Origin of the sequence: Azospira sp., from assembly GCF_030247495.1 — a bacterium.
GTDB lineage: Bacteria > Pseudomonadota > Gammaproteobacteria > Burkholderiales > Rhodocyclaceae > Azospira > Azospira oryzae.
On record NZ_JAOTRW010000002.1, the window covers coordinates 566,379 to 677,230 of the forward strand.

Annotated in this window: 112 protein-coding genes and 2 riboswitches (2 of these 114 cut by a window edge); of the genes, 54 read left to right on the forward strand and 58 right to left on the reverse strand. The window is 66.6% G+C overall.

The genetic code is table 11. The features are described from left to right. From OEL49_RS02550 to OEL49_RS02590, 9 genes are all read left to right on the forward strand, one after another. A protein-coding gene (locus OEL49_RS02550) for a sensor histidine kinase (RefSeq protein WP_152089694.1) crosses the window boundary here: on the forward strand, positions 1-218 show its end. The gene continues 1,666 nt to the left of window position 1, outside the view; only the last 218 of its 1,884 coding nucleotides appear in the window; the start codon falls outside the window, past its left edge; its stop codon occupies positions 216-218. Further along, on the forward strand, positions 215-1,564 hold the full coding sequence (locus OEL49_RS02555) for a sigma-54-dependent transcriptional regulator (protein ID WP_287873936.1): 1,350 nt from the start codon (positions 215-217) through the stop codon (positions 1,562-1,564). The genes OEL49_RS02550 and OEL49_RS02555 overlap by 4 nt, the downstream gene beginning before the upstream one ends. Before the next feature lie 127 nt (positions 1,565-1,691). Beyond that, positions 1,692-2,153, forward strand: a complete 462-nt coding sequence (locus OEL49_RS02560) for a type IV pilin protein (RefSeq protein WP_014238495.1) — start codon at positions 1,692-1,694, stop codon at positions 2,151-2,153. Further along, positions 2,102-2,716: a GspH/FimT family pseudopilin gene (locus OEL49_RS02565; protein WP_235832416.1), complete on the forward strand. Its 615-nt coding sequence runs from the start codon at positions 2,102-2,104 to the stop codon at positions 2,714-2,716. Before OEL49_RS02560 ends, OEL49_RS02565 begins: the two co-directional genes overlap by 52 nt. Continuing rightward, on the forward strand, positions 2,710-3,087 hold the full coding sequence (locus tag OEL49_RS02570; protein ID WP_014238497.1) for a type IV pilus modification PilV family protein: 378 nt from the start codon (positions 2,710-2,712) through the stop codon (positions 3,085-3,087). Before OEL49_RS02565 ends, OEL49_RS02570 begins: the two co-directional genes overlap by 7 nt. An 18-nt stretch (positions 3,088-3,105) precedes the next feature. Continuing rightward, the gene (locus OEL49_RS02575) at positions 3,106-4,227 is read left to right on the forward strand and encodes a PilW family protein (protein ID WP_287873937.1); all 1,122 of its coding nucleotides are present in this window, start codon (positions 3,106-3,108) and stop codon (positions 4,225-4,227) included. A 4-nt stretch (positions 4,228-4,231) separates the two neighbouring features. After that, the gene (locus OEL49_RS02580; RefSeq protein WP_050804331.1) at positions 4,232-4,864 is read left to right on the forward strand and encodes a pilus assembly PilX family protein; all 633 of its coding nucleotides are present in this window, start codon (positions 4,232-4,234) and stop codon (positions 4,862-4,864) included. A 35-nt stretch (positions 4,865-4,899) separates the two neighbouring features. Continuing rightward, positions 4,900-8,403 carry a pilus assembly protein gene (locus OEL49_RS02585; protein ID WP_287873938.1) on the forward strand — a complete coding sequence of 1,168 codons (3,504 nt, stop codon included), beginning with the start codon at positions 4,900-4,902 and terminating at the stop codon, positions 8,401-8,403. Between the two features lie 53 nt (positions 8,404-8,456). Next, positions 8,457-9,125, forward strand: coding sequence for an energy transducer TonB (locus OEL49_RS02590; RefSeq protein ID WP_287873939.1), 669 nt, complete (start codon positions 8,457-8,459; stop codon positions 9,123-9,125). A 1-nt stretch (position 9,126) separates the two neighbouring features. Here OEL49_RS02590 and ispH read toward each other — a convergent pair whose 3' ends face one another. The 8 genes from ispH to tsaE all read right to left on the reverse strand — a co-directional run bounded on the left by ispH (position 9,127) and on the right by tsaE (position 17,463). Then, a complete protein-coding gene (ispH, locus tag OEL49_RS02595) occupies positions 9,127-10,056 on the reverse strand; it encodes a 4-hydroxy-3-methylbut-2-enyl diphosphate reductase (RefSeq protein WP_014238502.1) in 930 nt (309 codons plus the stop codon). Positions 10,057-10,139: 83 nt separating this feature from the next. Next, on the reverse strand, positions 10,140-10,583 hold the full coding sequence (locus tag OEL49_RS02600; RefSeq protein ID WP_014238503.1) for an FKBP-type peptidyl-prolyl cis-trans isomerase: 444 nt from the start codon (positions 10,581-10,583) through the stop codon (positions 10,140-10,142). Continuing rightward, a complete protein-coding gene (locus OEL49_RS02605; RefSeq protein WP_014238504.1) occupies positions 10,583-11,143 on the reverse strand; it encodes a sulfite oxidase-like oxidoreductase in 561 nt (186 codons plus the stop codon). The genes OEL49_RS02600 and OEL49_RS02605 overlap by 1 nt, the downstream gene beginning before the upstream one ends. A gap of 15 nt (positions 11,144-11,158) precedes the next feature. After that, a complete protein-coding gene (lspA, locus tag OEL49_RS02610; RefSeq protein WP_014238505.1) occupies positions 11,159-11,659 on the reverse strand; it encodes a signal peptidase II in 501 nt (166 codons plus the stop codon). Continuing rightward, positions 11,652-14,444: an isoleucine--tRNA ligase gene (gene ileS, locus OEL49_RS02615; RefSeq protein ID WP_287873940.1), complete on the reverse strand. Its 2,793-nt coding sequence runs from the start codon at positions 14,442-14,444 to the stop codon at positions 11,652-11,654. Before ileS ends, lspA begins: the two co-directional genes overlap by 8 nt. 26 nt (positions 14,445-14,470) lie before the next feature. Continuing rightward, positions 14,471-15,394: a bifunctional riboflavin kinase/FAD synthetase gene (locus OEL49_RS02620; RefSeq protein WP_287873941.1), complete on the reverse strand. Its 924-nt coding sequence runs from the start codon at positions 15,392-15,394 to the stop codon at positions 14,471-14,473. Positions 15,395-15,619: 225 nt separating this feature from the next. Beyond that, positions 15,620-16,987, reverse strand: coding sequence for an N-acetylmuramoyl-L-alanine amidase (locus tag OEL49_RS02625; protein WP_152089701.1), 1,368 nt, complete (start codon positions 16,985-16,987; stop codon positions 15,620-15,622). Further along, entirely contained in the window at positions 16,936-17,463 is a 528-nt protein-coding gene (gene tsaE / locus OEL49_RS02630; protein ID WP_287874007.1) for a tRNA (adenosine(37)-N6)-threonylcarbamoyltransferase complex ATPase subunit type 1 TsaE, read from the reverse strand. The genes OEL49_RS02625 and tsaE overlap by 52 nt, the downstream gene beginning before the upstream one ends. Before the next feature lie 18 nt (positions 17,464-17,481). Here tsaE and queG point away from each other — a divergent pair, with 18 nt between their 5' ends. Beyond that, the gene (gene queG / locus OEL49_RS02635) at positions 17,482-18,597 is read left to right on the forward strand and encodes a tRNA epoxyqueuosine(34) reductase QueG (protein ID WP_414635377.1); all 1,116 of its coding nucleotides are present in this window, start codon (positions 17,482-17,484) and stop codon (positions 18,595-18,597) included. Positions 18,598-18,604: 7 nt separating this feature from the next. On the opposite strand, the gene OEL49_RS02640 is transcribed toward queG, so the two are convergent. The 5 genes from OEL49_RS02640 to OEL49_RS02660 all read right to left on the reverse strand — a co-directional run bounded on the left by OEL49_RS02640 (position 18,605) and on the right by OEL49_RS02660 (position 22,418). Then, positions 18,605-19,030: a DUF1992 domain-containing protein gene (locus OEL49_RS02640; RefSeq protein ID WP_014238511.1), complete on the reverse strand. Its 426-nt coding sequence runs from the start codon at positions 19,028-19,030 to the stop codon at positions 18,605-18,607. Positions 19,031-19,042: 12 nt separating this feature from the next. Continuing rightward, positions 19,043-19,891, reverse strand: a complete 849-nt coding sequence (locus OEL49_RS02645) for a sulfurtransferase (protein ID WP_014238512.1) — start codon at positions 19,889-19,891, stop codon at positions 19,043-19,045. After that, positions 19,891-20,247 carry an STAS/SEC14 domain-containing protein gene (locus tag OEL49_RS02650; protein ID WP_014238513.1) on the reverse strand — a complete coding sequence of 119 codons (357 nt, stop codon included), beginning with the start codon at positions 20,245-20,247 and terminating at the stop codon, positions 19,891-19,893. Before OEL49_RS02650 ends, OEL49_RS02645 begins: the two co-directional genes overlap by 1 nt. Before the next feature lie 93 nt (positions 20,248-20,340). Beyond that, on the reverse strand, positions 20,341-21,198 hold the full coding sequence (locus OEL49_RS02655; RefSeq protein ID WP_014238514.1) for a DMT family transporter: 858 nt from the start codon (positions 21,196-21,198) through the stop codon (positions 20,341-20,343). A gap of 110 nt (positions 21,199-21,308) precedes the next feature. After that, positions 21,309-22,418, reverse strand: a complete 1,110-nt coding sequence (locus OEL49_RS02660; RefSeq protein WP_014238515.1) for an aromatic ring-hydroxylating oxygenase subunit alpha — start codon at positions 22,416-22,418, stop codon at positions 21,309-21,311. Between the two features lie 146 nt (positions 22,419-22,564). Here OEL49_RS02660 and OEL49_RS02665 point away from each other — a divergent pair, with 146 nt between their 5' ends. The 4 genes from OEL49_RS02665 to folE2 all read left to right on the forward strand — a co-directional run bounded on the left by OEL49_RS02665 (position 22,565) and on the right by folE2 (position 26,575). Then, positions 22,565-22,831: an exodeoxyribonuclease VII small subunit gene (locus OEL49_RS02665; protein WP_014238516.1), complete on the forward strand. Its 267-nt coding sequence runs from the start codon at positions 22,565-22,567 to the stop codon at positions 22,829-22,831. Positions 22,832-22,878: 47 nt separating this feature from the next. After that, on the forward strand, positions 22,879-23,787 hold the full coding sequence (locus tag OEL49_RS02670) for a polyprenyl synthetase family protein (RefSeq protein ID WP_014238517.1): 909 nt from the start codon (positions 22,879-22,881) through the stop codon (positions 23,785-23,787). Between the two features lie 43 nt (positions 23,788-23,830). After that, entirely contained in the window at positions 23,831-25,684 is a 1,854-nt protein-coding gene (gene dxs / locus OEL49_RS02675; protein ID WP_043798429.1) for a 1-deoxy-D-xylulose-5-phosphate synthase, read from the forward strand. A 93-nt stretch (positions 25,685-25,777) separates the two neighbouring features. Continuing rightward, complete coding sequence (gene folE2 / locus OEL49_RS02680; RefSeq protein ID WP_130459057.1) at positions 25,778-26,575, forward strand: GTP cyclohydrolase FolE2; 798 nt, start codon at positions 25,778-25,780, stop codon at positions 26,573-26,575. Positions 26,576-26,790: 215 nt separating this feature from the next. Here folE2 and rplS read toward each other — a convergent pair whose 3' ends face one another. The 4 genes from rplS to rpsP are packed head-to-tail and all read right to left on the reverse strand — an operon-like array spanning position 26,791 to position 28,832. Beyond that, positions 26,791-27,162, reverse strand: coding sequence for a 50S ribosomal protein L19 (gene rplS, locus OEL49_RS02685; protein WP_014238520.1), 372 nt, complete (start codon positions 27,160-27,162; stop codon positions 26,791-26,793). Positions 27,163-27,178: 16 nt separating this feature from the next. Further along, positions 27,179-27,988, reverse strand: coding sequence for a tRNA (guanosine(37)-N1)-methyltransferase TrmD (trmD, locus tag OEL49_RS02690; protein WP_287873943.1), 810 nt, complete (start codon positions 27,986-27,988; stop codon positions 27,179-27,181). Positions 27,989-28,025: 37 nt separating this feature from the next. Further along, positions 28,026-28,574: a ribosome maturation factor RimM gene (gene rimM / locus OEL49_RS02695; protein WP_014238522.1), complete on the reverse strand. Its 549-nt coding sequence runs from the start codon at positions 28,572-28,574 to the stop codon at positions 28,026-28,028. 6 nt (positions 28,575-28,580) lie between these two features. Next, positions 28,581-28,832, reverse strand: a complete 252-nt coding sequence (gene rpsP, locus OEL49_RS02700) for a 30S ribosomal protein S16 (RefSeq protein WP_014238523.1) — start codon at positions 28,830-28,832, stop codon at positions 28,581-28,583. A 269-nt stretch (positions 28,833-29,101) separates the two neighbouring features. On the opposite strand from rpsP, the gene OEL49_RS02705 reads away from it, so the two are divergent. Then, positions 29,102-30,628: a hypothetical protein gene (locus OEL49_RS02705; protein ID WP_287873944.1), complete on the forward strand. Its 1,527-nt coding sequence runs from the start codon at positions 29,102-29,104 to the stop codon at positions 30,626-30,628. On the opposite strand, the gene OEL49_RS02710 is transcribed toward OEL49_RS02705, so the two are convergent. Continuing rightward, complete coding sequence (locus tag OEL49_RS02710; RefSeq protein ID WP_287873945.1) at positions 30,625-31,455, reverse strand: YihY family inner membrane protein; 831 nt, start codon at positions 31,453-31,455, stop codon at positions 30,625-30,627. The genes OEL49_RS02705 and OEL49_RS02710 overlap by 4 nt on opposite strands. Positions 31,456-31,539: 84 nt before the next feature. Here OEL49_RS02710 and OEL49_RS02715 point away from each other — a divergent pair, with 84 nt between their 5' ends. After that, positions 31,540-31,902: a DUF2069 domain-containing protein gene (locus OEL49_RS02715; RefSeq protein WP_014238526.1), complete on the forward strand. Its 363-nt coding sequence runs from the start codon at positions 31,540-31,542 to the stop codon at positions 31,900-31,902. 63 nt (positions 31,903-31,965) lie between these two features. Here the strand turns inward: OEL49_RS02715 and OEL49_RS02720 are convergent, their stop codons facing one another. From OEL49_RS02720 to OEL49_RS02735, 4 genes are all read right to left on the reverse strand, one after another. Then, positions 31,966-33,507, reverse strand: coding sequence for a 2-isopropylmalate synthase (locus OEL49_RS02720; protein WP_287873946.1), 1,542 nt, complete (start codon positions 33,505-33,507; stop codon positions 31,966-31,968). Positions 33,508-33,673: 166 nt separating this feature from the next. Further along, positions 33,674-36,781 carry an efflux RND transporter permease subunit gene (locus OEL49_RS02725; protein ID WP_287873947.1) on the reverse strand — a complete coding sequence of 1,036 codons (3,108 nt, stop codon included), beginning with the start codon at positions 36,779-36,781 and terminating at the stop codon, positions 33,674-33,676. 4 nt (positions 36,782-36,785) lie between these two features. After that, on the reverse strand, positions 36,786-37,946 hold the full coding sequence (locus tag OEL49_RS02730) for an efflux RND transporter periplasmic adaptor subunit (RefSeq protein ID WP_287873948.1): 1,161 nt from the start codon (positions 37,944-37,946) through the stop codon (positions 36,786-36,788). A gap of 16 nt (positions 37,947-37,962) precedes the next feature. After that, complete coding sequence (locus tag OEL49_RS02735; protein ID WP_014238530.1) at positions 37,963-39,219, reverse strand: TolC family protein; 1,257 nt, start codon at positions 39,217-39,219, stop codon at positions 37,963-37,965. A 77-nt stretch (positions 39,220-39,296) separates the two neighbouring features. On the opposite strand from OEL49_RS02735, the gene OEL49_RS02740 reads away from it, so the two are divergent. Both OEL49_RS02740 and OEL49_RS02745 read left to right on the forward strand, forming a co-directional pair. Continuing rightward, a complete protein-coding gene (locus tag OEL49_RS02740; RefSeq protein WP_014238531.1) occupies positions 39,297-40,007 on the forward strand; it encodes a response regulator in 711 nt (236 codons plus the stop codon). Further along, positions 39,991-41,379, forward strand: a complete 1,389-nt coding sequence (locus OEL49_RS02745) for a sensor histidine kinase (RefSeq protein ID WP_287873949.1) — start codon at positions 39,991-39,993, stop codon at positions 41,377-41,379. Before OEL49_RS02740 ends, OEL49_RS02745 begins: the two co-directional genes overlap by 17 nt. A 1-nt stretch (position 41,380) precedes the next feature. On the opposite strand, the gene pssA is transcribed toward OEL49_RS02745, so the two are convergent. The 5 genes from pssA to ilvB form a co-directional block, all read right to left on the reverse strand. Then, the gene (pssA, locus tag OEL49_RS02750; RefSeq protein WP_014238533.1) at positions 41,381-42,145 is read right to left on the reverse strand and encodes a CDP-diacylglycerol--serine O-phosphatidyltransferase; all 765 of its coding nucleotides are present in this window, start codon (positions 42,143-42,145) and stop codon (positions 41,381-41,383) included. Between the two features lie 12 nt (positions 42,146-42,157). Beyond that, a complete protein-coding gene (locus OEL49_RS02755) occupies positions 42,158-42,802 on the reverse strand; it encodes a phosphatidylserine decarboxylase (RefSeq protein ID WP_014238534.1) in 645 nt (214 codons plus the stop codon). 138 nt (positions 42,803-42,940) lie between these two features. Beyond that, on the reverse strand, positions 42,941-43,957 hold the full coding sequence (ilvC, locus tag OEL49_RS02760; RefSeq protein WP_014238535.1) for a ketol-acid reductoisomerase: 1,017 nt from the start codon (positions 43,955-43,957) through the stop codon (positions 42,941-42,943). Positions 43,958-43,986: 29 nt separating this feature from the next. Then, entirely contained in the window at positions 43,987-44,478 is a 492-nt protein-coding gene (gene ilvN, locus OEL49_RS02765) for an acetolactate synthase small subunit (RefSeq protein ID WP_014238536.1), read from the reverse strand. A 17-nt stretch (positions 44,479-44,495) separates the two neighbouring features. Continuing rightward, positions 44,496-46,196 carry a biosynthetic-type acetolactate synthase large subunit gene (gene ilvB / locus OEL49_RS02770; RefSeq protein ID WP_014238537.1) on the reverse strand — a complete coding sequence of 567 codons (1,701 nt, stop codon included), beginning with the start codon at positions 46,194-46,196 and terminating at the stop codon, positions 44,496-44,498. Positions 46,197-46,412: 216 nt separating this feature from the next. On the opposite strand from ilvB, the gene OEL49_RS02775 reads away from it, so the two are divergent. Genes OEL49_RS02775 through OEL49_RS02790 form a run of 4 tightly spaced genes read left to right on the forward strand, consistent with a single transcriptional unit; the run spans position 46,413 to position 48,521 of the window. Then, on the forward strand, positions 46,413-46,952 hold the full coding sequence (locus OEL49_RS02775; RefSeq protein ID WP_235832439.1) for an RNA polymerase sigma factor: 540 nt from the start codon (positions 46,413-46,415) through the stop codon (positions 46,950-46,952). Further along, positions 46,949-47,320: a DUF3619 family protein gene (locus OEL49_RS02780; protein WP_014238539.1), complete on the forward strand. Its 372-nt coding sequence runs from the start codon at positions 46,949-46,951 to the stop codon at positions 47,318-47,320. The genes OEL49_RS02775 and OEL49_RS02780 overlap by 4 nt, the downstream gene beginning before the upstream one ends. Continuing rightward, positions 47,317-48,042 (forward strand): DUF3106 domain-containing protein, encoded by a 726-nt coding sequence (locus OEL49_RS02785; RefSeq protein ID WP_014238540.1) that lies wholly within the window; start codon positions 47,317-47,319, stop codon positions 48,040-48,042. The genes OEL49_RS02780 and OEL49_RS02785 overlap by 4 nt, the downstream gene beginning before the upstream one ends. Continuing rightward, positions 48,042-48,521, forward strand: coding sequence for an RDD family protein (locus OEL49_RS02790; protein WP_014238541.1), 480 nt, complete (start codon positions 48,042-48,044; stop codon positions 48,519-48,521). Before OEL49_RS02785 ends, OEL49_RS02790 begins: the two co-directional genes overlap by 1 nt. A 97-nt stretch (positions 48,522-48,618) precedes the next feature. On the opposite strand, the gene lptG is transcribed toward OEL49_RS02790, so the two are convergent. Together lptG and lptF are read right to left on the reverse strand one after the other, a co-directional pair. Next, positions 48,619-49,725, reverse strand: coding sequence for an LPS export ABC transporter permease LptG (gene lptG, locus OEL49_RS02795; RefSeq protein WP_014238542.1), 1,107 nt, complete (start codon positions 49,723-49,725; stop codon positions 48,619-48,621). Beyond that, positions 49,722-50,807, reverse strand: coding sequence for an LPS export ABC transporter permease LptF (lptF, locus tag OEL49_RS02800; protein WP_014238543.1), 1,086 nt, complete (start codon positions 50,805-50,807; stop codon positions 49,722-49,724). The genes lptG and lptF overlap by 4 nt, the downstream gene beginning before the upstream one ends. A gap of 101 nt (positions 50,808-50,908) precedes the next feature. On the opposite strand from lptF, the gene OEL49_RS02805 reads away from it, so the two are divergent. The 4 genes from OEL49_RS02805 (at position 50,909) to OEL49_RS02820 (ending at position 56,278) form a co-directional block, all read left to right on the forward strand. Continuing rightward, complete coding sequence (locus OEL49_RS02805) at positions 50,909-52,405, forward strand: leucyl aminopeptidase (RefSeq protein WP_014238544.1); 1,497 nt, start codon at positions 50,909-50,911, stop codon at positions 52,403-52,405. Positions 52,406-52,420: 15 nt separating this feature from the next. After that, positions 52,421-52,852 (forward strand): DNA polymerase III subunit chi, encoded by a 432-nt coding sequence (locus tag OEL49_RS02810; RefSeq protein ID WP_287873950.1) that lies wholly within the window; start codon positions 52,421-52,423, stop codon positions 52,850-52,852. Then, positions 52,849-53,340 carry a hypothetical protein gene (locus OEL49_RS02815; RefSeq protein ID WP_287873951.1) on the forward strand — a complete coding sequence of 164 codons (492 nt, stop codon included), beginning with the start codon at positions 52,849-52,851 and terminating at the stop codon, positions 53,338-53,340. The genes OEL49_RS02810 and OEL49_RS02815 overlap by 4 nt, the downstream gene beginning before the upstream one ends. Before the next feature lie 100 nt (positions 53,341-53,440). Further along, entirely contained in the window at positions 53,441-56,278 is a 2,838-nt protein-coding gene (locus OEL49_RS02820) for a valine--tRNA ligase (protein WP_287873952.1), read from the forward strand. A 182-nt stretch (positions 56,279-56,460) separates the two neighbouring features. Here the strand turns inward: OEL49_RS02820 and pabB are convergent, their stop codons facing one another. From pabB to OEL49_RS02835, 3 genes are all read right to left on the reverse strand, one after another. Then, positions 56,461-58,281 (reverse strand): aminodeoxychorismate synthase component I, encoded by a 1,821-nt coding sequence (gene pabB / locus OEL49_RS02825; RefSeq protein WP_287873953.1) that lies wholly within the window; start codon positions 58,279-58,281, stop codon positions 56,461-56,463. 67 nt (positions 58,282-58,348) lie between these two features. Continuing rightward, positions 58,349-58,576 (reverse strand): sulfurtransferase TusA family protein, encoded by a 228-nt coding sequence (locus OEL49_RS02830; protein ID WP_014235129.1) that lies wholly within the window; start codon positions 58,574-58,576, stop codon positions 58,349-58,351. A gap of 80 nt (positions 58,577-58,656) precedes the next feature. Beyond that, on the reverse strand, positions 58,657-60,144 hold the full coding sequence (locus OEL49_RS02835) for a M48 family metalloprotease (RefSeq protein ID WP_287873954.1): 1,488 nt from the start codon (positions 60,142-60,144) through the stop codon (positions 58,657-58,659). Between the two features lie 42 nt (positions 60,145-60,186). On the opposite strand from OEL49_RS02835, the gene moaC reads away from it, so the two are divergent. Genes moaC through soxZ form a run of 3 tightly spaced genes read left to right on the forward strand, consistent with a single transcriptional unit; the run spans position 60,187 to position 61,511 of the window. Next, positions 60,187-60,681: a cyclic pyranopterin monophosphate synthase MoaC gene (gene moaC / locus OEL49_RS02840; RefSeq protein WP_130459073.1), complete on the forward strand. Its 495-nt coding sequence runs from the start codon at positions 60,187-60,189 to the stop codon at positions 60,679-60,681. Positions 60,682-60,713: 32 nt separating this feature from the next. Next, positions 60,714-61,184 (forward strand): thiosulfate oxidation carrier protein SoxY, encoded by a 471-nt coding sequence (soxY, locus tag OEL49_RS02845; RefSeq protein WP_287873955.1) that lies wholly within the window; start codon positions 60,714-60,716, stop codon positions 61,182-61,184. A gap of 9 nt (positions 61,185-61,193) precedes the next feature. Then, positions 61,194-61,511, forward strand: a complete 318-nt coding sequence (gene soxZ / locus OEL49_RS02850; RefSeq protein ID WP_014235133.1) for a thiosulfate oxidation carrier complex protein SoxZ — start codon at positions 61,194-61,196, stop codon at positions 61,509-61,511. 85 nt (positions 61,512-61,596) lie between these two features. On the opposite strand, the gene OEL49_RS02855 is transcribed toward soxZ, so the two are convergent. Continuing rightward, positions 61,597-61,800, reverse strand: a complete 204-nt coding sequence (locus OEL49_RS02855; RefSeq protein WP_014235134.1) for a cold-shock protein — start codon at positions 61,798-61,800, stop codon at positions 61,597-61,599. A 312-nt stretch (positions 61,801-62,112) separates the two neighbouring features. On the opposite strand from OEL49_RS02855, the gene clpS reads away from it, so the two are divergent. From clpS to OEL49_RS02880, 5 genes are all read left to right on the forward strand, one after another. Then, positions 62,113-62,430, forward strand: coding sequence for an ATP-dependent Clp protease adapter ClpS (gene clpS, locus OEL49_RS02860; RefSeq protein WP_014235135.1), 318 nt, complete (start codon positions 62,113-62,115; stop codon positions 62,428-62,430). Continuing rightward, positions 62,431-64,686: an ATP-dependent Clp protease ATP-binding subunit ClpA gene (clpA, locus tag OEL49_RS02865; RefSeq protein ID WP_287873956.1), complete on the forward strand. Its 2,256-nt coding sequence runs from the start codon at positions 62,431-62,433 to the stop codon at positions 64,684-64,686. A 107-nt stretch (positions 64,687-64,793) separates the two neighbouring features. Beyond that, positions 64,794-65,285, forward strand: a complete 492-nt coding sequence (rraA, locus tag OEL49_RS02870; RefSeq protein ID WP_014235137.1) for a ribonuclease E activity regulator RraA — start codon at positions 64,794-64,796, stop codon at positions 65,283-65,285. Between the two features lie 424 nt (positions 65,286-65,709). Continuing rightward, a complete protein-coding gene (aceA, locus tag OEL49_RS02875; RefSeq protein WP_014235138.1) occupies positions 65,710-67,020 on the forward strand; it encodes an isocitrate lyase in 1,311 nt (436 codons plus the stop codon). Positions 67,021-67,241: 221 nt separating this feature from the next. Next, positions 67,242-68,129: a DMT family transporter gene (locus OEL49_RS02880; protein WP_287873957.1), complete on the forward strand. Its 888-nt coding sequence runs from the start codon at positions 67,242-67,244 to the stop codon at positions 68,127-68,129. 1 nt (position 68,130) lies between these two features. Here the strand turns inward: OEL49_RS02880 and OEL49_RS02885 are convergent, their stop codons facing one another. Continuing rightward, the gene (locus OEL49_RS02885; RefSeq protein ID WP_287873958.1) at positions 68,131-68,643 is read right to left on the reverse strand and encodes a thioredoxin domain-containing protein; all 513 of its coding nucleotides are present in this window, start codon (positions 68,641-68,643) and stop codon (positions 68,131-68,133) included. 125 nt (positions 68,644-68,768) lie between these two features. Further along, a riboswitch (glycine riboswitch) is annotated at positions 68,769-68,873 on the forward strand. A 265-nt stretch (positions 68,874-69,138) separates the two neighbouring features. On the opposite strand from OEL49_RS02885, the gene OEL49_RS02890 reads away from it, so the two are divergent. Together OEL49_RS02890 and OEL49_RS02895 are read left to right on the forward strand one after the other, a co-directional pair. Then, positions 69,139-69,753 carry a trimeric intracellular cation channel family protein gene (locus tag OEL49_RS02890; protein WP_014235141.1) on the forward strand — a complete coding sequence of 205 codons (615 nt, stop codon included), beginning with the start codon at positions 69,139-69,141 and terminating at the stop codon, positions 69,751-69,753. Positions 69,754-69,887: 134 nt separating this feature from the next. After that, positions 69,888-70,319 (forward strand): cyclic nucleotide-binding/CBS domain-containing protein, encoded by a 432-nt coding sequence (locus OEL49_RS02895; RefSeq protein ID WP_014235142.1) that lies wholly within the window; start codon positions 69,888-69,890, stop codon positions 70,317-70,319. A 39-nt stretch (positions 70,320-70,358) separates the two neighbouring features. Here the strand turns inward: OEL49_RS02895 and OEL49_RS02900 are convergent, their stop codons facing one another. Beyond that, entirely contained in the window at positions 70,359-71,267 is a 909-nt protein-coding gene (locus tag OEL49_RS02900; RefSeq protein ID WP_287873959.1) for a LysR family transcriptional regulator, read from the reverse strand. A gap of 139 nt (positions 71,268-71,406) precedes the next feature. On the opposite strand from OEL49_RS02900, the gene OEL49_RS02905 reads away from it, so the two are divergent. From OEL49_RS02905 to aceB, 3 genes are read left to right on the forward strand one after another with little or no spacing between them, the layout of a single operon-like run. After that, positions 71,407-72,096 (forward strand): haloacid dehalogenase type II, encoded by a 690-nt coding sequence (locus OEL49_RS02905; protein ID WP_287873960.1) that lies wholly within the window; start codon positions 71,407-71,409, stop codon positions 72,094-72,096. Further along, positions 72,096-72,881 (forward strand): sulfite exporter TauE/SafE family protein, encoded by a 786-nt coding sequence (locus OEL49_RS02910; RefSeq protein ID WP_014235145.1) that lies wholly within the window; start codon positions 72,096-72,098, stop codon positions 72,879-72,881. The genes OEL49_RS02905 and OEL49_RS02910 overlap by 1 nt, the downstream gene beginning before the upstream one ends. 52 nt (positions 72,882-72,933) lie before the next feature. Beyond that, a complete protein-coding gene (gene aceB / locus OEL49_RS02915) occupies positions 72,934-74,532 on the forward strand; it encodes a malate synthase A (protein ID WP_014235146.1) in 1,599 nt (532 codons plus the stop codon). 110 nt (positions 74,533-74,642) lie between these two features. Here aceB and OEL49_RS02920 read toward each other — a convergent pair whose 3' ends face one another. Then, on the reverse strand, positions 74,643-75,443 hold the full coding sequence (locus tag OEL49_RS02920) for a TIGR01458 family HAD-type hydrolase (RefSeq protein WP_014235147.1): 801 nt from the start codon (positions 75,441-75,443) through the stop codon (positions 74,643-74,645). Beyond that, positions 75,436-75,669, reverse strand: a complete 234-nt coding sequence (locus tag OEL49_RS02925; RefSeq protein ID WP_014235148.1) for a DUF2789 domain-containing protein — start codon at positions 75,667-75,669, stop codon at positions 75,436-75,438. The genes OEL49_RS02920 and OEL49_RS02925 overlap by 8 nt, the downstream gene beginning before the upstream one ends. Positions 75,670-75,778: 109 nt before the next feature. Between OEL49_RS02925 and OEL49_RS02930 the strand changes: the two genes are divergently transcribed. The 3 genes from OEL49_RS02930 to OEL49_RS02940 all read left to right on the forward strand — a co-directional run bounded on the left by OEL49_RS02930 (position 75,779) and on the right by OEL49_RS02940 (position 78,753). Beyond that, positions 75,779-76,717: a hypothetical protein gene (locus OEL49_RS02930; protein WP_014235149.1), complete on the forward strand. Its 939-nt coding sequence runs from the start codon at positions 75,779-75,781 to the stop codon at positions 76,715-76,717. 245 nt (positions 76,718-76,962) lie between these two features. Further along, positions 76,963-78,153 carry an acetylornithine transaminase gene (locus OEL49_RS02935; RefSeq protein ID WP_287873961.1) on the forward strand — a complete coding sequence of 397 codons (1,191 nt, stop codon included), beginning with the start codon at positions 76,963-76,965 and terminating at the stop codon, positions 78,151-78,153. Positions 78,154-78,306: 153 nt separating this feature from the next. Next, on the forward strand, positions 78,307-78,753 hold the full coding sequence (locus OEL49_RS02940) for a c-type cytochrome (protein ID WP_130459083.1): 447 nt from the start codon (positions 78,307-78,309) through the stop codon (positions 78,751-78,753). 250 nt (positions 78,754-79,003) lie between these two features. On the opposite strand, the gene OEL49_RS02945 is transcribed toward OEL49_RS02940, so the two are convergent. Both OEL49_RS02945 and OEL49_RS02950 read right to left on the reverse strand, forming a co-directional pair. After that, positions 79,004-80,083 carry a hypothetical protein gene (locus OEL49_RS02945; RefSeq protein ID WP_287873962.1) on the reverse strand — a complete coding sequence of 360 codons (1,080 nt, stop codon included), beginning with the start codon at positions 80,081-80,083 and terminating at the stop codon, positions 79,004-79,006. 129 nt (positions 80,084-80,212) lie between these two features. Further along, positions 80,213-81,499, reverse strand: a complete 1,287-nt coding sequence (locus OEL49_RS02950; RefSeq protein ID WP_014235153.1) for a hemolysin family protein — start codon at positions 81,497-81,499, stop codon at positions 80,213-80,215. Between the two features lie 214 nt (positions 81,500-81,713). Here OEL49_RS02950 and OEL49_RS02955 point away from each other — a divergent pair, with 214 nt between their 5' ends. Then, positions 81,714-82,076 (forward strand): CidA/LrgA family protein, encoded by a 363-nt coding sequence (locus OEL49_RS02955; RefSeq protein ID WP_130459084.1) that lies wholly within the window; start codon positions 81,714-81,716, stop codon positions 82,074-82,076. After that, on the forward strand, positions 82,073-82,828 hold the full coding sequence (locus OEL49_RS02960) for an LrgB family protein (RefSeq protein ID WP_130459085.1): 756 nt from the start codon (positions 82,073-82,075) through the stop codon (positions 82,826-82,828). Before OEL49_RS02955 ends, OEL49_RS02960 begins: the two co-directional genes overlap by 4 nt. Before the next feature lie 83 nt (positions 82,829-82,911). Here the strand turns inward: OEL49_RS02960 and OEL49_RS02965 are convergent, their stop codons facing one another. Beyond that, a complete protein-coding gene (locus tag OEL49_RS02965; RefSeq protein ID WP_014235156.1) occupies positions 82,912-83,259 on the reverse strand; it encodes a nucleotide pyrophosphohydrolase in 348 nt (115 codons plus the stop codon). A gap of 141 nt (positions 83,260-83,400) precedes the next feature. On the opposite strand from OEL49_RS02965, the gene OEL49_RS02970 reads away from it, so the two are divergent. The 5 genes from OEL49_RS02970 to fliD all read left to right on the forward strand — a co-directional run bounded on the left by OEL49_RS02970 (position 83,401) and on the right by fliD (position 87,907). Next, positions 83,401-84,093 carry a Bax inhibitor-1 family protein gene (locus OEL49_RS02970; protein ID WP_287873963.1) on the forward strand — a complete coding sequence of 231 codons (693 nt, stop codon included), beginning with the start codon at positions 83,401-83,403 and terminating at the stop codon, positions 84,091-84,093. A gap of 129 nt (positions 84,094-84,222) precedes the next feature. Beyond that, positions 84,223-84,546, forward strand: coding sequence for a DMT family transporter (locus OEL49_RS02975; protein WP_287873964.1), 324 nt, complete (start codon positions 84,223-84,225; stop codon positions 84,544-84,546). 91 nt (positions 84,547-84,637) lie between these two features. Then, on the forward strand, positions 84,638-85,468 hold the full coding sequence (locus OEL49_RS02980; RefSeq protein WP_014235159.1) for an SIR2 family NAD-dependent protein deacylase: 831 nt from the start codon (positions 84,638-84,640) through the stop codon (positions 85,466-85,468). Positions 85,469-85,477: 9 nt separating this feature from the next. Continuing rightward, positions 85,478-86,380: a M48 family metallopeptidase gene (locus tag OEL49_RS02985; RefSeq protein ID WP_287873965.1), complete on the forward strand. Its 903-nt coding sequence runs from the start codon at positions 85,478-85,480 to the stop codon at positions 86,378-86,380. Positions 86,381-86,473: 93 nt separating this feature from the next. Further along, positions 86,474-87,907 carry a flagellar filament capping protein FliD gene (gene fliD / locus OEL49_RS02990; protein WP_287873966.1) on the forward strand — a complete coding sequence of 478 codons (1,434 nt, stop codon included), beginning with the start codon at positions 86,474-86,476 and terminating at the stop codon, positions 87,905-87,907. A gap of 267 nt (positions 87,908-88,174) precedes the next feature. Here the strand turns inward: fliD and OEL49_RS02995 are convergent, their stop codons facing one another. Then, positions 88,175-89,224, reverse strand: a complete 1,050-nt coding sequence (locus tag OEL49_RS02995) for an ankyrin repeat domain-containing protein (RefSeq protein WP_287873967.1) — start codon at positions 89,222-89,224, stop codon at positions 88,175-88,177. Between the two features lie 115 nt (positions 89,225-89,339). Between OEL49_RS02995 and OEL49_RS03000 the strand changes: the two genes are divergently transcribed. Then, positions 89,340-89,915, forward strand: coding sequence for an energy transducer TonB (locus tag OEL49_RS03000; RefSeq protein WP_287873968.1), 576 nt, complete (start codon positions 89,340-89,342; stop codon positions 89,913-89,915). Between the two features lie 86 nt (positions 89,916-90,001). Here OEL49_RS03000 and OEL49_RS03005 read toward each other — a convergent pair whose 3' ends face one another. After that, complete coding sequence (locus tag OEL49_RS03005; RefSeq protein WP_287873969.1) at positions 90,002-91,213, reverse strand: CaiB/BaiF CoA transferase family protein; 1,212 nt, start codon at positions 91,211-91,213, stop codon at positions 90,002-90,004. 85 nt (positions 91,214-91,298) lie between these two features. Between OEL49_RS03005 and OEL49_RS03010 the strand changes: the two genes are divergently transcribed. The 4 genes from OEL49_RS03010 (at position 91,299) to OEL49_RS03025 (ending at position 95,448) form a co-directional block, all read left to right on the forward strand. Continuing rightward, positions 91,299-91,709 (forward strand): HIT family protein, encoded by a 411-nt coding sequence (locus OEL49_RS03010; RefSeq protein ID WP_014235165.1) that lies wholly within the window; start codon positions 91,299-91,301, stop codon positions 91,707-91,709. Between the two features lie 102 nt (positions 91,710-91,811). After that, complete coding sequence (gene rsmA, locus OEL49_RS03015) at positions 91,812-92,588, forward strand: 16S rRNA (adenine(1518)-N(6)/adenine(1519)-N(6))-dimethyltransferase RsmA (protein WP_014235166.1); 777 nt, start codon at positions 91,812-91,814, stop codon at positions 92,586-92,588. Between the two features lie 185 nt (positions 92,589-92,773). Next, a complete protein-coding gene (locus OEL49_RS03020; RefSeq protein ID WP_287873970.1) occupies positions 92,774-94,402 on the forward strand; it encodes an NAD(P)/FAD-dependent oxidoreductase in 1,629 nt (542 codons plus the stop codon). A gap of 38 nt (positions 94,403-94,440) precedes the next feature. Continuing rightward, complete coding sequence (locus OEL49_RS03025) at positions 94,441-95,448, forward strand: hypothetical protein (protein WP_287873971.1); 1,008 nt, start codon at positions 94,441-94,443, stop codon at positions 95,446-95,448. A 146-nt stretch (positions 95,449-95,594) separates the two neighbouring features. Here the strand turns inward: OEL49_RS03025 and OEL49_RS03030 are convergent, their stop codons facing one another. The 16 genes from OEL49_RS03030 to OEL49_RS03105 form a co-directional block, all read right to left on the reverse strand. After that, complete coding sequence (locus tag OEL49_RS03030) at positions 95,595-95,786, reverse strand: YgaP family membrane protein (protein ID WP_014235169.1); 192 nt, start codon at positions 95,784-95,786, stop codon at positions 95,595-95,597. Between the two features lie 135 nt (positions 95,787-95,921). Continuing rightward, the gene (locus tag OEL49_RS03035; protein ID WP_130459093.1) at positions 95,922-96,590 is read right to left on the reverse strand and encodes a Crp/Fnr family transcriptional regulator; all 669 of its coding nucleotides are present in this window, start codon (positions 96,588-96,590) and stop codon (positions 95,922-95,924) included. A gap of 25 nt (positions 96,591-96,615) precedes the next feature. After that, entirely contained in the window at positions 96,616-97,389 is a 774-nt protein-coding gene (xth, locus tag OEL49_RS03040) for an exodeoxyribonuclease III (protein WP_287873972.1), read from the reverse strand. 6 nt (positions 97,390-97,395) lie between these two features. Next, positions 97,396-97,905 (reverse strand): glutaredoxin family protein, encoded by a 510-nt coding sequence (locus OEL49_RS03045; protein ID WP_130459095.1) that lies wholly within the window; start codon positions 97,903-97,905, stop codon positions 97,396-97,398. Between the two features lie 34 nt (positions 97,906-97,939). Then, positions 97,940-100,006, reverse strand: coding sequence for a M3 family metallopeptidase (locus tag OEL49_RS03050; RefSeq protein ID WP_287873973.1), 2,067 nt, complete (start codon positions 100,004-100,006; stop codon positions 97,940-97,942). Positions 100,007-100,117: 111 nt separating this feature from the next. Then, a complete protein-coding gene (locus OEL49_RS03055) occupies positions 100,118-100,888 on the reverse strand; it encodes a DUF2189 domain-containing protein (protein ID WP_130459097.1) in 771 nt (256 codons plus the stop codon). A 166-nt stretch (positions 100,889-101,054) separates the two neighbouring features. Beyond that, positions 101,055-101,993, reverse strand: coding sequence for a phosphoribosylaminoimidazolesuccinocarboxamide synthase (locus OEL49_RS03060; protein ID WP_130459098.1), 939 nt, complete (start codon positions 101,991-101,993; stop codon positions 101,055-101,057). A gap of 43 nt (positions 101,994-102,036) precedes the next feature. Beyond that, positions 102,037-103,347, reverse strand: a complete 1,311-nt coding sequence (locus OEL49_RS03065) for a DUF3422 family protein (RefSeq protein ID WP_014235176.1) — start codon at positions 103,345-103,347, stop codon at positions 102,037-102,039. Between the two features lie 69 nt (positions 103,348-103,416). After that, positions 103,417-104,481, reverse strand: a complete 1,065-nt coding sequence (gene fba / locus OEL49_RS03070) for a class II fructose-bisphosphate aldolase (RefSeq protein WP_130459100.1) — start codon at positions 104,479-104,481, stop codon at positions 103,417-103,419. 198 nt (positions 104,482-104,679) lie between these two features. Then, positions 104,680-105,450 carry a 5,6-dimethylbenzimidazole synthase gene (gene bluB / locus OEL49_RS03075; protein ID WP_014235178.1) on the reverse strand — a complete coding sequence of 257 codons (771 nt, stop codon included), beginning with the start codon at positions 105,448-105,450 and terminating at the stop codon, positions 104,680-104,682. A 45-nt stretch (positions 105,451-105,495) separates the two neighbouring features. Beyond that, positions 105,496-105,691, reverse strand: a riboswitch (cobalamin riboswitch). Between the two features lie 67 nt (positions 105,692-105,758). Then, a complete protein-coding gene (pyk, locus tag OEL49_RS03080) occupies positions 105,759-107,204 on the reverse strand; it encodes a pyruvate kinase (protein ID WP_014235179.1) in 1,446 nt (481 codons plus the stop codon). Positions 107,205-107,295: 91 nt separating this feature from the next. Beyond that, positions 107,296-108,000, reverse strand: a complete 705-nt coding sequence (locus OEL49_RS03085) for a hypothetical protein (protein ID WP_287873974.1) — start codon at positions 107,998-108,000, stop codon at positions 107,296-107,298. Between the two features lie 11 nt (positions 108,001-108,011). Further along, on the reverse strand, positions 108,012-108,572 hold the full coding sequence (locus tag OEL49_RS03090; RefSeq protein ID WP_287873975.1) for a sugar transferase: 561 nt from the start codon (positions 108,570-108,572) through the stop codon (positions 108,012-108,014). Beyond that, positions 108,569-109,756 (reverse strand): glycosyltransferase family 4 protein, encoded by a 1,188-nt coding sequence (locus tag OEL49_RS03095; protein WP_287873976.1) that lies wholly within the window; start codon positions 109,754-109,756, stop codon positions 108,569-108,571. The genes OEL49_RS03090 and OEL49_RS03095 overlap by 4 nt, the downstream gene beginning before the upstream one ends. Further along, positions 109,743-110,672, reverse strand: coding sequence for a glycosyltransferase family 2 protein (locus tag OEL49_RS03100; RefSeq protein WP_130459104.1), 930 nt, complete (start codon positions 110,670-110,672; stop codon positions 109,743-109,745). The genes OEL49_RS03095 and OEL49_RS03100 overlap by 14 nt, the downstream gene beginning before the upstream one ends. After that, a protein-coding gene (locus OEL49_RS03105) for a glycosyltransferase family 4 protein (RefSeq protein ID WP_287873977.1) crosses the window boundary here: on the reverse strand, positions 110,669-110,852 show its 3' portion. Its footprint extends 1,007 nt past the window's final position; only the last 184 of its 1,191 coding nucleotides appear in the window; its start codon lies beyond the right edge, outside the window; it ends in the stop codon at positions 110,669-110,671. The genes OEL49_RS03100 and OEL49_RS03105 overlap by 4 nt, the downstream gene beginning before the upstream one ends.

Here is a 110,852-nt window from a genome sequence, read left to right on the forward strand (position 1 = left end):
GCCCGGGCCTGGACGAGGAAGCCCGCAGCCACCTGTTCGAGCCCTTCTTCACCACCAAGGAAGCCGGCAGCGGCCTGGGCCTGGGCCTGGCCATTTCCGCCGGTATCGTCGCCGATTTCGGCGGCAACCTGACGGGGGACAACCACCCCGATGGCGGCGCCGTGTTCACCCTGGACCTGCCGGCCGCTCCCGCTGCCGCCCCTGGAGCCCCCTCATGAGCCAACAAGACTCCCTGCAAGTACTGCTGGTGGAAGACGATCCGGACGTGCGTCTGGGCTGCGAACAGGCCCTGCAACTGGAAGATATTCCGGTGAGCAGCGTCGATAGCGCCGAGAAGGCCCGCCGCCGCCTGACCCGGGACTTTCCCGGCATCGTCGTCAGCGACATCCGCCTGCCGGGCATGGACGGCATGGCCCTGCTCAAGGAGCTGCAGGCCATCGACCCGGAGCTGCCGGTGGTGCTCATCACCGGCCACGGCGACGTTTCCCTGGCGGTGCAAGCCATGAAGGGCGGCGCCCACGACTTCATCGAAAAGCCCTTTTCCCCCGACTACCTGGTGGAAGTGGTACGCCGCGCCCTGGACAAACGCCGCCTGACCCTGGAAGTACGGCAACTCAGGGCCCGCCTGGAAAGCCGGGATACCCTGGAAGCCCGCCTCATCGGCCGCTCCCCGGCCATGGTCAAGGTGCGCCAGCTGGTGGCGGACCTGGGCAACAGCGCCGCCGACATCCTCATCTTTGGCGAGACCGGCACCGGCAAGGAACTGGCGGCCCGCTGCCTGCACGAAGCCGGCCCACGGCGGAACGGCAACTTCGTCGCCATCAACTGCGGCGGCCTGCCCGAAACTCTCTTCGAAAGCGAAATCTTCGGCCACGAGGCCGGCGCCTACACCGGTGCCGCCAAGAAGCGCATCGGCAAGATCGAGCACGCCAGCGGCGGCACCCTGTTCCTGGACGAAATCGAGTCCATGCCGATTGCCATGCAGATCAAGCTGCTGCGGGTGTTGCAGGAACGCAGCCTGGAACGCCTGGGCTCCAACACGCCCATTCCCGTGGATTGCCGGGTGATTGCCGCCACCAAGGCGAATCTCAAGGAACTCTCGGACCAGGGCCGCTTCCGCGCCGACCTCTACTATCGGCTGAACGTCGCCACCTTGCCCCTGCCGCCCTTGCGGGAGCGGCGGGAGGACATTCCCCTGCTGTTCGAACACTTTCTGCTACAAGCCGCCGCCCGTCACGAACGGCCGGTGCCCGCCGCCGATCCAGCGCGCATGGGGCCCCTGCTGGCCTATGACTGGCCGGGAAATGTGCGGGAACTGAGGAACGTAGCGGATCGTTGCGTGCTGGGGATTGAAGCGGGGGTGGCTCCGTTCACCGCGGAGTCGCCCGCTCAAAAGCGCTCCCTGGCCGAAACCGTGGACAGTTTCGAACGGGCCCTCATCACCGAAGCCCTTGAAAGAAACCAGGGCAGTTTGGCGCGGACCGCGGAAGACCTGAGAATCGCCAAGACCACGCTACACGACAAAATCCGGAAATACGGCCTGGCCAACCAGCCATCGGGCTAACGGGTGACCGGGGCCGGGACGAGCAGGGGAAACCACTCATCAAGGTAAACTTGCCGATAGTCGGCAGGAATTGTATTAATCCCCGCCATATTCCAAATTAATGCTAAACGACCCGTAGGAGCTTCCCATGCCCAATGCCCCGCTTTCCTACCTGCCGCCCACCAATACTGGAAGTTCCCGGCAAGCAGGATTTTCTCTTATCGAACTCATGGTCGTGGTGGCCATCATTGCCATTCTGGCAGCCATTGCCATCCCGGGTTATCAGGACTACATCGTCCGCAGCCGCTTGACCGAGGCGACCTCCCTTCTCGCTGCCAAGCGGGTCCAAGTCGAGCAGTTCTATGACAACAACCGGACCTACGTTAACGCTCCCGGTTGTGCCGACGATGCCACCAGCAGCAAGAGTTTCACCTTCTCCTGTGCCAATGTGGCAGCTAACACCTATCGCCTTGAAGCGACTGGGAAGAGCACCATGTCCGGCTTTACTTTGCGGATTGATCAGGACAACAACCGCTCCACTCCTAGCGCAGGCTCCGGGTGGTCAGCGAACAACAACTGCTGGGTCACCAAGAAGGACGGATCGTGTTAGGCAGAGCCCCCCGCCATCTGCCTTTTGAGGCAGGTGCGACACTGATTGAGTTGGCTGTTGCACTGGTCATCTTGGCGATCTTGCTGACGTTCGGCATGCCAAGCTTTTCCGAATGGATTCAGAACGCCCAGATCAGAACAGCAAGCGAAACGGTGATGACCGGCATTCAATTGGCCAGGAATGAAGCAGTCAAGCGCAATACAGCGGTTGAATTCGTCTTGGGCAATCCCGGGGCACAGGGCGGAACAGGCTGGACAGTAAGAGAAGCCGCCAGCGGCACCATCATCCAGCAGACCACAGCGGGAGAAGGATCGCGCAATGCCATCCTGACGCCAACGCCAGGAGACGCCACGACAATCACCTTCAACAGCCTTGGCCGCCTGCCGGTTGCGATGTTGAACCTTGATGGATCTTCGATCATCACCAGAATAAATGTCGACGTACCGGAATCGGTACTGGCAGCAGACAAATCCAACGACATGCGCATCACCATCAGCACCGGAGGACAAATCCGCCTCTGCGACCCCCACATCAGTGCTACGGGAGATCCCAGATCATGCTGACCCTCACTCCCCACCAACAACGCGGCTCGGTTCTACTGGAAGGACTGATTGCGGTACTGATTTTCTCTTTTGGCATCCTGGCGATCGTCGGCCTGCAAGCAGCCTCAACGAAAGCTGTCACCCAGGCAAAGAGCCGGGTCGACGCAGCATTCGTTGCCAATCAACGCATTGGTGAATTGTGGGGAGACCGGGACAATTTGGGAGCGTATGCCGAAAGCAAAAAGGAGATCGATGCCCTGCCTAACGGAAAGCGCACCACAGAAATCAACGGCACGACCGTTACGGTAACCGTGGAATGGAAGATGCCGGGCGATGCATCGTCAAACACGTATTCCACCGTTGCCCAAATCGTTGGCAATCCACCGATTTGAGCGGCGTAGGAGAGTCACATGAGTCGGCATAACAAAAGCAGGGGTTTCGGCCTAGTTGAGATCATGGTGGGCATGGTCATCAGCATGATTGCCTCCATCGTGGTGTTCCAGGTATTTGCCTCCGCCGAGCGCCAGAAGCGGGGAACCACAGGTGCAGCCGACGCCCAAACCAACGGCGCCCTGTCCTTGAGCATGGTGGAAAGTGACGTCAAAGCAGCTGGTTGGGGCCTCGACGCACACACGTTCTCAGACTGCGACCGCGTCTTCAGTTATATCGATGACGGGGTATCCGCGCCCGGGGCAGTCCCGAATTTGCTCACGCCGGCCGTCATTTCTGAAGGTGGAACCGGGCCGGATCAGATAAGCATCCGTTACTTCGACAACCCTGCCAATGCGAACTACAAGTTTGCACTGACTGCGCTGACCACCAAGCCAGCGGCAGGCTCGGAATCCATGCGAGTCCGCAGTCTATACGGCTGCACACCGACAGTTGCGGTACCAAAACCGCTAGCCCTCATTCAGCAGAGCGGCACCTGCACCTTGGTGCAAATCACCAAGGTAGAAAAGCCTACGCTGACCATCTGGACGGAAAGCGGCCTGGGCGCTCCTTCCTACAATCCACCGGGAGCCTATAAGCTTGCCAATGCTTGGCCGGCATACGACAAGGGCGCGGACTTGCAGTGTTTCCCGCAACTCAGCCAGAAGACCTACCGCATTACCAATGGGCAACTCGAATTGCAGGAACCGGACGCAAACGGGGTTCTCCAGACCTTCCAGATCGCTCCCGACATCCTCAGCCTGCAAGCCCAGTACGGCATCACGGACGTCTGTGCCGGCACTCCGTGCCCCCAGAAAATCACCGACTGGGTAGATGCAGGAGGAGCCTGGTCGGCCCCCCTGAGCAATGCCAACTCAAAGCGGATCAAGGCGTTGCGCGTCGCCGTCGTGGCGCGCAGCGCAGAGTATGAGAAGCCAGGTTCCGACGGAACCTGCAAAACAACGACAGAAGAAGCTGTGGCTGCCTGGTCTTCCTGGGCCAAATTTGACATCACCACATTCCCGGCTGATTGGCAGTGCTACCGTTACAAGGTGTTCGAAACGGTGGTGCCGCTACGTAACGTCATTTGGGGCAACGTGTGAGGACATGACCATGCCCAACCATATTCCGCCTTCACCAAGAAGCCAGGAAGGCCTGGCCCTGTTTGTCGCCCTCATTGTGCTAGTTGCCATGTCGATCGCCGGCGTTGCCCTGATCCGTTCAGTGGATACAGGCACGTTGATTGCCCGCAATCTGGCATTTCAGCAGAGCGCCACCCTGAGCGGCGACCAAGGCATTGAAACGGCCCGCACGTGGCTATTGAACAACTCCAGCTCCCTCACTGGGGACCGACCTGGCAATGGCTATTACGCCACCAGCCAGGACATGCTGGACCTGACCGGCAACGTGACTCCCGGCGACACCAGTGACAACGTCAATTGGGACGGCCAGGGAGGCCCCACCACTCCCACTTGCCAAGCCAAGGACAGCGTTGGCAACACTGTCTGTTATGTCATCCACCGCCTGTGCGACACCACTGGTCCGTTGGACTCATCCACCTGTTCCACGCGGCAGTACATTCGCACAGATAGTAGCAAGGGGGTGGTCGGAGGCCTTTCGAACTACCAACCCCCCTCCTGGGACCCGGAAATTGCCTCAATGGGCGTATACCGCGTCACCATCCGGGTTTCCGGGGCGCGAAACAATATCAGCTACCTGCAAGCCTTTATCGTCATTTGAGTGGCATTCGGTCGACGCACTCCAAGGAGTCGAACATGAAAAAATCTCCCGTTTTATCCCCCTCGGTCCGTCTGCTTGCACTCGCCCTGGGCTACACCCTGATCGCAACTCCCATTGGCATCGGTGCTGCAGAAACGCCATTGGCCGATATTCCCCTGGCCAATGCCACTACCGAGAACATTCTGCCGAATATCTATTTCATCCTGGATAACTCGGGCAGTATGGACTGGGATTACATGCCCGATTACGTCAATGGCAGCTATTGCCGCAGTACGGGAACCAGTCTGACCAGTTGTACTAACGGCGATGCTCCTTATTATCTAAGCGCGTTCAATCGGGTCTATTACAACCCGATGGTGAACTACACTCCGCCGAAAAACTCCGACAATAGCGACAAGACCAATTACACCACCTGGACCAATGTCCCTTATGACGGTTACGGGATCCAGAGCGGCAGTTCGATCAACCTGGTTACCAACTATCCGGAACGAGTCGCCTGTAAAAATGGATGGGATGACGTCAACGGCAGCAACTGCGTATCCCAGATCGATGGCGCCAATGCCTATAGCTATCCCAACGGCACCTATAGCAACATCAAGACCCGCTACGGCGGCCCGTTCTACTACACGGCCACCGTCGAATGGTGTTCTGCCCAGGAAAGCAGCGGCCCGAGATTCGGCAAGGCCGGCACCTGCCAAGCTCAGAAATCCTCGACCTACCGATATGTCCGTTACAGCAACTGGAAACGGGTAAGTATCGTTCCCAGCACCACCAGCTATCCCGGCCCCAACGGAACGACACGCACCTACGCCCAGGAGATGACCAATTTTGCCAACTGGCATGCCTGGTACCGGACCCGGATGCAGATGACCAAGACCGCCGTTGGCCAGGCATTTGCCGATATCCGCGGCACCCCCAATGCCAGCGACCCCCTCGACAAGAATTATTTCCACGCACGGGTCGGCTTTTCCACCATCAGCGACAAGGGGGCCACCGACAGCAATACTTTCCTGGCCATCAACAATTTTGACACCACCCAGAAAAACACCTGGTTTACCCGTTTGTACAAGGGAGACCCTACCGTCAGTACACCGCTCCGGGGTGCCCTGGCCAAAGCAGGTCGAATTTATGCTGGCAAGCTGGGAGCGGACCCCATCCAGTATTCCTGCCAACGTAACTTCACGATTCTGTCGACCGACGGCTACTGGAATACCAACGATGAAACGTCTACCTATGGGCCAACCAAGGAAGACGGAAAAACAGTGGTCGGCGATCAGGATGGAGTCGCTACTGCGACACGGCCTTCCTTCGACGCGCTGAAGAAAAGCAGCACCCTTGCCGACGTAGCCTACTACTACTATCACACCGACCTGCGTTCCGACATGCCGAACAATGTTCCGCCGGCTGGTACCAAACTGGAGGAGGATGATGTTGCCACGCATCAGCACATGACCACCTTCACCATCGGTCTCGGTGTGGATGGCAACCTGACATATCAGGATGGCTACAAGACGGCCACCTCCGGCGCCTACTACGACATCAAACAAGGCACCAAGAACTGGCCGGACCCATTGGATGCCTCGGATGAAGACCGTATTGACGATCTCTGGCATGCAGCCGTCAATGGCCGCGGCACCTACTTCAGCGCCCGCAACCCGGAAGCTCTGGTCAACGGCCTGGCCAGCGCACTAGGGGCCATGGAGGCCAGCAGCGGCTCCGGCGCCGCAGCAGCAACGTCAGCCCTGGAACCGACGGCTGGGGACAATTACATCTATGTTGCCAATTACCGCACCGTTGCCTGGGAAGGCGAGTTATCTGCCTACACCATTGACCTCAGCACCGGCAACATATCCGCCAATGCCACCTGGAAGGCATCTCCTCAGCTCAACAGCAAAATTCCCGCCGTCGGCAACACCGACACCCGGGCTATTTATACCTCCAGTGGCAGCACCCTCAAAGCGCTGGAATGGGCCAATCTGACTGCGGCGCAAAAAGCATATTTTGATAACACCAAGCTCAGCCAATACCTGGACTGGAGTGCTGCCGACAAAAGCACGGCGACCGGCGAACTGATGCTGAATTATGTCCGAGGACACAACCGCTACGAGGACCAGGAACGGGACGTGGCTTTTGGCAGCTACAACCGCCTCTACCGGGATCGCTCCACCGTCCTCGGCGATATCGTTCACGGCCAGCCGGTTTACGTACAGGCTCCTTCCCTGGAGTTCCTGGATGCGGGCTATGCCGAGTTCAAGGCCGCCCAGGCAGGCCGGACCGGCATGGTCTATGTCGGCGCCAACGACGGCATGCTGCATGCGTTCGACGCTGCCACCGGTGCCGAGAGCTGGGCCTATGTACCGCCCATGATCATCAAGGACCTGTGGCGCCTGGCGGACAAGGACTACGCCACCAACCATCGTTATTTTGTAGATGGTCCCATCATCGTTACCGATGCATTCGTCACCGGCAGTTGGAAAACCATACTGATTGGCGGCCTGGGCAAGGGTGGGCGCGGCTACTACGCGCTCGATATCACCACTCCGAGCGCACCCAAAGTACTGTGGACCTTCTCGGCAGATGACAACCCCAATATGGGCTACAGCTACGGCTCCCCCTTGGTATCCAAGGTAGATGGGCGCTGGGTGGCCTTGTTGCCCTCCGGCTATAACAACATTCCCGAAGGTTCCAATTATCCGACCGCTGATGGCAAGGGCTATATCTTCATGCTGGATGCAGGTACCGGTGCCCTGATCAAGACCCTCTCGACCAACACGGGTAGCTCCGGCAATCCCAGTGGCCTCGGTCGCATCAACGTCAAGGCCGACGATTTTGCCAAGGACAATACCGCGGTGGCTGCCTATGGCGGCGACCTCTTCGGCAACATGTGGCGCTTCGACCTGTCAGCAGGCACAGTCTCCCCGATCATGACCCTCGGCTCGTCCCAAGCCATCACCGCCGCACCCGAGATTGGTGAAATTGACGGCAAAACGGTTCTTTTCTTCGGTACCGGCCGCTATCTGGGACAGGATGACCTGGACAACCCGGCCTCCCAGTCCTTTTATGCAGTAAAAGACGATGGCACAAGCACCATCAGCCGGGGCTCCATGGTTGCCAAGGTAGCCAACGGCACTGAGGTTGGCGGACCGGAGGTCAATTGGAACATCCATGGCGGCTGGTACCTGGATTTGCCGATGGGCAAAGAACGGGTCTATCTCAATGCCCAGCTCTTCTTCGGTACCGTCATGTTCTCCAGCATCGTTCCCGAAGCCAGTGCCTGCCAGCCGGGGGGCTCCAGCCAGCTTTATTTCCTGGACTACAAGAGCGGCGGCGGCGTAGACGGCGGCCGAGCCATCTACACCTTCACCTCGCCCATCGTCGGCCTGACTGTGATCAAACTGCCGGGGGGAACACCCAAAGTATTCACCATCACGGCCGACGGCAATCTCAAGGGCGGGGCAATGACCCTTCCCATCAGCACCGGCAACGGCGGCGGCAATCTCAGTGGCAATCGCATGATGTGGCGGGAGTTGGCCAACTGACCTTCCGCAGCAATTCTCCGGAACCAACCACATTACGCCCCGCAAGGGGCGTAATGCTTATTCCCCTGATGCATCAACAACAGCTGGCCTCGGCCCTACTTCTTTCCTGCTGCCTGCATGCCTTGCTGCTGAGCCTCCCGCCGGGAACACTCGGTGGCAGTCCTCGCCTTGCGCTTGGATTGGAAGCCAAACTTGGCAATGCATACACACCACTGCAAGTCCGGCTGGGGTTGACTGTCCCGCTCCCACCCATACGGGCATTAGAGGACAAACTACGCTTGCAGGCGCCGCCAGCCGCGGCGCCACAACTGACAACCGCCCCAGAAGTCGTTGAGAAAAATGCACAGGGAGGCGGTTCCGACGGCGCCAGTTCATCCGAGGGCGGGAAACCGGACATCGGCATTCCGGTACCGTACTACTACCCCCCGGCGGAAGTGACCCAACGTCCGCACGTTGCCAGCCCGATCGATACCAGCGTGGTGGATGATGAAGAGGGGGCCGGCAAAGCCATTCTGGTGCTCTACATTAACGAGCAGGGCAAAGTGGACAAGGTGGAAACGGAATCCACCCATCTCAGTGAGCGACTGAATGCTCTGGTCGCCCAGCAGTTCGGATCGGCCCGATTCCTGCCGGCAGAAAAGGATGGACAGCCGGTGAAGAGCCGGCTGCGCATTGAAGTGACGATTCGCCCCAGGCCGCCTCAAACCACGGCGGCCCCCTGAATCAGTTGCCCAGCAGTTCCTTGGGCAGAGGGAAGTTCACCTCCGGCTCCCCATCCCCCAACTGGCGCACATTGCCGGCTCCCAGCGCCTGCAGGCGGGAGATGACCCCCTGTACCAGGGTCTCCGGTGCGGAGGCGCCGGCGGTGACGCCAATGGTGCTTACCCCCTGCAGCCATTCGGCCTCAATCTGCTCGGCCCCATCCACCAGATAGCCCCGCACACCGCGCAGCTTGGCCACTTCGAGCAGGCGGTTGGAATTGGAGCTGTTGCGGGAGCCCACCACGATCACCAGGTCGCAGGATTCGGCCAGATGCTTCACCGCATCCTGGCGGTTCTGGGTTGCATAGCAGATGTCGTCCTTGCGCGGTCCTGCGGCATCGGGGAAACGCCCGCGAATGGCCTGGATGACGTTGGCGGCGTCGTCCACCGACAAGGTGGTCTGGGTGACGAAGCCCAGCTGCTCGGGGAACCGCACCATCAGCTGGTCCACATCCTCCCGGGTTTCCACCAGGTGCATGCCGCCATTGACGCTCTGCCCCATGGTGCCCTCGACTTCGGGATGGCCCTTGTGGCCGATCATGATGACTTCCCGCCCCTGTTCCCGCATCTTGGCCACCTCGTTATGCACCTTGGTGACCAGGGGACAGGTGGCGTCGAACACCTTGAGGCCGCGCCGGTCGGCTTCCTCGCGCACGGCCTTGGCGACGCCGTGGGCGCTGAAGATGACCGTGGCACCGGCGGGCACTTCGTCCAGTTCCTCGACGAAGACGGCGCCCTTGGCGCGCAGGCCGTCCACCACGAACTTGTTGTGCACCACTTCATGACGCACATAGATGGGCGCGCCGAAACGCTCCAGGGCCCGTTCGACGATGGCGATGGCCCGTTCGACGCCGGCACAGAAACCGCGGGGATTGGCGAGGATGACTTCCATGGATGACTCTCAGTTGGGCCGGGAGCCACAGCTCCCGGCACCGGGGGTTGGACGCGGCGGGGCCAAGGCCCCGGGGCAAGCCTTTAGAGGATGCCGATGATCTCCACCTCGAAGCGCACGGACTTGCCGGCCAGAGGGTGGTTGAAATCGAAGAGGGCGTGGCTTTCAGTCAACTCTCGCAGGAAGCCGGCGAACTCGGCACCCTCACCGTCGTTGAACTCCACCACGGAGTTTTCCTTCAGTTCCATACCCGGCGGCAGGGCTTCCCGGGCGATGCGCTCCACCAGCCGGGGGTTGTGTTCGCCGAAGGCCTGGGCCGGTTCCAGCAGGAAAACGTGGCGCTGGCCGGCCACCTGGCCGAGCAGGCACTTCTCCAGGTTCTCCGCCAGCTGGCCGCTGCCCATCTGCAGGGTGGCGGGCTTCATGTCGAAGGTGTTGAGAATCTCGCTGCCGTCGCCGGTGGTGACGCGGTAGTGCAGGGTGAGAAAGCTGTCCGGCTGGACCGTTACTTGATCGACTTGGCTCATCAGGAATACCGCTCTTCTTTCCAGGGATCTGCTTCGTTGTGGTAGCCGCGCACTTCCCAGTAACCGGGACGGTCTTCGGCGTGGAATTCGATGCCGGAGAGCCATTTGGCGCTCTTCCAGGCGTAGCGTTTGGGCAGCACCAGGCGCACCGGGCCGCCGTGTTCGACGGACAGGGGGGCGTCGTCCACCGTGTGGGCCACCAGCACGTCGTCGTCCAGCAGCGCCGCCAGGGGCACGTTGGTGGTATAGCCGTCGTAGCTGTGCAGGGTGACGTGGCGGGCTTCCGCCAGGGGGCCGGCCAGATTCACCACGTCCCGGGCCAGCACGCCCTCCCAGGGTACGTCCAGCCGGGTCCAGGTGGTGACGCAGTGGAAATCACTGGTCCGCTGCACCTGGGGCATGGCCAGCAACTGTTCCCAGTCCAGCACCACTTCCTGGGCCACCAGGCCGAACAGGCGCAACTGCCAGTTTTCATGGTGGATGTCGGGATGGATGCCCAGGTCCAGCACCGGAAAATCGGTGACGTGGCGCTGGCCGGGAGGGATGCGGTGGTCGCTCATGAACGGGCCCTGACGTTAGGAAGCGGAAGAATCCGGATTCCCTTGGACAGGTTTACGCCGGATTTGCTCCCAGGCCAGCAAAATTGCCCCCACGGTGATGGCGCAGTCGGCCACGTTGAAGGCCGGGTAGTACCAGCCGGCCACGTGGAACTGCAGGAAATCCACCACGGCGCCGAAACGCACCCGGTCGATGACGTTGCCCAGGGCGCCGCCCATGATCAGGGTCAGGGAGAAGCACAGCAGGCGCTCGGCCAGGTGCTGGCGCAGCATCCAGGCGATCCAGCCGGACACTCCCAGGGCCAGCAGGGTGAAGAACCAGCGCTGCCAGCCGGGCTGGTCGGCGAGGAAGCTGAAGGCGGCGCCCCGGTTGAAGACGAAGACCCAGTCGAAAAAGGGCGTCACGGTGACCGTGTCGCCGTAGTTCAGGCTCGCCAGCACCGCCCATTTGGAGAGCTGGTCGAGAACGATGACCAGGGCCGCCAGCCCGTACCAGCGGCCCAGGGAGGACTTAGGCACGCTCGCGCACCTCGCCCTCGCCGTGCAGGTTGCTGTCGCAACGGCCGCACAGTTCGGGGTGTTCCGGGTTGCTGCCCACGTCCTCCCGGTAGTGCCAGCAGCGCTCGCACTTCTTCTGGGTGGAGGCCTCGGCGGCGATGGCATCGGCGCCCTGGGCCACGCTCACCTTGGAGCAGATGAGGACGAAGCGCAGATCGTCGCCCAGGCTGGCCAGGGCCGCGTACTTGTCGCCCTCGGCGCTGATCCGCACTTCGGCCTGGAGGGAGGAGCCGATCTTGCCTTCCTCGCGCAGGGCCTCCAGGGCCTTGGTCACTTCGCCGCGCGCCTCCCGGATCAGGGTCCACTTGGCCAGCAGCTCGCCTTCGTCGGCCTGGGCCGGCAGGTCGTGCCAAGTGTGGAACATGATGGACTGGTCCGCATCGCCGGAGAGGATCTGCCACACTTCCTCGGCGGTGAAGGAGAGGATCGGCGCCATCAGGCGGATGAAGCTCTGGGTCACGTGCCACAGGGCGCTCTGGGCCGAGCGGCGGGCCTTGGAGGCCGGTGCCGTGGTGTACAGGCGGTCCTTCAGGATATCCAGCCAGAAGCCGCCCAGGTCCTCGGAGCAGAAGGTCTGCAGGGCCTGCACCACGCGGTGGAACTCGTAGCGGTCGTAATCGGCCTGGGCCTGGGTCTGCAGCTGGCGGGTCAGAGCCAGGGCGTAGCGGTCGATCTCGAACCACTCGGCCACCGGCAGCATATCCTTGGCCGCATCGAAGTCGGCGATGTTGGCCAGCAGGAAACGCAGGGTGTTGCGGATGCGGCGGTAGGCTTCCACCACCCGGGCCAGGATTTCCTTGGACATGGCCAGCTCGCCGGAGTAGTCCGTGGCGGCCACCCACAGGCGCAGGATGTCGGCGCCCATCTTGTCCGAGACTTCCTGGGGCAGGATGGTGTTGCCCAGGGACTTGCTCATCTTGCGCCCCTGCTGGTCCACCGTGAAGCCGTGGGTGAGCAGGGCCTTGTAGGGCGGATGGCCGTCGATGGCGGCGCCGGTGAGCAGGGAGGAATGGAACCAGCCCCGGTGCTGGTCCGAGCCTTCCAGGTAGAGGTCGGCCCGGGGACCGGTGGCGTGGCCGTCGTTATGGGAGCCCCGCAGCACATGCCAGTGGGTGGTGCCGGAGTCGAACCAGACGTCCAGGGTGTCGCTGATCTTTTCGTACTGGGCGGCTTCGGCCCCCAGCAGTTCGGCCGCATCCAGCTTGAACCATGCTTCGATGCCTTCCTTCTCCACGCGCTGGGCCACTTCCTCCATCAGCTCCACGGTGCGCGGATGCAGTTCGCCCGTTTCCTTGTGCAGGAAGAAGGGAATGGGCACGCCCCAGTTGCGCTGGCGGGAGATGCACCAGTCGGGCCGGTTGGCGATCATGGATTGCAGGCGGGGCTTGCCCCAGGCCGGATAGAAGGCGGTGGCCTCGACCCCGGCCAGGGCCTTTTCGCGCAGGGACTTGCCGTCGGTGGGCAGGCGGTCCATGCCGACGAACCACTGGGCGGTGGCCCGGTAGATCACCGGGGTCTTGTGGCGCCAGCAGTGCATGTAGCTGTGGCTGACATTGCCGTGGGAAAGCAGGCAGCCCACTTCGGACAGCTTGTCGCAGATGGCCTGGTTGGCCTTCCAGATGGAGAGGCCGCCGAAGAAGGGCAGCTCGTCCACATAGACGCCGTCGCCCTTGACGATGGAAATGATCTCGTCATTGCCGCGGCCGTAATGGCGCCAGGCGTTGAAGTCGTCCACGCCGTGGGCGGGGGCGCAATGGACGATGCCGGTGCCCGCATCCAGGCCCACGTAGTCGGCCAGGTAGACGACGGAAACCCGGTCGTAGAAAGGATGGCGGAATTCCAGGCGCTCCAGGGCCTTGCCCTTGACGGTCGCCAGCACCGTGCCTTCGCAGCCGTAGCGCTTGAGGCAGTCGGCCACCAGCTCCTTGGCCAGCACCAGCAGGCGGTCACCCGCATCCACCAGGGCGTATTCATGTTCGGGGTGGATATTGAGGGCCTGGTTGGCGGGAATGGTCCACGGGGTGGTGGTCCAGATCACGGCATAGGCCGGCTTGGGCAGGGCGTTGAGGCCGAAGGCGGCGGCCAGCTTGGGGGCATCGGCTTCGCTGACGGGGAAGGCCACGTCGATGGTGGGGGACTTCTTGTCGGCGTATTCCACCTCGGCCTCGGCCAGGGCGGAGCCGCAGTCGAAGCACCAATTGACGGGCTTCAGGCCCTTGAAGACATAGCCCTGCTTGACCATCTCGGCCAGGGCGCGGATCTCGCCGGCCTCGTTGGCGAAGTTCATGGTCAGGTAGGGGTTGTCCCAGTCGCCCAGCACGCCGAGGCGGATGAATTCCTTCTTCTGCACTTCCACCTGCTCGGCGGCGTAGCTGCGGCACAGTTCCCGCACCTTGTCGGCGGGCAGGTTCTTGCCGTGGGTGACTTCGATCTTGTGCTCGATGGGCAGGCCGTGACAGTCCCAGCCCGGCACGTAGGGCGCATCAAAGCCGGCCAGGGTCTTGGAGCGGACGATGATGTCCTTGAGGATCTTGTTCAGGGCGTGGCCCAGGTGCAGGTTGCCGTTGGCGTAGGGAGGGCCGTCGTGCAGGATGAACTTGGGCCGGCCGGCGCAGATCTCGCGAATCTTCTGGTACAGCTTCTTTTCCTGCCATTGCTGCACCCACTGGGGCTCCCGCTTGGGCAGGTCGCCGCGCATGGGGAAGGGAGTGTCGGGAAGATTCAGGGAGTTCTTGTAGTCAGCCATAACAGCCTCAAATGCCTAAGGTTTTCTTAACGCTGGAAAAATGCGCGGGCGGCTTCCGCGTCCTGGCCGATCTGGGCCACGAGCGCGTTGAAGTCGGGGAATTTCATCTCGTCCCGCAGCTTGTGCAGGAAGGAAACGGAAAGGTGGGCGCCGTAGATGTCGCCGTCGAAATCAAAGAGGTGCACTTCCAGCAGGGGCTGCAGCTGGCCGCCCACGGTGGGACGCACCCCCAGGTTGGCCACCCCGTTGAGGGGCCGGCCGGCAGCGCCGGTGACGCTCACGGCGAAGACGCCGGTGAGGGGCAAGGGATTGTGCTTGATGCGGATGTTGGCGGTGGCAAAGCCCAGCTGGCGCCCCAGTTTCTGGCCGTGCACCACCCGGCCGTCGATGCTGTAGGGACGGCCCAGGAGACGGGCGGCCCGGGCCATGTCGCCGGCCGCCAGGGCCTCGCGCACGCCGGAGCTGGAAGCCCGCTCGCCGCCCTGCACCACGCTCTCCATGGCCTCCACCTGGAAACCGAAGGAGGCACCGGCGGCCTGCAGCAGGGCGAAATCGCCGGCCCGGCGGGCGCCGAAGCGGAAGTCGTCGCCGATGATGAGGTGGCGCACCCTGAGACAGCGCACCAGCACCTGCTCGATGAACTCGTCCGCCGTCAGGGCCGCGAAGACGGTGTTGAAGGGGCTGACGCAGGTGAGGTCGGCGCCGTAGTTCTGCAGCAGTTCCAGCTTCTCGCGCAGGGTGGTGAGCCGGGCCGGGGCCGAGGCCGGGTCGAAGAACTCACGGGGATGGGGCTCGAAGGTCAGCACCGCCGCCGGCAGGCCGCAGGCCCGGGCGGCCTGGCCGACGCGGGCAAGCAGGGCCTGGTGGCCAAGATGCACGCCATCGAAATTGCCGATGGTCAGCACCGTGGCACTGGGGGCCGAGGTTTTAACGCCGCGCAGGACGAGCATGGTGGAAGCCGGAATCCTTCTTATGCCCCGGGCGGGGCGCGAAAAAAGGCTGAATTATAACGGTTTTACCCCCGTCCTGCGGCACCGCCGCCCGCTCCGGGAGAGAACCGCCACAGGGGGCTGCCCGCCAGAGCAGAAGGGACGGTCCTGGACGGCATGGCCTGCCTGCAAAGGCCGTCCCGCCTGCCTCTCCGGGCAGGCATCAGAGACGGTGGGGACTTGGGCTCAGTCGAGCCGGGCCAGCCTGGATTTGGCCAGGGGCGGATTCTTGGCGAAGTACTGGCGGATGCCCTTGAGCATGGCCTCGGCCATGCGATCCTGGTAGGCGTCGTCGTTGAGGCGCTTTTCCTCTTCCGGATTGCTGATGAAGGCCGTCTCCACCAGGATCGAGGGAATGTCCGGCGCCTTCAGCACGGCAAAGCCGGCCTGCTCCACGCTGGCCTTGTGCAGGGCGTTGATGCCGCCCAGCTCCCCCAGCACGGCCTTGCCCAGCTTGAGGCTGTCGTTGATGGTGGCGGTCTGGGAAAGGTCCAGCAGGGTGCGGGCGAGGAAGGGGTCCTTGACGCCGATGTTCACGCCGCCGATGAGGTCAGCCTCGTTTTCCTTCTGGGCCAGCCAGCGGGCCTGGGAACTGGAGGCGCCCCGCTCGGACAGCACGAACACGGAGGAACCCCGGGCATCGGGCTTGATCCAGGCGTCGGCATGGATGGAGACGAAGAGGTCGGCCTGGACCCGGCGGGCCTTCTGCACCCGCATGTGCAGGGGCACGAAGAAGTCCGAATCCCGGGTCAGCACGGCCCGCATATTGGGCTCGGCGTCGATCTTGGCCTTCAGGCGCTTGGCGATGGACAGCACCACATCCTTCTCGTGGCTGCCGCCCTTGCCCACGGCCCCCGGATCTTCGCCGCCGTGGCCCGGGTCCAGGGTGATGGTAACGAGACGATCCACCACCGGCTTGGTGTTGCGCTTGGCCGGTTCCGCCGGCCGGGCTTCCTGGGCGCGGCCCGGGGCCTGCTGGGTCTGGGACGGCGCCTCGGCCACCGGTTCGCGCCGGCCGGCCTCGGCGATGGCATCCAACCCGTCGCCGTCCTTCTTGTCCAGCAGGGACAGCAGGGGATCGGGCGGATTGGCCGGATAGACGTCCAGCACCAGCCGGCTGCCGTACTCGCCCACCGGCTTCAGGGAAAAGACCTGGGGCTGCACCTCGGTCTTCAGCTCCATGACCAGGCGCACCACGCCGGGCTTGAAGCGGCCGGCCCGCAGCAGCTTGATGTAGGGATCGTCCGGCGCCACCTTGTTGGAGAGGCCGTCGAGGACGCTGTTGAATTCGATGCCCTCGATATCCACCACCAGACGCTCGGGATTCTTCACCGAGAACTGGGTGAACTTCAGGGGAGCGCCACCCGGGGCGTCATGCTCCAGGGTGACCCGGGTGTAATCGGCGGCGGGCCACACCCGCACCGAGAGGATGGAGGGCGACTTGCCGGCGGCGGCCCGGGCCAGGGGCGTGACGAGCAGGACCAGGGCGGCCCCGCCGGCCTTCAGCAGGGCCCGGCGGCGCTCGACAGGCGGGACATGAGAGCGTTTACGCATTGCTCACCTCCCGGAGAATGGGGTTGCAGCAGGAGATCACGGCCGTCATCGTCGCGGAAGCGGAAAGCCAGGACGAGATCGGGCGGCGGCACAAAGCCCGCGGCTTTGTCCGGCCATTCCACGAGGCACAGGGCCCCTTGGCGGAAATAATCATCCAACCCAGCATCGACAAACTCTTCCGGCGACTCGAAACGATAAAAATCAAAGTGATACAAGTATAAGCTCGAAAGTTTGTAAACTTCAACCAAGGCGTAGGTCGGGCTCTTCACCGGACCGGTGTGGCCCAGGGCCCGCAGCAGGGCCCGCACCAGGGTGGTCTTGCCCGCCCCCAGGTCCCCTTCCAGGTAGATCACCAGGCCCGGCCCGGCGGCCTGGGCCAGGGCGGCACCCAGGGCCTGGGTCGCTGCTTCGTTCGCCAGCAGCAGACTTTGGCCTGGATTAAGGGATTGGGCAGCAGATTCGCTATGATCGGGCATATGGAACCAACGGAAGAAATGCAGCAAACGGGAGCCGGCACACCCGCCCGCCCGGCGGCGGGAGAAGCGGCCCCGGACTGGCCCGGACTGGCCGCCCGCCTCAAGGCCTGGGGCCGGGAACTGGGCTTTGCCGAGGTGGCCATCGGCCGGGCCGAGATCGGCGAGGCCGGGCAGCGGTTGCTGGCCTGGCTCGACCAGGGGCGCCACGGGAGCATGGATTATATGGCCAAACACGCCCCCCTGCGGCTCGATCCGGGCCAGCTGGTGCCCGGCGTGCAGACCGTCATTTCGGTGCGCCTGCCCTACCTGCCCCGGGGCGCCGAGCCCGAGCAGGTGCTGGCCGATCCGGCCCTGGGCTATGTTTCCCGCTACGCCCTGGGACGGGACTACCACAAGGTCATCCGCAACCGCCTGCAGAAGCTGGCGGACCGGCTGCAGGCCGAGATCGGCGACTTCGGCTACCGGGTCTTTTCCGACTCGGCTCCGGTGATGGAGGTGGAATTTGCGCGCAAGTCCGGTCTGGGCTGGCGCGGCAAGCACACCCTGCTGCTGACCCGGGAGGGTTCCTGGCATTTCCTTGGCGAAATCTACACCGACCTGCCCCTGCCGGCGGATGCCGAGGTGAGCGATCACTGCGGCGCCTGTACGCGCTGCATCGACGCCTGCCCGACCCGGGCCATCGTCGCTCCGTACCAGGTGGACGCCCGCCGCTGCATCTCCTACCTGACCATCGAGCTGGACGGCGCCATGCCGGAGGAACTGCGGCCCCTGCTGGGCAACCGCATCTACGGCTGCGACGACTGCCAGCTGTGCTGCCCCTGGAACCGCTTCGGCCAGCTGGGCGATGCGGAATTCACCACCCGCCAGGGCCTGGATGCGGCGCGGCTCTCGGCCCTGATGGCCTGGAGCGAGGCGGATTTCCTCGAACGCATGGCCGGCAGCCCCATCCGCCGCATCGGCATTGAACGCTGGCGGCGCAACATCGCCGTGGCCCTGGGCAACGGCCCGGCGACGGAGGAAGCCAGGGCGGCCCTGGCCGCCCGCCGGGAGGACGACTCCGCCGTGGTGCGGGAGCACGTGGCCTGGGCCGAACGGCAGCTGGAAAAGAAAACGCCGCCCACCGGCGGCGTCTGAAGCCTCTTCAGGCGGCGGGCCCGCGGCCTCCGCCGTCCCCTGCGCCCTCCTCCGCCCCATCCTCCGCGCTACCGGCGAAGCGCGCCTTGAGGCGCTCCCAGTAACGGTCTTCCAGGGACAGATTGACGGCGGCGCCACGGGCCAGGCTCAGCTGGCTCATCAGCAGGCAGAGGCGCTGCCAGGCGGGACCGCGCTCCACCTCGTCGAGCAGTTCCAGTTCGGCACGCAGTTGGGCGATCTCCCGCCGCAGCCCCACTTCCGGCGGGGTGTAGCCGGCATTCTTGAGGATGCGCTGGGCCAGGCGCTGGTCTTCCGGAACCAGCAGGTCGTCGCCCAGTTCCAGGGGCTGGCCGCTGCCGGGCAGATCCGACAGCTCGCCCTTGGCCAGGGCCTCGTTGATGCGCTGTTCCGCCAGCAGTTCGAAGGCCAGCACCGCCCAGCCCTTTCAGCGCTCCACCGGCCGTGCCGGATCGGCGCACCACTCGCTCCAGGAGCCGGCGTAGAGCCGGGCACCGGGCAGGCCGGCGATTTCCATGGCCAGCAGGTTGTGGCAGGCGGAAACGCCGGAGCCGCACTGGTGCACCACCTGTTCAGGAGCAAAGCCGGCCAGGGCCTCTGTCCACTCCTGGCGCAGCTGATCGGCCGGCTTGAAGCGGCCGTCGGGCCCCAGGTTGTCGCGGAAAAAGCGGTTGCGGGCGCCGGGGATATGGCCACCCACCGGGTCGATGCTTTCGTTTTCGCCGCGGAAACGGTCCGGCGCCCGGGCATCGACGATGATCCGGTCCGGCCGGCCCAGGCCGGCCTGCACCTGGTCGGCGTCCAACACCCAGTCCCGGGGCGCGGGAGTGAAGGTGCGGGCGGCAGGCTCGGGCATCTCGGCGCTCAAGGCGCCACCGGCAGCGGTCCACGCGGACAGGCCGCCGTCCAGCAGGGCCACGGCTTCGTGGCCGAGCCAGCGCAGCAGCCACCACAGGCGCCCGGCCATCATGCCGCCGCAGTCGTCGTAGGCCACCACCTGGACCCCGGGGCCGATACCGGCCCGGCCCAGGGCGGCGGCCAGGGTGACAATATGGGGCAGGGGATGGCGGCCGTTGCGGCCGTTTTTCGCAGAGGAAAGATCCCGGTCCAGATGCAGGAAGACGGCTCCGGGAATGTGCCCCCGGACGTAGGCAGCCTCCCCGGCGGCCGGGTCGGCCAGATCATGGCGGCAATCCACCACCACCCAGGCCGGATCACCCAGGCGGGCGGCCAGGGTGGCCCCATCCACCAGGGTGGTGTGGATGGCCGCAGGCATCAGATGACGTCCTGTTCGGCCAGCCAGGCCTTGGCTTCGGCTTCGTCGGAGAAGACGCGGATGCTGGCATCGACGAAGGCGCGGGAGAGCCAGGCGCTCCAGGTCACCCACTGGCTCTCGGTGATGACGGCGATGCGCTCGAAATCGTTGGCGTGGGCCTTGGAGAAGCGGATTTCCTCCAGGGCCGTGTCCAGGGTCACGTCGGCCATCTGGCGCAGATCGAAAAAGAGATTCACCGGGCCTTCGAACTTCACCTTGAAATTCACCAGCTCCTCGAACTCCTTGTAGTCGGCCAGGGTGAATTCACCGAAAACGGCGACGGAAACCAGGTTGTCCTGGTGGTCGGTAACGATCATGGCTTGCTCCGTGTTGTTATGTGGATATGAGTTTAACTTGGAATGGGGCGGCCGGCGCAGCCATGGGCGGGCCCGGCGGCGCCGGGTGCCGGCCTAGTCCTGCTCCGCCGGATTGGCCCGGGAGAAGCGGGTGGCGGCCATACCGGAGAGGACGATGATGGCGATGGCCAGCCAGGCGGCGAGGGAAAGCACTTCACCCCAGAAGAGCATGCCGAACAGGCTGGCGAAGACCACCGCCGTGTAGGCCAGGCTGGCCGCCACCAGGGTGCGGCCCCGGCTGTAGGCCCGGGTCATGGCCAGCTGGGCCAGGGTGGCGAAGATGCCGACCCCCAGCAACAGGCCGGCGCCGCGCGGGGTCAGGGGATGAAAGCGGAAGAAGAGCATCCACAGGCCGGCGCCGAGGGTGGACAGCAGGGAGAAGTAGAACACCGTGCGCCACTCCGGCTCCCCCTTCTGTCCCAACTCACGCACGTTGTAATAGGCCAGGCCGGCGAGAACGCCGGAAGCCAGGCCCATGAGGCCACCGGCCAGTTGGTCCGCATGGAAGGTGGGCTGCAGCAGCAACACCACCCCGGCAAAGCCGGCCACCAGGGCACCCACCAGACTGGCGGGTAGGCGGGCGCCGGAGAGGCCGGCGAGGAACAGGGCCAGGAACAGGGGCGAGGTGTAGTTGAGGGTCACCGCCGTCGCCAGGGGCAGCCAGGCGATGGCGTAGAAGTACAGCATGAGGGAGATGAAGCCGGAGACGCCCCGGTAGATCTGGAATTTCCAGTGGGGAGTGCGCGGATCGAGGCGTCCCCAGAGCATGGAGGCGCTCATCAGGGCCAGGGCGATGGCATTGCGGTAGAAGACGATTTCCGCCGGGGAATAGCCCGCCTCGGCCGCCAGCTTGACGCACACGCCCATGCAGGCGAACAGGAATGCGGCGGCGACCATCCACAGGGATTGCATGGGCAGGAGATCCTTCGGCGATGAAGCCGGAAAAACGGCGCCGCAGAAAACGGCGCGGGGGAAACAAAAGGGGCGCCCGCAGGCGCCCCGATGCTTGGGCTGGGAGAATTCTACTTCAGGTGGGGCTCGACGATGCGGCGGTAGAACTCATGGAAGTGCTGCATGCCGTCCTCGGTGGGAGACTGGTAGGGACCCACTTCGTTACGACCTTCCTTGAGCAGCTGCCAGCGGCCCCGGTCCATGCGCTCGCCGATGTCGTCGTCCTCAATGGCGGTTTCCATGTAGGCAGCCTGCTCGGCCTCGATGAATTCCCGCTCGAACTCGACGATTTCCTCGGGGTAGTAGAACTCCACCACGTTCATGGTCTTGTTCACCGACTGGGGGATGAGGGTGGATACCACCAGCACGTGGGGATACCACTCCACCATCACATTCGGGTAGTAGGTCAGCCACACGGCGCCCTGCTTGGGCTGCTCGCCCCGGGCGCCATAGAAGTCCTTGACCGCCTTCTGCCAGCGGCCATAGGGGGCGGAGCCGACCTTGTCCAGGTTGGTGATGCCCACCTTCTGCACGGAATACCACTCGCCGAACTGCCAGGTCAGGTCGTCGCAGGTGACGAAATTGCCCAGACCGGGGTGGAAGGGCACCACGTGGTAGTCCTCCAGGTACACCTCGATGAAGGTCTTCCAGTTGTAGTTGCACTCGTGCATCTCGACCCGGTCCAGCTTGTAGCCGGTGAAGTCGAACTCGCCGGCCACGTTCATCCCGGCCAGGTCTGCCTGGGCGTTGCGCGGTCCCTTGAAGAGCAGGCCGTTCCAGGAATCCAGCTTGCGCTTGTTGAGGTTGAGGCAGGGATTGGCGGGGAAGTGGGGCGCGCCCTTGAGGCTACCTTCGCTGTCGTAGGTCCAGCGGTGGATCGGGCAGACGATGTGCTCCGCATTGCCGCTCCCCTGCAGCATGATGGCCTGGCGGTGGCGGCAGATGTTGGACATGTCATAAACCCCGTCCGGCTGGCGCACCAGCATGCGGCCGTGGTCGCGCCACTCCATGGTGCGATAGTCGTGCACATTGGGCACCATCAGCTCGTGGCCGACGTACCCCGGGCCCTGCTCGAAGAAGAGTTTCATCTCCAATTCGAACATTTTTTCGTCGAAATACCATTCGACGGGGAATTGGCTAACGGCAGGAGCCAGTTTGGTGCTGGATGCGATGTCGGACATGTCCACACCTCCGGAAAAAGGCAATGGGTGAAAAATGAAGCAAAATCAACGAAGGCGGGATTCTACCCCGGCGCAAATTTGACCAAAAGCCCCGTGATACGGTATTTTTTGCATTTCCACCGGTTATTGATATGGATCAATCGCCCATGCCCGCTTCCACCAGCGCCGGCGGCCAGACCGGAACCCCTCCCGGCTCTCCCTCCTCCCCCTCCTTCGAAGAAGCCCTCGCCGACCTGGAGCGCATCGCCCAGGCCATGGAAGGCGGCAACCTGTCCCTGGAAGAATCCCTGTCCGCCTACAAGCGCGGCGTCGAACTGCTGAAACTGTGCCAGGGCCAGCTGGCCGATGCGGAACAGCGGGTGCAGGTCCTGGAAAGCGGTACACTGAAGGACTTGAACAGCCCCGAGGCCTGAAGGCACGGCCCCACCTGCGCCTTCGCACCTCTTCTCCAGGTTTTCCCATGGCATCTTCCGACGCTTCCGCCCTGCCCTTCCCCGACTGGATGGCCCAGACCCAGGCCCGCACCGAGGCCGCCCTGGGCCGCTTCCTGCCCGCCGCCGAGACCATCCCCCAAGGCCTGCACGACGCCATGCGCTACAGCGCCCTGGGCGGCGGCAAGCGGGTCCGCCCCCTGCTGGCCTTCGCCGCCGGCGAACTGTGCGGGGCCACGGCGGAAGCCCTGGACTGCGTCGCCTGTGCGGTGGAGATGATCCACGTCTATTCCCTGGTGCACGATGACCTGCCCTGCATGGACGACGACGTGCTGCGCCGGGGCCGCCCCACCTGCCACGTGCAGTACGACGAGCCCACCGCCCTGCTGGTGGGGGATGCGCTGCAATCCCGGGCCTTCGAAATCCTGGCCGCCCAGCCCTGGCCGAGCCCGGCCCAGGGCCTGGAACTGGTGCGCCTGCTGGCCCACGGCAGCGGCTCCTGCGGCATGGCCGGGGGCCAGGCCATCGACCTGGCCTCCGTCGGCAAGAGCCTCGACCAGCCCCAGCTGGAACTGATGCACGCCCTGAAGACCGGGGCCCTGATCCGGGCCGCCGTGCTCATGGGCGCCCACTGCGGCACGCCCCTGGCCGCTGCCGAACTGGAGCGCCTGGACGCCTTCGCCAAGCGCGCCGGCCTGCTCTTCCAGGTGGTGGACGACATTCTGGACTGCACCGCCAGCACCGCCACCCTGGGCAAGACCGCCGGCAAGGACGAGGCGGCCGACAAGCCCACCTACGTCCGCCTGCTGGGCCTGGAAACGGCCCGCCAGCTGGCCGACGACCTGCGCCGCGACGCCCTCGGCGCCCTGGAAGGTTTCGGCCCCCGGGCCCGGCGCCTGATCGAACTGGCCCACTACATCACGACCCGCAAGTTCTAGAGCGGGCCTTCGCGCATCCACCGAATTCGAGCGCCGCACCATGATGACCGCCACACCCCTGCTAGACACCATCGACAGCCCGGCCCAGCTGCGCCGCCTGGACAAGCGCCAGCTGCCCCAGCTGGCCGAAGAACTGCGCACCTTCATCGTCGAATCGGTGTCCCGCACCGGCGGCCATCTCTCCTCCAACCTGGGCACGGTGGAACTGACCATCGCCCTGCACTACGTCTTCGACACCCCGGAAGACCGGCTGGTGTGGGACGTGGGCCATCAGACCTACCCCCACAAGATCCTCACCGGCCGCCGCGCCGGCATGGCCAAGCTGCGCATGCACGGCGGCCTCTCCGGCTTTCCCAAGCGCTGCGAATCGGCCTACGACACCTTCGGCGTCGGCCACTCCTCCACCTCCATCTCCGCCGCACTGGGCATGGCCCTGGCGGCCAAGCAGAAGGGGGAAAACCGCAAGGCGGTGGCCATCATCGGCGACGGCGCCATGTCCGCCGGCATGGCCTTCGAGGCCCTCAACAACGCCGGTGTCGCCGACGCCAACATGCTCGTCATCCTCAACGACAACGACATGTCCATCTCGCCCCCGGTGGGCGCGCTGAACAAGTACCTGGCCCGCCTGCTCTCCGGCGGCCTCTACTCCGCCGCCCGCCGCGCCGGCGAAAAGGTGCTGGGCGTGGCCCCGCCCCTGCTGGAACTGGCGAAACGGGCCGAGGAGCACGTCAAGGGCATGCTCACCCCGGGCACCCTGTTCGAGGAGCTGGGCTTCAACTACATCGGCCCCATCGACGGCCACGACCTGGATGCCCTGGTGCCCACCCTGCAGAATCTGAAGGGTCTCAAGGGGCCCCAGTTCCTCCACGTCATCACCAAGAAAGGCCAGGGCTACAAGCTGGCCGAGGCCAACCCGGTGCTCTACCACGGGGTTTCCAAGTTCCAGCCGGAAGTGGGCATCCAGAGCGGCAAGGGCGGCGGCAAGCTGACCTACACCCAGGTCTTCTCCGACTGGCTGTGCGACATGGCGGCGGCCGAGCCGCGCCTGGTGGGCATCACCCCGGCCATGGGCGAAGGCTCCGGCCTGGTGCGCTTTGCCGAGCTGTACCCGGAACGCTATTTCGACGTCGGCATCGCCGAACAGCATGCCGTCACCTTCGCCGCCGGCCTGGCCTGCGAGGGCTTAAAGCCGGTGGTGGCGATCTACTCCACCTTCCTGCAGCGGGGCTACGACCAGCTGGTGCACGACGTGGCCCTGCAGAATCTGCCGGTGGTCTTCGCCATCGACCGGGGCGGCCTGGTGGGCGCCGACGGTGCCACCCACCACGGCGCCTTCGACCTTTCCTTCATGACCTGCATCCCCAACCTGGTGATCATGGCCCCGGCGGACGAAGACGAATGCCGCAAGATGCTGACCACCGCCATGGGCATCGACGGCCCCAGCGCCGTGCGCTATCCCCGCGGCGGCGGCAGCGGCGTGACGCCGGAAACGGCCCTCACCGCCCTGCCCGTAGGCAAGGGCGAGATCCGGCGCCAGGGCAAGGGCGTGGCCCTGCTGGCCTTCGGCAGCATGGTGCAGGCAGCCCTGGGGGCCGGCGACGCCCTGGATGCCAGCGTCGCCAACATGCGCTTCGTCAAACCCCTGGACCGGGAGCTGCTGGCCGAGCTGGCGCGGAACCACGAGCTGCTGGTCAGCGTCGAAGAGAATGCCCTGATCGGCGGCGCCGGCAGCGAAGTGGCCCGGGCCCTGGAAGAGATGGGCCTGACCGTGCCCCTGCTGCGCCTGGGCCTGCCCGACCATTTCATCGACCACGGCGACCAGAACCTGCTGCTGGCCGAGCTAGGCCTGGACGTGGACGGCATCGTCCGCCAGGTACGGCAACGGCTCGCCGCCTGAAGGCCGGGAACGCACGCCCCCATTGGCTCACCGCCCGGCTGGAAGGCGCATCCCGATTGCCTCTCCGCCCGGCCCACTGCAGATAAGCCCGCCATGACTACTTCCCAGACTCCCATTCCCGACGTCCAGAACAGCGAAGACACCCGCCGCATCGCCATCAACAAGGTGGGCATCCGGGCCATCCGCCATCCGGTGAAAATCCGCGACAAGGGCGGCGACGTGCGCCACACCGTGGCCAGCTTCAACATGTACGTGGGCCTGCCGCACAACTTCAAGGGCACCCACATGTCCCGCTTCGTGGAGATTCTCAACAGCCACGAAAGGGAAATCTCGGTGGAATCCTTCCCCACCATGCTGCAGGCCATGGCCGCTCGCCTGGAGGCCCGTAGCGGCCACATCGAGATGAGCTTCCCCTACTTCATCGCCAAGACCGCCCCGGTCTCCGGCGTGCAGAGCCTGCTCGACTACGACGTCACCCTGATCGGCGAAATCGCCGACGGCCGCATCACCTCCACGGTGCGGGTGGTGGTGCCGGTGACCAGCCTGTGCCCCTGCTCCAAGGAAATCTCCAACTACGGCGCCCACAACCAGCGCTCCCACGTCACCGTCACCGCCCGTCTCAACGCCTTCCTCTGGATAGAGGACCTGGTGCAGATGGTGGAAGCCCAGGCCTCCTGCGAACTGTTCGGCCTGCTCAAGCGTCCGGACGAGAAGTGGGTCACCGAGCGGGCCTACGACAATCCCAAGTTCGTCGAGGACATGGTGCGGGACGTGGCCGCCCGCCTCAACGAAGATCCCCGCATCGACCATTACGTGGTGGAGTCGGAAAATTTCGAGTCCATCCACAACCACTCCGCCTACGCCCTGATCGAGAAGGACAAGCGCGCCTGATAGCGCAAAACATTGCGAACCATTCTTGATAACACCTGACTAACCCGGCGAGTCCCCGGGGCGGGACACCAAGCCGAGGAGCCACAATGTCAGGCAAGTGCTGCAAGAAGGGTTGCAAGAAATGTCCCTGGCGCAAGAAGAAGTAGCGCCGGAGGAATTCAGGCATAAAAAAAGGGCGCCTTGCGGCGCCCTTTTCATGGCAACGGCCAAACAGCTTAGCCGCGCTTGAGGACCAGCTTTTCCTTGATGCGGGCGGACTTGCCGGAACGGTCGCGCAGGTAGTACAGCTTGGCACGACGCACGTCGCCGCGACGCTTCACTTCGATGGAAGCGATCAGGGGGGAGTAGGTCTGGAAAGTCCGTTCCACGCCTTCGCCGGAGGAAATCTTGCGCACGGTGAAAGCGGAGTTGAGGCCGCGGTTGCGCTTGGCGATGACCACGCCTTCGTAGGCCTGGACCCGCTTGCGGGTGCCTTCCACCACGTTCACGCCAACCACCACGGTGTCGCCGGGGGCGAATTCGGGGATGGTCTTGCCGGCGGTCAGGCGGGCGATTTCTTCTTGTTCCAGTTGTGCAATCAGGTTCATGTGAGTACTTCCTAAGTTAAGAACTGCTTTTCATCTCACCGCATTGCTCCGCTTGCGCTTCTCTTTCGAGTTCGCCGAGGAGTTGCGTAATTTCCTTGGAAAGCTTTTTGCCTCCCTCGGTCTGTTGCGTCAGCCATTTGGCGTACAGCTCCGGGCGACGCTCCCGGGTCCGCGCCAGCGACTGTTTCAGTCGCCAGCGGCGAATGTCCTTGTGGTGGCCGGACAACAGCACCGGCGGCACCGGCATTTCTGCATACACCTCGGGGCGGGTGTAATGGGGGCAATCCAGCAGTCCGTCCACGAAGGAGTCCTGCTCGGCCGAGGTGGCATCGTTGAGCACCCCCGGCAATTGCCGCACCACGGCATCCATCAGGGCCATGGCCGGAATTTCGCCGCCCGAGAGGACGAAATCCCCGATCGACACTTCCTCGTCAACGCAGCGTTCGATCAGACGCTCGTCCACTCCCTCGTAGCGGCCGCAAAGCAGGATCAGACCCGCTTCTTCCTTCAGCCGCATGACGCTGGCGTGAGTCAGGGGGCGCCCCTGGGGTGACAGATAGATCACCCGGGGCTGGGCCACCCCATTCTGCCGCTGGGACTCCTTGGCCGCCGCAATGGCTTTTTCCAGAGGCTCAGGCAGCATCACCATGCCCGGGCCGCCGCCATAGGGGCGATCGTCCACGGTCCGGTAATTGTTGTCGGTAAAATCCCGCGGGTTCCAGGTGTTCAACACCCAGCGCCCGTCCTCCAGGGCCCGACGGCTGATGCCGAAGTTGGCCAGGGCGGCGAACATCTCCGGAAAGAGGCTGACGACGTCGAAACGCACGCTCAACCGATCCTCGGAGGCGAAGCCGGGCGGACTTTCACCAATCCTTTTCCCACTCGACGCGAATGCGGTGGTCAGCCTGCTCCACCGCCAGCACCACCGCGGCAACGAAGGGCAGCAGACGCTCCTCCCCGTCTTCGGCGGCGACGCGCAACACGTCGTTGGCCCCGGTTTCGATCAGCCCGACCACCTGGCCCAGCTTCTCGTCGCGGGTATTGACCACGTCCAGACCGATCAGATCGGTCCAGTAAAACTCGTTTTCCGACGTAGCCGGCATCGCTTCCCGGGGAGCGCCCACCAGAAACCCTTGCAGGGCCTCGGCGGCATTCCGGTCGTCAACGCCTTCAAGCCTTGCAACCAGCCCGTCTCCGTGCCAGCGGCATTGCTTCAACTTGCAGGAGCGCCATTGTGCCAAAGGCACTTCGGCCGCCCCGTCCCCCTTCTCCGTTGCCACCCACCACTCGGGCATTTTGGCCCAGGCGAGGGGATCGTCGGCGAAGGGGTGGATTCTGACCCAGCCCTGGATACCGTAGGGGACGGTGATCTTCCCCAGGACGATGACCGGGTTGGTATCAGTTGCCGTCACGCTTTATCAGGCAGCCTTGGCAGCGAACTGCTTGACCAGGCGGGCCACGGTCGGGGACAGCTGGGCGCCGTTGTCGGTCCAGTAGGTCAGGCGATCCATCTTGATCACCAGGCCTTCGGCATTACCGGAGGCCACGGGGTTGTAGAAACCCACGCGCTCGACGAAACGGCCGTCGCGACGGTTACGGGAATCGGTAACCACCATGTTGTAGAAGGGGCGCTTCTTGGCGCCGCCACGGGCAAGGCGAATGACAACCATCGTTGTTCTCTTCCGAAATCAGAAAAAGGGCAAGATTATAACAATAAACCGCGGCAAAACAAGCAATAAAACAAGCCCCTACTTTGCCCCAGCGGAAACGGGAAGCAAATCCGCCCCGCCCCCGCCGCCTGGCGGCCGGGAACTCCCCGGAAACGCCCGCCTGTCGGGCAAATCCCTGGAGATGGCGACACGGCACGCTATAATCCACGCACCTTTACACTCCCGCGGGCGCCCTTGAGCCGGCGCCGCCGCCCCTGACCGACCACGCCATGAGCGAACCGTCCTCCGTTCCCCCGGAAACCGCGCCGCCCCCCCTGGGCATCACCGCCATCATCGAATGGCTGGGACTGCCGCCGTCCGGCGACCTGGGGCAGGAGCTGACGACCCTCAAGGGCCACCTGCTGGCCATGGAGGACACGGCGGCCAGCGCCCAGCAGCGCCACCGGGTCCTGGACCTGATCCACGCCCGCAGCGTTGCCGCGGTGGCCCGGCTGACCCCCAGCCTGGACGAAGCCGGCCTGCCCCTGCCGCGCAAGCTGCGTGCCCTGGTCAAGTCCGCCCAGGAACTGCTGGAACTGCTGGCCCGCAACTTCCTTGCCATCCTGCAGGACCAGGTGGACGAACACCTGGTGAAGGGCCTGCGCCAGCCCCAGGACGTGATTCTCTGGCGCGCCCAGCACCTGCTCAAGCAGCACCTGCTGATCAGCGCCCTGGTAGCATCCCCCGCCGCCGTCGGCATCTGGGAAGCCGCCCACCGCACCTACGCCCTGGCCCGGGAACGGGGCCTGCAGGGGCAACTGCCCGAAGGCACCGCCTCCAGCATCGAGAACGAATACGCCAGCACCCTGCTCCTGGCCTGCGCCCAGCCGGCCTCCTTCAGCGCCCGGGAACTGGAATTCATTGCCGACATCGCCCAACGGCACGGACACCGGCTGGAATTCCTCAGCATCACCGACGAGCGCCACCGGGGCCTGTTCTGGATCGATCCCAACCGGGACAGCCCGGCCGTGGCCCTGGCCCGCCGCCTGCCGCCGCCGGAAACGCCGGTGCTGTGGTTCTCCTGCGACCAGCTGGCCCATTTCCTCGAGCGGCAGCTGCACACCCTGGAATCCGGCAGCCAGCGGACAGGCGCCAGCGAACTGCCCGAATTCGCCGCCACCTTGAGCGGGCGCAGCGTCCTGCGCCGCCTCATCCGCTTCTGGGGCAACCCGGCCCGGCGGCGCTTCCCGCGCCGGCGCCAGAGCTACCGGGTGACCCTGCACGCCGGCCTGGAACCCCTGGCCGGCCTGCTGCGCGGCCCTTCCCTGGAAGAAGGCGAAGGCTCCTCCTGGATGATCACCAACGAGAGCCCGGACGGCTACGCCCTGATGCACCTTGCCGGCACCTCGGAAAAGCTGGAAGTGGGCGACGTGGTGGCCCTCAAGCCGGAAAACCATCCGCCGGGCCGCGGCGGCTGGCAGGCCTGCATCGTGCGCTGGGCCCTCTCGGAAAATCCGGAGCACCTGGAGATCGGCCTGCAGATCCTGGCCCCCAAGGCGCTGCCCGCCACCATCGCCCTGCCCGGCGAGAATGCCAGCGCCCACCCCCATGTCCTGGTCCTGCCCGCCGTTCCGGGCCTGCGGCCCAACGACTCCCTGGTGACGCCGGCCGGGCTGCTGCCGGCGGACCAGGGGCGCTTCGTGCTGCTGGTGGAACGGGACAACCTGGAAATCAAGGAAGTGCGCACCACCAGCCTGGACGAACAGACGGCCCGGGTGGAGATTTTCTCCATCGCCGTCGAGGAACAGCCGGACTAGCCTCCCGGCGGATTGCGGCGGTGCAGGGTGGCGGCCAGCAGGGCGCCCAGCAGCACCACCAGCCAGGACAGGTACAGCCACACCAGGAAGATGGGCACGGCGGCGAAGGCGCCGTAGATCAGGGTATAGGACGGCACCTTGGCCAGGTAGAACTCGAAGCCGCGCTGCATCAGGGTGATGGCCAGGGAGGCAAAGGCCCCGCCCCAGATGGCATGGCGCAGGCGCACCGGCACATTGGGCACGGCGAAGTAGAGGAAGGCGAAGAAGCCCCCCAGCAGTACCGCCGAAAGGGCCTTGAGCAGGGCGTTGCGCACCCAGAGAGCCTCGTTGAAGAAGCCCAGGGAGGCCGTCACCACGTAGGAGGTGACGCCGAAGACGGCGCCGAGCACCATCGGCCCGAGCAGGGCGATCACCAGATAGAGTTTCAGCCGCCGCCCCGGGGAACGGGAGACGCCGACCTGCCACACGTGGTTGAGGGCCCGCTCGATGGTCAGCATCAGCACCAGGGCCGTGCCGGCCAGCACCATGACGCCGAGCCAGGTCAGGCGATTGACCTTCTGGGAAAAGATCAGGGTGTACTTGGCGATCACCACGCCGGCCTTGTCCGGCAGCAGGTTGGCCACCAGGAAGGTGTTCACCTGGTCCAGGATCACCGGGAAGAAGGGCAGGTCCGAGAGCACGGCCACCACCAGGCCCACCAGGGGCACCAGGGACAGCAGGGTGGTGTACGCCAGGCTGGCGGCGGTCTGGGTGAAGCGCTCCTCCCGGAAACGTCTGAACATTTCCGGCAGCATGCCTTCCCGCTGGGAGTAACGTCGTCTGGCCATCGCCACCATCAAATAGGAAAAAACCCGGGACAGGCCGCCCCGACACCGCCGCTATAATAGCCGACCCCGCCTGGAAGCCCCGTCATGGAAAAACGCCTCGTCCTCATCGCCAGCACCCTGCTGATCGCCCTGATCTTTCTCTGCCTGGCCTGGGAGCTATGGCTGGCGCCGCTCAAGCCGGGTGGTTCCTGGCTGGCGCTGAAGGCGGTGTTCCTGCTGCCGCCCCTGTTCGGCATCCTCAAGGGGCGCCGCTACACCTACCAGTGGAGCTCCCTCTTCATTCTCTTCTACCTGGCCGAAGGGTCCGTGCGGGTCACTTCCGACCAGGGCCTGACCCAGTGGCTGGCGGGCATCGAAACCCTGCTCAGCCTGGCCTTCTTCGCCTGCGTCGTGGCCTACGCCCGCCTCACCCGCCCATCCAAGCAAAAGGCCCCCACCGCAGGGTGAGGGCCCGGGCCGGGCGCTGCCCGGCCGCTGCTGCACTTGGCCGACGCGGCCAGTTCAGCCCATTCAGATATCGCCCTGGGGATTGAGCTTTTCCAGGGAGGAGTGGAGCTTGTTGAGGGCGTTGAGATAGGCCTTGGCCGAGGCGATGACGATATCCGTGTCGGCCCCCTGGCCGTTCACGATGCGCCCGCCCTTGGCCAGGCGCACGGTCACTTCGCCCTGGGCATCGGTGCCGGTGGTGATGGCATTGACCGAATAGAGCAGCTGCTCGGCGCCGCTGGCGGCAATTTTCTCGATGGCCTTGAAGGTGGCATCCACCGGACCGCTGCCCGTGGAGGCCGCCTTGTGCTCGGCGCCGCCGACGGCAAGGATGACGGCGGATTCGGGAATCTCGCCGGTCTCGGAACAGACCTGGGAATAGACCAGCTTGTAGTGCTCCTGCTCCGGCGTCACGGTCTCGTCGGAAACCAGGGCCTGCAGATCCTCGTCGAAAATCTCGTGCTTCTTGTCGGCCAGTTCCTTGAAGCGGGCGAAGGCGGCGTTGAGGGCCTCTTCGCTGGGCAGGTCGATGCCCAGTTCGGCCAGACGGGTCTTGAAGGCGTTGCGGCCGGAGTGCTTGCCCAGCACCAGCTTGTTCTGGGACCAGCCCACGTCTTCGGCCCGCATGATCTCGTAGGTTTCCCGGTGCTTGAGCACGCCGTCCTGGTGGATGCCGGACTCGTGGGCGAAGGCGTTGGCACCGACGATGGCCTTGTTCGGCTGCACCGGGTAGCCGGTGATCTGGGACACCAGCTTGGAGGCGGGCACGATCTGGGTGGTGTCGACCCGGGTTTCCACCGGGAAGATGTCGGCCCGGGTGCGGGTCGCCATCACCACCTCTTCCAGGGAGGCATTGCCGGCCCGTTCGCCCAGGCCGTTGATGGTGCATTCCACCTGGCGGGCGCCGGCCAGCACGGCGGCCAGGGAATTGGCCACGGCCAGGCCCAGGTCGTTGTGGCAGTGCACGGACCACACCACCTTGTCGGCACCGGGCACCCGCTCGATCAGCTGGCGGATGGTCTCGGCGAACTGGCTGGGCAGGTTGTAGCCCACGGTGTCGGGCACATTGATGGTGGTGGCGCCGGCCTTGATCACGGCCTCGAAAATGCGGCAGAGGAAATCGATCTCGGAGCGGCCCGCATCCTCGGCGGAGAATTCCACGTCGTTGGTGTATTCCCGGGCCCAGCCGATGGCCTTGACCGCCTGCTCCACCACCTGGTCCGGGCTCATGCGCAGCTTCTTCTCCATGTGGATCGGGCTGGTGGCGATGAAGGTGTGGATGCGGCCCCGGGCGGCGGGCTTGATGGCCTCGCCGGCGCGGCGGATGTCGTTCTCGTTGGCCCGGGCCAGGGAACAGACGGTGGAATCCTTGATCGCCTCGGCGATGGCGTGGATGGCGTCGAAGTCGCCGGGAGAGGCGGCGGCGAAGCCGGCCTCGATCACGTCCACCCGCATCCGCTCGAGCTGGCGGGCCACCCGCAGCTTCTCTTCCTTGGTCATGGAAGCGCCGGGGCTCTGTTCGCCGTCGCGCAGGGTGGTGTCGAAAATGATCAGCTGCTGTTTCATGGTCTCTCTCCGGAATCTGCCGCCGCTGGAATTATTTGCGCAGGGGAAAGGATTCTAGCGCACCGCGCCGCCAAAGCGGGATGCCCTGCGAGGCAGAAGGGACGCCACTGTCGGGCATGGATGCCCGGAGATGGCCGTCCCTCCTGCCTCCCGGGGGAGTGCCGCCTCAGTTTTCCTCGGTCCGGCACAGGGCCGGGAACAGCAGGGGCAGCAGGATCAGGGTGAAGATGGTGGCGGAGACGATGCCGCCGACGATGACCACGGCGAAGGGCCGCTGGGTCTCGGAGCCGATGCTGTGGGAGAGGGCCGCCGGCAGCAGGCCCAGGCCGGCCATCAGGGCCGTCATGAGGATCGGGCGCAGGCGACCGACGGCGCCTTCCCGCACCGATTCGGCGACGCTCTGGCCGTTGCGCACGCCTTCGAGGAACTGCTCCACCATGATCACCCCGTTCTGCACCGAGATGCCGGCCACGGCGATGAAGCCGACGGCGGCTGAGACGGACATGTGCAGGCCGGCAGCGGCCAGGCCGAGAATGCCGCCGACCCAGGTGAAGGGCACCATGCCCAGCACCAGCAGGGCGAAGGGCATGGAGCGGAAGGCCCAGAACAGCAGCACGAAAATGCCCAGCACCGAGAGGGGCACGATCACCGCCAGGCGCTTGGTGGCCCGCTGCTGGTTCTCGAACTGGCCGCCCCAGGTCATGCTGTAGCCGCTGGGCAGATGCACCCGCTCCTTGACCTTGGCCATGGCCTCGGCGACGAAGCTACCCTGGTCCCGCCCCAGGAGGTTGGCCTTCACCGCCACATAGCGGCCGCCGGCCTCCCGGGCGATGCGGGCCGGGCCCTGGCGCACTTCCACATTGGCGATGGCGGCCAGCGGTATGGTGCCGGGGTCGGCCAGGGAGGGATGGTCGCTATGGGGCAGGGCGATGGGCAGGTCCGCCACGTCGTCCACCGCGTCCCGGTATTCCTTCTCCAGGCGCACCACGATGTCGAAGCGGCGGTCGCCGTCGTAGAAGACCGCCACGGCGCTGCCGGCCAGGGCCGTCTGCACCGTGGCATTGACGTCCTGGGCGCTGATGCCGTAGCGGGCCATGCGTTCCCGGTCCAGGGTGATGTCCAGCTCGGTCTGGCCGCTGACCTTGATGGCGGCCACGTCGGCAGCGCCGTGGATGGCGCCGAGCACGCCCACCACCTGCTCAGCCTTGTCCTCCAGGATGTCCAGGTCGGGGCCGAAGATTTTCACCGCGATCTCCCCCTTCACCCCGGAAATGGATTCCTGCACGTTGTCCTCGATGACCTGGGAGAAGTTGGTGGGCACCCCGGGAATGGCCCGGATCTTCCCGCTCATGTCGGCGATGAGGGCCTCCTTGCTGGGGAAGCGCCACTCGTTATGGGGCTTCAAGTCCGCCAGGATTTCCATGTTGTTGGGCCCCTTGGGGTCGGTGCCGTCGTCGGGACGGCCGACGTGGGCGATGACCTTGCTCACCTCCGGATAGGACAGCAGGATGCGCCGCACCTCCTGCTCCACCTCCTTGGTCTTGGCCAGGTTGGTGGCCGGCGGCAGGGTCACGGTGAGCCAGATGTTGCCCTCGTCCAGCTTGGGCAGGAATTCGCTGCCCAGGTGGGGCACCAGGGCCAGGGAGAGGGCCAGGATGAGGCCGGAGCCGACCACGATCTGCCGCCGCCGGCCGTCGGCCCACTGCATCAGGTCCCGGTAGCGCCCCTGCAGGCGGTGCATCCAGTCCAGGTGCTTTTCCGCCAGGTTGTGCTGCTTCAGGTAGAAGGAGGTCAGGGCCGGGGTCAGGGTCAGGGTCAGCAGGATGGCGCCGATGATGGCGAAGGAGAGGGTGTAGGCCATGGGGGCGAAAATCTTCCCCTCCACCCGCTCGAAGGTGAAGATGGGCAGGAAGGCCAGGATGATGATGGCCTTGGAGAAGATGATCGGGTGCCCCATCTCGATGGCGGTGTGCTTCAGGGTCAGCATGCGCCACTGCAGGGTGCCGTGCAGGGGGTTCTTCTCCGGCTCGCCCATGGCCAGGCGCACCATGAGGGCCTCCACCAGCACCACGGCGCCGTCGATGATGATGCCGAAGTCCACCGCCCCCAGGGAAATGAGATTGGCCGCCACGCCCTTGGTATGCATCATGACGAAGGCGGTGAGCAGGGACAGGGGAATCACCACCGCCACCACGGCGGCGGCGAACCAGGAGCGCAGGAAGAGGATCAGGATGCCCACCACCAGCACCGCCCCCACCAGCAGGTTCTCGCTGACGGTGTGCACGGTGTGCTTGACCAGTTCGATACGGTCGTAGATGGGCACCAGGCGCACGCCCGCGGGCAGGCGCTCGCCGACCCGGGCCATTTCCTCCTTGAGGGCGGCGGAAACCTTGATGGCATTCTGGCCCTTGCTCATCTGCACGATGCCCTGCACCACGTCGTCCCGCTCGTTGAAGGAGACGATGCCGGAGCGGGTGCGGGGGCCGATCTCGACCCGGGCCACGTCGCCCACCAGGATGGGCTTGCCGTCCCGCACCGCCACGGTGACCCGGGCGATGTCGTCCACCTTGGACAGCAGGCCGATGGAACGCACCACCAGGGCCTCGTCGCCGCGGCGCATGATGCCGCCGCCGGCGTTGGCGTTGTTGCTGGCCAGGGCCTGGGAGACCTGGTCGATGCTGACCGCGAACTTGCGCAGGCGGGCCGGGTCGATGCGCACCTGGTATTCCTTCACCGCGCCGCCGAAGCTGACCACGTCGGCCACCCCGGTGACCCGGCGCAGGGCCGGCCGCACCACCCAGTCCTGCAGGGCCCGCACCTCGTGCAGGGGCATGTCGGCCGGGGCCTCGAAGACGTAGCGGTAGATTTCCCCCACCGCCGTGGTCAGGGGCGCCAGCCCGGGCTGGGCACCGGGCGGCAAGACCACGTTCTGCAGCTTTTCCGTCACCTGCTGGCGGGCGAAATAGTCGTCCGTATTGTCGGCAAAGGTCAGGGTGACGATGGACAGGCCGGTGATGGAGACGGAGCGCAGCTGGGTCATGCGCGGCACCCCGTTCATCTCCCGCTCGATGGGCAGGGAGATGCTCCGTTCCACTTCCTCCGGCGCCAGGCCCGGGGCCTGGGTGACGATATTGACCTGCACATCCTGCACGTCGGGGAAGGCCTCGATGGGCAGATTGACCACGGCGTAGCCGCCCACGGCGATCAGCACCAGGACGCCGACGATGACGAACAGGCGCTGGGCCAGGGCGAAGGTAACCAGGCGTTCCAGCATGGCCTCAGTTCCCGGCCAGTTCGGCGTTGAGCAGCAGGGCGCCGGCGGTGACCACCCGCTCCCCGGCCTTCAGCCCGCTTTCGACGAAGCTGCTGTCGTGGCCACGGAAGGCCAGCACCACTTCGCGCCGGGCCACCACCCCCGGCTCGGATTCGACGAAGAGATAGGTGTGCAGGCCTTCGGTCACCAGGGCCGTGTTGGGCACCTTGGGCAGGCGCCGGTCCGGGTTCTCCGGCACGATGCGGGCGAACATCTCCGGCTTCAGGCGGCGCTCCGGGTTGGCCACGGCACAGCGCACCGGCACCCGGCGGGACTGGGGATCGAGCACGTCGCCGATGGCCTCCACCGTGCCGGGGAAGCGCTGTTCCGGATAGGCGTCCACGGCGATGGAGACGGCCTGGCCCACCTTCAGCTTGCCCAGGTCCTTTTCCGTCAGTTCGGCCATGACCCACAGGGAACGGGGATCGCTGACCACAAACAGGGGCGCGGCGCCGTCGGGGCGGACCTCGACGCCGGGGCTGGCCTGGCGCTCGGTGACGATGCCGGCCAGGGGCGTGCGCAGGGCGAAGCCGCTCTCCCCCGCCAGGGGCGAGAGGTTGCGCAGGCGGGCGCGGCTGCGCTCCACTTCGGCTTCGGCCGCCCGGTAATCGTTCTGGCTGGCTTCCAGATCCTTGCGTGCCACCACTTCCAGTTCGTACAGGGCCTTGCTCCGTTCCAGGGCGGAGCGCTTGGTCTCCCGGTCCGACTCGGCCTTGCGCAGGTCCGCGTAGTCCGGCACGTCCAGGGTCAGCAGGGGGGCGCCGGCCTTGACCGTGTCGCCGGCCTGGGCCAGCACCTTCAGCACCCGGCCGCTGGTGGGGGCGAAAATGCGGGCGGTACGGTTCTCGTCGTAACTGACCCGTCCGGCCAGGGGTTCCAGCAGGGGCACCGGCAGCTCGGGCGCGGCTTCGATGCGCAGGTAGGCCAGCTGGGGCGCCCCCGGCGGGAAGCTGATGCTGTGGTTGGTATTGAGGGCCGGCTTGGCCAGGGGCGCCGGTCCGGCCGGCGGCGCGGCCGGACGCAGGAACAGCACGGCCGCCACGGCCAGGGCCCCGGCGATGCCCAGGGGGAGCAGGACTTTTTTCTGCAGCAGGGGGGAGTGCTTCAGGGGCTTCAGGGGCTTCATGGGCGTTCCTTTTGTTCTATTGGCCCAGGACCGCCTGCCAGGCGGCCAGGGCTTTGGCGTATTCGGCCCGGAGAATGGCGGCATCGAGGCGCACGGCGCGCAGGGTGCGGCGGGCGTCGAGCAGGTCGAGCAGGCCCAGGGCGCCGCGGCCGTAGGCATATTCACTGGCGCTGGCGACCCGCTCGGCCTCGGCCAGCAGGCCGTCCTCGAGCCGCTGACGGCGCTCCCGGGCGGCGCCCAGCAGGGATTCGGCCTGGGCCACCTCGCCCAGGGCCTGGGCCCGCACCTGCTCCTCCTGGGTGCGGGCGGCCAGCAGTTCGGCCTCGGCCCGGGCGATCTCGCCCTCGTAGGCATGGCGCAGGAACAGGGGCACGCTCAGGCTGACCCCGTAGGTGTTGTTGGGCGATGCGTCGCCCGGGGGAAAGTGTTCGAACTGCACGCCCACCGTCACATCCCGGCTGCGGGCGGCCCGCGCCAGCTCCCGGGCGGCTTCGGCAGCCTTGACCCGGGCCCGGGCGGCGAGAACGTCGGCCCGGCTCTCTAGCTCGGGACGGCGGGCGGTGACCGCCTCGCCTTCGCTGCGGGGCCAGGGCTCCGTCGCCCGCAGGCTGGCGGCCTCGGATTCCTTGCCGATCAGGTAAGCCAGGTTCTGGCGGGCCCGCTCCAGGTCGGCCTGGGCAGCCCGGGCCTCGTTCTCGGCGCGGCCGGCCTCGATGCGCAGGCGGGAAACGTCGGCGCCGGCCACATCACCGACCTTGAGGCGCATCTCCGCCGCCTTGACGCTGCGCCGGTAGAGTTCGCCGCTTTCTTCGGCCACCTGGCGGCGCTCCTGGGCCAGACGCAGGTCCCAGTAGGCGACCCGCAGCTGGAAGCGGCTCTGCCGCTGCACCTCCGCCAGGCCCTGGCCGGCGGCTTCGAGGGCGGCGCCGGCCACCTGCTGGCGCAGCTCCCGCTTGTCGCCCCGCTCGATCACCTGATCCAGTCGCAGCACCGAATCCACCCGCTTCTGCCCCAGGCTGCCGGCACCAATGCCGCTGCGGGGGTTGATGGAGGAGGTGGACAGGCTGAACTGGGGATTGGGCGCCTGGGCCGCGGTGAGGCTGTCCGCCTGGGCCGCCTGCACGCCCTCCCGGGCCAGCCGCACTTCCCGGTTTTGGGCCAGCCACAGGGCCTCGGCCTGGGCCAGGCCAAGCTCCTGCAGCGGCTCGGCGGCATGTACGCATGCGGAACCGGCCGTGAGCAGCGCCAGACAGATCAGGAGGGAACGTGACATCGAAGCGGCCTGCAGTTTCTCGATACCTAGGAGGCTGGTATCGTATTGCCCCTTACTGACCAACTACTGACGCCCTCATGCGCATTCTCCTGGTGGAAGACGACGAGTTGCTGGCCGACGGGCTGGTGAAGGCTTTGCGGCAATCGGGCTACGTCACGGACTGGACCCGGGACGGCAAGCAGGCCGACAGCTGGCTGACGGACCAGAACTATGACCTGGCCATCCTGGACCTGGGCCTGCCGGGAATGGAAGGCAGCGAGGTGCTGCAACGGCTGCGCGGACGCAAGCTGGCGACGCCGGTGCTGATCCTCTCGGCCCGGGAGGCCCTGGAGGAGCGGGTGCGCCTGCTGGACCTGGGCGCCGACGACTATCTGGTCAAGCCGGTTGCCCTGTCCGAACTGGAAGCCAGGGCCCGGGCCCTGATCCGCCGCGGCCGCACCCAGCCGGACCCGGAGCTGCGCCTGGGCAAGCTGCGCCTGGACACGGTGGGCAAGCGGGCCTGGCTGGGGGAGGAGCCCCTGGACCTGACCGCCCGGGAGTGGGCGGCCCTGGAGTTCCTGGTCAGCCGGGCCAACCGCATCGTCAGCAAGGAACAGATCATGCAGTCCCTCTACAGCTGGGACGAGGACATCACCCCCAACGCCATCGAGAAATTCATCTCCCGCCTGCGGGTCAAGCTGGAGACCGGGGGCATTTCCATCCGCACCGTGCGCGGCCTGGGCTACTACCTGGAAAAGCCGAAGGACGAGGACGGAGCGGACGCGGCCAGCGATGATCCGCCAGCCTAGCCTGCGGCGCCTGCTGCTGATCTGGCTGCTGCCGGCCATGCTGGCCCTGGTGGCGGCCGGCGGCCTGATGGCCTACGGCATCGCCCTGCGTTCCGCCACCTGGGCCTACGACCGGGCCCTGCTCGACACCTCCCTCGCCCTCTCCGGCCAGATCCACATCGTCAGCGGCCACCCGGTGCTCAACCTGCCGTCCCAGGCCCAGGAAATCCTCCTCACCGACCGCTACGACAACGTCTTCTACGAGGTCATCGGCCCCCAGGGCGAATCCGTCGCCGGCCACCGGGGCATTCCGCGCCCGCCCCAGCAGCTGCCCGAGGACGGCCGCATCTACTACGACGGCTGGTTCCACGACCGGGAAGTGCGGGTCGCCGCCCTCTTCGTCCTGCGCGAAGGCATTCCCCTGCTGATCCTGGCGGCCGAGACCCAGACCAAACGGGACAACCTGGTGCGGGAAATCCTCACCTCCATGCTGCTGCCGGAACTGCTCCTGGTGGCGGCCACCCTGGGCCTGGGCTGGCTCGGCATCCGCCACGGCCTGAAGCCGGTGGAGGACCTGCGGGAGCAGCTCTCCCAGCGCTCCCACCACGACCTCAGCGCCGTCTCCTCGGACCGGGTGCCCCGGGAAATCGGCCCCTTGGTGGAAGAACTGAATCATCTGCTGTCCCGCCTCGACGGCTCCCTCTCGGCCCAGCGCAACTTCGTCTCCGATGCGGCCCACCAACTGCGCACGCCCCTGGCCGCCCTGCAGGCCCAGGCGGAACTGGCCCTGCGCCGCCTCAACGGCCCGGCCCCGACCCAGACCGGGGAACTGCGGGCCGAGCTGGAACGCATCCTGGCCGCCACCCGACGCCTCACCCACCTGGCCCACCAGCTGCTGGCCCTGGCCCGGGCCGAGCCGGGCGGCGAGCAGGCGATGAAGCCCCTGGACCTGGTGGAAGTGGTGCACCAGTGCGCCGAGACCTGGCACCCCCGGGCCCTGGAACACAACATCGACCTGGGTTTCGACCTGGCGCCGGCTCCCCTCCTCGGCCACCCGCGGCTACTGGAGGAGCTGCTGAGCAACCTCATCGACAACGCCATCCATTACACGCCCGCCGGCGGCAGCGTCACGGTGCGCACCTTCGCCCGGGACGGGGCGGCCGTGCTGCAGGTGGACGACACCGGCCCGGGCATTGCGCCGGAGCAGCGGGAAAAGGTGTTCGAGCGCTTCCACCGCATCAACGGGGAGCAGAATCCGGAAGGCTGCGGCCTGGGCCTGGCCATCGTCAGGGAGATCGCCAAACAACACGGGGCCGACGTCTGGCTGGACGAGGCCCCGGTGCTGGGAGGTGCGCGGCTGGAAGTGAGCTTCCCGCCGCCACCCGGAAGGTGAATCAGAGGGGAGTGGAAGCGGGCTTGCGCCGCAGCAGGCGCAGGCCGGAGAGGGCGTAGCCGGAGAGGGCATAGACCACGAACAGGCCGAACAGCACGCCCGGGGGATACATGAAGACCAGGGCGAAGGCGAGGACGATGGCACCGACGAAGATGAAGGGCACGCTCTTGCGCAGGTTGATGTCCTTGAAGCTGTAGAAGCGGCAGTTGGTGACCATGGAGACGCCGGCAAAGATGGTCAGGATGCAGGCGATGACCCGCACGTCGCTGCCTACGATGTCGTTGTCCAGCATCAGCCAGACGAAGCCCGCCACCAGGGCGGCCGCAGCCGGGCTGGGCAGGCCCTGGAAGAAGCGCTTGTCGATCACTTCCAGGGTGGTGTTGAAGCGGGCCAGGCGCAGGGCGGCGCCGGCGCAGTAGATGAAGGCGGCGATCCAGCCCAGCTTGCCCATGCCGCGCAGGGCCCACTCGTAGATCACCAGGGAGGGCGCGGCGCCGAAGGAAACCATGTCGGACAGGGAATCGTATTCGGCACCGAAGGCGCTCTGGGTGTGGGTCAGGCGCGCCACCCGGCCGTCCAGCCCGTCCAGCACCATGGCCACGAAAATGGCCACGGCGGACTGTTCATAGAACCCGTTCATGGCCTGGACGATGGCGAAGAAGCCGGCGAACAGGGCTGCGGTGGTGAACAGGTTGGGGAGGACGTAGATGCCCCGGCGTTTCAATTCCGGGTTGAAGAGGACCTTGCGGGGTTTCAGTTCGGACATTTTTTCTGTGAATTACGCCAACTCGGCAAGAACGGTGGAGGAAGCATACACCTTCTCCCCGATGCTGGCCTTGATGCGGGCATCCAGGGGCAGGTACACGTCCACGCGGGAGCCGAAGCGGATGAAGCCGTAACGCTGGCCCCGGGCCAGCTGCACGCCGCCATCCACGTAGTTGAGGATGCGCCGGGCCACCAGGCCGGCCACCTGCACGGAGGTCACGTCCTGGCCGTCGGCGGTCTTGATCCACAGGGCGCAGCGCTCGTTCTCGACAGAGGCCTTGTCCAGGGCGGCATTGACGAAGGCGCCCGGGTTGTACCACTTCTGTTGCACGGTGCCGTCCACCGGGCTGCGGTTGGAGTGCACGTTGAAGACGTTCATGAAGACGCTGACCTTTACCGCCTCACGGTTGAGGTAGGGGTCCAGGGCCTTTTCCACGGCAACGATGCGGCCGTCGGCGGGGGCCACGATGGTCTTGGCGCCGCCGGCGATCTTGCGCGCCGGGTCGCGGAAAAACTGCAGCACGAAGAGGGCGATGATCCACAGGGGCACGGCCACGTAAACCGGGGCAAAGGCGCTGCCGGCAAGGGCCGCCACCACGGCGATGGTCAGGAAGGGCCAGCCTTCGCGGGCGATGATGGGATGGGGATAGTTGTTCAAGGACGCGCTCTCAGGGCTGTTTTGCGGACGCTCCGGCCGGGGCCGCAGCGTGAAGACGGGAGTTGCAACGAAACCGGGGCGGAGCCCCGGAAAGCGCGTGCAGCCTGCGCCTCCGGTTAGCTCCGCCCCGCGCCAGTCTTAGTTCTTGGACTGGTCCACCAGCTTGTTCTTCTTGATCCAGGGCATCATGTCGCGCAGCTTGGAACCGACCTGCTCGATGGGATGATCGGCGGTCAGGCGGCGGCGGGCGGTCATGCTGGGGTAGCCGGTCTTGCCTTCCAGGATGAACATCTTGGCGTATTCGCCGGTCTGGATGCGCTTCAGGGCGTTGCGCATGGCGTAGCGGGATTCTTCGTTGATGACTTCGGGGCCGGTCACGTACTCGCCATACTCCGCGTTGTTGGAGATGGAGTAGTTCATGTTGGCGATGCCGCCTTCGTACATCAGGTCCACGATCAGCTTCAGTTCGTGCAGGCACTCGAAGTAGGCCATTTCGGGAGCGTAGCCGGCTTCCACCAGGGTCTCGAAGCCCATCTTCACCAGTTCCACGGCGCCACCACAGAGCACGGCCTGTTCGCCGAAGAGGTCGGTTTCGGTCTCTTCACGGAAGTTGGTTTCGATGACGCCACCCTTGGTGCCGCCGTTGGCAGCGGCGTAGGACAGGGCGATGTCCTTGGCCTTGCCGGTCTTGTCCTGGTACACGGCGATCAGGGAAGGCACGCCGCCGCCCTTCAGGTACTCGGAGCGCACGGTGTGGCCGGGGCCCTTGGGGGCGACCATGATGACGTCCACGTCTTCGCGGGGCACCACCTGGTTGTAATGCACGTTGAAACCGTGGGCGAAGGCCAGGGCGGCGCCCTTCTTCAGGTTGGGTTCCACGTCGGCGTAGTACACGGCGGGGATGTTCTCGTCGGGCAGCAGGATCATGACCACGTCGGCGCCCTTGACGGCCTTGGCGATCTCTTCCACCTTCAGACCGGCCTTTTCGGCCTTGGCCCAGGAGGCACCGCCCTTGCGCAGGCCGACGGTGACCTTGCAGCCGGAATCCTTCAGGTTCTGGGCGTGGGCGTGGCCCTGGGAGCCGTAGCCGACGATGGTGACTTTCTTGCCCTTGATGAGGGAGAGGTCGGCGTCCTTGTCGTAATAAACTTTCATTTTTTTCCTTTCGGGTTCAAGGGCTTGCTTCAAACTTTGAGAATGCGGTCGCCGCGGCCGATGCCGCAGACGCCGGTACGCACGGTTTCGAGAATCAGACCGGCATCGAGGGCGGCAATGAAGGAGTCCAGCTTGGCGCCGGTGCCGGTCAGCTCGATGACGTAGGTCGAATCGGTGACGTCAATGATACGGCCGCGGAAGATATCGGCCATACGCTTCATCTCTTCGCGGTCCTTGCCGGTGGCGCGGACCTTGATGAGCATGAGTTCCCGCTCGGAATGAGCGGCTTCGGAAAGATCCACCACCTTGACCACGTCCACCAGCTTGTTGAGCTGTTTGGTGATCTGTTCCAGCACATCTTCTGACCCCGTGGTAACGATGGTCATGCGGGACAGGGAGGCATCCTCGGTAGGAGCCACGGTGAGGGATTCGATGTTGTAGCCGCGGGCGGAGAACAGGCCCGCCACCCGGGACAGGGCGCCGGCTTCGTTTTCCAGCAGGATGGAAATGATGTGTCGCATGGTTCTCTACTCCGGGCTCACAGGTCTTCGGACAGGATCATTTCGGACAGGCCCTTGCCGGCCGCCACCATGGGGTAGACGTTGGCTTCGGGGTCGATGATGAAGTCCATGAACACCAGGCGGTCCTTGTATTCGGTGAAGGCCTTCTTCAGGGCCGGCACCACGTCCTCGGGCTTCTCGATGCGCATGCCGACGTGGCCGTAGGATTCGGCCAGCTTGACGAAATCGGGCAGGGAAGTGACGTAGGACTGGGAGTAGCGCTTGGAGTAGAACATCTCCTGCCACTGCCGCACCATGCCCAGCATGCCGTTGTTGAGGTTGATGATCTTCACCGGCAGTTCGAACTGCTTGCAGGTGGACAGCTCCTGGATGCACATCTGGATGGAGCCTTCGCCGGTGATACAGGCCACCTGGGCGCCCGGATTGGCGAAAAGCACGCCCATGGCGTAGGGCAGGCCCACACCCATGGTGCCCAGACCGCCGGAGTTGATCCAGCGGCGGGGCTTGTCGAACTTGTAGTACTGGGCGGCGAACATCTGGTGCTGGCCCACGTCGGAGGTGATGAAGGCTTCGCCCTGGGTCACCTCGTAGAGCTTCTCCACCACGTACTGGGGCTCGATCAGGTCGCCCTGCTTGTAGCCCAGGCTGTTCTTGGCGCGCCAGCCGTCGATCTGCTGCCACCAGTCGGAGACGTCAGGAGCCGCCTTGGCGCCGTCGTCCAGCAGCTTGAGCAGCTCGTCCAGCACATCGGGCACGTTGCCGACGATGGGCACATCCACCTTGACCCGCTTGGAAATGGAGGAAGGATCGATGTCCACATGGATGATCTTGCGCGGCACGCCGCCGAAATGCTCGGGATTGCCGATCACCCGGTCGTCGAAGCGGGCACCGATGGCCAGCACCACGTCGGCGTGCTGCATGGTCATGTTGGCTTCGTAAGTGCCGTGCATGCCCAACATGCCGACGAACTGCTTGTCGGTGGCCGGGTAGCCGCCCAGGCCCATGAGGGTGTTGGTGACCGGGAAGTTGAGACGCTTGGCCAGCTTCACCAGCTTCTCGGAGGCGTCGGAGAGGACCACGCCGCCACCGGTGTAGATGATGGGCTGCTTGGCTTCCAGCAGCATCTGCACGGCCTTCTTGATCTGCCCCAGGTGGCCCTTGACCACCGGGTTGTAGGAGCGCATCTGCACGGAGGCCGGATATTCGAACTCGCACTTGTTGGCGGTGATGTCCTTGGGGATATCCACCACCACCGGGCCGGGACGGCCGGTCTTGGCGATGTGGAAGGCCTTCTTCATGGTGGAGGCCAGATCCTTGACGTCCTTCACCAGGAAGTTGTGCTTGACGCAGGGGCGGGTGATGCCCACGGTGTCGCATTCCTGGAAGGCATCCTGGCCGATGTAGTAGGTCGGCACCTGGCCGCACAGCACCACCATCGGGATGGAGTCCATATAGGCCGTGGCAATGCCGGTGACGGCATTGGTGACGCCGGGACCGGAGGTCACCAGGGCCACGCCGACCCGTTCGGAGGAGCGGGAATAGGCATCGGCAGCATGGACGGCAGCCTGTTCATGGCGTACCAGGATATGCTTGATGTCGTCCTGCTTGAACAGTTCGTCGTAAATATGCAGCACCGAACCGCCAGGATAGCCGAACACATAGTCGACCTTTTCTTCCTGAAGGCACCTGATTACAATCTCCGCACCGGTAAGCGTCATTTTTATGGCCTTACGTAAGTCGCTCGAAAAACCTGCTACGTTAATGGCTCGCCCCGGATTGGTCAAGGTAAAATACCCGCCCAAGGCCAGTAAAAGCCCGCCATTCAGCCGCACCCCGAGGCCCGCATCCAGGCCGGGCGCAGGCCGGAAAAACAAGCCCCGCACAGCGGGCAATTATCTCCCCGACTAGGATTCATTCTGGCTACACCACGCGAACTGTCGGATTTTCTCGCCGGCGTCGAACGCCGGGCCTTCAAACAGGCCCTGTTCGCCGTGCGTGACGAAGAAGCTGCCCTGGACCTGGTCCAGGATGCCATGATGCGCCTGGCCGAGAAATACGGCGACCGGCCGGCAGAAGAATTGCCGATGCTGTTCCAGCGCATCCTGCAAAATGCCATCCGGGACTATTACCGCCGCAGCAAGGTCCGCTCCATGTGGACCACCCTGCTTTCCTCCCTGACCCCGGGGGACGACGAGGACAGCGACCCGCTGGACACCCTGGAGGTGGAAGGCAAGGCCGGTGACAGCCCGGAGGGCTCCCTGGAACAGTCCCAGGTCCTGGCCGTCATTGAAGCAGAGATTTCCCGCCTACCCGGACGTCAACGGGAGGCCTTCCTCATGCGTTATTGGGAAGATATGGACGTCGCAGAGACGGCGGCAGCCATGGGATGCTCCGAAGGGAGCGTCAAGACCCATTGCTCCCGGGCCACCCACACCCTGGCCGCCGCATTGAAAGCAAAAGGAATAACCCTATGAACGAACAGCACTTTGCCTACCAGATACGGCGGCATCTGAACCAGGAGACCATGGCGCTCAGCCCGAGCATCACGGATCGCCTGGCGGCAGCCCGTAGCCAGGCGCTCGCCCACCAGCGGGTGACCGCCCACGCCCCCATCCTGGCCGGCCTGGGTTTCCACCTGCACCTGGACGGCTTCCGCCCCAAGCACATGCTGGCCGCCCTGGCCCTGGTCGTCGGCCTTTCCTCCGGCATGCTGTGGCAGGCCGACGAACAGATGAACGAACTGGAAGACGTGGATAGCGCCCTGCTGGCCGACGATCTGCCCCTGGACGCCTACACGGACCAGGGATTTGCCGCCTGGCTGGACCAGAACCCTGACGAATGACCGGTAAGCCGGCCTCCTTCCCCTTCCTGCTCTTGCTGGCCCTGCTGGCAGGCTTGGTTGCGCCCGCCGGCGCCCAGACCCCCGGCACCACCGCCGTGGTCGCCACCCCGCCCCAGCCGGCTTGGCAGGAGCTGGACCAGACCCAGCAGCAGATCCTTGCCCCCCTGGCGGAGGACTGGAACCGGATGGAGAACTACCGGCGCAAGAAGTGGCTCGGCATTGCCGCCCGCTATCCGCGCATGGCCGAGCAGGAACAGGAGCGGGTCCAGCGGCGCATGCGGGAATGGGCCAACATGACCCCCGAGCAGCGCAAGGAAGTCCGGGAAAAGTACAAAAACATCAAACAGTTGCCGCCAGAACGCAAGAACGCGGTGAAGCAGAAGTGGGAAGAGTACGCCAACCTGTCGGAAGAGCAGCGCCTGCAGCTCAAGGAAGCAGGCGCCGCCCGGCCGCGCCAGGCGGCGCCCCAGGGCATCGGCAAGGCCTTTACCACCCTGCCCCTGCGCAGCCTCGCCCCCCTGTCGCTGCGCCCGGCCCCGGCCACCCCCCATCCCAGACCGACGCCCCCCGCCCTGCCTAACGGCAAGAAGGTGCTGGGCAAGGGCGGCATCCCCCAATTGCCCCGTCCGCCCCAGATCCTGCGCATTCCGGGCGACGGACAGATTCCCTCCCTGCTGCCGCCCATGCCGAAGCGGGCGCCGGCACCCAGCCGCAAGCCCTGATGACTTCCCGCCCCGACTCCACCCTGGCCAGCGGCCAGGGCAAGCCTGCCGCCCCCGACCAGCGCAGCCCGGCCAGCCTGTTCCGCCGCCTGGCCAGCATGCTTTACGACACCCTGCTGGCCCTGGCCGTACTTTTCCTCGCCTGGCTCCTGCCCCACATCCTGCTGGGGCTGGTGGGCAAGGTCATGGCACACCCCGCCCTGCTGTGGGGTCACTTCTTCCTGGTCCTGCTGCTTTACTTTGGCTGGCTCTGGCTCCATGGCGGCCAGACCCTGGCCATGAAGACCTGGCGCATCCGCCTGGTGAACGCCAACGGCGGCGGCATCCAGCCCCTGCAGGCCCTGTTGCGCTACCTGCTGGCCTGGCCCAGCCTGGGCTTTTTCGGCGCCGGCCTGGTGTGGGCCCTGTTCGACCGGGACGGCCAGTTCCTGCATGACCGGCTGGCGGGAACCCGCCTGGTCAATAGCAACCACGCCTGAACCAGGGCAGCAGACAGGCTGCCAGCGGATAAATAGAAACCGGGCCCTGAGCCCGGTTTCTATTTGTCCATACGCAGGAACCTCCTGCCGCCTGGGCCTAACGCCGTTCGACCCACCACATCATGCCCATCGCCGCCAGGAGGAACATGGCGGACGGTGCCACCGCGCTGGAGAAGGGTGGCCAGCTGTTGATGATGCCCAGGTTGGAGAAAAGGCCGTTGAGCATGTGGAAGAACACCCCCAGCATGACGCCGGAGAAAATTTTCAGGCTGACGCCGCCCACCCGGTTGTGGCTGTAGCCGAAAGGCAGGGCCAGGGCCACCATCACCAGGGCCGCCAGGGGATAGACCACCTTCTTCCACAGGGCGATTTCGTAACGCTGGGTCTTTTGCCGGTTGTCGGAGAGGTGCTTGATGTAGGACATCAGGTTCCACACCGACATGCGCTCCGGGACCACCAGCAGCACCGAGAGAATGTCCGGATTCAGGGCTGACTGCCACATCACCTCGTCCTGGTGGGCCACCCGACCCCGCACCGGCTGCCCCTTGGCGTCGTGCTCCAGGATGGTCTGCTCCACACTGTTGAGGCGCCATTCGCTGGTGGGCAGATATTCGCCTTCCTTGGCCTCGCTGACCATCTGCAGCCGCTGCTGGTCGTCGAACTCGTAGATGCGGATTCCCAGCAGCTTGGCTTCCGGCGTCACCGTGCGCACGTTGATGAAGCGGTTTTCGTCCTTGACCCACAGACCGGTGCGGAAATCGGCGGAAAGGGCCGTGCCCTGGGCCTGCAGGCGGATGCGCTGGCCCAGCTTCTCCGACGGCGGCGCCAGGAACTCACCAATGATGAAGGTGAGGAAGGCAAACAGGGCCGCCACCCGGAACAGGGTCATCAACAGTTCCCGGGTCGACAGGCCGGAAGCCCGCAAGACCGTGATTTCCGAATGCCGGGCCAGGGTGGACAGGGCGAAGAGGGAGCCGATCAGCACGGCGATGGGCATCAGTTCATAAATGCGGCCGGGCAGGGTCAGGGTCACAAAAATGATGGCGTGCTGGATGCGGTAGGCCCCCTTGCCGATATCCCCCAGCTCGTTGATCAGGTCGAAAAAGCCGAAGAGGGCGAGAAATGCCGCCAGCACCAGCAAAGTGGCAAAAAACACCTCACGGAAGAGGTAGCGCTGATAGGTCTTGCCGAGAGGAAGCTTCATTTACGCAGCCGCAGGAAAGAGAACACCGCGATGCGGCGGAAGAACAGCAGGGGCAACAGGGCCGCCATCAGCACGTGCACCAGCCACCAGCCGGTGGAGAAGGAAAGGCGCCCCTGGGCCACCCAGGCCTGGCTGACGGAAAGCAGGTTGCTGTAGATGGTGAAGGTAAGCAGGGCCAGGATCATGTTGGCGGAACGGCCGGCCCGGGGATTGACGAAGCTCATGGGAATGGCCAGCAGGGCCAGCACCAGGGCGGACAAGGGCACCCCCACCCGCCACAGGAATTCGGCCATGTAGCCGGGACTGCCGTTTTTCAGCAATTCCCTGGTGGAGGTGTTTTTCGGCGTCTTTTCGATGCCCTGGCTTTCCTTGGTGTCGACCCGCAGGGCATAGCGCACGAACTCCAGTACCCGGAACTCGGGAATGCCGGGCGTCACTTCATAACGACGGCCATGCTCCATGACCATGAAACGGTCGCCGTTTTCCATCTGTTCGGAACGGCCGGTGGCGGCCATCATGACCCCCAGTTTCTGGTGCTGCATGGAACTGACGAAAATGTTGCGCACCTGGGTCGAATCGTCCGCCACCGCCTCGACGAACACCACGCGCTGGGAGGAACTGGCTTCCTTGAAGGCCCCCGGGGAAACCTGGGCCGTATCGTCCCGGTTCTGGCCGGTCAGCTTCTGCCGGTACTCGGCGCTCATTTTCAGGGCCCAGGGCGAAATCAGCAGGGACAGCAGGGCGATGCTCACCACCACCGGCAGGGTGAAGGTCAGCACCGGCCGCACCCAGGCAGTGAGGGACTGGCCCGAAGCGAACCACACCACCATTTCCGAATCCCGGTAGCTGCGGGATAGGGTCAGCAGGATGGCCATGAACAGGGTCAGGGACAGCAGCACCGGCAGGGAATTGAGGGCGGCGAAGCCGAGCAGGGCCACCACGGCCTCGGATGCGACCTGGCCGGCAGCGGCCTGGCCCAGCAGGCGGATCAGCTGGGTGGTCAGGAGAATGGCAAAGAGGGCGATAAACACGCCCAGGGCCGCCTGGGTAAATTCACGCCGCACGGCGCGCTGGAAAATCATGCTTTGACTTTGCCGAAAGGAAACGGTGATAATCGACGCTGAATTTGCGGTTTAGCTACTTTTTTGCCGATTTATCACAAAGTTACGGATAGGAGCGGACGGTGGAATTTAGCATAAAAAGCGGTAGTCCGGAAAAGCAGCGCAGCGCCTGTGTAGTGGTCGGAGTTCACGAACCACGCAAGCTGACCCTGCCGGCGGAACTGCTGGACAACGCTGCCCGCAGCTATATTTCCGACATCATTCGCCGCGGCGACATGGAAGGCAAGCTGGGCTCCACCCTGCTCCTGCACAACGTGCCCGGCACCCTGTGCGACCGGGTCCTGCTGGTGGGCCTGGGCAAAGAGAAGGAATTCCGGGAAAAGGAATACTGCCAGGCCGTGCGCACGGCGGTGAAAACCCTCAATGAAACCGGCTCCTTCGACGGCGTCGTCTTCCTCACCGAAATTCCGGTCAAAAAGCGCACCGTCAGCTGGCGTGTGCGCCAGGCCGCCATCGTCGCCCAGGAAACGGTTTACCGCTTCGACCAGCTGAAGAGCAAGAAGGACGAAGTCCGCCGCCCCCTGCGCAAGCTCACCTTCGCCGTCGAACGGCGCAACGAACTGACGCCGGCCGAAGAAGCCCTCAACCAGGGCCTGGCCATCGCCGAGGGCATGGCCCTGGCGAAGAACCTGGGCAACCTGCCGGGCAACCTGTGCACCCCCACCTACCTGGCCGAGCAGGCGACCGCCATGGCCCAGGAACACGGCCTGGAATGCCAGATCCTGGAAAAGGGCGAGATGGAAGCCCTGGGCATGTTCAGCCTGCTCTCCGTCGCCCGCGGCTCCCACCAGCCGCCCAAGTTCATCGTCCTGCAGTACAAGGGCGGCAAGAAGGAAGAGAAGCCCCTGGTGCTGGTGGGCAAGGGCATCACCTTCGACACCGGCGGCATTTCCCTGAAGCCGGCCGCCGAAATGGACGAGATGAAGTACGACATGTGCGGCGCCGCCAGCGTCCTCGGCACCATCAAGGCCGCCGCCCTGATGAAGCTGCCGGTGAACCTGACGGTGATCGTGCCGGCTACGGAGAACATGCCCGGCGGCAGCGCCACCAAGCCCGGCGACGTGGTCACTTCCCTCTCCGGCCAGACCATCGAAGTCCTCAACACCGACGCCGAAGGCCGCCTGGTGCTGTGCGACGCCCTCACCTACGCCGAACGCTTCGAGCCGGAAACGGTGATCGACGTGGCCACCCTCACCGGCGCCTGCGTCGTCGCCCTGGGCGCCGTGGCCACCGGCCTCTTCAGCAACAACGACAGTCTGGCCCGGGAACTGGCCCACTGCGGCGACGAGGCCTTCGACCGGGCCTGGCACATGCCCCTGTGGGAGGACTACCAGGAGCTGCTGAAGAGCAACTTCGCCGACATGGCCAACATCGGCGGCCGTTACGCCGGGGCCATCACGGCCGCCTGCTTCCTCGCCCGTTTCACCAAGAAATTCGAGTGGGCCCACCTGGACATCGCCGGCACCGCCTGGAAGTCCGGCGCCGACAAGGGCGCCACCGGCCGCCCCGTGCCCCTTCTCACCCATTACCTGCTGAAGCGGGCCGGCAAGCTGGATTAAGACAGGCCCACGACCATGACCCGGGTGGACTTCTACTACGACGTGCCGAACAAGCTGGCCATCGCCGTCAAGCTCGCCCACAAAGCCTTTTCCCTGCGCCTGCCCCTGGCCATCTACACCTCCCAGCCCCCCGTGGCGGAGCAGCTCGACCGCCTGCTGTGGACCCAGCCGGCCCTGGGCTTCCTCCCCCACTGCCGGGCCGACGCGCCCCTGGCGACGGAAACGCCGGTGCTCATCGCCGAGACGCCGGCCGCCCTGGAACGCCTGCCCCAGGACGAGCTGCTGATCAACCTGGACGACGAGGTACCGCCCGGCTTTGCCCGCTTCAAGCGCCTCATCGAAATCGTCGGCCGCGAAGAGGAAGACAAGACGCCCGGCCGGGCCCGCTTCAAGTTCTACAAGGATCGGGGCTACGAGATCAACCGCCACGACCTTTCCGCCAAATGAGCGACTTCATGAACGGCAACGACGGCACCCCGACCCCGCCGACGGGCAACTCCAGCGTCATCCCCTTCCCCCCGCGCCGCCGCAGCTTCGTCGCCGCCCCACCTCCACCGCCGCCCCCGGCACCGGCCGCCCCCCTGGATCTGGACCTCTCCGACCTGGTGCCGGAAGGCGATGACGACATTCCGGTGCTCACCGAAGTGGTGGATCTGGCCTCGGTCAGCGCCGACGCCCCCGACGAGAAGGACGCCGGCCCCGACCTGGAGGCCCTGCGGGAAACCCTGGCCGACGCCCTGGCGGCCGAACTGGCCCATTCCATAGAGCAACGCCTGGCCTCCGAGCTACCCAGCCTGGTGGAAGCCACCCTGGCCGGCCTGCAGGACGACCTCAAGGCCGGCATCATCGCCGCCACCGAAGCCGCCCTGAAGGACTTCATCGCCCGTCGGCAACAGCTGCAGCTGCCCTTCGACCCGCCCGCCCCGGGCAACTGAACGGGCCGACCGGCCCAAATCTCCGGACAAGCAGACCGGGAGCGCCCGCCGCTTCCGGTATAATTGCGCCCTTTCCTTTCGCCCCAATCCCCTGATTCCTATGGAACTCGCCAAAAGTTTTGAGCCGGCAGCCGTCGAACGCCACTGGTACCCGCTCTGGGAAGAACGCGGCTACTTCGCCGCCGGCCTGGACACCAGCAAGCCCGCCGACCAGTCCTTCTGCATCCTGCTGCCGCCGCCCAACGTCACCGGCACCCTACACATGGGCCACGGCTTCAACCAGACCATCATGGACGCCCTCACCCGCTACTACCGGATGAAGGGCCACAACACTCTGTGGCAGCCGGGCACCGACCACGCCGGCATCGCCACCCAGATCGTGGTGGAGCGCCAGCTGGACGCCCAGGGCATCTCCCGCCACGACCTGGGCCGGGAGAAGTTCCTGGAGAAGGTGTGGGAGTGGAAGGAATACTCCGGCGGCACCATCACCCGCCAGATGCGCCGCATGGGCACCAGCCCAGACTGGAAGCGGGAACGCTTCACCATGGACGCCGGCCTCAACAAGATCGTCACCGAATCCTTCGTCCGCCTCTACAAGGAAGGCCTCATCTACCGCGGCAAGCGCCTGGTGAACTGGGACCCGAAGCTGCACACTGCCGTCTCCGACCTGGAAGTGGTGCAGGAGGAGGAAGACGGTTTCATGTGGCACATCCGCTACCCCCTGGCGGACGGCAGCGCCACCCTGACCGTGGCCACCACTCGGCCCGAGACCATGCTGGGCGACACCGCCGTCATGGTCCACCCGGAGGATGAGCGCTACAAGCACCTCATCGGCAAGATGGTGAAGCTGCCCCTGACCGGCCGGGAAATCCCGGTCATCGCCGACGCCTATGTGGACATGGAATTCGGCACCGGCGTGGTGAAAGTCACCCCGGCCCACGACTTCAACGACTACGCTGTGGGCCAGCGCCACAACCTGCCGATCATCAGCATCCTGACCCTGGATGCCAAGATCAACGAGCACGCCCCCGAGAAGTACCGGGGCCTGGACCGGTTCGATGCGCGCAAGGCCGTGGTGGCCGACCTGGAAGCCCTAGGCATCCTGGAAAAGACCGACAAGCACAAGCTCAAGGTGCCCCGCGGCGACCGTACCGGCGTGGTCATCGAGCCCATGCTCACCGACCAGTGGTTCGTCGCCATGAGCAAGCCCGGCGAGGACGGCAAGTCCATCACCGAGAAGGCCCTGGACGTGGTGCAATCCGGCGAGATCAAGTTCTACCCGGAAAACTGGGTGAACACCTACAACCAGTGGCTCAACAACATCCAGGACTGGTGCATCTCCCGCCAGCTGTGGTGGGGCCACCAGATTCCCGCCTGGTACGGCGTCAATGGCGAAGTCTTCGTCGCCCACAACGAGGAAGAAGCCCGGGCCCAGGCCGATGCCGCCGGTTACGCCGGCCAGCTGACCCGGGATGCGGACGTGCTCGACACCTGGTACTCCTCCGCCCTGTGGCCCTTCTCCACCCTGGACTGGACGCCCGAGTACCCGGCCAAGTCCAACCCGGCCCTGGATCTGTACCTGCCCTCCTCCGTGCTGGTCACGGGCTTTGACATCATCTTCTTCTGGGTGGCGCGCATGGTCATGATGACCAAGCACATCACCGGCAAGATTCCCTTCAAGCACGTCTATGTACACGGCCTGATCCGGGACGGTGAAGGCCAGAAGATGTCCAAGTCCAAGGGCAACGTGCTGGACCCCATCGACCTCATCGACGGCATCGACATCGATGCCCTGGTGCAGAAGCGCACCACCGGCCTGATGAATCCCAAGCAGGCCGAGAGCATCGCCAAGAAGACCAAGAAGGAGTTCCCCGAAGGCATTCCCGCCTTCGGCACCGACGCCCTGCGCTTCACCTTCGCCAGCCTGGCTTCCCCCGGCCGCGACATCAAGTTCGACCTGAACCGCTGCGACGGCTACCGCAACTTCTGCAACAAGCTGTGGAACGCCACCCGCTTCGTGCTGATGAACGTGGAAGGCCACGACCTGGCCCTGGAGCACCAGCAGGCCGCCGGCGGCGCCTGCAGCGCCGATGCGCCGCTGAAGTTCAGCTTCGCCGATCGCTGGATCGTCAGCCACCTGCAGAAGATGGAGCAGGAAATGGCCAAGCACTTCGAGGAATACCGCTTCGACCTGCTGGCCCAGACCCTCTACCGCTTCATCTGGGACGAGTTCTGCGACTGGTATCTGGAAATCGCCAAGGTGCAGATGAACGGCGGCACCCCGGAAGAAGCCAAGGCCACCCGCCGCACCCTGGTGCGGGTGCTTGAGACCATCCTGCGCCTGGCCCACCCGCTGATCCCCTTCATCACCGAGGAACTGTGGCAGGCCGTGGCCCCCATCGCCGGCCGCAAGGACGCCGAGTCCATCATGCTCACCCGCTACCCGGAAGCCAACCCGGCCAAGCTGGACGAGGCCTCGGAAGCCCAGGTGGCCCTGCTCAAGGAACTGGTGGGCGCCTGCCGCAACCTGCGCGGCGAGATGAACATGTCCCCCGCCACCAAGGTGCCCCTGCTGGCCGTCGGCGACCAGGAAGCCCTGGCCCGCTTCGCCCCCTACCTGGCGGCCCTGGCCAAGCTCTCCGAAGTGCAGATCGTGGACGACATTGCCAGCGATGAGCCGGCACCCGTGGCCGTGGTCGGCAACTTCCGCCTGATGCTCAAGGTGGAGATCGACGTGGCCGCCGAGAAGGAGCGCCTGAGCAAGGAAATCGCCCGCCTCGAAGGGGAGATAGCCAAGGCCAAGGCCAAGCTCTCCAACGAGAGCTTCGTCGCCCGGGCCCCGGAAGCCGTGGTGGCCCAGGAGAAGGAACGCCTGGCCAACTTCAGCGCCACCGTGGACAAGCTCAAGCCCCAGCTGGAAAAGCTGAACAAGGCCTGAGCCAGCCCGCCCCCCCAGAAAAACGCCCCGGTTGAGCCGGGGCGTTTTTGTTTTCGGGCTTGGGGAAGCTGAAGCCCTAGAGACATTGCAGGCACTCGGCCTGCGAGGCAATAGGCACGCCATTTCTGGCAGGACATCGCTGGCGAATGCCGTCCCTGCTTGCCCCCAGGGCAGGTGGCCTTTCAGCCCTGGGACGACAGCGTCACCGGCACCAGCCCCCGCAGGGCGTTGCCCATGTACAGCGCTTCGGCCCGGGCCAGGTCGGCCAGGGTCAGCACCCGTTCCCGGGCCTCGCCGGATTCCAGCAGGCGCCGGCGCAGGATGCCCGGCAGCAGGCCGCAGGCCAGGGGCGGGGTGTAGAGCACGCCGTCGAGGCGGGCGAAGACGTTGCTGCGGGCACCCTCGCAGACTTCGTCCCGCTCGTTGAGGAAAAGGGCATCGAAGCCGCCGGGCAAGGCCATGACCCGCTGCAATTCCCCATCGTAGAGGGCCCGGGCGGTGGTCTTGTGGCGCAGCAGGTAGCGGCGGGAATCGAGGCGATGGGGCGAGAGATGAACCTGCCACGGCCCCGGAGCGGACTCCAGGGGCACGGCCTGCCGCTGCAGGACGCCGGCCTTGTTGAGGCTCAAGCGCACGCGGAAGCGTCCCCGGGGATGAGCCGCGGCCAGGGCCGCCAGGGCCTGGGCCACGCTGGCGTCGTCGTGGGCGAAGCCCAGGGCCTGGGCCGAGGCGGCCAGGCGCTGGCGATGCAGTTCGCCGTCGGGGAAGGTGCCGTCATCCAGGCGCAGGGTCTCGATCAGCTCCAGGCCCGGGTCCAGGTCGGTGAGGAAGCGGGCCTTGAGCAGGCATTCCCGGTACTCGGCGGCGGGCTCGGAGTCGGTAACGATGCCGCTGCCCACACCCATGACGCCACGCCCGTCGGCTCCCAGTTCCAGACTGCGGATGGCCACGTTGAGGCAGAAATCCCCGTCCGGCGCCAGCAGCCCCAGGCTGCCGGTGTACAGGCCCCGGGGCCCGACTTCCAGTTCCTCGATGATTTCCATGGCCCGCAGCTTGGGCGCGCCGGTGATGGAACCGCAGGGAAAGAGGGCCGCCAGGGTCTCGCCCGGGCCGACGCCCGGGGCCCGGGCGCTGACCGTGGAGGTCATCTGGAAGACGCTGGGGTAGGTCTCGATGGCGAACAGCTCTTCCACCCGCACCGAGCCGGTCTGGGCCAGGCGCCCCAGGTCGTTGCGCAGCAGGTCCACGATCATCAGGTTTTCCGCCCGATCCTTGGCCGAGGCCGCCAGGGCGGCCCGGTTGGCGGCATCGCCGGCCTCGTCCGCCCCCCGCGGCGCGGTGCCCTTCATGGGGCGGGTGCGCAGGGTGTCGCCGCGGCACGCGACGAACAGTTCGGGGGACAGGGAGAGGATCCGTCGCTCCGCCGTCAGCACCAGGCCGCCCAGGGGAGTCGGCTGGCGTTGCCGCAAGCGGGCGTAGAGGGCCAGGGGATGGCCGTAGGCCTGGAAATGCAGGGGAAAGGTGAAATTGACCTGGTAGCAGTCGCCGGCGGCGATGTAGTCCCGGATGCGCTGCACCGCCGCGGCATGGGCGGCTTGGTCCAGCCCCGGCGCCAGCTCGGCGATACCGCAGGCGGTCTGGTCTGCCGGCAGGGCCGCCACCTGGTCCGCCAGCCAGTTCCGGGCGGCATCGGTATCAAGCCGTTGCGCCGCGGCGAAAAGCCACAGGTGGCCCCGGGGCGCCGGACTGTCGGGCAGGAGATGCGGGCATCCCGCCTTGCCCGGCTGCAGCAGGCGCCCCAGTTCGTAATCCAGGGCCAGCACGGCCCACCAGCCCCGGGCGGCGCCATCCTTGGCGGCGGCCAGCCCACGCTCCAGGTCCTGTAAGGTGTGCAGGGCATGGGTCTGCCGCAGGTCCGTGCACAGCCGGGCGCCACCCTCCTCTTCGAGGAAGGCAAAGGCGGCGGCCTCGACGGGGCCCGGGGACGGCGGGGTCAGGGACAACGGGGAAGGGGAAAAGAAAGCGGCAGGAACGGCACGGCAAGGAGGCCGCCGCACCTGACGGCAGGGCCTACTTGCGCTTGAAGAGGAAAGTGAACACCCGCTCCTCTTCGCCGGAGGCCAGCAGTTCGTTGCCGGTCTGCTTGGCGAAGGCCTGGAAGTCCTTCACCGCCCCCGGGTCCGTCGCCAGGACGCGCAGCAGCTGGCCGCTCTGCATTTCCGCCAGGGCTTTCTTGGTACGCAGGATGGGCAGGGGGCAGTTGAGGCCCTTGACGTCGAGTTCGCGATCGGGGGTCATGGCAGGCGGGATTCAGGAGAAAGGCAGGCCGCCATGGTAGCGGCCCCCCGGGGCCTTGCCAAGCCGCCGGGAAGGCCGGCCTAGCGCTTCTGCCGGGCTTCCTCTTCCTGACGGGTGCGTAGCTCCCGCAGGCGGGCATCCACCACGGACTGCTCGTAGAAATTGCCGTCGCCGGAGCGCTGGGCCATCTGCAGCTGGTCGATGGCCGGCAGCAGCTGCCCCTGCAGGGCATAGGCCTCGGCCAGGGCCTGGTGCTGCTGCAGCCGCCGGCCCAGGGCCGAGGCGGTCTTGGCCTTCAGGCTCCACAGCTTGTAGTCGCCGGTGTACAGCTGCAACTGGCCGTCCAGATAGGCCAGGGCCTCGGCCGGACGCTTGTCCGCCAGCAGGGCCTCGCTGTAGCCGTACATGAGGGACTTGGCGAAGGGGGCATTGCGCAGGGCGCTCTTGTAGATGGCGATGGCGCCGGCCACGTCACCCTGGGCGCTGCGGCTCTCCGCCGCCAGATTTTCCAGCATCGGCGAAGTGACCTTGAGCCGGCGCAGATTCTGGATTTCCTGTTCCACCGCGGCGTAGTTCCTGGCCCGCAGCTGGGCATGGGCCAGGCCGAAGCGGATGCCGGCCTCGTTGGCGAACTTGCGTTCCTTGAGCAGGTGCTCCAGGTCCGCCACCGCCTCCCGGGGCGTGCCCAGCTGGGCCCGCAGCTTGCCGCGCACCAGGTGGAAATCCAGGCTGTCCGGCACCTGCTTGTAGGGCGTCTTCTGGGCCCGGTTCTGCATGTCGGCGATCCGCTCCACCGTCAGGGGGTGGGTGCGCATGTAGGACGGGGCATTGTTCTCGTAGAGGCGGGAAGCCTGCTGCAGGCGCTGGAAGAAATCTCCCATGCCGCGCACGTCGAAGCCGGCCTTCTCCAGGGTCTGGAAGCCGATGCGGTCCGCCTCCCGCTCGAAGTCCCGGGAGAAACCGAGCTGGGACTGCACCATGGCCGCCTGGGAGCCGACGATGGCGGCGGAGGCCGCATCCGGGTTCTTGCTGGCGGCCAGCAGGGCCAGGGCCATGGCGGCCATGGCGACGATGGAGTTCTGCTTTTCCTTGGCGATGCCTCGGGCCAGGTGATGCTGGGTGACGTGGGAGATTTCGTGGGCCAGCACCCCCGCCAGTTCCGATTCGCTCTGGGCCGAGGTGATCAGGCCCGTATTCACCCCCACGTAGCCGCCGAAGGTGGCGAAGGCGTTGATGGTGGGGTCCTTCATGACGAAGAAGGTGAAGCCGAAGCCCGGATCGGGACTGGCCGCCGCCAGACGCTGGCCCAGCTGGTCCACGTAGGCGGCGATTTCCGGATCGTCCAGGTATTGGGGATCGCGCAGGCGTATTTCGTTGAGGATGCTTTCCCCGACCTTCTTCTCCAGCTGGGGCGGAATGTCGCTCTGGGAGGAGTCCCCCAGGTCCGGCAGACCGTCCGCCAGGACCGGCGGCATGGCACCGAGGAGAGCGGCCACCAGCATGGTGGCGAGGGCGCCGCGCCGGACACGCCGGGGGCGGGAAGGCTGGGTTCGCGGGGCAAAATTCATGGTGCTATGATACCGCGCTTCCCTTGCCCGTTCCCTGACGCCATGGCCGCCGAAACAACCTTTACACAATTTACCCATTTCGACGCCGGCGGCCAGGCCCACATGGTGGACGTGGGCGACAAGGCCGAAACCCAGCGCCGTGCCATCGCCACCGGCCGCATCCTGATGGAGCCGGCCACCCTGGCCCTGATCCGGGACGGCAACGCGAAGAAGGGCGACGTCATCGGCATCGCCCGCATCGCCGCCATCCAGGGCGCCAAGCGCACCGCCGACCTGATTCCCCTGTGCCACCCCATCGCCCTCACCCGGGTGGCCGTGGACTTCGACATCGATGCCGCCGCCAATGCGGTGGAATGCACCGCCACCACCCAGTGCACCGGCCGCACCGGGGTCGAGATGGAAGCCCTCACCGCCGTCAGCGCCGGCCTGCTCACCATCTACGACATGTGCAAGGCCGTCGATCGCGGCATGCGCATCGAAGGCATCCGCCTGCTGGAAAAAGCCGGCGGCAAATCGGGCCTGTGGCAGGCCGAGTGATCCTCCGACAGATTCCTTACCCAAGAGACCCCATGGACGCCATCCGCCGTCATCTCCTGCAAAGCGCCGCCCGGGGCGGCCTCGCCGTCGCCCTCCTGGGGGCCGGCCTGCTGCGCCCGACCCGGGTGCTCGCCGCCGACTGGAACCAGCCGGCCTTTGCCGCCACCACCCTGGGCGACGCCCTCAAGGCCTACGGCACCTCGCCGGTGCCCGACAGCAGGGAAGTGCAAATCGTCGCCGCCGACGTGGCTGAGAACGGCGGCAATGTGCCGGTGGAAGTACTGGTCAAGCTGCCCGCAGTGCAGAGCATCGCCCTCTTCGTCGAAAAGAATCCCTTCCCCCTGGCCGCCAGCATCGATCTGGCGCCGGGCGTCCTGCCCTACCTCAAGGTGCCCCTCAAGCTGGCCGAATCCACCCGGGTCAAGGCCGTGGTCAAGGCCGGCGGCAAGACCTATGTGGCCACCAGGGAAATCGGCGTCACCATCGGCGGCTGCGGCGGCTAGGAGAAGAAAATGGCAGAACCCATGAAAATCCGCGCCACCCACCAGGGCGAATTCACCGAAGTGAAGGTGCTCTTGCAGCACCCCATGGAAACCGGCCAGCGCCGGGACCCGAAAACCGGCAACAACCTGCCGCCCCACTTCATCCAGACCTTCAGCCTGGCGGTGAACGGCAAGCCCATGGTCCAGGCCCAGCTCAACACCTCGGTGGCGAAAAACCCGGTGCTGACCTTCCGCCTCCAGGGCGTCAAGGCGGGCGACCGGCTGCAGGCCCAATGGCATGACAACAAGGGCGACAGCCGCAGCGACGAGGCTGTCGTCGGCGCCTGACTCCGGACCAGCATCCGGCCCTGCAAAACAAAAAAGCCCGCCTGGATGCCAGGCGGGCTTTTTCTTGGTGCAAATCCTGTGGGGCTTAAGCCTTCTGGATGTTGGACGCTTGCTTGCCCTTAGGACCTTGGGTGACGTCGAAGCTGACCTTCTCGCCTTCCTTCAGGGTCTTAAAGCCATTCATGTTGATGGCGGAGAAATGAGCGAACAGATCTTCGCTGCCATCATCGGGGGTAATGAAACCAAAACCCTTGGCGTCGTTAAACCATTTGACGGTACCAGTTGCCATATGTGCTACTTCCTTCTTGAATAAATCTTAAAACGGGAACTACTGTGCGTTGACTCCCCGACTGGCATGTTTGGTTTTCAAGACCGTGCGTGCGCCGTGCCAGAGTGTTTAAAGAATCCGGCAATTACTTGAAGCCAAACACAGCCGACGTTGTACGCTAAGTTGTTTGCATACGTCAAGCTATTTTGCGCCCCCCGCCGCCCATTTGCCCCAGACCCGGCGAAAGCCCTTGATAGACGGGGCTCCGGGCCAGTAAATACGGGCCTTGGCCAAGAGTGTTGCAGAATGCCCAAAGCCGATTAGAATCGGTCCATGGCGATACAGCATGAAAACAATCAGGGCAGCGTGGCCCTGGAAAAGAAGAGTTCCAAGGTCAAGCCGCCACCGATGTATAAGGTGCTGCTTTTGAACGACGATTTCACCCCCATGGACTTCGTCATTCTGGTGTTGCAAAAGTTTTTTGCCAAAGATCGAGAACAAGCGACGCGAATCATGCTCAAAGTCCATAACGAGGGGCGGGGATTGTGCGGGGTTTACCCCCGGGACATCGCCGCCACCAAGGTGGATCAGGTTGTTGCATTTGCACGCCAGCATCAGCACCCCCTGGTGTGCGTTATGGAGGAAAACTGAATGATCGCGCAGGAACTTGAAGTCAGCTTGCACATGGCCTTCGTCGAGGCTCGGCAAAAGCGCCACGAATTCATCACCGTCGAGCATCTGCTGCTGGCGCTGGTGGACAATCCTTCCGCCGCCGAAGCCCTGCGCGCCTGCTCCGCCAACGTGGAACAACTGCGGCGGGACCTGCAGACCTTCATCGACGAGCACACCCCCACGGTGAGCGGCGAGGACGAGATCGACACCCAGCCGACCCTGGGCTTCCAACGCGTGATCCAGCGCGCCATCCTGCACGTGCAGTCGTCCGGCAAGAAGGAAGTGACCGGTGCCAACGTGCTGGTGGCCATCTTCGGCGAAAAGGACTCCCACGCCGTGTTCTTCCTGCAGAAGCAGGGGGTCACCCGGCTCGACGTGGTGAACTTCATTTCCCACGGCATCAGCAAGTCGCCCCAGCCGGCCAAGGCGGAAACGGAACAGGAGACGGACGGCGACAACCGCCCCGAAGCCGGCCCGCTGGAAAGCTACACCATCAATCTCAACGCCCAGGCGCTGCAGGGCAAGATCGACCCCCTCATCGGCCGGGACAAGGAACTGGAGCGGGTCATCCAGACCCTCTGCCGCCGGCGCAAGAACAACCCGCTGCTGGTGGGCGAGGCCGGGGTGGGCAAGACTGCCATCGCCGAGGGCCTGGCCCGTCGCGTGGTGGAAGGGGAAGTACCGGAAATCCTGGCCAAGGCCCACGTCTACGCCTTGGACATGGGCGCCCTGCTGGCCGGCACCAAGTACCGGGGCGACTTCGAGCAACGCCTCAAGGGCGTGCTCAAGGCCCTGCAGGACAATCCGGACGCCATCCTCTTCATCGACGAGATCCACACCCTGATCGGCGCCGGCGCCGCTTCCGGCGGCACCCTGGATGCCTCCAACCTGCTCAAGCCAGCCCTCTCCGGCGGCCAGCTGAAGTGCATCGGGGCCACCACCTACACCGAGTACCGGGGTATTTTCGAGAAGGACCACGCCCTTTCCCGCCGCTTCCAGAAGATCGACGTGAATGAGCCCTCCGTGGCCGAGACCGTGGAAATCCTCAAGGGACTGAAGACCCGTTTCGAATCCCACCACGGCATCAAGTATTCCAGCGCCGCCATCAACTCGGCGGTGGAACTGGCGGCCCGTTTCATCACCGACCGCCACCTGCCGGACAAGGCCATCGACGTCATCGACGAGGCCGGTGCCGCCCAGCGTATCCTGCCCAAGTCGCGGCAGAAGAAGATCATCGGCAAGCCGGAGATCGAGGAGATCGTCGCCAAGATCGCCCGCATCCCCTCCAGCCACGTTTCCAACGACGACAAGGCGACCCTGAAGAACCTGGAGCGGGACCTGAAGGCCACCGTTTTCGGCCAGGATGCAGCCATTGACGCCCTGGCCAAGGCCATCAAGATGGCCCGTTCCGGCCTCGGCGCCCCGGGCAAGCCCATCGGCGCCTTCCTCTTCTCCGGCCCCACCGGCGTCGGCAAGACGGAAGTGGCCAAGCAGCTCGCCTACTTCCTCGGCGTGGACCTGACCCGCTTCGACATGTCCGAGTACATGGAACGGCATGCCGTTTCCCGCCTCATCGGCGCGCCTCCCGGCTATGTGGGTTTCGACCAGGGCGGCCTGCTGACCGAAGCCGTCACCAAGAAGCCCTACTGCGTGCTGCTGCTGGACGAAATCGAGAAGGCCCATCCGGACATCTACAACATCCTGCTGCAGGTGATGGACCACGGCACCCTGACCGACAACAACGGGCGCAAGGCCGATTTCCGCAACGTGGTCATCATCATGACCACCAACGCCGGCGCCGCCGAGTTGCAGAAACCGTCGGTGGGCTTCACTTCCAGCAAGGAAGTGGGCGACGAAATGGTGGAGATCAAGCGCCTGTTCACGCCGGAGTTCCGCAACCGGCTGGACGCCACCATTTCCTTCAAGCCCCTGGACCACGACATCATCCTGCGGGTGGTGGACAAGTTCCTCATGCAGCTGGAAGAGCAGTTGCACGAGAAGAAGGTGGAAGCCGTATTCACCGACGCCCTCAAGGACATGCTGGCGGAGCGGGGCTTCGACCCGCTCATGGGTGCCCGGCCCATGGCCCGCCTGATCCAGGACACCATCCGCGCCGCCCTGGCCGACGAACTGCTGTTCGGCCGCCTGGCCCACGGCGGCAAGGTCACCGTGGATGTGGACAAGGAGGGCAAGGTGAAGCTCGAATTCGCCAAGGAGGCGGAAGCAGTAGCCTGAGCCTGAGAACGGCAACCCGACCCAAAAGGCTGCGCCTCTTCCGGCGCAGCCTTTTTTTTGCCTAGAATCCGGAACCGCCAACCACCACCAGAAAATCAGGAGACCCCATGAGCTTCACCACCCCGGACCTGTGCGATGCCAACGAAGCCGCCATCGGCCACACCCTGCGCGTCGTCACCCCCATGTTCAAGGCCTACGGCGGCCGTGCCCGCTTTTGCGGCCGCATCCACACCCTGAAGATTTTCGAGGACAACTCCCTGGTGCGCGAAGCCCTGGGCCAACCCGGCCAGGGCAAGGTGCTGGTGGTGGATGGCGGCGGCTCCCTGCGCTGCGCCCTGGTGGGCGACCAGCTGGCCGTGCTGGCCCAGAAGAACGGCTGGGAAGGCATCGTCGTGTATGGCTGCATCCGGGATTCGGCCGAGATCAACCGTACCGACCTGGGGGTGCGCGCCCTGGACACCCACCCCCAGAAAAGCATCAAGAAGGGCGTCGGCGACCAGAACATCGACGTCACCTTCGGCGGCGTCACCTTCAAGCCGGAGGAATGGATCTACGTGGATGAAGACGGCGTCATCGTCTCCGCCACGCCCCTGCTGTAAGCGACACCGCCCTGCCGGGGCCGTCCGCCGGGACGGCCCCACCCTCTCTGTTCCTCTTCCCCTCGCCCTCTTCCATCCCGCCTGCGCGGCCCGCGGGCACCCGCCGTTTTCCCTACGGCGGCCGGCCATTTCCACCACCTGACAATGCCCACGGGTTTTCCCCAATTCCTTTGAACAGGAAAGCCGGAGTCATCCCGCACTGCCCACCCAATTCATTTCACTGCCGCAAATATCGTTTCATATAGCGGAATGCGATTTGCAACACCATAAAAACACAGGGAAAAATATTGTCTTGTGTCTTATATAAGACATGTGTTGCTGTGCAAAATCGGCGCTATACTTTTTTCCCATCGGAGCACAGGAAACGTCACCCCGACACTGGCCTCCGAATCTTCCGCCAACGCTATTTATAGAGGAACCGAACATGAGCACTCGCGAACAGCAAATCGCCGCCCTGGAAAAAGACTGGGCTGAGAACCCCCGTTGGAAGGGCGTCAAGCGTGGTTATTCCGCTGCTGACGTGGTTCGTCTGCGCGGCTCCCTGCAGCCCGAGTACACCTTCGCCCAGCGCGGCGCCAAGGTCCTCTGGGAAAAGGTCAACGGCGGCGCCAAGAAGGGCTACGTGAATGCTTTCGGCGCCATCACCGCCGGTCAAGCCATGCAACAGGCCAAAGCCGGCCTGGAAGCCGTGTATCTGTCCGGCTGGCAGGTTGCTGCCGACGGCAACACCTCCGAAACCATGTACCCGGACCAGTCCCTGTATGCCTACGACTCCGTCCCCACCATGGTTCGCCGCATCAACAACACCTTCAAGCGCGCTGACGAAATCCAGTGGTCCCGCGGCATCAACCCCGGCGACAAGGAATTCATCGACTACTTCCTGCCCATCGTGGCCGACGCTGAAGCCGGTTTCGGCGGTGTGCTGAACGCCTTCGAACTGATGAAGAACATGATCGCCGCCGGCGCCGCCGGTGTGCACTTCGAAGACCAGCTGGCTGCCGCCAAGAAGTGTGGCCACATGGGTGGCAAGGTGCTGGTGCCGACCCGCGAAGCCGTGGAAAAGCTGATCTCCGCCCGTTTCGCTGCTGACGTCATGGGCGTTCCCACCCTGATCCTGGCCCGTACCGATGCCGAAGCTGCCAACCTGATCACCTCCGACTACGACGCCAACGACAAGCCCTTCCTCACCGGCGAACGTACCCAGGAAGGTTTCTTCCGCGTCAAGAACGGTCTGGAACAGTCCATCTCCCGCGGCGTTGCCTACGCTCCCTACGCCGATCTGGTGTGGTGCGAAACCGGCGTGCCCGACATCGGCTTCGCCCGTGAATTCGCCCAGGCCGTGCATGCTGCCTGCCCCGGCAAGCTGCTGTCCTACAACTGCTCCCCGTCCTTCAACTGGAAGAAGAACCTCAACGACAGCCAGATCGCTTCCTTCCAGGAAGAACTGTCCGCCCTGGGCTACAAGTACCAGTTCATCACCCTGGCCGGCATCCACGTCAATTGGTACAACACCTTCAAGTTCGCCAAGGCCTACGCCGGCGGCGAAGGCATGAAGCACTACGTGGAAATGGTGCAGGAGCCCGAATTCGCCGCCCGCGAAGACGGCTACACCTTCGTCTCCCACCAGCAGGAAGTGGGCACCGGCTACTTCGACGACGTGACCACCGTGATCCAGGGCGGCTCCTCCTCCGTCAAGGCCCTGACCGGTTCCACCGAAGAAGAACAGTTCCACTAAGCAGCACCCGCGGGCATCCCGGCCAGGGTCGGGATGCCCGGCAGCAGATCAGTCTGCTGCCATCAGGAATCCGAATTGCATCATCCCTTATCCTCTTGCTTGGGGAACAGGCCGACACCCACAAGGTGTCGGCTTTTTTTATGTGCCGTCACAAAAAGGCCCATGACAGAAGCGGGCCTGCAGGCAAGAATGGCGGCTCCTTCCGCCTTCGCCCCCAGGCCATGAACGCCGCCAGCCTCGCCCGACTGCTCCTGCTCGCCGCCATCTGGGGCGCCTCCTTCCTCTTCCTGCGCCTCACCGTGCCCGCCTTCGGCACCGTGTGGACGGTGGAAGTGCGGGTCATCCTGGCCGCCGCCAGCCTCACCCTGTTCGCCTGGTGGAGCGGCGAGGCCCTGCAGTGGCGCCGGCACTGGCGCCAGTACCTGATCATCGGCCTGTGCAACTCGGCCCTGCCCTTCCTGCTCTTTGCCTATGCCGCCCAGAGCCTGGGGGCCGGCCTGCTCTCCATCCTCAACTCCACCTCGCCCCTCTTCGCCGTCATCATCGGCGCCCTGTGGCTGCGCCAGCCCATCCGCGCCGTGACCATGGCCGGCCTGCTGCTGGGCCTGGGGGGTGTGGCCGTGCTGGCCTGGGACGGATTGCAGAGCAGCGGCAGCCCCGACGCCTGGCTACCCATGCTGGCCGCCGCCCTGGCCCCTTCCGCCTACGCCTTCGCCAGCGTGTACAGCCGACACCACGGCCAGGGCATCACGCCCCTGGCCACCACCCAGGGCAGCATGATCTGCGCCGCCCTGCTGGTGCTGCCCCTGGCCGCGCCCCAGGGCCTGCCGTCGGCAGCCACTCCCACCGCCTGGGGCGCCCTGCTGGGCCTGGCGGTGTTGTGCACGGCCTGGGCCTACCAGCTCTATTTCCGGCTGGTGCACGAAGTGGGACCCCTGGGCGCCCTCTCGGTGACCTTCCTCATTCCGGTATTCGGCGTGCTGTGGGGGGTGTTGCTGCTGGGAGAAAAGCTGGGCGGCCACCTGCTGCTGGGTGGCACTCTGGTGCTGCTGGGCACGGCCCTGGCCAACGGCCTGCTGAAGTGGCCGCGGTTGGCCCGCCCGGCCTAGATCAGCGGCTAGCGCGGCGCGCCACGGCGCCAGCCAGGGCCAGGATTTCCTCGCCTTCGTCGGCGGAAAAGCCCTCCGGCAGGGCCGGCCGGCCGTCACCGGCCAGGGCGGCGGCGACGGAACGGCCCAGGATGGCGCCGTCCGGCAGGATGGGACCGAAGAAGCGCAGTTCGCCGCCCCGGATCACCGCCAGGGTGGGAAAGGTTTCCACATCGAGACTGGGCAGGGCGTCCGCCGCATCCTCGATGTCGATCCAGGCCCAGGCGCCCTCATGGCCCGCCGCGGCGGCGGCCGTGGCGGCCTCGAAGCCCCGGCAGACGCCGCACCAGGCGGCGCAGAGCACCAGCACCACCGGCGCTGCCGGCGCCGCAGCGGCAGCGGCAGCGGCAGCGGCAGCGGCAGCGGCAGCGTCGGGCCATTGCAGGTCGGCAAAGCGCAACAGGGAAACGGGGGACTGGGACATGGCGGCAAAGGCCGCCGCAGCGGCCGCGAAGTGGGCGGGAAAGGCGGCCATTGTGCGCCAATCCTGCCGCTCGGGGGAATGGGTGGCGCGGGAAAAATGGGGGAACCGGGCGCCGGATCACTGAGAGCAGGCGCTGCCGCCCGGCATTGCCAAGGCGGCCCCGGGCGCGGATAATCCGCCCTCCCGCAGGAGAGAGGGGCCCATGCCGCAACCGGCGCCGGGCCTCCGCCGAAGGCGCAAGCTCCCATAATCGCTCAGGCACCAGGAACTGCGGGTTTCGTATTTGCCGTCTGGAGAGCGGCCGGCCGCAACACGGCGCGGCCCACCGAAGGGGCTAAGCCGGCGCCGTGGGGCGCAGGCCGAAACTCTCAGGTACAAGGACAGGGGGAGAGGCGCATCCGGCAAGGGTCTTCAGCATGGCCTGCCGCCGGACCTTATCTGTAAAGGCGCTTCCGTCATGCCCTGCCACGCCCCAATACCGGCGCACCTGCCGGCCTATCCCCTTTGCTTTGTCGCATCCTGCCTTCCTCTGCGGGGAGGTGTGTCGTGCTGATCACCATCTATCTCATCGCCATCACCGCCGAGGCCATGTCCGGCGCCCTGGCCGCCGGCCGGCGCAACATGGACATCTTCGGCGTCGCCTTCATCGCCTTCGTCACCGCCCTGGGCGGCGGCACCATCCGCGACATGGTGCTGGGCCACTTCCCCATCGGCTGGACCCAGCATCCGCCCTACATCTACCTGGTTATTTCCGCCGGCCTGGTGACCACCCTCTTCGCCCGCTTCATGCACCACCTGAAGACCGTCTTCCTGGTGCTGGACGCCCTGGGCCTCATCGCCTTTTCCCTGATCGGCTGCGAAGTGGCCCTGGGCATGGGCTACGCCCCGGTGGTGGTGATCATGGCCGGCATGATCACCGGCATCTTCGGCGGCATCCTGCGGGACGTGCTGTGCAACCAGGTGCCGGTGGTGTTCCGCCAGGAGCTGTACGCCAGCGTCTCCCTGGCCGTGTGCAGCCTCTACCTGGTGCTGCGAGACCTGGGCCTGGGCACGGAGGCCAACACCCTGATCAGCTTCGGCCTGGGCCTGGCCCTGCGCCTCTGCGCCATCTGGCGCGGCTGGAAGCTGCCGACCTTCTCCTACCGCCAGCGCTGGGACTGATGCCGGCCCGGCCCCGGGAAATCCCCGGGGCCCGCCGATTCATTCTTTTGATGGCCGGAAACCGGCCCCGGGCCGCCGGGTCCATCCCTCATCGCCGGGCTTGACCCACCACAACAACGATGAGGAGACCCACCATGCCCCACCGCAGCATTGCCCACATCATCAGCCAGCAGACCCCGGTCACCGCGACCGCCGACCTTACCGTGCGTGAGGCCTGCCAGCGCATGGCCGCTGCCAGGGTCGGCGCCCTGCTGGTGGTGGAACACGGCTTTCTCACCGGCATCTTCACCGAGCGGGACGCCCTCAACCGGGTCCTGGCCCCGGGGCTGGACCCGGAGCACACCCTGCTGTCCGAGGTGATGACCGCCAATCCCCGCGCCGTGCCGCCGGAAAAGCCCCTCTCCTATGCCCTGCACCTGATGCACATCGGCGGCTACCGCCACATGCCGGTGGTGCAGGCTGGGCGCCCCCTGGGCATGGTCTCGGTGCGGGACGCCCTGGGGGCGGAAATCTGCGATTTCGAGCGGGACCTGGAATCCCTGGAAAAGATCGCCACCGCCCTGTAGGCCCCGCCGGCCCCGGACTACCAGGCAGGAGCCGGCGCCTCAGGCCGGCATCTGCCAGTAGCCCGGGTTGCCGTAGGTGTTCTTGAGGAAGTCAATGAACAGCCGCACCCGCAACGGGAGATGGCGGCGCTGGGGAAAGACGGCGTAGATGCCCACCGGCGGCGCCGCCCATTCGTCCAGCAGGGACACCAGCCGGCCCGCCGCCAGATCCTCCCCCACCTCCCACACCGAACGCCAGGCCAGACCGTAGCCCGCCAGGGCCCATTCGTGCAGCACGGCGCCGTCGTTGCACTCCAGGGTGCCCGCCACCTTCAGCACCAGGCTCTCCCCTGCCTTTTCCGGATGGCGGAAGGTCCAGCCCCGCTGCTGACCGAGGGACAGGCAGTTGTGCCCGGCCAGGTCCTCCAGGGCCCGGGGCGTGCCGTGCCGCGCCAGGTAGGCGGGGCTGGCCACCACCACCCGCCGCATGTCCCCCAGCTTCAGGCTCACCAGGCTGGAATCGCTCAGTTCGCCGATGCGCACCGAGAGGTCGATGGCCTCGTTCACCAGATCCACCAGGCGGTCCGTCAGGTCCAGGTTCACCGTCACTTCCGGATTGCCGGAAAGGAAGTCGGCCACCAGGGGTGCCACGTGCTTGCGCCCGAAACCGGCCGGGGCCGAGACCTTGAGGTGGCCGCTGGCCTTGACCCCGCCCAGGCTGACCGAGGCTTCGGCATTGGCCAGGTCGTTGAGGATGCGCTGGCAGTCCTCCAGGAAAGCGCTGCCCTCGAAGGTGAGGGACAGCTTGCGCGTGGTGCGCACCATCAGCTTCACCCCGAGGCGGGCCTCCAGGGCGTCCAGGCGGCGGCCGATGATGGCCGGGGTCACCCCTTCCTGGGCCGCGGCGGCGGAGAGGCTGCCCTTGGCGGCCACGTTCACGAAGGCATTGATCTGCTTGAAGGCATCCATGGCATTACATACTTAAAGTAAAAGATCATTCGCTGCAATCCTAGCTTATCTTTTACCTCGAGCAACAATAAACTGCGATGCGTAGGCTGATCCATAATCTCCGGATCGACCCGCAAACCCCAAGTCCGACAGAGAAAAAATGACCGCCCCCTGCCCGATCAAAGCCATCGCCTTCGACGCCTACGGAACGCTGTTCGACGTCTATTCCGTCGGCGCCCTGGCCGAGCAGCTTTTCCCGGGCAAGGGGGTGGCGCTCGCCGCCCTGTGGCGCGACAAGCAGATCGAATACAGCCGCATCCGCAGCATGAGCGGCCGCTACAAGCCCTTCTGGGAAGTCACCCAGGACGCCCTCATCTATGCCGGCGCCGCCATCGGCGTGGCCATGGGCGAAACGGAACGGGGCCGGCTGATGAGCCAGTACGCCTGCCTCTCCGCCTTCCCGGAAAATCTGCCGGCCCTGAAGGAACTGAAGACCCTGGGCCTGCCCCTGGCCATCCTCTCCAACGGCACCCGGGCCATGCTCGACATCGCCGTCAAGAGCAGCGGCATGGGCGGCATCTTCGACCACATCCTGTCCGTCGAGATGGTGCAGAAATTCAAGACGGCCCCCGAGGTGTACCAGCTGGGACCCGACGCCTTCGACCTGCCGGCCCGGGAAATCCTCTTCGTCTCGGCCAACAGCTGGGATGCCTGCGCCGCCACCTGGTTCGGCTACACCACCTTCTGGATCAACCGTACCGGCCAGCCGCCGGAGCAGCTCAACGTCAGCCCCACGGCCAGCGGCCATCGTCTCTCCGACGTGGTGGCCTTCGTGCGGGAGAACCAGTGATGGAACTCCTCACCATTGCCCTGGTGGGCGGCGGCGCCTTTCTCGCCGGCGGCATGAACGCCATGGCCGGCGGCGGCACCTTCTTCTCCTTCCCCGCCCTGCTCGCCGCCGGGGTGCCCCCGGTCACCGCCAACGCCAGCAATACCGTGGCCCTGTGGCCCGCCAGCCTGTCTTCCGCCTGGGCCTACCGGCGGGAGCTGCTGCGGCACAAGTCCTGGGTCATTCTGCTCACGGTGGTGGCCCTGATCGGCGGCCTCGCCGGCGGCCTGCTGCTGCTGGCCACCTCCAACGCCGCCTTCGCCAAGCTCATCCCCTGGCTGCTGCTCACTGCCACGGCCCTTTTCGCCTTTTCCGGCCAGGTCGCGAAGCTGGTGGCCTGGAGCAAGACCCGCCTGGGCCTCCAGGCCGATCCCGATGCCGGGCGCAGGAGCGTCGGCGGAACCCTCTTTCAGCTCGCCGTATCGATCTACGGCGGCTTTTTCGGTGCCGGCCAGGGCATCCTCATGCTCGCGGCCCTGTCGATCCAGGGCCTGGAGGACATGCAGGAGCTCAACGCCATCAAGAACTGGCTGTCGGCAATCAACTACACGGTGTCGGGCCTCACCTTCATCATCGCCGGAGCCATCAGCTGGCCCCACACGCTGCTGATGCTGGTGACCGCCATGGCCGGCGGCTACGCCGGCGCCGCCCTGGCCCGGCGCCTGCCGGCCCTGTGGCTGCGCCGCCTGGTGGTGGCCGTGGGCACCGTGCTGACGATCATCTACTTCGTCAAAACCTATTTCTGAAATTTCCCTTTTCCCGATTACGCATTTTCAACGATTCAAACTAGGAGAGACCATGAGCCTGAACCTGCCCGCCGGTATGCAAATCACCGCTCCCATCCAGCCCCAGTACGAAAGCATCCTCACCCTGGAGGCCCTGGAGTTCGTCGCCAAGCTGCACCGCGCCTTCGAAGGCCGCCGCCAGGAACTGCTGAAGGCCCGCGTCGAGCGCCAGGCCCGCATCGATGCCGGCGAGATGCCCGACTTCCTGCCCGAGACCAAGCACATTCGCGAGGGTGACTGGAAGGTCGCCCCTTTGCCCGCCGCCCTGGAGCGTCGCCGCACCGAAATCACCGGCCCGGTCGAAGCCAAGATGATCATCAACGCCTTCAACTCCGGCGCTGATTCCTACATGACCGACTTCGAGGATTCCAACTCCCCCAACTGGGACAACCAGATCCAGGGGCAGGTCAACCTCTACCAGGCCATCCGCCGCCAACTCTCCTTCAAGAACGAAGCCGGCAAGGAATACAAGCTCAACGACCAGATCGCCACCCTGCAGATCCGTCCCCGGGGCTGGCACCTGGATGAAAAGCACGTGACCGTGGACGGCCAGCGCGTCGCCGGCGGCATCTTCGACTTCGCCCTGGTCTTCTTCCACAACGCCAAGGAACAGATCGCCCGCGGCGCCGGCCCCTTCTACTACCTGCCGAAGATGGAATCCCATCTGGAAGCCCGCCTGTGGAACGACATCTTCGTCATGGCCCAGGACCACATCGGCCTGCCCCAAGGCACCATCAAGGCCACCGTGCTGGTGGAAACCATCCTCGCCACCTTCGAGATGGAAGAGATCCTCTACGAACTGCGCAACCACTCCGCCGGTCTGAACGCCGGCCGTTGGGACTACATCTTCTCCTGCATCAAGAAGTTCAAGAAGAACAAGGACTTCTGCCTGGCCCAGCGCGGCGTCATCACCATGGAAGTGCCCTTCATGCGCTCCTACGCCCTGGCCCTGGTGCAGGCCTGCCACAAGCGCGGCGCCCCTGCCATGGGCGGCATGAGCGCCCTGATCCCCATCAAGAACGACCCGGTGGCCAATGAGAAGGCCCTGGCCGGCATCCGCCACGACAAGGCCCGCGATGCCAAGGACGGCTTCGACGGCGGCTGGGTGGCCCACCCCGGTCTGGTTTCCATCGCCCACGAAGAGTTCGTCAAGGTCCTGGGCGACAAGCCCAACCAGTGGGAAAAGCAGGTGGAAGGCTCCTTCGGTCCCAAGGACTGGCTCAACTTCCAGCCCGAGCAGCCCATCACCGAAGCCGGCCTGCGCAACAACATCAACGTCGGTATCCACTACCTGGGTTCCTGGCTGGCCGGCAACGGCTGCGTGCCCATCCACAACCTGATGGAAGATGCGGCCACCGCCGAAATCTCCCGCTCCCAGGTGTGGCAGTGGGTGGTCTCTCCCAAGGGCATCCTGGACGACGGCCGCAAGGTCACCGTGGAAATGGTGCGCCCCATGATCGCCGAGGAACTGGCCAAGGTGAAGGCCACCGTTGCAGCCCAGGGCGAAGACACCGCCACCTACGACCAGGCCGCCGTGATCTTCGACAAGATGAGCCTGACCCCGGACTATCCGGAGTTCCTCACCCTGCCGCTGTACGAAGCCATGGCCTAAGCCAGGTCGGCTACCCGCCAAAGAAAAAGCCCCGGGAAACCGGGGCTTTTTTTCAGACTGGGGGCAGGCGTGCGCTACCTAAATGGGTCATGTGCCGAAATCGCCCCCGCCTAATGTCCCAGCAACAGCGCCACCGCCGCGGCAAAATCGTCCACCACCCGGGCAGCCCGGATGTCGCCGGCGCTTTCATCCGCCGGGCGGAACTTGCCTGTGCGCACCAGCACTCCAGGCATACCCACGGCCTGGGCGCCACCGATGTCGTCCCGCAGGTCGTCGCCGATCAGCACCGCCTCGCCGGGAACCACGCCCAGCTCGGCCAGGGCGCCGAGGAAGAAGGGCGCCGCCGGCTTGCCCACCACTTCGGCCCGCACCCCGGCCCCGTATTCCAGGGCGGCGACGAAGGCCCCCAGGTCCAGGGTCAGGCCGTCCGGTTCCTGGAAATAGCGGTTGCGGGCCATGGCGATCAGGGGGCAGCCGGCCTGCAGCAGGCGGAAGGCCCGGTTGAGGGCATCGAAGGTGAAATGTTCTCCCGCATCCCCCAGCACCACCGCGTCCGGCTCGGGGTGGCTGGGACCCACCTCGTCGGCGATGGCCGGATGCACCAGGTAGTGGGGATGCAGCCCCCGCTGGCGCACCAGCTGGGCCGTGGCCCGCACCGCCGTCTGAATTTCTTCCGGCGCCACGGCCAGGCCCATGGAGTGCAGCAACTGCACCAGGGCCTGGCGTGGCGACCGGGTGGTATTGGTGAGAAAGCGCAGGGGCAGGCCGCTGGCGCGCAGGCGCTGCAGAGCCGCGGCGGCGCCGGGCACGGGGCGGTCGCCCACGTGCAGCACTCCGGCCAGGTCGATCAGCACGGCCCGGGGCTTTTGCGGCAGGGGCGGTGCCGACGGGACGGGATCGGGCTCAGCCATGGAAGCGGGCGTTGAGTTCGTCCACCACCTCGGCCCAGTCCGCGTCCTCCAGGATTTCCTCCCGCAGGAAGGCCGCCTGGGAGGGCGTCCAGAAGGGCGCGTCGGCCAGCAGCACATTTTCCGGCAGGGGGCCGTGCTGCTCGATGAAGCGGTTGATGGAGAGCCCGTCGGCCGGCAGGCCGAGCTGGGCAAAGAGATTGCTCATGGTCGGGGTAGGGAAGTCCATGCTTGACCTCCAGTTGGTAATGACGAGAAGCTAGCGGCTGCACCTACAACTATAGAACCCCGGACGGCGGCGAAGTTCACCCGCGGCCGAGCCGGGACCAAAAATCCCCATGGAAATCCTCGTCGACATCATCCTCAAGGCCGGCCGCTCCGCCGTCGAACTGTCCCTTTTCGTGCTGCTGCCGGTGATGGTGGTGATGCTCTCCCTGATGCGCCTGCTGGAGGCCCGGGGCGTGGTGGACAAGGTGGTGGCCTGGCTGGCCCCGGCCCTGAAACCCTTCGGCCTCACCGGCCTGGGGGTGTTCGCCGCCCTGCAGATCAACTTCGTCAGCTTCGCCGCCCCCATGGCCACCCTTTCCATGATGGAGCAGCGGGGCGTCTCCAACCGCCACATCGCCGCCACCCTGGCCATGGTCTTCGCCATGTCCCAGGCCAATGCTGCCTTTCCCATGATGACCATGGGCCTCAACTTCGGTACCACCCTGGTCTTTTCCCTCCTCGGCGGCCTGGTGGCCGCGGCGGCCACCTACTACCTCTTCGGCCGCGGCCTCTCGGCGGAGGAGGCGCGGCTGGACGAAACCCTGCACCACCCGGTGGCGGAAGACGCCAAGGGCGTGCTCGACGTCATCAACCGGGCCGGGGCCGAGGCCTTCAAGATCGCCGTGGGCGCCATTCCCATGCTGGTGCTGTCCCTGGTGGCGGTCACCGCCCTGAAGCGCTTCGGCGCCATCGACCTGCTGACCCAGTGGCTGACCCCGCTGCTGGCCCTGGCGGCCATCGACCCGGTGCTGATCCTGCCCAGCCTGACCAAGGTCCTGGCCGGCGGCACCGCCATGATGGGGGTGATGGACGACATGCGGCGCAGCGGCCAGGTCAGCGCCGAACTGCTCAACGCCAGCGCCGGCTGGCTGATCCATCCCTTCGACGTGCCCGGGGTGGCGGTGATCATCTCCGCCGGCCGCCGCGTCGCCGCCGTGTGGAAGCCGGCAGCCCTGGGCGCCTGCGTCGGCATCGGCGTACGCACCCTGGGCCACATCCTGGCCGCCTAGGGCCGCAATGACACACTGTTACGAAAAATTCACGCCGGGCCCGCACCGGCTGTGGCAAAGTTGCGCCATGGACCTCCTGACCCGCACCTGTTCCGCCTCCCGACGCCGCCGGCATTTTGCCCGGTCGCCGTCGCTCGTCCCCAGGTAAGGCAGCATCCCCGAAGTCCTCCGACTTCCCTACCCAAAGGCCACGGCAACCCCGTGGCCTTTTTGTTTTTTCACCATCCCGCAAGGAGAAAGAAGCAATGGAAACACCCTTCGCCGCCGACCCTGCCGCCAACGCCCTGATGTGGATCACCCAGCGCCCCCAGCTGGTCTTCGCCGAAGGGCGCGGCTCCTGGCTGGTGGATCAGCAGGGCAAGCGCTATCTGGACTTCGTCCAGGGCTGGGCGGTGAACTGCCTGGGCCACGGCCATCCGGCCATCGTCGAGGCCCTGGCGAGCCAGGCCGGCAAGCTGATCAACCCCAGCCCGGCCTTCTACAACGAACCGAGCCTGAAGCTGGCTGCCGGCCTGGCGGCCCACTCCTGTTTCGACCGGGTCTTCTTCGCCAGCACCGGGGCCGAGGCCAACGAGGGCGCCATCAAGCTGGCGCGCAAGTGGGGGCAGAAGCACAAGGGCGGCGCCCACGAGATCATCACCTTCGCCGGCGGCTTCCACGGCCGCACCCTGGCCACCATGTCGGCCTCCGGCAAGCCGGGCTGGGACACCCTGTTCGCGCCCCAGGTGCCGGGCTTTCCCAAGGCCCAGCTGAACGACCTGGATTCGGTGGCGGCCCTCATCAACGAGCGCACCGTGGCCATCATGCTGGAGCCGATCCAGGGCGAAGGCGGGGTGGTGCCGGCCAGTGTGGAATTCCTGCAACTGTTGCGGCAGATCTGCGACGACCGGGGCCTGCTGCTGATCGTGGACGAGGTGCAGACCGGCATGGGCCGCACCGGCAAGCTCTTCGCCCACCAGCACGCCGGCATCGAGCCGGACATCATGACCCTGGGCAAGGGCATCGGCGGCGGCGTGCCCCTCTCGGCCCTGCTGGCCAAGGAATCGGTCTGCTGCTTCGAGGCCGGCGACCAGGGTGGCACCTACAACGGCAATCCGCTGATGACCGCCGTCGGCGTCGCCGTGCTGGAAGTGCTGACGGCCCCCGGCTTCCTCGATGAGGTGGCGGCCAAGGGCGAGTACCTGGGCGCCGGATTGCAGCGTCTCTCCGACCGGCTCGGTCTCCGGGGCGAACGGGGCGAGGGCCTGCTGCGGGCCCTGCTGCTGGCCGACGAGCGGGGCCCGGCCATCGTCGAGGCGGCCCGGGAGCGGGGCCCCGAGGGTCTGCTGCTCAACGCGCCGCGGCCCCACCTGCTGCGCTTCATGCCGTCCCTGACGGTGAGCCGGGAGGAGATCGACCAGATGCTGGCCTGGCTGGAGGAACTGCTGGGGGCCTGAGGCGGCCCAAGCCCTGTCCGGCCGCCCCAAGCGGCCGGACCAACTCTGTTACAGGCAGGCCCGCCCGTCCCCGGCATAATGCCGCCCTGAGTCGTCCCATCCCGTGCCGCACCGCGGCGCCTGCCCAACCCCAGCCCAACGCCCGGAACACCGATGCGCAAAAAAATCCTGCTTCTCTCCCTGGCCCTGCCCCTGCTGCTCACCGCCTGCGGCGAGCCGGCCGACACCCATCCGGACAAGCCCGTGACCCAGCGCCGGGCGGCCTTCAACACCATCCTCAAGGCCTTCGAGCCCATGGGCATGATGCTGCGGGACAAGCGCTACGACGCCGACGCCTTCCTGCAATCGGCGGAAAAGCTGGAGGCGGCCAAGGAAGGGCCGTGGCGCCATTTCACCGCCGACAGCAACTACCCGCCGACCAAGGCCACGGACAAGGTGTGGAGCGAGGCGGCCCAGTTCGAAACGGAACGCCAGGGCTTCCTCGCCGCCACCGGCAAGCTGCTGGAAGCAGCCCGCAGCAAGGACGAAGCCAAGGTGCGCCCGGCCTACGAGGCGGTGCACGACGCCTGCCGCAGCTGCCACAAGACCTTCAAGAAATAAGGCCCGGGGGCCGGTGGGAGCCGGCCCGCTTTCTCCTGCACCTGGCTTCGGCCGCCCGCTCTGACCAGCGGCCACCCCCATTGTCCGGGGCTCACCCGCCGCGCTCGCCGGCATTCGCCGCTGCCCGCGGCCAGGGCGAACGCCAGTCCTTTCCCCACGCCTGACGGCGCTGCCACTGTTCCTGCGACACGGCCATCCTTACCGCCAGGGTCTGCCCTGCCATCCAGGCAGGGAGCCATTCTTCAGAGACTCATTCGCCACCGCGGCGCCGGCGCCAGGCCTCCAGCAAGGGGCGGCTGCGACCGTTGCCTGGAGCCGCCTCCACGGCAGGCCCGGCCGCGAGCGGCGTCCCGTCTGCCTGGAGGGCCGGGCCGTCCTGCACCTCGCCGCTGACCCAGGCCCGGCGCAGGGCGGCGCCGCAGCGGGCGCTGGCCACCCCGGCGGCCCGTTCCAGGGCCTGCCGGGCCAGGATGCCGTAGAGCTGCCGGTCGGCGCTGATCCAGGGATAGAAGCCGAAGGCGCCGGCGCTGGAAAAGGCGCCGTCGTCTCCCGGGCCGTCCTCCACCCAGTGGTGCAGGCTGTAATGCCAGGGCCGGGGCACCGGGCTGCGCACCGCCCCGGGGCAGCTGCCCGGCTGGGTGCATACCGCCTCGGCCCCGAGCAGATGCCCCAGTTGCAGGCTGCCGCCCATGAGACCCCGCAGGAAGGCGGCGTAGCCGTTGGCGGAGGCGGCCATGCCGCCGGCGGGCTGGGGACTGCGATAGTCGATGCCGGCCGCCGCCGGCAGCACCCGGTGCAGGTCCCGGTTGAGGGCGGCCAGGTCCAGGTCGCCCAGGCCCAGGGCCACTGCCAGTTTCTGGGCGTGGCCGCCGCCGTAGCTGAAATGGCCCACGTGGGCCGGGTCCCGCCCCCCGTTGTCGCCCTGGGCGAGGCACTCGGCCACGGTCTTGCTGCGCACGCAGGAGCGGTGCTGCAGGCGGTCGTCGCCGGCCTGCATCTGCAGGGCCTGCACCGCCTGGGGCGGCAGGCGGCCGTCGTAACGCTGCGCCGCATAGGCGCCGAACACCCACTTGGAGGCGGAGGCGATGGGCATCACCGTGTCGGCGCCGATCTGACGTCCCCCCGGGCTGCCGCGGCTGCCCCGGGCCAGGGGGCCGCGGCGGTCGCCGATTTCCCAGTAGAAACTGCCCAGGCCTTGGCACAGGGGCGAGCGGTCCAGGGTCTGCTCCACGGCGGCGCGGCGGCTGTCCATATCGGCCGCCCAGGCGCCGGCGGCCGCGGCCAGCCAGCAGGGCAGGAAGAGGAGGTGGTGGCGGGGGCGGAAGGTCATGGCGCGGCACCGGGGAAGAAGGAAGATGCCGTCAGGATAAGGGGCCGCCGATGGGGCATGGGTAAGCAGGTGTAAGCAATTGCAAACGCCGGCGGCGCCTGCCGCCGGGGCCGCCTGGCCGGTGCGGCTTCAAGGCTCCAGGCGCTTGGCCAGGACTTCGTCCACCCGGTTCTTTTCCATGTCCATGACCTCGAAGCGCCAGCCGGCCCACTCGAAGGATTCGGTCTTCTTGGGGATGCGCCCCAGCTGGTACACCACGAAGCCGCCGACGGTGTGGTAATTGCCCAGCTCCTCTTCCGGCAGCTCGGCCAGGCCCAGTAGTTCCTTCAGTTCGTCGATGGGCAGCAGGCCGTCCAGCAGCCAGCTGCCGTCGCTCCGCTGCAGGGCCATGGGCGCCTCGACGGCGCCGGAGAGGACGTCGCCCACCACGGTGCCCATGAGGTCGGAGAGGGTCACCAGGCCCTCGGTGCCGCCGAATTCGTTCACCACCAGGGCAATCTGGGTCTGGTTGGCCTTGAAGAATTCCAGCAGGCCGATCAGGGACAGGCTGTTGGGCACGTAGAAGGGGGCGTTGGGAGACAGCTTGCCGAAATCCAGGCTGCCGTCCCGCAGCAGGGCCTGCAACAACTCACGACCCTCGACGAAGCCCAGGGGGGTACCCAGGCCGCCCTTGCACACCAGGAAACGGGACACGGCCCGCTCCTGCAGCACCTTCATGTTGGCCTCCCGGGGCAGGGTCAGGTCCAGGTAGGCGATGCCGGTGGCCGGGGTCATGATGGCGCCGACCCGGCGGTTGTCGAGGCGGAAGACGTTGCCCAGGATTTCGCTCTCGGTCTGGTCCAGCACCCCTTCTTTGCGCCCGGATTCGATGAGGAAGCGGATCTCGTCCGCCGCCGAGGCCTCGGCCGAGCCCTTGCTGGGAAAGAGGTCGAGGATGCGGTCGGAAACCCAGGAGACGATCCACACCAGGGGCCGGGACAGGCGCAGCAGCCACACCACCGTACCGGCCAGGGCCACCGCCGTGGCCTCGGGCTTGGCCAGGGCCAGGCGCTTGGGCACCACTTCGCCGAAGACCAGGGTGAAGAAGGTGATCACCGTCACCACGCCGCCCAGGGCCAGGCCGTAGGCCAGACTGTCGCCCAGGCCCAGGCTCTGCCGCAGCCATTCCTCGGCCCGGGGCACCCACAGGGATTCGCCGAAGACGCCGGAAAGCATGGCCAGGGCGGTGATGCCCAGCTGGGTGGTGGCCAGCAGGCGGCTGGGATGCTGGCGGAAACGCAGCACCGTGCCGGCCCCCAGGGAGCCTTCTTCGGCCAGCATGGCCAGGTGGGAATTGCGGCTGGCGCCCACGGCCATTTCAGCCAGGGACAGCAGACCGCTGCTCAATACGAGAAAAACCAGAATCCAGATATCCATGATGCCTCCAGGTGCCCGCAATCCTTGCTGGGGGCCGGTTGGCCGCCGGAGACGGGCACAACAGCGTCATTCTACCCCGGCCCGGTGACGGCACCCGGGCCTGGCGGAGCACCATTCCCCATATAAAAGTATCGTATCCAAGAACTTTTAAGGTCTTAAAGATATTTCCAGGCAGGAATACACTGGCGACCTTTCCCCATTTCCCGGAGGCGCCATGCTTGCCGCCCTCACCCAACTCCTGCTGTTCCAGCTGGCCGGCGAAGTCATCGCCCACGGCCTGGGCCTCGCCGTGCCCGGCCCCGTCATCGGCATGGTGCTGCTGTTCGCCTTCCTGGTGCTGCGCCAGGGGCCCGGCCACGACCTGCAGCACACCTCCCAGAACCTGCTCTCCCATCTCTCCCTGTTGTTCGTGCCCGCCGGCACCGGGGTCATGCTGCATCTGCACCGCCTGCAGGACGAGTGGCTGCCCATCCTGCTCTCCCTGCTGCTGAGCACCGCCGTCACCCTGGCCCTCACCGGCCTGCTGCTCAAGGCCCTGAGCCGCCGCGCCGCCCCCGGCGGGGAGACCCGGCCATGAGCGCGCCTCTCGCCACCGCCCTCGGCGCGCCCCTGGCCCAGATCTGGGTCTATCTTTCCGCCTCGCCCCTGCTGGGCCTCACCGTCACCCTGCTGGCCTATCAGGGCGCCTTCGCCCTCTACCGCAAGGCAAAGTTTCACCCAGCGGCCAACCCGGTGCTACTGGCGGTGGCCTTCCTGGTGGCCCTGCTGGCCATCACCGGCACGCCCTACCAGACCTATTTCGACGGTGCCCAGTTCGTGCACTTCCTCCTCGGCCCGGCCACCGTGGCCCTGGCCATTCCCCTCTATGCCCAGATCAAGCGGGTCAAGGCCATGTTCTGGCCCATCCTCATCGCCCTGGTGGCCGGCTGCCTCACCGCCGCGCTATCGGCCATGGCGGTGGGCAAGCTCTTCGGCGCCAGCCTGGCCACCCTGCTGTCCCTGGCGCCCAAATCGGTGACCACGCCCATTGCCATGGGCATCGCCGAACGCACCGGCGGCCTGCCGTCCCTCACCGCGGTACTGGTCATCACCACCGGCATCCTCGGCGCCGTGGGCGCCCGCTACCTGTTCGACGCCCTCAACATCAAGGATCACGCCGTGCGCGGCTTCGCCATCGGCATCGCCTCCCACGGCATCGGCACCGCCCGGGCCTTCCAGGTGAGCGAACAGTGCGGCGCCTTCGCCGCCCTGGCCATGGGCCTCAACGGCGCCCTCACCGCCCTGCTGCTGCCCGTGGTGCTGCCGTGGGTGAAGGGCTGGCTGGGCTGATGCCCTGAGGACCAGAAGGGATGCGGCTGCCGGCCATGGCACGGCGGGCATGCCCGTCCCTGCTGGCTGACGGAGCCCCCCTCCTAAAGCTTCGTGTATTTCACCGCCCGCCCCTGCACCTTTTCCGGCGGGTATTTCTGGCGGTTGAGTTCCATCTTTTCGGCGAAGGCCGCGGCCAGGTCGATTTCCAGCAGGTCGGCGACCCGGATCACGCCCATCAGCACGTCCGACAGTTCGTGCCCCACTTCCCGCCGCTGCTCCGGCGTCAGCTTGAAGCTGTCGGCCTCGGACAGCCACTGGAAATGCTCCAGCACCTCGCCGGCCTCCAGGGTCATGGCGATGGCCAGGTTCTTCGGGTTGTGGTGTTGATCCCAGCCCCGCTCGCTGACGAATTGGCGGACGACGGCTCGCAGTTCTTCCAGTTGGCTCATGGCGGCAGGGGCAAGGAATGGGAAGCCGCCATGATAGCGGAGCCGTGGGGCAGGGCCCTCCTCCGCCCCCTGGCCGAATGCCTGGGCAGCCATTGCGTAACGCCAATGGCATAATTGCATTTTCTCCGTAGCGCGCCCGCCATGCTCGACACCCTCTACGGCAAGACCTTCCTCATTCTCACCATCCAGCTGGCCCTGACCTGGGCCAGCACCTTCCTCTTCATCCTCTGGCTGCGCCAGCGCTACTACGCCCGGGCGGCCTGGGTCGGCGGCAGTCTGCTGGAATCCGGCGAGCTGGACCTGGAGCTGGACTGGCAGGCCGTCGCCCCCTGGTTCTGGCTGCTGCTGGGGGTGGATGTGGCGGTCTTTCTCCTGCTGCTCTTCGTCGGCCAGCACAACCTGGCCGTCGGCCTGCCCCTCTTCTGCCTGTGGTCGCTGCTGACGGGCATCGAGCTGGCCCTGGCCCTGGTGTCGGTCGACGAGAACCTGGGGGGCAAGGTCCTGGCCCTCACCGCCATGCTCACTTTCGCCGCCTTCCTGGTGGGCGCCTATGCCGGCATCGACTTTTCCTTTCTCGGCAGCACCCTCTTCGCCGGCCTCACCCTGGTGCTCCTGGGGGGCCTCTACCGCCTGCTGTTTTCCATCTCCGACGGCTGGCGACGCCTGCTGGCCCTGTTCGGCTGCGCCGTCTTCGTCGGCTACCTGGTGTTCGACTTCAACCGCCTCACCCGCAGCCCCCGCAACGACTGGGAAAAGGCCCTGGACCTGGCCATCAGCCTGTACCTGGACATCATCAACCTGTTCCTCCACCTGCTGGACCTGCTGCATCGCTGAAGCGGGGCCGGCCGTGGCATAATCGCGCCCCTCCCGGCGCCGCGGCGCCCGGACGGCGGCGCCTTCTCCCGGGTTTCCAGACGCCCCGTCCCGTTCCCTGAGCCCGATCTTCTTGCACAGGAGCAAGCTATGGTCGGCTATTGGCTGATTCTCGCCGTGGCGGTGGTCACGGAAATCCTCTGGGCCCTGAGCCTCAAATACATCCAGCAGCATCCCGGCCCCTGGCCCGTGGCCGCCTCCCTCGGCCTGACCCTGGTGAACATGGCCCTGCTCTCCCTGGCCATGCGGGGCATTCCCGCCGGCGTCGCCTACGCGGTGTGGACCGGCCTCGGTGCCGTCGGCGTCGCCATCTGCGGCGCCCTCTTCTTCGGCGACCAGCTCAACAGCGGCCAGATGGGCGCCATGGCGGTGGTCATCGCCGGCGTGGTCGGCATGAAGCTGGCCACCGGCTGAGGCGGCAGCAGGACCGGGCCGGCGGCGGCCCCTGTGCGGCGGCCGCCGCCGGCATTACACTGGACGTTCCGCCACGCCCGTACGTCCGCCCATGCAGGACCCCATCACCACTGCCGCCCAGTACGTGCTCGAAGCCGACGGCCTGCTCATCACGGCCGGCGCCGGCATGGGCATCGATTCAGGCCTGCCGGACTTCCGCGGCCCGGAAGGCTTCTGGCGGGCCTACCCGGCCCTGGGACTGCAGCGCCTGATGTTCGAGGAAATCGCCTGCCCCGACGCCTTCGTGCGGGACCCGGAGCAGGCCTGGGGCTTCTACGCCCATCGCCTCAACCTCTACCGCCGCACCACGCCCCACGCCGGCTTCGCCCTGCTGCGGGCCATGGCCGAGCGCCTGGAACGGGGCGCCTTCGTCTTCACCAGCAACGTGGACGGCCAGTTCCAGAAGGCCGGCTTCGACGAACTGCAGGTGGCCGAATGCCACGGCAGCCTGCACCACCTGCAGTGCTTCCACGACTGCCGGGGCCACATCTGGCCGGCGGCGGATTTCGCGCCGGAGGTGGACGAGGCCCGCTGCCGCCTGCGCTCGCCCCTACCCCGCTGCCCCGACTGCGGCGCCCTGGCCCGGCCCAACGTGCTCATGTTCGGCGACTGGAACTGGCAGTCCGGCCGCACCGAAGTACAACGCCAGCGCCTGGAAAACTGGCTGGCCACGGTGCAGCGCCCGGTGGTGATCGAGCTGGGGGCCGGCACCGCCATCCCCACGGTGCGCTGGTTCGGCGAAATGCGCGGCGCCCCCCTGATCCGCATCAATCCCGGCGAAGCGGAGGTATGCACCGACCGCGGCGTCAGCCTGCCCCTGGGCGCCCACGTCGGTCTCCAGGCCATGGCCCGGGAACTGCGGGCCGCCGGCTTTCTCGATTGACCGCCGTTGATGCGTCTCCATCGCCGCCCCGGGCTTGAAGCCGGCGCCGCCGCCCCCAACTCCATGCTGTCATTACTCCCTGTCGCCGCCATGCCCAGCCGCCACCGTTGCCTCGCCCTGCTCTTCCTCGCAGCCCTGAACGCCGCGCCCCTGGCCGCCCAGGAAGGCATCGACGTGGGCAAGCCTTCGGCCCTGCGCCGGCTGGTGCCGGCGGAGCAGATCGAGCGCCAGGCCGGCCAGGAATACGAGCAGCTGAAGCAGCAGGCCGCCCGGCAGCGGGCCCTGGCGCCGGCGGACCATCCCCAGGCGCGGCGCCTGCAGGCCATCGCCCGGCGCCTGATCCCCTTCGCCGACCGCTTCAACCCCCGGGCCGGACAATGGCGCTGGGAAGTGAACCTGATCGGCTCCCGGGACATCAACGCCTTCTGCATGCCCGGCGGCAAGATCGCCTTTTTCACCGGCCTGGTGGAAGGCCTGAAGTTGACGGACGACGAGATCGCCGTGGTCATGGGCCACGAAATGGCCCACGCCCTGCGCGAGCACGCCCGGGAGCAGACGGCCAAGAGCGGCCTGACCCAGCTGGGCGCCAGCCTCCTCGGCCAGTTCGTCGGCCGGGGCCAGTACGCCGACCTGTTCCAGTTCGGCGGCAACATGCTGAGCCTGAAGTTTTCCCGGGACGACGAGAGCGAGGCCGACCTGGTGGGCCTGGACCTGGCGGCCCGGGCCGGCTACGACCCGCGGGCCGGCATCAGCCTGTGGCAGAAGATGGGCCAGGCCTCCGGGGGCGGCGGCAACCTGGCCTGGTTCTCCACCCACCCGGCCGGCAAGGACCGCATCGGCGACATCCGCCGCCACCTGCCCCAGGTCATGCCCCTGTACGAGAACGCCCGTAAAGCCACGGAGAAAAAGTAGGCATTTGGCGGCAAATGTCTCGTATTTCACGGAAATTGCCCCATGCCGGTGCTATAAAGAAAGCGTCCCCCTGCCTTTTACCGGGAGTACGCCATGGACAGCAGCGGTCTCACCTCCATCTACGCCTACTACAACCCCTATGGCCTATACGGCCTGGGCGGTCTGTCCTCCCTCGGCGCTGTCGCAGCTGCCAACCGCAGCCAGGGGAGTTCTTCCGTATCCGGCAGCGGCAGCAGTTGGACCACGGTTTCCAGCCTGGGCCAGACCTTGAGCGCCGTCAGCAATCTGCAGACGGCAGCCGAGAAGCTGACCAAGCCCGGCGCCTTCTCCTCCCTTTCCGTCGCCTCCTCCGCCCCCACCGTGGCCCGGGGTAGCGCCGCGGAAGGCACGGCCCAGGGGGCCTATACGGTGCGGGTGGATCAGCTGGCCCAGCAGCAGGTGCTCACCTCCGCCGCCCAGGCCACCCAATACACCGCCATTGGAAGCGGCGCCGACACCACGGTCAATTTCCAGTTCGCCAACGGGCGCAGCGCGTCGGTGGATGTCGGCGGCGGCGACAACACCGTCAAGGGGCTGGCAGCTGCCATCAACCGGGCCGACATCGGCGTTTCCGCCAGCGTGGTCAGCGGCCCCACCGGCTACCAGTTGCAGCTTTCCGGCGAAAGCGGGGCGGGCAATGCCTTCACCGTCAGCGCCAGCGGCGACAGCACCCTTTCCGACTTTTTCAGCAGCCCGCCGGGCGGCAACGGCCTTTTGCTGACCCAACAGGCCCAGGACGCCAAGGGCTCGGTGAACGGCAGCGCCTTCACCTCCGGCACCAACACGGCCACCACCTCGGTGGAAGGTCTGACCCTCAAGCTCAACGCCACCGGCATCACCAATCTCACGGTCGGCGGCAATGCGGACCAGGCGGCGGCGGTGACCGACTTCGTCAAGGCCTACAACGCCGTGCAGAGCGGCCTCAACAGCCTGTCCCGGGAATACGCCGGCTTCAACCTGACGGCCCCCTATCTGCGCAACACATTGAGCCAGGCCCTGACGCCGGGAGCCGCCGCGGGCTCGGGCAACATCCAGAAGCTCGCGGACATCGGCATCAGCAGCAATGCCAACGGCAGCCTCAGCGTCGATACGGAAAAGCTGCGCTCGGCCCTGAGCAGTAATGCGGACGCGGTGGCCAGCCTCTTTTCCACCGACAAGGGCGAAGGGGTGGCCGATCGCATCCTGGCCCAGGTCAGCGAAGACGGCGCCCTGGCGGTGGACAACCTGCTCAAGTCCGCCGCTCCCAGCCTGACCACCGCCGGCCTCAGCACGGCCAACCTGCAGAGCAATCTGCTCAACGCCATGTTCAACCAGCAGCAGAACTGGCTCAGCCAGTACAGCGGCCTGGGCAACCTGACCGCCTCCCTCGGCAGCACCGACTCCCTGCTGAGCAGCCTGCTCGGCAGCAGCAACAACAACCTGAGCGGCCTGGGGCTGATCGGCGGCCTGAGCAATCCGGCCACGGTGACCTCCCTGTTCAGCAGTTGAGACCGGGAGCGGGCTGGCTCCAGGCTTATGCCCCAACGACAAAGGCCGCCCGCGGGCGGCCTTTGTCTTTCGTGGCAACGGACGGGTGAAGCGGACGGAGCGCTATCGAATCATCCAGGCGCCAGGCGCCATCGGTGGTCGACAGCCGAACTGGCCGCGGCGACAAGCGCCGGCAGCGGAAACGCCGTCAGACGAGAACCAGGAACAGCCCTCCCCGCAGACGCCCGCCGGACGGCCCTTAGCGGGGCGCCACGGCGGGACGGCGCATCAGCGCTTCTTCGCCGGGGTGGCCTTGCCCCGTGCCGCTGCCGGCTTCTTCGCGACGGCAGGGGCCGCCGGCTTGCCCACCAGGCGTGCCTTCTGGACCTGGGGGTTGGCGCGGCTGGCGGAGATTTCCAGGCCGATGGCCGGCGGCAGGTCCCGGGCGCCGGGGGGCAGGCGGGCGTAGCGGGCCCGGGCTGCGGAGATGCGCTGGTCGATGCGGGACAGGTCGTAGCCCTTGGCCTCCATGGCCCGCCGCACTTCCAAGAGGCGCTGGATTTCCGCCGGCACCTTTTCCGACTTGCGGGCCACGCCCCAGTCGGCCTTGGGCCGGTTGGCGGCGTCGATGAATTCTTCCGGATTGGTGATGACCCGGGCCACCTTCAGGTGGTCGTATTTCATGGCCCAATCCAGGGCGGTCTGGCCGTTCTCGTTGCGCAGCTTGGGGTCGGCGCCCCATTCCATGAGACGCACGGCCAGGGCGTCCTTGCCTTCGTAGGCGGCCATCATCAGCACCGAGGAGCCGTTGGGGGCCTGGGCATTGACGTCGGCACCCCGCTTCAGCAGATATTCGGCCACCTCGGCGTGGCCGGCGAAGACGGCGTAGTGCAGGGCGGACCAGGCATAACCCTCCCGGTTCACCTGGGCGCCATGCTCCAGCAGCCACTGCACCGCCTTCAGGTGGCCCTTCCAGGCCGCCAGCAGCAGGGCCTGCTCGCCCTTGTCGTTCACCGCGTTGAGGTCGGCGCCCCGGGCGTGGAACAGCTCCATCAGGGCCACATTGCCCTCCCAGGCGCCGATCATCAGGCCGGTGCCGACCCGGTCCGCCTGGTAGTCCGGCGGCAGGCCCGCGTCCAGCCATTCCCGGGCCTGGTCCAGGTTGCCCATTTCCAGGGCGACGCCGAAGCTGATCGGGCTGGGCGGCTGGAAGCCTGCCGCCTGCTGGGCCAGGGCCGGACCCGTGCCGAGACACAGGCCGAGGGCCAGGGCGGCGAGGAGGCGCCGGGCCGGCGTCGCCGGGTGGCTGCGGGTGGGCAGGGTGGGGGAAAATTTCATCATTCGCTTCCGTTGTGCCGCCGAAGGCGCTTGCATCGCCCCCCCGGCTTGTGGTCTAAAGACGCTTTTGCTCACGGCCCGCAACGGGCCCCTTGCGATCCTTCTGCGACTGCCGATGCGGTTCCACCGGTTTCACGCCGCCCTTCTCTGTTCTCTCGCGCTCCATGCCGCCGCGCTCCTGCTGCTGCCGCCTCCGGCGGCGCCGGCCCGGGCCGCCGTGCCGTTGCAGGCGCGCCTGCGGCCGCCGCCGGTAACGCCTGCCGCCCAGGAACCGCCGCCGCCACCGCCCCGGGAAGAAGCAGCGCCGCCGCCACCGGAGAAACCTGCGACCGCCAAGCCCAAGCCCGAGAAAAAGGCCCCGGCCAAACCGGCACCGGCCCGCTTCAAGGAGCCGCCGGCCAGCTTCAACGGTTACCCGGTCCTGGCGGGGAACGCCGCCCGCAGCGCCTTCAGCCAGCTGGCGCGGCAGCCCCTGTATCCGCCCGAGGCCATTGCCCGGGGCCTGCAGGGCGAGGTATTGCTGCTGCTGTTCCTCGACGCCAACGGCAATGTGCAGGCGGCCCGGGTGGAGCGCAGCAGCGGCCAGCCCCTGCTGGACCAGGCCGCCGTCGGCGCCGCCCGCCAGCTCAAGGCCCTGCCGGAAGGGGCGCCCCGGGAGGCGATCCTGCCGGTGCGCTTCAAGCTGGACTGAAACGGCCGCCCTCCGGCTCAGGCCGGAACCGCCGCCGGAGTACCTGGCGGCAGCGGCAACGGCCCCAAGCCGAGGCCCCTATTCTCTCAGATTGCCCCGGCCTCGCGCAGGGCGGCGATGGCCTCGGCGTCGTAGCCGAGCCGGGTCAGCACCGCCTCGGTATGTTCCCCCAGCCCCGGCCCCAGCCATTCGGTGCCGCCAGGGGTGGCAGAAAGCTTGGGCACGATGCCCGGCACCTTGAAGTCCTTGCCGTCCGGCAGGCGGGCGGACTGGATCATCTCCCGGGCCAGGAACTGGGGATCGGCGAACATGTCGGCCACCGAATAGACCCGGGAGGCGGGCACCTCCGCCGCTTCCAGCTTGGCCAGCAGTTCGGCCTCGTCCAGGCCTGCCACCCAGGCGTCGATCAGGGCGTATACCTCGTCCCGGCGCCCATCCCGGCCGGCGTTGTCGGCCAGGCCCGGGTCGGTGGCCAGATCCTCCCGCCCCAGGGCCCGCATCAGGCGCTGGAAGATGGCATCGCCGTTGGCGCCGATGGTGACGAACTTGCCGTCCCGGGTCTTATGGGTGTTGGAGGGGGTGATGCCGGGCATGATGTTGCCGGTGCGCTCCCGCACGAAGCCGAAGACGTCGAACTCGGGCACCAGGGATTCCATCATGGCGAAAATGGCCTCGTACAGGGCCACGTCCACCACCTGCCCGTTGCCCCCTTGCACCTCCTTGTGGCGCAGGGCCATGAGGGTGCCGAAGACGCCCCACAGGGCGGCGATGGAGTCGCCGATGGAAATGCCGGTGCGCACCGGCGGCCGGTCGGCAAAGCCGGTGATGTAGCGCAGGCCGCCCATGCTCTCGCCCACGGCGCCGAAGCCCGGCTGGTCCTTGTAGGGCCCGGTCTGGCCGAAGCCGGAGAGGCGCAGCATGACCAGGCCCGGGTTGAGGGCGGAAAGTTCCTCCCAGGAGAGGCCCAGTTTTTCCATGACCCCGGGGCGGAAGTTCTCCACCACGATGTCCGCCTCCGCCACCAGCTTGCGCACGATGTCCCGCCCCTGGGGATGCTTCAGGTTCACCGTCACCGACTGCTTGTTGCGGGACTGGACGAACCACCACAGGGAGGTGCCTTCGTACAGCTTGCGCCACTTGCGCAGGGGATCGCCGCCGTCCGGCGACTCGATCTTCACCACCTCGGCGCCGAACTCGGCCAGCAGGCGGGAGGCGAAGGGCCCGGCGATGAGGGTGCCCAGCTCGACGACCTTGAGGCCGGCCAGGGGCTTGGGAGGACAGGAGGCGGCTGCGGACATGGGGGCGGAACCTGTAAGGGAAGGCGCCATTATGCCCGCTCCGCCCCCTGGCCTATACTGCCCGCCACAGCCACGAGGAGAAGCCATGAACCAGACCGTTTTCAGCCGCATCATCAACGGCGAACTGCCCTGCGCCAAGGTGTACGAGGACGGCCACGTCTTCGCCTTCATGGATGCGGGCCAGGTCAATCCGGGCCACGTCCTGGTGGTGAGCAAGAAGCCCTTCGAGACCCTGCTCGACGCCGACGAGGAAACCGCCGCCGCCCTCATGCGCGCCGCCCGCAAGATCGCCCTGGCGGTGCAGGACGCCTTCGGCCCCGAAGGCATCACCATCCTCCAGGCCAACCGGCCCCAGGGCTGGCAGACCGTGCCCCACCTGCACCTGCACGTGCTGCCCCGCCACGCCGGCGACGGCGTCGGTCTGGTGTGGCCGCGCAAGGAGCCGGGCCTGGAGCAGTTGCAGACCCTGGCGGCAAAAATAAAGGTAACGGACTGAAGCTGCGGGTAAAATACGCCCCCTTCGCCTGTCGCCCGCCCCCCGGCGCGGCAGTCCGGCGGCACCGACCCCAGCTCCCCACCCTTTAATCATCGAGTCCCCATGAAACACATCGCCCGCAAGCGCTTCGGCCAGAACTTTTTGCAGGACCCGCAAATCGTCGCCGACATCGTGGGCGCCGTGAATCCGCCCCGGGACGGCCAGGTGGTGGAAATCGGCCCCGGCCTGGGCGCCCTGACCGTGCCCCTGATGGCCCGGGTGGACCACCTGCACGTGGTGGAGATCGACCGGGACCTGATCGCCCGCCTGAAAAAGCAGTACCCCAAGGACAAGCTGACCATCCACGAGGGCGACGCCCTGGAGTTCGACTTCGGCCAGCTGGGCCCCAACCTGCAGATCGTCGGCAACCTGCCCTACAACATCTCCACCCCCCTGCTCTTCCACCTGGCCAGCTTCGCCCCCATGGTGCGGGACATGCACTTCATGCTGCAGAAGGAAGTGGTGGAGCGCATGGTGGCCCTGCCCGGCGAAAGCGAATACAGCCGCCTCTCGGTGATGCTGCAGTACCGCTTCTACATGGACTGGCTGCTGGATGTGCCGCCCGAATCCTTCGACCCGGCGCCCAAGGTGGATTCGGCCGTGGTGCGCCTGATTCCCCGGCCCCAGGAGGAACTCACGGCGAAGGACCCGGCCCTGCTGGAAAAGGTGGTGCAGGCCGCCTTCTCCCAGCGGCGCAAGATGCTGCGCAACACCCTCAAGGAACTGGGCGGCGAAGCCTGGCTCGAAGCCCACGGCATCAAGCCCACGGCCCGGGCCGAAGACGTGCCGGTGGCCGACTACATCGCCCTGGCCAACAGCCTGGTCAAGCCCGAAAACTAGGCACCCCGGAGAGGCAGGCGGGATGCGGCTGCCGGGCATGGCATCGCCGGCAGGCCCGTCCTTTCTGCCTCCCAGCCCATCCCCCTGACGACTACTGGCGCCACGCCATTGCCGCCGCGGCGGGCCGCCGGCCAAGCGGGTAAAATGGCGGCCTTGGCTCACCCCCGGTGTTACGGATTCATCCCATGCTACGACTGACCGAAATCAAGCTCCCCCTGGACCACCCCGAAGCGGACCTGCGCAGCGCCGTCTGCCAGCGCCTGGGCATCGCCGACGGGGACCTGCTGGGCTATTCGGTCTATCGCCGCAGCTTCGATGCGCGCAAGAAGTCCGCCATCGTCTTCATCTACGCCATCGACGCCGAGGTGCGCGACGAGGCCGCCGTGCTCAAGCGCCTGGCTGGCGACAAGCACGTCATGCCCTCCCCCGACACCACCTACCGCTTCGTCGCCCGGGCCCCGGCCCAGCTGGCGACGCGGCCCGTGGTCATCGGCACCGGCCCCTGCGGCCTCTTTGCCGGCCTGCTGCTGGCCCAGATGGGCTTCAAGCCCATCATCCTGGAGCGGGGCAAGGCGGTGCGGGAACGCACCAAGGACACCTGGGGCCTGTGGCGCAAGGGCGAGCTGAACCCGGATTCCAACGTGCAGTTCGGCGAAGGCGGCGCCGGCACCTTCTCCGACGGCAAGCTCTACAGCCAGATCAAGGACCCTCAGCACCACGGGCGCAAGGTCCTGGAAGAGTTCGTCAAGGCCGGGGCGCCGGAGGAAATTCTCTACATCAGCAAGCCCCACATCGGCACCTTCCGCCTGGTGGGCATGGTGGAGAAAATGCGGGCCAACATCATCGAACTGGGCGGCGAAGTGCGTTTCGGCTGCCGGGTCGAGGAAATCGAGATCGAGCGGGACGCCGCCGGCAACGGCCAGGTGCGCGGCGTGGTGCTGGCCAACGGCGAGCGCATCCCCAGCGACCATGTGGTGCTGGCCGTGGGCCACAGCGCCCGGGACACCTTCCACATGCTCTACGCCAAGGGCGTCTATATCGAGGCCAAGCCCTTCTCCATCGGCGTGCGCATCGAGCATCCCCAGGCCCTCATCGACAAGGCCCGCTTCGGCCCCTTCGCCGGCCACCCCCTGCTCGGCGCCGCCGACTACAAGCTGGTGCACCACTGCAGCAACGGCCGTTCCGCCTACAGCTTCTGCATGTGCCCCGGCGGCACCGTGGTGGCCGCCACCTCGGAGCCGGGCCGGGTGGTGACCAACGGCATGAGCCAGTATTCGCGCAACGAGCGCAACGCCAACAGCGGCATCGTCGTCGGCATCGCGCCGGAGACGGACTACCCGGGCCATCCCCTGGCCGGCATCGACTTCCAGCGCTACTGGGAATCGAAGGCCTTCGAAGCCGGCGGCGGCACCTACGCCGCCCCCGCCCAGCGGGTCGGCGACTTCCTCGCCGGGCGGCCCTCCACCGCCCCGGGCGGGGTCGAGCCCTCCTACACGCCGGGAGTGCACTGGACCGATCTCTCCCAGTGCCTGCCCTCCTACGTGGTGCAGGCCCTGCGCGAGGCCCTGCCGGCCTTCGACAAGCAGATCCGCGGCTTTGCCATGGCCGACGCGGTCATGACCGGGGTCGAGACCCGCACCTCCTCTCCCATCCGCATCAAGCGCGGCGACGACCTGCAGAGCCTCAACACCCGGGGCCTGTACCCGGCCGGCGAAGGCGCCGGCTACGCCGGAGGCATCCTCTCCGCCGGGGTGGACGGCATCAAGGTGGCCGAAGCCGTGGCCCTGGACATGGTGGGCCGGCCCGCCGCCTGAGCGGCCGCGCCCGCCGGCTTCCCGCTCACGCGCACGCCATGGGCTTTTTCGACTGGCTGCTCGGCCCCCGCCACAGCGACCTGGCGGACGACGGCCTGCAGCAGGCCATCCACCAGGTCATGGCCGGCGTCGATCCGCGCCTGCAGGCCATGCACGGCGCCCGGGAGCGCCTCGCCCCGGCCGTCGCCCACGCCCTCGACTACGCCCGCAGCATCGCCGCCCGCCAGGCCGACTGCATTCCCCTGCAAGCCTCCCGCTGGGCCGCCAGCCCGGTGCTGCGGGCCCTCTTCGCCCGCCCCGAGGACATCACCGCCACCGTGAACGCCAGCCCGGACCTGCGGGAATTCCTCGACAGCGGCGGCGACGGCTGCGGCGACACCATCTACTGCATCGTCGCCGCCACGCCGCAACAGCACACCACCCTGGGCACCGCCCTGGAAGGGGAACTGCTGCGCCGGGACGTGGAGCGGCACAGCATCAGCTTCGGGGACTTCCGCCTGGTGGGCTTTTCCGCCAGCCCCCAGGCCCTGCAGCAGCGCACCCAGGAGATGGTGCTGGAAGCCCTGGTGCTGGACGCCCTGGCCGAAATCACCGCCAGCAAGGCCCGGGGCCGGGCCCTGGAGGCGGAGCACGGCCTGCTGCGGCACCGCCTGGCACTCATGGCCCAGAGCCGGGCCGGCCTCAACGGCCTGGAAGCAGAAGGCGCCCACCACCAGGACGTGGCCCAGCTGCGCCAACAGCTGTCCGACAACGAAGCCGCCCTGGCCGCCGCCCATAGCGGCAGCGGCTGGCTGGAGGCCACCCTGGAACAGCTGCAGGCCCATCTGGCGGCGGCCGAGGAGAGCCTGCCCATCCGCCCCACGGTGCTCTGGCTCGACCCCATGAACCTGATGACGGCACCCCAGGCGGCCAATGCCGCCCCCGTGGCCCTGACGGAAATCGCCCGCCCCGGCCGCCCCCTGCGCCTCACCTTCCCTGCCGCCATCCCCCGGGCCGAGGTGGCGCCGCCCCATCTGGATTTCGACTCGGCCCTGCGCCTGCTCTAGGCGCCTGCTCCCGCCTTCCCCATTTTCTGCCGCCGCAAAAACAAACAGGGCGCCAGCGGCGCCCTGTCGGGGAAAACGGGAGAGAACCCGGGAGAGAACCGGCGCAGAAAACTTCCGCCCCGGCCACTCCCGCGGGAAAAGCTCCCTCAGTCCTTCTTCATCGGGCAGGTCTTGATGCCCAGCAGGGTGTAGGCCGGGCACCAGCCCATGAAACCGGTGGCCAGGGGCACCACGCCGATCCAGGCCCACACCGGGCCGCCCAGGATGGCCCAGGCGATCAGGGCCAGGCCGACGACGATGCGCAGGATTTTGTCGATACCGCCAACGTTTGCTTTCATGCTTGCTGCCTCCAGTGAGTTTTGACCCTCCCAGCATAGCGGGGTCCCGGGCAAGCGTATGTAACCTGGGTCACACACCCACGAGCGGCGCCCGGAGGCGCCCAAGCCACGGCCGGCCCAGGCGGCCGCCGGCCTTCAGCGGGCGGCCTCGGCCAGGCTCTTGAGACCGTTGCGGTCCAGGATGCCGATCTGTTCCCGCCCCAGGGCCACCAGCCCCTGGGCGGCAAAGCCTTTCAGCAGCCGGCTGACGATTTCCCGCACGCTGCCCAGCTCTTCCGCCAGCTGCTGGTGGGTGGCATGCAGGGTGTCGCCGTTCTTGGCCAGCAGCAGCTTGGCCAGGCGCTGGTCGAGACGGTGGAAGGCCACCTCCTCCACCAGCTGCATCAGTTCGGCCAGACGCTCGGAAAAGAGGTGGAAGACGAAATCGCGGAAGCGGGCCTGCTCCGCCACCAGCCGGTCGAACACCGGGCTGGGCAGAATCAGCAGGGTGATGGGCGTTTCCGCCTCGCCCCGGGCGGTATAGGGCGCATGGCCCAGGAGACAGCTGGAGGTGATGATGCAGGATTCCCCCGGCTCCACCCGGTAGAGCAGCATTTCCCGGCCGCTGGCGGCGGTCTTCACCACCTTGATGCTGCCTTCCAGCAGCAGGGGGAAGCCCTGGCAGGGCTGGCGCTCGGCGAACAGCTGGGTGCCGGCGGGCAGCCGCAGCAGGGCCTCGGGCCGGCACAGGGCGGCCAGCTGGTCTGCCGGCAGGGCCGCCAGGGAGGGATAGAGGGCAAGCAGGCCGGCGGGGGTCAGTTCCATGGTCGGGCGCGGTCCGGTTGGGGAATCAGGCGACGGGGCCGACTTCGGCGATGGCCGGGGCGTGGTCCGACGGGCGTTCCCAGGTGCGGGGCTCCTTGTCGATGCGCCCGGCGCTGCAGGCCGCCGCCAGGGGGGCGGAGAGCAGCAGGTGGTCGATGCGCAGGCCCAGGTTGCGGCGGAAGCCGCCCATGCGGTAATCCCACCAGGAGAAGGTGGCCGGCGGCTGCTCGAAGAGGCGGAAGCTGTCGCTCAGGCCCAGGCCCAGCAGGCGCTGCCAGGCGGCCCGCTCCGGCTCGGAACAGAGGATCTTGCCTGCCCAGGCCTGGGGGTCGTGCACGTCCGCATCGGCCGGGGCGATATTGAAGTCGCCGGCCAGCACCAGTCGGGGATGGGCGGCCAGTTCCTCGGCCAGCCACTTTTCCAGGGCCGCCAGCCATTCCAGCTTGTAGGCGTACTTGTCGCTGCCCACTTCCTGGCCGTTGGGGAAATAGGCGCAGATCACCCGCACGCCGGCCACCGTGGCGGCGATGAGGCGCTTCTGGGGATCGTCGTAATGGGGATTGCCCCGCTGCACCTCGGCCAGGGGCTGGCGCGAAAGCAGGGCGACGCCGTTGTAGGTCTTCTGGCCGGAAAAGGCGACCTGGTAGCCGGCGGCCTCGATCTCGGCCTGGGGGAAGTTGTGGTCCTCCAGCTTGGTTTCCTGCAGGCAGACCACATCGGGGGCCTCCTTGGCCAGCCACTCCAGCAGATGGGGCAGGCGGACCTTGAGGGAATTGACGTTCCAGGTGGCAAACTTCATCGACAACTATTTCTCCAGGGCGCCCCGGGGCTTGAAACCGTAGGGGGCCGTCTTGGGGTAGCCGGCCAGGTCCAGCAGATTGTTCCAGGCGGCGCTGTCCACGCCCCGGGTGGTCTGCTTGCCGACCATGAGAATGGGCACGACCGGCTCGCTGCCGGCCACGCGCTTGAGTTCTTCGTAATCCTCCGGGGTGGCGATCATCTTCTCGCGGAAGGGAACGCCCCGGGCGTTGAGCAGGTCCCGCCCCAGGCGGCAGGTCTCGACGCAGTCGCTGCTGGTGTACAGCACCACCGGGAAATTCTCCACGGCGCGGCGGGTGGCGTAGGGCAGGCTGCTCTCTTCCCCTTCGGCGGCAGCGCCCAGCTGCTTCTTGCTCACCTGCTTGACCCCGGCGGGGGGCGGCTTGTCGGAAAAGACCGTCTGGCCGGTCTGGGGATCGATCCAGCGGTAGGTGGTCTGGGCCTGGGCGGCACCCCAGGCCAGGCAGCCGACGAGCAGGGACAGCAGCAGTTTCATGGCAAAAATCTCCCGACAGCGGTGTTGGGCCGGATTACGCGGGGATCATACCATTGTGCCGCAACAGGGCATCCACGCTGGGTTCCCGGCCGCGGAAGGCCTTGAAGGAGTCGATCGCCGGGCGGGAACCGCCGACGGAGAGGATCTCGTCCAGGAAGCGCTTGCCGGTGGCCCCGTCGAAGGGATTGCCGGCCTCCTCGAAGGCGGCGTAGGCATCGGCCGACAGCACCTCGGCCCACTTGTAGCTGAAGTAGCCCGCCGCGTAGCCGCCGGCGAAGATGTGGCCGAAGCTGTTGGGGAAGCGGTGCCAGGCGGGAGGAATCAGCACCGCCACTTCCCGGCGCACCTCGTTCAGCACGTCCAGCACGGTCTGCTCGCCCTTGGGATCGAAGCCGTGGTGGATGCGCAGGTCGAAGAGGGAGAATTCCAGCTGGCGCACGGTCATGAGGCCGCTGTGGAAGTTCTTGGCCGCCAGCATCTTGTCGTAGAGAGCCCGGGGCAACGGCTCGCCGGAATCCACGTGGCCGGTCATGCCCTGCAGCACTTCCCACTCCCAGCAGTAGTTCTCCATGAACTGGGAGGGCAGTTCCACCGCATCCCACTCGACGCCGTGGATGCCGGAAACACCCAGCTCCTCCACCCGGGTCAGCAGGTGGTGCAGGCCGTGGCCGGTCTCGTGGAACAGGGTGATGACGTCGTCGTGGCTGAAGGTGGCAGGCTTGTTCCCCACCGGAGCGGGGAAATTGCAGTTGAGGTAGGCCACCGGGGTCTGGATGCCGGCGGTGGTGGCGCGGCGGGTGATGGCTTCGTCCATCCAGGCGCCGCCCCGCTTGGTTTCCCGGGCGTAGAGGTCCAGGTAGAACTGGCCCACCAGCTCGCCGGCGGCGGTCTCGATGCGGAAGAAACGCACATCCGGATGCCACACGGGGGCCGCGTCGGGCTTCAGTTTGACGTTGAAGAGGGACTCGATGACCTTGAACAGGCCGCCCAGCACCTTGGGTTCGGGGAAGTACTGCTTCACCTCCTCGTCGGAGAAGGAGTAGCGGGCCTGCTTGAGCTTTTCCGAAGCCCAGCCGATATCCCAGGGTTCCAGTTCGTCCATGCCCAGTTCGGCCTTGGCGAAGGCCTTCAGCTCGGCCAGGTCCTTCTCGGCGAAAGGCTTGGCCTTCACCGCCAGGTCGTTGAGGAAGGCGAGCACCTGTTCCGGACTGTCGGCCATCTTGGGCACCAGGGAAACCTGGGCGAAGGTGTCGAAGCCCAGCATCTTGGCCTCTTCGGCCCGCAGTTCCAGGATGCGGCGGATCAGGGGGGTGTTGTCCCACTCGGCCTTGCTGCTGCCGTCGGTGAACTCGGCGGCTCGGGTGGCGTAGGCCCGGTACAGGGCCTGGCGCAGGCGGCGGCTCTCGGCGTACTGCATCACCGGCATGTAGGAGGGGGCGTGCAGGGTGAATTTCCAGCCGGCCTTGCCCTCCTTCTCGGCGGCGGCCCGGGCGGCCGCCTGCACGTCTTCCGGCAGGCCCGCCAGTTCGGCCTCGTCGGTCACGATTTCGGCGAAGGCGTTGGTGGCGTCCAGCAGGTTTTCCGAGAACTTGGCGGAGAGGCTGGCCAGTTCTTCCTGGATGGCCTGGAAGCGGGGCTTCTGCGCTTCCGGCAGTTCGGCGCCGGAAAGGCGGAAGTCGCGGATCTCGTTGTGCAGGATTCTCTTGCGGGCCGGGGAAAGGCCGGCGAATTCGGGGGAGGCGGCCAGGGCCTTGTACTTCTCGAAGAGGGCCAGGTTCTGGCCCAGTTCGCTGAAGAAGCGGGTCACCTCCGGCAACAGGTCGTTGTAGGCCTCGCGCCATTCGGGCACGTCATTGACGCCGTGCAGGTGGCCGACGATGCCCCAGGCCCAGGAGAGGTGCTCGATGCCGTCGTTGAGGGGCGCCGCGAAATCGTCCCAGGTGGCCGGCACGGCGGCGGCGGTGAGGCGCGCCACCAGGGCCCGGCTGTCGGCCAGCAGCTGCTCGATGGCGGGCCGCACGTGGGCCGGCTCGATGCGGTCGAAGGGCGGCAGCACGGCACGGGGCTGGCCGACGGTGGCAAGAAGGGGATTGGCGCTCATGGGCTGTTCTCTGGAGATGTTATCGGTAGGGGCAACAAAAACGGGCGGCCTGGGCCGCCCGTGGGCTGGCGCTGAAACTGGACGTCTGTTCTTGCAGATGGGGTCTGGCGCCTATTCTACAAGGTCCGCGTAGGCATGCCAGGTGGCGTGGCCCAGCAGGGGCATGATCAGCACCAGGCCGGCCATCAGGGTGACGAAGCCGAACAGGGTCAGGCTGACGATAAGGAAGGACCACAGCAGCATGGCCGGCAGATTGGTCGCCACCACGTTGATGCTGGTGGCCATGGCGTGGTGCACCTCCACCTCCCGGTCCAGCAGCAGGGGCGCCGTCACCACCGAGAGCAGGAAGGTCACCGCGGCCAGGGTGGCGCCGCTGAGGGTCCAGATGGCGGCCAGGTTGGGGTGGCGGCCGGAGAGGAAGATTTCCCGGGCCAGTTCCTCGAAGCCCCAGATCCACTCGCTGCCCAGCAGATAGGCCACCAGGGCCGTGGTCAGCTGGGCCCAGATGAAGTAGATGGCGGCCAGAAAGAGGCCGTAGAGGGCCAGGGGGCGCCAGCGGGCGGCCAGGGAATGGGCCACGGCGGCGGCATCGAGCCGGTCGCCGCCGGCGATGCGGCGGCTGATCTCGTAGAAGCCCACGGCCAGCAGAGGCCCTACCAGGAGGAAGCCGGAGACGGCCGCCAGCAGCAGTTCGGGCCGGCCCTGGGCCAGGGCGAAGATGCACAGGCCGCCGATGGCGAACAGGGCGCCCAGGGAGAGGCTCAGGGCGGGCCGCCGGGAGAGGTCCCGCAGGCCGCCGGCCAGCCAGTGGAAGGGACGGAACCAGGCCACGTGGCGCACCCGGGGCAGGTCGTGATGAACGGGGGAGTGCAGGATGTCCATGATGATCTCCTTCTCAGGGTTGGAGCGGGGACATGGGTTGGACCGCAACTGCCCGTCCGGGTTTCCGGCCGGCAAAAACAAAAGGGGCGGGAGAATCTCCCGCCCCTTTTGGGGGAAGCCCAGGCCGACCGGCACAAGCGGTGCGGCCCGCGGCAGTCCGGCCCGATCAGGCCATGGTCTGGCCGGTGAGGCGCTCGTAGGCTTCGCGATACTTGGCGGCGGTCTTTTCGATCACCTCGGCCGGCAGCTGCGGACCGGGAGCCTTCTTGTCCCACCAGGTCAGGGTTTCCAGGTGGTCGCGGACGAACTGCTTGTCGAAGCTGGGGGGGCTGATGCCTTCGGCGTAGCCGTCGGCGGGCCAGAAGCGGGAGGAATCGGGGGTCAGGGCCTCGTCGATGAGGTGCAGGGTACCGGCCTTGTCGATGCCGAACTCGAACTTGGTGTCGGCGATGATGATGCCCCGGGTGCGGGCATAGGCGGAAGCCTCGGTGTACAGGGCGATGGCGGCGTTCTTAGCTTCCTCGGCCAGCTGGGCGCCGGTCTTGCCGGTGCCCGCCAGGTCGGCGGCCAGGTGCTCGGCGCAGCGCACCTTGGATTCCTCGTAGGAGATGTTGATGTCGTGGTCGCCCACGTCGGCCTTGGTGGCCGGGGTGAAGATGGGCTCGGGCAGCTTGGCCGCCATCTGCAGGCCGGCGGGCAGCTGGATGCCGCAGACGGCGCCGGTGGCCTGGTAGTCCTTCCAGCCGGAACCGATCAGGTAACCGCGCACCACGGCCTCGATGGGCAGGGGCTTCAAGCGCTTCACCACCAGGGCGCGGCCTTCCACCTGGGACCGCTCTTCGGGCTTGACCACGGATTCGGGGGCGATGCCGGAGAGCTGGCTGGGCAGGATGTGGCCCAGCTTCTCGAACCAGAAATTGGCCACCTGGGTCAGCACCTTGCCCTTGTCGGGGATGGGGTCCGGCAGGATCACGTCGAAGGCGGAGAGCCGGTCGGTGGTAACGATCAGCAGGTGGTCGGCATCGACGGAATAGATGTCGCGCACCTTGCCCCGGGCGACGAGGGGCAGGCTGGTGATGGTGGATTCAAAAAGGGGAGCGGTCACGGCAGGGTCCCGAAAAAGAGGGGAAAAAACGGATTATAAAGGATCAGTGGCCTTCGCCCTGCTCCAGCTCCTCGGCGGCCAGGGCGCGGCGCATGCGGCGGATGCTGACGGCCACGACGGCGGCGATGAGGGGGATGGAAACGGCGGAGGCGATTTCCGGCGACAGGTGGGGCAGCACGGTCTTGGACAGGCCCTTGGCCAGGTAGCTGACCAGCTGGGAGGCGTAGTAGGTGATGGCCACCACGGACAGGCCTTCCACCGTTTCCTGCAGGCGCAGCTGCAGCTTGGCGCGGCGGTTCATCTGCCCCAGCAGCTGCTGGTTCTGGCGCTCCAGTTCGATATCGACCCGGGTGCGCAGCAGGGCGCTCTTGCGCGCGATGCGGGTGGACAGGTCGGTCTGGCGCCGGGCCACGGAAAGACAGGTGTTGATGGCCGGGGCCAGGCGCCGGTCCATGAATTCGGAAATGGGGGGAAAGCCGTTGAGGCGGTGTTCCCGCAGTTCCCGCACCCGCTGCTGCACCAGGGCGTAGTAGGCCTCGGCGGCGCCGAAGCGGAAGGCGGTGCGGGTCACCGAGCGTTCGATCTCCGCCGCCAGCCGGGTCAGGCGGGCCAGCAGCAGGCGCTCGTCCTCGGGGCCGCGGGCTTCGCCCATGCGGTCCATGAGGTCGGCCACCTCGCCCTCGGCCCTGGCCAGCAGGCGGCTCACCTCCTTGGCCACGGGGAAGGCCAGCAGGGCCATCATGCGGTAGGTCTCGATCTCCAGCAGGCGCTGCACCGTGCGCCCGGCCTGGCGGTGGCGCAGGCGCTCGTCCAGCACCAGGAAACGGCTCCAGCCGTCGTGCAGCTGGAAATCGGAGGCGACCCAGGCGGCACCGTCGGCCACCGTGGTGGCGACCCAGGAGTCGCCGGAGCGGTGCAGGTCGGCCAGCAGTTCTTCCGGGTCCAGGTCGGCGGCGGAGCGGAATTCCACATGGGTGGCCACCATCACCGAGCCGGGCAGGCCCGCCAGCCAGTCCGCCGGCAGGGCGGAAATGGCGGTGGTGTCGGGGGCGTCGCCGGGTTCCCGGGCGAGGAAGAAGGTGTAGCCGGAAAATTCGTTGTGCCGCTCCCACTTGAGGCGCAGGCGGCCCGCGTCCATGACCCAGTGGTCGCCCTGGATCACCGGGCAGAGATTGGCCCCCAGGGCGGCGCAGAGGCGCTGCAGATGGGCTTCTTCGGCCGCCGCCTCGGTACCTTCGTGCAGCACCGCCAGGTAGCTGATCCACTCCGGCCCTTCCAGGGCCATGGGCGGGCGGGCATGGACCTCGTCATTGAGGCGCTGGCGCAGCGGGTGTTCGGCGAGGGGCAGGGTCATGGCGGATAAAAATAAAAGGGCGCCGGAGAAGTATCCGGCGCCTGGCAGCGGTTGGGAAGGCGGACCGCCTTACTTGACGATCTGGTTCAGCTCGCCCTTCTTGTAGCGCTCGGCCATCTTCTCCAGGGAGATGGGCTTGATCTGGCCGGCCCGGCCTTCGCAGCCGAAGGCCTGGTAGCGGGCGACGCAGATTTTCTTGGCGGCTTCCCGGGCGGGCTTGAGGAAGTCGCGGGGATCGAACTTGGAGGGGTTCTCGAACAGGTAGCGACGCACGGCGCCGGTCATGGCCAGGCGGATGTCGGTGTCGATGTTCACCTTGCGCACGCCGTGCTTGATGCCGTTCACGATCTCTTCCACGGGCACGCCGTAGGTTTCCTTCATGTCGCCGCCGAATTCCCGGATCTCGGCCAGCAGTTCCTGGGGCACGGAGGAGGAGCCGTGCATCACCAGGTGGGTGTTGGGGATGCGGGCGTGGATTTCCTTGATGCGGTCGATGGCCAGGATGTCGCCGGTTGGCTTCTTGGTGAACTTGTAGGCGCCGTGGCTGGTGCCGATGGCGATGGCCAGGGCGTCACAGTTGGTGCGGGCGACGAAGTCGGCGGCCTGGTCCGGATCGGTGAGCAGGTCTTCCCGGGTCATGTGGCCTTCGGCGCCATGGCCGTCTTCCTTGTCGGCCTTCATGGTTTCCAGGGAACCGAGCACGCCCAGTTCGGCCTCGACGGAGACGCCGATGGCGTGGGAGAACTTCACCACTTCCTGGGTCACGGCCACGTTGTAGTCGTAGGAGGCGACGCTCTTGCCGTCTTCCTGCAGGGAGCCGTCCATCATCACGGAGGAGAAGCCGGACTTGATGGCGGCCATACAGACGGCGGGGGACTGGCCGTGGTCCTGGTGCATCACCACGGGGATGTGGGGATAGGCTTCCAGGGCGGCGAGGATCTGGTGGCGCAGGAAGGCTTCGCCGGCGTATTTGCGGGCACCGGCGGAGGCCTGCATGATCACCGGGGCGTTCAGCTCATTGGCGGCCTCCATGATGGCCCAGACCTGTTCCATGTTGTTCACGTTGAAGGCGGGCAGACCGTAGCCGTTCTCGGCGGCGTGGTCCAGGAGCTGGCGCATGGATACGATGGGCATGGTGTTCCTCCAATGGGCAATGCGGTTTGTTCTGGCGTGATCGGCGCCCGCTGTCGTGGCGCTCGGGAAAGACCGTGATTTTATCGTGGCTTTGCCCCCCGGGCGAGTACTGCGACCACCGGGCAGCAAAAGAAAGACAAAGGCCGCGACCAGGGCGCCGGAGACGCCCAAACCACGGCCCTCTTCAGGCAGGCATGCCTAGAAGCGGCGTTTTTCCTGGGCCCTGGCCTGGTGCTCGCTGAGGACCTGGCGCAGCTCCTCCTCCACCGGCTTTTCCCACTGGCCGTCGTACACCAGGTCGGCCAGGGGCAGGCGCTGGCGCCAGCCGGCGCTTTCCAGCTCCGGCTTTTCCTTGAAGTGGCTGACGTAGCCCAGACACAGGTAGGCCACCGGGATGATGCGCGGCGGCAGGCCCAGGATGTCGCGCAGGGCCTGCTGGTGGAAGATGGAGACCCAGCCCACCCCCAGGCCTTCGCTGCGGGCCGCCAGCCACAGGTTCTGCACGGCGCAGACGCTGGAATAGAGGTCCATGGCCTTGATGTGGGTGCGGCCGATGACCACCGGGCCGGCCCGGTCCCGGTCGCAGGTGATGAGCAGGTTGATGGGCGCTTCCCGGATGCCCTCCAGCTTCAGTTCCTTGTAGATGGCCTGGCGCTCGCCCTCGAATTTCTCCGCCGCCTCCTGGTTGGCCTGCTGGAAGGCGGCGTGGATGCGGGCCTTGGTCTCCGCCTCCCGCACCAGGAGGAAACTCCAGGGCTGCATGTAGCCGACGGAAGGGGCGAAATGGGCGGCGGTGAGGACCCGGGCCAGCACCTCCTGGGGCACCGGGTCGGGCAGGAACTGGCCGCGCACGTCGCGGCGGGAGAAGATGGCGTGGTAGATGGCGTCCCGGGCGGCGTCGGAGAACTCGTGTTCGTTCTGGTAGCCGGCGAGGGAGATGACTTTGTTGACGGTGGGGTCGGTCTTCATGGAGTCCCCTTCAGAAGATCGGTGGCGGCGCGCCTGGCCGTGCGTGCCGGAAAGGGTCTCCTGGCCGGTCTTCTGACTCGGGATCACTCTGCGCCGGCGCCTTCCCGATCCGCGGATCAGTGGCATCTGCCGGCCCAGTCCCCCTCACAGCGTTGGGCACGTCGCGGAATGGGCGGCCCCAAGGCCTGCCGCACCGCGTTCCCGATTCTCCCTTGCGGGCACCCGGAGACGATTCGCCCCGGCGGACCGGGGCGACGGGAATTTTAACAGAGCCGGCGGATTCAGGCCCGAGGCCCGCGAGGGCCCTATCAGGCCCGCAGGGGCGGCATCTGGTGCTCGCCGACGCGGACGATCTTCAGGGTGTTGGTGCCCCCCGGGGTGCCGATGGGCTCGCCGATGGTCAGCACGATAAGGTCGCCCTTGGCCACGGCGCCGTTCTGCATCAGCAGCTGCTCGGCTTCGTAGAGCAGCACGTCCCGGTCCGAATGCTGCTGGCTCATGAGCAGGGGCGTCACTTCCCGGTAGAGGGACATCTTGGTCTGGGCCTCCGCATCCGGCGTCAGGGCATAGACCGGCACGCCGCAGTTGAGGCGGCTCATCCACAGGGCGGTGGAACCGGATTGCGACAGGGCGGCGATGGCCTTCACCTTGAGGTGGTGGGCGGTCCAGATGGCGGCCATGGCCACGGACTGGTCGATGCGGGTGAACACCCGGTCGAGGAATTCCCGGTCCAGGGTCACCTCGGCGGAACGCTCGGCCTCGATGCAGACCCGGGCCATGGATTCCACGGTTTCCACCGGATAGCGGCCGCTGGCGGTCTCGGCGGAAAGCATCACCGCGTCGGTGCCGTCCAGCACCGCATTGGCCACGTCGGACACTTCGGCCCGGGTCGGCACCGGCGACTGGATCATGGATTCCATCATCTGGGTGGCGGTGATGGCCAGCTTGTTCTTCTCCCGGGCGTGGCGAATCATCTTCTTCTGCAGGGCCGGCACGGCGGCATCGCCCACTTCCACGGCCAGGTCGCCCCGGGCCACCATGACGCCGTCGGAGGCGTCAAGGATTTCATCCAGGGCCGCCACGGCCTCGGTGCGCTCGATCTTGGCGATGGTCAGGGCGCGGCTGCCGGCGGCCCGCATCAGCTGGCGCGCCATGTACATGTCGGCGGCGCTCTTGGGGAAGGAGACGGCGATGTAATCGACGCCGATCTGGGCCGCCGTCTTGATGTCGTCCATGTCCTTGGCAGTCAGGGCCGGGGCGGAAAGGCCGCCGCCCTGGCGGTTGATGCCCTTGTTGTTGGACAGCTCGCCGGCGTGGCGCACCACGGTGTGGATTTCGGCACCGATCACCCGCTCCACGTCGAGCACGATGCGGCCGTCGTCCAGCAGCAGCACGGCGCCGGGCTCCACGTCCCGGGGCAGGTCCTTGTAGTCCAGGCCGACCCGCTCCTGGTTGCCCAGGGCACAGTTGGCGTCGAGGATGAACTTGTCGCCCTTCTCCAGCTGGATCTTGCCGTTCTCGAATTTGCCGACGCGGATCTTCGGCCCCTGCAGGTCCCCCAGGATGCCCACCGGCCGCCCCACCTTGGCGGAAATCTCGCGCACGGTGCGGGCCCGGGCCATGTGGTCCTCGGCGGTGCCGTGGGAGAAGTTCATGCGCACCACGTCCACGCCGGCGCGGATCAGGCGCTCCAGGGTGACGGGATCGGTGGAAGCGGGGCCGAGGGTGGCGACGATCTTGGTATGGCGGGCCATGGCGGGTTCCTGTTGTTGGTCTGTCCGGCCATTCTAGCGCAGCCTCCCCGCCGTTGCTGGCCCCCAGGCCATTTCCCGGCGGCGGGGCGCTTCAGTAGTAGGCCTCGATGGCCGCCAGCGATTGGGCGTAGGTGTGGCGGATCTGGGCCGGCTCGTAGCGGTGCTCCCGGCCCACCGGGCAGGCCAGCCGGGCTAGGCAGGTATGGCGACAGGGCGAGGCGGGCTGCCGGCGCCAGGCGACGCAGGCGGCCAGGTCGAAACGGCCGCCGGCCAGGGCGCCGGCCGGGCAGCCCTCGATGCAGACCCGGGGCGCGCAGCTGGCACAGGGCGAGGCTTCCTGCAGGGGCGGCGTCGGCGGGAAGTCGCTGTCCGCCAGCAGGGCCGCCCGGTAGGCATACCAGGAGCCCCACTGCTGCCGCACCCCGACCATGAAGGGCGAGGGATGGTGCCAGCCCGCCAGCCGCCCCAGCTGCTGCAGCCCCACCGGCGCATCGCCGGGATAGAGCAGGAGGAAGTCCCGGCCGGGACAGACGGTGGCAAACCAGCGGCCCACGCTGGCAATGGTGAAATCGTCGATGGGATGGTCCGAATCCAGCCCGGCGGCCTGCACCGCCTGCCACAGGCGGCGTCCGCCGTGGCCCAGCAGGATCAGCTGGCGCCGGCCGTGGCCCGGGGCGGCCCGCTCCAGGGCGGCGGCAACCTCCACCGGCAGGGCCGCCACGTCGAAGACGGCCTGCAGGTTGAGGCCGGCCTCATGCAGCAGGCTGGCGTCGAACGGCTGGCGCGGGGAGAGCATCGCCCGCAACCTCAGTGGGAAACGCCGTCCCGCTGCACCACCTTGAGGAAGGTCAGCCAGATGATGCGGCAATCGAAGGCGAGGGAGCGCCGGCGCAGGTATTCCGCATCCAGGGCCACCTTCTGGGGAATGGGCAGCTCGTCCCGCCCGTTCACCTGGGCCCAGCCGGTAAGGCCGGGCACCAGCTCATGGACGCCGGCCTCGGTGCGCAGGGCGATCAGGTCGTCCTGGTTGTACAGGGCCGGCCGGGGACCGACGAAACTCATGTCACCCTTGAGGATGCTCCACAGCTGGGGCAGCTCGTCCAGGCTGGACTTGCGCAGGAAGGAGCCCACCGGCGTCAGGTAGGCCTTGGGGTCCGTCAGCAGATGGGTGGCCACCGCCGGCGTGCCCACCCGCATGCTGCGGAACTTGGGCATCTTGAAAATGCGGTTATGCCGCCCCACCCGGTCGCTCCAGTAAAGCACCGGCCCGGGCGAGGTGAAACGCACCAGCAGGGCCACCAGCAGCAGGGGCAGCAACAGCACGGCCAGGGCCAGCAGGCCGAGCAGGAGGTCGAACAGGCGCTTCACGGATGCATTCCTTTATCCAGCTGGGTTTGATAGTAGTCGAGCCAGGCCGCCGTCACCGTGCGGCTGCTGAAATCGCCCTCCGCCCGTGCCCGGGCCTGCCGGCCCAGGGTCTGGCGCCGCTCGTCGTCGGTGGCGAGCCGCACCATGGCGGCGGCCAGGGCCTCCACCTGCCCGACGGCCACCAGTTCGCCGCTGACCCCATCCGCCACCGCGTCGATGACGCCGTCGATGCGATAGGCCAGCGCCGGAATGCCGCAGGCGGCCCCCTCGATGATGACGGAGCCGAAGCCTTCCCGGTAGCTGGGCAGGACCAGCACATCGGCCGCCGCCATGAAGCGCTCGGGCGTCGGCGTGGCGCCAAGCCAGCGGATGGGGGCCGGGCAATCGGCAGCGGCCTGCTGCAAGGCTGGCAGCAGGCCCTCCTCGTTGGGCCCGACCACCCACAGTTCCATGCCGGGCGCCGACCGGGCGGCCTGGGCGAAAGCACTGACCAGGTCGAACACGCCCTTGTCCCGGGCCAGACGGCCGACGAAGAGAAAGACGCAGGCAGCCGGCTGGCAACCGACCTCCTGGCGCAAGGCGGTGTGGAACGCCCCGTCCGGATGGAAACGCTGCAGGTCCACACCGGCGATGGAGCCGGCGCCGAGCATGCCGATGCCGTCGCCACTGACCACTCCCTCATCGCGCAACAGCCGGCATTGAGAGGCGCTGTCGGCGAAGACCCGGGAAGCCAGCAGAACAATCAGGCGGTCCATGGCCTTGAGCAGACGGCGCCCCAGTCCCTGCCGGGTGGCCCAGACCTGTCCGGTGAAGGTGTGCCAGCGATGCGGCACCCGTGCCAGGAAACCGGCCAGCATGGCCAGCAGCCCGGCCTTGGGCGTGATGCTGTGGATGACGGCGGGCCGCACCTGGCGCACTACGGCCAGCAACTGCAATAGGGTACGCAGGTCGTCCCAGGGTGCGATCTTGCGCACGAAGGGAATGTGCCGGACCTCCACCTGTCGGGCCAGGGCCGGCAGCAGTTCATAGGCCTGGAGATTGACGCACAGGGTGATGCGGTAATGCCGGGCCAGAGTCTCCAGATGAGTGGCCAGGAAGGCATTGACGGCAAAGGGAGTGGTGGCCACGAACATGATGGCGGGCTTGGCCGCCCGGCCATCGCCAGCCGGATCAGGCAGGTTCATCGCCCTCCCCTCCAGGTGCGGCCTTGCCGCCCCCTTGTTTGAGCGCCTGGATCAGACGCTCCCATTCACGGCGCTCGCCCTCCGGTGCCGCAGCCCCCCAGTGGACCTCGGCCCCGGGCCGCAGGCAATGGCCGAGTTCGCGCCAAGAGTCCCTTGCGACGCGGGCTGCCGCCGTGACACAGCACAGCAGGGCACTGCCCCATTGCCCCTGCCGGGAGAAGTACCCGAGCTGGGCCCGCAGCAGGGCCACCCGGGTCTTCCACAGCTTGAGCCAGGGAGTGTGGCTGCGCACCCGATAGGCCAGCAGACGTTCCGGCAGCGTGTGGTAACGGCTCTGCCGGTGGGCCCGCAGCAGCAGTTCGTTGTCTTCACAGCAATAGGGACCCGGGTCCTGGTAAGGATGACGGCGGAACCACTCGATACGCCCCATCCAGGTCGGGTGTGGCATGGGGAAGCCCTGCCAGGGACGACGGCAGATGCTGTCGTGGTCGGTGGCCGCCGGCAGGGTGCCGTTCAGGCGCTCGGACTCGTCCATGGTGATGCACTCGGCCGCCAGCAGGTCCACTTCGGGATGGGCCTCGAGAAAAGCCACCTGGCGGGCAAAGCGCTGCGGATGGCAGAGGTCGTCGTGATCCATGCGGGCGAAGTAGCGCCCCCGGGCCAGAGTTACCGCCTGGTTGAGGCGACCGGAGAGACCCCGGTTATGGCCGTCCCGCACGACGATGATGCGGGGGTCGGCAAGAAAGGGCAGACGGTCGATGGCGCCATCCGTCGAACCGTCGTCGAGGATCAGCAGTTCCCAGTCGGTGAAGGACTGATTGACGACGGAGCGTACGGAGGCTTCCAGCACGGCACCGCCATTGAAGACGGAAAGGGCCACCGTCACCAGCGGCGGCTGAACCTGGGGATTTGTCATAGCTTTTCCGGAGCGGGGGCCGGCCCCTCGCTCCCCATCATGTCGTTTTCCCCGGCCAGCACCGCCAGCAGCTGCCTGGCGACGGGCTCGGGGTGGTAGATATCCCGGGCGGCCTGGCGCCCGGCACGGCTCAGGGCCTGCCACTGGGCCTCGTCCTGCTCCAGGGCGTCGATCCGGGCG

Bases quoted from the DNA above. Each gene is read 5' to 3' on its own strand.
- OEL49_RS02555 (WP_287873936.1), top strand. From the start codon at position 215: ATGAGCCAACAAGACTCCCTGCAAGTACTGCTGGTGGAAGACGATCCG.
- OEL49_RS02560 (WP_014238495.1), top strand. From the start codon at position 1,692: ATGCCCAATGCCCCGCTTTCCTACCTGCCGCCCACCAATACTGGAAGT.
- OEL49_RS02570 (WP_014238497.1), top strand. From the start codon at position 2,710: ATGCTGACCCTCACTCCCCACCAACAACGCGGCTCGGTTCTACTGGAA.
- OEL49_RS02575 (WP_287873937.1), top strand. From the start codon at position 3,106: ATGAGTCGGCATAACAAAAGCAGGGGTTTCGGCCTAGTTGAGATCATG.
- OEL49_RS02580 (WP_050804331.1), top strand. From the start codon at position 4,232: ATGACCATGCCCAACCATATTCCGCCTTCACCAAGAAGCCAGGAAGGC.
- OEL49_RS02585 (WP_287873938.1), top strand. From the start codon at position 4,900: ATGAAAAAATCTCCCGTTTTATCCCCCTCGGTCCGTCTGCTTGCACTC.
- OEL49_RS02590 (WP_287873939.1), top strand. From the start codon at position 8,457: ATGCTTATTCCCCTGATGCATCAACAACAGCTGGCCTCGGCCCTACTT.
- ispH (WP_014238502.1), bottom strand. From the start codon at position 10,056: ATGGAAGTCATCCTCGCCAATCCCCGCGGTTTCTGTGCCGGCGTCGAA.
- OEL49_RS02600 (WP_014238503.1), bottom strand. From the start codon at position 10,583: ATGAGCCAAGTCGATCAAGTAACGGTCCAGCCGGACAGCTTTCTCACC.
- OEL49_RS02605 (WP_014238504.1), bottom strand. From the start codon at position 11,143: ATGAGCGACCACCGCATCCCTCCCGGCCAGCGCCACGTCACCGATTTT.
- ileS (WP_287873940.1), bottom strand. From the start codon at position 14,444: ATGGCTGACTACAAGAACTCCCTGAATCTTCCCGACACTCCCTTCCCC.
- OEL49_RS02620 (WP_287873941.1), bottom strand. From the start codon at position 15,394: ATGCTCGTCCTGCGCGGCGTTAAAACCTCGGCCCCCAGTGCCACGGTG.
- OEL49_RS02625 (WP_152089701.1), bottom strand. From the start codon at position 16,987: ATGCGTAAACGCTCTCATGTCCCGCCTGTCGAGCGCCGCCGGGCCCTG.
- tsaE (WP_287874007.1), bottom strand. From the start codon at position 17,463: ATGCCCGATCATAGCGAATCTGCTGCCCAATCCCTTAATCCAGGCCAA.
- queG (WP_414635377.1), top strand. From the start codon at position 17,482: ATGCAGCAAACGGGAGCCGGCACACCCGCCCGCCCGGCGGCGGGAGAA.
- OEL49_RS02645 (WP_014238512.1), bottom strand. From the start codon at position 19,891: ATGCCTGCGGCCATCCACACCACCCTGGTGGATGGGGCCACCCTGGCC.
- OEL49_RS02650 (WP_014238513.1), bottom strand. From the start codon at position 20,247: ATGATCGTTACCGACCACCAGGACAACCTGGTTTCCGTCGCCGTTTTC.
- OEL49_RS02655 (WP_014238514.1), bottom strand. From the start codon at position 21,198: ATGCAATCCCTGTGGATGGTCGCCGCCGCATTCCTGTTCGCCTGCATG.
- OEL49_RS02660 (WP_014238515.1), bottom strand. From the start codon at position 22,418: ATGTCCGACATCGCATCCAGCACCAAACTGGCTCCTGCCGTTAGCCAA.
- OEL49_RS02665 (WP_014238516.1), top strand. From the start codon at position 22,565: ATGCCCGCTTCCACCAGCGCCGGCGGCCAGACCGGAACCCCTCCCGGC.
- OEL49_RS02670 (WP_014238517.1), top strand. From the start codon at position 22,879: ATGGCATCTTCCGACGCTTCCGCCCTGCCCTTCCCCGACTGGATGGCC.
- dxs (WP_043798429.1), top strand. From the start codon at position 23,831: ATGACCGCCACACCCCTGCTAGACACCATCGACAGCCCGGCCCAGCTG.
- folE2 (WP_130459057.1), top strand. From the start codon at position 25,778: ATGACTACTTCCCAGACTCCCATTCCCGACGTCCAGAACAGCGAAGAC.
- rplS (WP_014238520.1), bottom strand. From the start codon at position 27,162: ATGAACCTGATTGCACAACTGGAACAAGAAGAAATCGCCCGCCTGACC.
- rpsP (WP_014238523.1), bottom strand. From the start codon at position 28,832: ATGGTTGTCATTCGCCTTGCCCGTGGCGGCGCCAAGAAGCGCCCCTTC.
- OEL49_RS02705 (WP_287873944.1), top strand. From the start codon at position 29,102: ATGAGCGAACCGTCCTCCGTTCCCCCGGAAACCGCGCCGCCCCCCCTG.
- OEL49_RS02710 (WP_287873945.1), bottom strand. From the start codon at position 31,455: ATGGCCAGACGACGTTACTCCCAGCGGGAAGGCATGCTGCCGGAAATG.
- OEL49_RS02715 (WP_014238526.1), top strand. From the start codon at position 31,540: ATGGAAAAACGCCTCGTCCTCATCGCCAGCACCCTGCTGATCGCCCTG.
- OEL49_RS02720 (WP_287873946.1), bottom strand. From the start codon at position 33,507: ATGAAACAGCAGCTGATCATTTTCGACACCACCCTGCGCGACGGCGAA.
- OEL49_RS02725 (WP_287873947.1), bottom strand. From the start codon at position 36,781: ATGCTGGAACGCCTGGTTACCTTCGCCCTGGCCCAGCGCCTGTTCGTC.
- OEL49_RS02730 (WP_287873948.1), bottom strand. From the start codon at position 37,946: ATGAAGCCCCTGAAGCCCCTGAAGCACTCCCCCCTGCTGCAGAAAAAA.
- OEL49_RS02735 (WP_014238530.1), bottom strand. From the start codon at position 39,219: ATGTCACGTTCCCTCCTGATCTGTCTGGCGCTGCTCACGGCCGGTTCC.
- OEL49_RS02740 (WP_014238531.1), top strand. From the start codon at position 39,297: ATGCGCATTCTCCTGGTGGAAGACGACGAGTTGCTGGCCGACGGGCTG.
- OEL49_RS02745 (WP_287873949.1), top strand. From the start codon at position 39,991: ATGATCCGCCAGCCTAGCCTGCGGCGCCTGCTGCTGATCTGGCTGCTG.
- pssA (WP_014238533.1), bottom strand. From the start codon at position 42,145: ATGTCCGAACTGAAACCCCGCAAGGTCCTCTTCAACCCGGAATTGAAA.
- ilvC (WP_014238535.1), bottom strand. From the start codon at position 43,957: ATGAAAGTTTATTACGACAAGGACGCCGACCTCTCCCTCATCAAGGGC.
- ilvN (WP_014238536.1), bottom strand. From the start codon at position 44,478: ATGCGACACATCATTTCCATCCTGCTGGAAAACGAAGCCGGCGCCCTG.
- ilvB (WP_014238537.1), bottom strand. From the start codon at position 46,196: ATGACGCTTACCGGTGCGGAGATTGTAATCAGGTGCCTTCAGGAAGAA.
- OEL49_RS02780 (WP_014238539.1), top strand. From the start codon at position 46,949: ATGAACGAACAGCACTTTGCCTACCAGATACGGCGGCATCTGAACCAG.
- OEL49_RS02785 (WP_014238540.1), top strand. From the start codon at position 47,317: ATGACCGGTAAGCCGGCCTCCTTCCCCTTCCTGCTCTTGCTGGCCCTG.
- OEL49_RS02790 (WP_014238541.1), top strand. From the start codon at position 48,042: ATGACTTCCCGCCCCGACTCCACCCTGGCCAGCGGCCAGGGCAAGCCT.
- lptG (WP_014238542.1), bottom strand. From the start codon at position 49,725: ATGAAGCTTCCTCTCGGCAAGACCTATCAGCGCTACCTCTTCCGTGAG.
- lptF (WP_014238543.1), bottom strand. From the start codon at position 50,807: ATGATTTTCCAGCGCGCCGTGCGGCGTGAATTTACCCAGGCGGCCCTG.
- OEL49_RS02810 (WP_287873950.1), top strand. From the start codon at position 52,421: ATGACCCGGGTGGACTTCTACTACGACGTGCCGAACAAGCTGGCCATC.
- OEL49_RS02815 (WP_287873951.1), top strand. From the start codon at position 52,849: ATGAGCGACTTCATGAACGGCAACGACGGCACCCCGACCCCGCCGACG.
- OEL49_RS02820 (WP_287873952.1), top strand. From the start codon at position 53,441: ATGGAACTCGCCAAAAGTTTTGAGCCGGCAGCCGTCGAACGCCACTGG.
- OEL49_RS02830 (WP_014235129.1), bottom strand. From the start codon at position 58,576: ATGACCCCCGATCGCGAACTCGACGTCAAGGGCCTCAACTGCCCCCTG.
- OEL49_RS02835 (WP_287873954.1), bottom strand. From the start codon at position 60,144: ATGAATTTTGCCCCGCGAACCCAGCCTTCCCGCCCCCGGCGTGTCCGG.
- moaC (WP_130459073.1), top strand. From the start codon at position 60,187: ATGGCCGCCGAAACAACCTTTACACAATTTACCCATTTCGACGCCGGC.
- soxY (WP_287873955.1), top strand. From the start codon at position 60,714: ATGGACGCCATCCGCCGTCATCTCCTGCAAAGCGCCGCCCGGGGCGGC.
- soxZ (WP_014235133.1), top strand. From the start codon at position 61,194: ATGGCAGAACCCATGAAAATCCGCGCCACCCACCAGGGCGAATTCACC.
- OEL49_RS02855 (WP_014235134.1), bottom strand. From the start codon at position 61,800: ATGGCAACTGGTACCGTCAAATGGTTTAACGACGCCAAGGGTTTTGGT.
- clpS (WP_014235135.1), top strand. From the start codon at position 62,113: ATGGCGATACAGCATGAAAACAATCAGGGCAGCGTGGCCCTGGAAAAG.
- clpA (WP_287873956.1), top strand. From the start codon at position 62,431: ATGATCGCGCAGGAACTTGAAGTCAGCTTGCACATGGCCTTCGTCGAG.
- rraA (WP_014235137.1), top strand. From the start codon at position 64,794: ATGAGCTTCACCACCCCGGACCTGTGCGATGCCAACGAAGCCGCCATC.
- aceA (WP_014235138.1), top strand. From the start codon at position 65,710: ATGAGCACTCGCGAACAGCAAATCGCCGCCCTGGAAAAAGACTGGGCT.
- OEL49_RS02880 (WP_287873957.1), top strand. From the start codon at position 67,242: ATGAACGCCGCCAGCCTCGCCCGACTGCTCCTGCTCGCCGCCATCTGG.
- OEL49_RS02885 (WP_287873958.1), bottom strand. From the start codon at position 68,643: ATGGCCGCCTTTCCCGCCCACTTCGCGGCCGCTGCGGCGGCCTTTGCC.
- OEL49_RS02895 (WP_014235142.1), top strand. From the start codon at position 69,888: ATGCCCCACCGCAGCATTGCCCACATCATCAGCCAGCAGACCCCGGTC.
- OEL49_RS02900 (WP_287873959.1), bottom strand. From the start codon at position 71,267: ATGGATGCCTTCAAGCAGATCAATGCCTTCGTGAACGTGGCCGCCAAG.
- OEL49_RS02905 (WP_287873960.1), top strand. From the start codon at position 71,407: ATGACCGCCCCCTGCCCGATCAAAGCCATCGCCTTCGACGCCTACGGA.
- OEL49_RS02910 (WP_014235145.1), top strand. From the start codon at position 72,096: ATGGAACTCCTCACCATTGCCCTGGTGGGCGGCGGCGCCTTTCTCGCC.
- aceB (WP_014235146.1), top strand. From the start codon at position 72,934: ATGAGCCTGAACCTGCCCGCCGGTATGCAAATCACCGCTCCCATCCAG.
- OEL49_RS02920 (WP_014235147.1), bottom strand. From the start codon at position 75,443: ATGGCTGAGCCCGATCCCGTCCCGTCGGCACCGCCCCTGCCGCAAAAG.
- OEL49_RS02925 (WP_014235148.1), bottom strand. From the start codon at position 75,669: ATGGACTTCCCTACCCCGACCATGAGCAATCTCTTTGCCCAGCTCGGC.
- OEL49_RS02930 (WP_014235149.1), top strand. From the start codon at position 75,779: ATGGAAATCCTCGTCGACATCATCCTCAAGGCCGGCCGCTCCGCCGTC.
- OEL49_RS02935 (WP_287873961.1), top strand. From the start codon at position 76,963: ATGGAAACACCCTTCGCCGCCGACCCTGCCGCCAACGCCCTGATGTGG.
- OEL49_RS02940 (WP_130459083.1), top strand. From the start codon at position 78,307: ATGCGCAAAAAAATCCTGCTTCTCTCCCTGGCCCTGCCCCTGCTGCTC.
- OEL49_RS02945 (WP_287873962.1), bottom strand. From the start codon at position 80,083: ATGACCTTCCGCCCCCGCCACCACCTCCTCTTCCTGCCCTGCTGGCTG.
- OEL49_RS02950 (WP_014235153.1), bottom strand. From the start codon at position 81,499: ATGGATATCTGGATTCTGGTTTTTCTCGTATTGAGCAGCGGTCTGCTG.
- OEL49_RS02955 (WP_130459084.1), top strand. From the start codon at position 81,714: ATGCTTGCCGCCCTCACCCAACTCCTGCTGTTCCAGCTGGCCGGCGAA.
- OEL49_RS02960 (WP_130459085.1), top strand. From the start codon at position 82,073: ATGAGCGCGCCTCTCGCCACCGCCCTCGGCGCGCCCCTGGCCCAGATC.
- OEL49_RS02965 (WP_014235156.1), bottom strand. From the start codon at position 83,259: ATGAGCCAACTGGAAGAACTGCGAGCCGTCGTCCGCCAATTCGTCAGC.
- OEL49_RS02970 (WP_287873963.1), top strand. From the start codon at position 83,401: ATGCTCGACACCCTCTACGGCAAGACCTTCCTCATTCTCACCATCCAG.
- OEL49_RS02975 (WP_287873964.1), top strand. From the start codon at position 84,223: ATGGTCGGCTATTGGCTGATTCTCGCCGTGGCGGTGGTCACGGAAATC.
- OEL49_RS02980 (WP_014235159.1), top strand. From the start codon at position 84,638: ATGCAGGACCCCATCACCACTGCCGCCCAGTACGTGCTCGAAGCCGAC.
- OEL49_RS02985 (WP_287873965.1), top strand. From the start codon at position 85,478: ATGCGTCTCCATCGCCGCCCCGGGCTTGAAGCCGGCGCCGCCGCCCCC.
- fliD (WP_287873966.1), top strand. From the start codon at position 86,474: ATGGACAGCAGCGGTCTCACCTCCATCTACGCCTACTACAACCCCTAT.
- OEL49_RS02995 (WP_287873967.1), bottom strand. From the start codon at position 89,224: ATGAAATTTTCCCCCACCCTGCCCACCCGCAGCCACCCGGCGACGCCG.
- OEL49_RS03000 (WP_287873968.1), top strand. From the start codon at position 89,340: ATGCGGTTCCACCGGTTTCACGCCGCCCTTCTCTGTTCTCTCGCGCTC.
- OEL49_RS03005 (WP_287873969.1), bottom strand. From the start codon at position 91,213: ATGTCCGCAGCCGCCTCCTGTCCTCCCAAGCCCCTGGCCGGCCTCAAG.
- OEL49_RS03010 (WP_014235165.1), top strand. From the start codon at position 91,299: ATGAACCAGACCGTTTTCAGCCGCATCATCAACGGCGAACTGCCCTGC.
- rsmA (WP_014235166.1), top strand. From the start codon at position 91,812: ATGAAACACATCGCCCGCAAGCGCTTCGGCCAGAACTTTTTGCAGGAC.
- OEL49_RS03020 (WP_287873970.1), top strand. From the start codon at position 92,774: ATGCTACGACTGACCGAAATCAAGCTCCCCCTGGACCACCCCGAAGCG.
- OEL49_RS03025 (WP_287873971.1), top strand. From the start codon at position 94,441: ATGGGCTTTTTCGACTGGCTGCTCGGCCCCCGCCACAGCGACCTGGCG.
- OEL49_RS03030 (WP_014235169.1), bottom strand. From the start codon at position 95,786: ATGAAAGCAAACGTTGGCGGTATCGACAAAATCCTGCGCATCGTCGTC.
- OEL49_RS03035 (WP_130459093.1), bottom strand. From the start codon at position 96,590: ATGGAACTGACCCCCGCCGGCCTGCTTGCCCTCTATCCCTCCCTGGCG.
- xth (WP_287873972.1), bottom strand. From the start codon at position 97,389: ATGAAGTTTGCCACCTGGAACGTCAATTCCCTCAAGGTCCGCCTGCCC.
- OEL49_RS03045 (WP_130459095.1), bottom strand. From the start codon at position 97,905: ATGAAACTGCTGCTGTCCCTGCTCGTCGGCTGCCTGGCCTGGGGTGCC.
- OEL49_RS03050 (WP_287873973.1), bottom strand. From the start codon at position 100,006: ATGAGCGCCAATCCCCTTCTTGCCACCGTCGGCCAGCCCCGTGCCGTG.
- OEL49_RS03055 (WP_130459097.1), bottom strand. From the start codon at position 100,888: ATGGACATCCTGCACTCCCCCGTTCATCACGACCTGCCCCGGGTGCGC.
- OEL49_RS03065 (WP_014235176.1), bottom strand. From the start codon at position 103,347: ATGACCCTGCCCCTCGCCGAACACCCGCTGCGCCAGCGCCTCAATGAC.
- fba (WP_130459100.1), bottom strand. From the start codon at position 104,481: ATGCCCATCGTATCCATGCGCCAGCTCCTGGACCACGCCGCCGAGAAC.
- bluB (WP_014235178.1), bottom strand. From the start codon at position 105,450: ATGAAGACCGACCCCACCGTCAACAAAGTCATCTCCCTCGCCGGCTAC.
- pyk (WP_014235179.1), bottom strand. From the start codon at position 107,204: ATGGCCCGCCATACCAAGATCGTCGCCACCCTCGGCCCCGCTTCCACC.
- OEL49_RS03085 (WP_287873974.1), bottom strand. From the start codon at position 108,000: ATGCTCTCCCCGCGCCAGCCGTTCGACGCCAGCCTGCTGCATGAGGCC.
- OEL49_RS03095 (WP_287873976.1), bottom strand. From the start codon at position 109,756: ATGAACCTGCCTGATCCGGCTGGCGATGGCCGGGCGGCCAAGCCCGCC.
- OEL49_RS03100 (WP_130459104.1), bottom strand. From the start codon at position 110,672: ATGACAAATCCCCAGGTTCAGCCGCCGCTGGTGACGGTGGCCCTTTCC.